The 115,343-nt window shown below is 32.5% G+C and carries 104 protein-coding genes and 3 tRNA genes (2 of these 107 cut by a window edge); 46 read left to right on the top strand and 61 right to left on the bottom strand.

From position 1 onward, the window contains the following. Window positions 1-585, bottom strand: the 5' portion of a protein-coding gene (gene trxB, locus EDB96_RS17980; RefSeq protein ID WP_057117692.1) for a thioredoxin-disulfide reductase. The gene continues 363 nt to the left of window position 1, outside the view; the window shows 585 of its 948 coding nt (coding positions 1-585); it begins with the start codon at window positions 583-585; the stop codon falls past the left edge of the window. A 176-nt stretch (window positions 586-761) separates the two neighbouring features. Between trxB and EDB96_RS17975 the strand changes: the two genes are divergently transcribed. Together EDB96_RS17975 and EDB96_RS17970 are read left to right on the top strand one after the other, a co-directional pair. Beyond that, window positions 762-836, top strand: a tRNA-Pro gene (locus tag EDB96_RS17975). A 988-nt stretch (window positions 837-1,824) separates the two neighbouring features. Beyond that, window positions 1,825-2,757 (top strand): hypothetical protein, encoded by a 933-nt coding sequence (locus EDB96_RS17970; RefSeq protein WP_134142410.1) that lies wholly within the window; start codon window positions 1,825-1,827, stop codon window positions 2,755-2,757. 59 nt (window positions 2,758-2,816) lie between these two features. On the opposite strand, the gene EDB96_RS17965 is transcribed toward EDB96_RS17970, so the two are convergent. Next, window positions 2,817-4,985 carry a hypothetical protein gene (locus tag EDB96_RS17965; RefSeq protein ID WP_134142408.1) on the bottom strand — a complete coding sequence of 723 codons (2,169 nt, stop codon included), beginning with the start codon at window positions 4,983-4,985 and terminating at the stop codon, window positions 2,817-2,819. A gap of 227 nt (window positions 4,986-5,212) precedes the next feature. Here EDB96_RS17965 and EDB96_RS17960 point away from each other — a divergent pair, with 227 nt between their 5' ends. The 7 genes from EDB96_RS17960 (at window position 5,213) to EDB96_RS17930 (ending at window position 11,286) form a co-directional block, all read left to right on the top strand. After that, on the top strand, window positions 5,213-5,620 hold the full coding sequence (locus EDB96_RS17960; protein ID WP_134142406.1) for a septal ring lytic transglycosylase RlpA family protein: 408 nt from the start codon (window positions 5,213-5,215) through the stop codon (window positions 5,618-5,620). 273 nt (window positions 5,621-5,893) lie between these two features. After that, the gene (locus EDB96_RS17955) at window positions 5,894-6,661 is read left to right on the top strand and encodes a ParA family protein (protein WP_057114774.1); all 768 of its coding nucleotides are present in this window, start codon (window positions 5,894-5,896) and stop codon (window positions 6,659-6,661) included. A gap of 5 nt (window positions 6,662-6,666) precedes the next feature. After that, on the top strand, window positions 6,667-7,569 hold the full coding sequence (locus tag EDB96_RS17950) for a ParB/RepB/Spo0J family partition protein (RefSeq protein ID WP_057114775.1): 903 nt from the start codon (window positions 6,667-6,669) through the stop codon (window positions 7,567-7,569). Then, entirely contained in the window at window positions 7,569-8,129 is a 561-nt protein-coding gene (locus EDB96_RS17945; protein WP_057114776.1) for a DUF5683 domain-containing protein, read from the top strand. Before EDB96_RS17950 ends, EDB96_RS17945 begins: the two co-directional genes overlap by 1 nt. Window positions 8,130-8,171: 42 nt before the next feature. Then, the gene (dapB, locus tag EDB96_RS17940) at window positions 8,172-8,873 is read left to right on the top strand and encodes a 4-hydroxy-tetrahydrodipicolinate reductase (protein WP_057114777.1); all 702 of its coding nucleotides are present in this window, start codon (window positions 8,172-8,174) and stop codon (window positions 8,871-8,873) included. 67 nt (window positions 8,874-8,940) lie between these two features. Continuing rightward, window positions 8,941-10,494, top strand: a complete 1,554-nt coding sequence (gene lepB, locus EDB96_RS17935; RefSeq protein ID WP_057114778.1) for a signal peptidase I — start codon at window positions 8,941-8,943, stop codon at window positions 10,492-10,494. A gap of 171 nt (window positions 10,495-10,665) precedes the next feature. After that, window positions 10,666-11,286 carry a WbqC family protein gene (locus EDB96_RS17930; protein WP_134142404.1) on the top strand — a complete coding sequence of 207 codons (621 nt, stop codon included), beginning with the start codon at window positions 10,666-10,668 and terminating at the stop codon, window positions 11,284-11,286. A gap of 57 nt (window positions 11,287-11,343) precedes the next feature. On the opposite strand, the gene EDB96_RS17925 is transcribed toward EDB96_RS17930, so the two are convergent. The 7 genes from EDB96_RS17925 to EDB96_RS17895 all read right to left on the bottom strand — a co-directional run bounded on the left by EDB96_RS17925 (window position 11,344) and on the right by EDB96_RS17895 (window position 18,421). Further along, window positions 11,344-12,390, bottom strand: a complete 1,047-nt coding sequence (locus tag EDB96_RS17925) for an endonuclease/exonuclease/phosphatase family protein (RefSeq protein WP_166669325.1) — start codon at window positions 12,388-12,390, stop codon at window positions 11,344-11,346. Window positions 12,391-12,408: 18 nt separating this feature from the next. After that, complete coding sequence (locus EDB96_RS17920) at window positions 12,409-13,272, bottom strand: rhomboid family intramembrane serine protease (protein ID WP_134142402.1); 864 nt, start codon at window positions 13,270-13,272, stop codon at window positions 12,409-12,411. A 41-nt stretch (window positions 13,273-13,313) separates the two neighbouring features. Next, a complete protein-coding gene (locus EDB96_RS17915; RefSeq protein WP_134142400.1) occupies window positions 13,314-14,063 on the bottom strand; it encodes a rhomboid family intramembrane serine protease in 750 nt (249 codons plus the stop codon). Next, entirely contained in the window at window positions 14,060-15,997 is a 1,938-nt protein-coding gene (gene mutL / locus EDB96_RS17910; protein ID WP_134142398.1) for a DNA mismatch repair endonuclease MutL, read from the bottom strand. The genes EDB96_RS17915 and mutL overlap by 4 nt, the downstream gene beginning before the upstream one ends. Before the next feature lie 158 nt (window positions 15,998-16,155). Next, window positions 16,156-16,836 carry a DUF6624 domain-containing protein gene (locus tag EDB96_RS17905; protein WP_134142396.1) on the bottom strand — a complete coding sequence of 227 codons (681 nt, stop codon included), beginning with the start codon at window positions 16,834-16,836 and terminating at the stop codon, window positions 16,156-16,158. 139 nt (window positions 16,837-16,975) lie between these two features. Beyond that, on the bottom strand, window positions 16,976-17,548 hold the full coding sequence (ribH, locus tag EDB96_RS17900) for a 6,7-dimethyl-8-ribityllumazine synthase (protein WP_134142394.1): 573 nt from the start codon (window positions 17,546-17,548) through the stop codon (window positions 16,976-16,978). 93 nt (window positions 17,549-17,641) lie between these two features. After that, window positions 17,642-18,421, bottom strand: a complete 780-nt coding sequence (locus EDB96_RS17895) for a tetratricopeptide repeat protein (protein ID WP_134142392.1) — start codon at window positions 18,419-18,421, stop codon at window positions 17,642-17,644. Window positions 18,422-18,663: 242 nt separating this feature from the next. On the opposite strand from EDB96_RS17895, the gene recF reads away from it, so the two are divergent. The 3 genes from recF (at window position 18,664) to EDB96_RS17880 (ending at window position 21,717) form a co-directional block, all read left to right on the top strand. After that, window positions 18,664-19,743, top strand: a complete 1,080-nt coding sequence (gene recF, locus EDB96_RS17890) for a DNA replication/repair protein RecF (protein ID WP_134142390.1) — start codon at window positions 18,664-18,666, stop codon at window positions 19,741-19,743. A gap of 150 nt (window positions 19,744-19,893) precedes the next feature. Beyond that, complete coding sequence (locus EDB96_RS17885) at window positions 19,894-20,568, top strand: DUF2461 domain-containing protein (RefSeq protein ID WP_134142389.1); 675 nt, start codon at window positions 19,894-19,896, stop codon at window positions 20,566-20,568. Between the two features lie 90 nt (window positions 20,569-20,658). Continuing rightward, window positions 20,659-21,717 (top strand): glycosyltransferase, encoded by a 1,059-nt coding sequence (locus tag EDB96_RS17880; protein WP_134142387.1) that lies wholly within the window; start codon window positions 20,659-20,661, stop codon window positions 21,715-21,717. Here EDB96_RS17880 and EDB96_RS17875 read toward each other — a convergent pair. Next, window positions 21,714-22,442 carry a hypothetical protein gene (locus EDB96_RS17875; protein ID WP_134142385.1) on the bottom strand — a complete coding sequence of 243 codons (729 nt, stop codon included), beginning with the start codon at window positions 22,440-22,442 and terminating at the stop codon, window positions 21,714-21,716. The genes EDB96_RS17880 and EDB96_RS17875 overlap by 4 nt on opposite strands. A gap of 136 nt (window positions 22,443-22,578) precedes the next feature. On the opposite strand from EDB96_RS17875, the gene murB reads away from it, so the two are divergent. The 8 genes from murB (at window position 22,579) to EDB96_RS17835 (ending at window position 28,817) form a co-directional block, all read left to right on the top strand. After that, window positions 22,579-23,592 carry a UDP-N-acetylmuramate dehydrogenase gene (gene murB / locus EDB96_RS17870; protein WP_134142383.1) on the top strand — a complete coding sequence of 338 codons (1,014 nt, stop codon included), beginning with the start codon at window positions 22,579-22,581 and terminating at the stop codon, window positions 23,590-23,592. A 117-nt stretch (window positions 23,593-23,709) separates the two neighbouring features. Beyond that, window positions 23,710-24,168, top strand: coding sequence for a GNAT family N-acetyltransferase (locus EDB96_RS17865; RefSeq protein ID WP_134142381.1), 459 nt, complete (start codon window positions 23,710-23,712; stop codon window positions 24,166-24,168). A gap of 11 nt (window positions 24,169-24,179) precedes the next feature. Then, the gene (locus tag EDB96_RS17860; protein ID WP_134142379.1) at window positions 24,180-24,794 is read left to right on the top strand and encodes an FMN-binding negative transcriptional regulator; all 615 of its coding nucleotides are present in this window, start codon (window positions 24,180-24,182) and stop codon (window positions 24,792-24,794) included. Between the two features lie 83 nt (window positions 24,795-24,877). Further along, a complete protein-coding gene (locus tag EDB96_RS17855) occupies window positions 24,878-25,984 on the top strand; it encodes a glycosyltransferase (protein WP_134142377.1) in 1,107 nt (368 codons plus the stop codon). Continuing rightward, a complete protein-coding gene (locus EDB96_RS17850; RefSeq protein ID WP_057114794.1) occupies window positions 25,975-26,526 on the top strand; it encodes an RNA polymerase sigma factor in 552 nt (183 codons plus the stop codon). Before EDB96_RS17855 ends, EDB96_RS17850 begins: the two co-directional genes overlap by 10 nt. A 159-nt stretch (window positions 26,527-26,685) precedes the next feature. After that, window positions 26,686-27,522: an energy transducer TonB gene (locus EDB96_RS17845; RefSeq protein ID WP_057114795.1), complete on the top strand. Its 837-nt coding sequence runs from the start codon at window positions 26,686-26,688 to the stop codon at window positions 27,520-27,522. A 115-nt stretch (window positions 27,523-27,637) separates the two neighbouring features. Continuing rightward, window positions 27,638-28,375, top strand: a complete 738-nt coding sequence (locus EDB96_RS17840; RefSeq protein WP_134142375.1) for a DUF4184 family protein — start codon at window positions 27,638-27,640, stop codon at window positions 28,373-28,375. A 61-nt stretch (window positions 28,376-28,436) separates the two neighbouring features. Then, a complete protein-coding gene (locus EDB96_RS17835; RefSeq protein ID WP_057114797.1) occupies window positions 28,437-28,817 on the top strand; it encodes a PH domain-containing protein in 381 nt (126 codons plus the stop codon). A 57-nt stretch (window positions 28,818-28,874) separates the two neighbouring features. Here the strand turns inward: EDB96_RS17835 and EDB96_RS17830 are convergent, their stop codons facing one another. After that, the gene (locus tag EDB96_RS17830) at window positions 28,875-29,741 is read right to left on the bottom strand and encodes a M48 family metalloprotease (RefSeq protein WP_057114798.1); all 867 of its coding nucleotides are present in this window, start codon (window positions 29,739-29,741) and stop codon (window positions 28,875-28,877) included. A 201-nt stretch (window positions 29,742-29,942) separates the two neighbouring features. Continuing rightward, the gene (locus EDB96_RS17825) at window positions 29,943-30,818 is read right to left on the bottom strand and encodes a M48 family metalloprotease (RefSeq protein ID WP_057114799.1); all 876 of its coding nucleotides are present in this window, start codon (window positions 30,816-30,818) and stop codon (window positions 29,943-29,945) included. A 298-nt stretch (window positions 30,819-31,116) separates the two neighbouring features. Here EDB96_RS17825 and lipA point away from each other — a divergent pair, with 298 nt between their 5' ends. The 3 genes from lipA (at window position 31,117) to EDB96_RS17810 (ending at window position 35,253) form a co-directional block, all read left to right on the top strand. Further along, the gene (gene lipA, locus EDB96_RS17820; protein ID WP_057114800.1) at window positions 31,117-31,983 is read left to right on the top strand and encodes a lipoyl synthase; all 867 of its coding nucleotides are present in this window, start codon (window positions 31,117-31,119) and stop codon (window positions 31,981-31,983) included. A 73-nt stretch (window positions 31,984-32,056) separates the two neighbouring features. Next, entirely contained in the window at window positions 32,057-33,055 is a 999-nt protein-coding gene (gap, locus tag EDB96_RS17815) for a type I glyceraldehyde-3-phosphate dehydrogenase (protein WP_057114977.1), read from the top strand. Window positions 33,056-33,081: 26 nt separating this feature from the next. Next, window positions 33,082-35,253 carry an ATP-binding protein gene (locus tag EDB96_RS17810; protein WP_134142373.1) on the top strand — a complete coding sequence of 724 codons (2,172 nt, stop codon included), beginning with the start codon at window positions 33,082-33,084 and terminating at the stop codon, window positions 35,251-35,253. A gap of 16 nt (window positions 35,254-35,269) precedes the next feature. On the opposite strand, the gene lpxK is transcribed toward EDB96_RS17810, so the two are convergent. Genes lpxK through EDB96_RS17795 form a run of 3 tightly spaced genes read right to left on the bottom strand, consistent with a single transcriptional unit; the run spans window position 35,270 to window position 36,805 of the window. After that, entirely contained in the window at window positions 35,270-36,292 is a 1,023-nt protein-coding gene (lpxK, locus tag EDB96_RS17805; RefSeq protein ID WP_134142371.1) for a tetraacyldisaccharide 4'-kinase, read from the bottom strand. Between the two features lie 4 nt (window positions 36,293-36,296). Next, entirely contained in the window at window positions 36,297-36,578 is a 282-nt protein-coding gene (locus EDB96_RS17800) for a Txe/YoeB family addiction module toxin (protein ID WP_134142369.1), read from the bottom strand. Continuing rightward, window positions 36,560-36,805 (bottom strand): DUF2683 family protein, encoded by a 246-nt coding sequence (locus EDB96_RS17795; protein ID WP_134142367.1) that lies wholly within the window; start codon window positions 36,803-36,805, stop codon window positions 36,560-36,562. The genes EDB96_RS17800 and EDB96_RS17795 overlap by 19 nt, the downstream gene beginning before the upstream one ends. Window positions 36,806-36,914: 109 nt before the next feature. On the opposite strand from EDB96_RS17795, the gene EDB96_RS17790 reads away from it, so the two are divergent. The 5 genes from EDB96_RS17790 (at window position 36,915) to rluF (ending at window position 41,254) form a co-directional block, all read left to right on the top strand. Next, window positions 36,915-38,009: a Nif3-like dinuclear metal center hexameric protein gene (locus EDB96_RS17790; RefSeq protein WP_134142365.1), complete on the top strand. Its 1,095-nt coding sequence runs from the start codon at window positions 36,915-36,917 to the stop codon at window positions 38,007-38,009. A gap of 3 nt (window positions 38,010-38,012) precedes the next feature. Continuing rightward, window positions 38,013-38,792 carry a zinc ribbon domain-containing protein gene (locus EDB96_RS17785; protein WP_057114806.1) on the top strand — a complete coding sequence of 260 codons (780 nt, stop codon included), beginning with the start codon at window positions 38,013-38,015 and terminating at the stop codon, window positions 38,790-38,792. 185 nt (window positions 38,793-38,977) lie between these two features. After that, entirely contained in the window at window positions 38,978-39,841 is an 864-nt protein-coding gene (locus EDB96_RS17780) for an alpha/beta fold hydrolase (protein WP_134142363.1), read from the top strand. Window positions 39,842-39,925: 84 nt separating this feature from the next. Further along, on the top strand, window positions 39,926-40,270 hold the full coding sequence (locus EDB96_RS17775; protein WP_134142361.1) for an antibiotic biosynthesis monooxygenase family protein: 345 nt from the start codon (window positions 39,926-39,928) through the stop codon (window positions 40,268-40,270). Window positions 40,271-40,417: 147 nt separating this feature from the next. Further along, window positions 40,418-41,254 (top strand): 23S rRNA pseudouridine(2604) synthase RluF, encoded by an 837-nt coding sequence (gene rluF, locus EDB96_RS17770; protein WP_134142359.1) that lies wholly within the window; start codon window positions 40,418-40,420, stop codon window positions 41,252-41,254. Between the two features lie 44 nt (window positions 41,255-41,298). Here rluF and EDB96_RS17765 read toward each other — a convergent pair whose 3' ends face one another. From EDB96_RS17765 to EDB96_RS17715, 11 genes are all read right to left on the bottom strand, one after another. Beyond that, a complete protein-coding gene (locus tag EDB96_RS17765; RefSeq protein ID WP_134142357.1) occupies window positions 41,299-42,699 on the bottom strand; it encodes a DUF4173 domain-containing protein in 1,401 nt (466 codons plus the stop codon). Window positions 42,700-42,758: 59 nt separating this feature from the next. Then, window positions 42,759-43,049, bottom strand: coding sequence for a winged helix-turn-helix domain-containing protein (locus EDB96_RS17760; RefSeq protein WP_057114812.1), 291 nt, complete (start codon window positions 43,047-43,049; stop codon window positions 42,759-42,761). A 4-nt stretch (window positions 43,050-43,053) separates the two neighbouring features. Next, the gene (locus EDB96_RS17755; protein ID WP_134142355.1) at window positions 43,054-43,668 is read right to left on the bottom strand and encodes a hypothetical protein; all 615 of its coding nucleotides are present in this window, start codon (window positions 43,666-43,668) and stop codon (window positions 43,054-43,056) included. Window positions 43,669-43,970: 302 nt separating this feature from the next. Next, window positions 43,971-44,939, bottom strand: coding sequence for a magnesium transporter CorA family protein (locus tag EDB96_RS17750; RefSeq protein ID WP_243839376.1), 969 nt, complete (start codon window positions 44,937-44,939; stop codon window positions 43,971-43,973). A gap of 284 nt (window positions 44,940-45,223) precedes the next feature. Then, the gene (locus tag EDB96_RS17745; RefSeq protein WP_134142353.1) at window positions 45,224-46,111 is read right to left on the bottom strand and encodes a bifunctional 5,10-methylenetetrahydrofolate dehydrogenase/5,10-methenyltetrahydrofolate cyclohydrolase; all 888 of its coding nucleotides are present in this window, start codon (window positions 46,109-46,111) and stop codon (window positions 45,224-45,226) included. A 126-nt stretch (window positions 46,112-46,237) separates the two neighbouring features. Next, window positions 46,238-47,590, bottom strand: coding sequence for a signal recognition particle protein (gene ffh / locus EDB96_RS17740; protein WP_057114816.1), 1,353 nt, complete (start codon window positions 47,588-47,590; stop codon window positions 46,238-46,240). A gap of 369 nt (window positions 47,591-47,959) precedes the next feature. Continuing rightward, entirely contained in the window at window positions 47,960-49,642 is a 1,683-nt protein-coding gene (locus EDB96_RS17735; protein ID WP_134142351.1) for an MBOAT family O-acyltransferase, read from the bottom strand. A gap of 1 nt (window position 49,643) precedes the next feature. Further along, window positions 49,644-51,065 carry a GDSL-type esterase/lipase family protein gene (locus tag EDB96_RS17730; RefSeq protein ID WP_134142349.1) on the bottom strand — a complete coding sequence of 474 codons (1,422 nt, stop codon included), beginning with the start codon at window positions 51,063-51,065 and terminating at the stop codon, window positions 49,644-49,646. After that, a complete protein-coding gene (locus tag EDB96_RS17725) occupies window positions 51,062-52,540 on the bottom strand; it encodes an SGNH/GDSL hydrolase family protein (protein ID WP_134142347.1) in 1,479 nt (492 codons plus the stop codon). Before EDB96_RS17725 ends, EDB96_RS17730 begins: the two co-directional genes overlap by 4 nt. A gap of 279 nt (window positions 52,541-52,819) precedes the next feature. Next, entirely contained in the window at window positions 52,820-54,244 is a 1,425-nt protein-coding gene (locus tag EDB96_RS17720; protein ID WP_134142345.1) for an HmuY family protein, read from the bottom strand. Between the two features lie 18 nt (window positions 54,245-54,262). Then, complete coding sequence (locus tag EDB96_RS17715; protein ID WP_134142343.1) at window positions 54,263-56,377, bottom strand: TonB-dependent receptor plug domain-containing protein; 2,115 nt, start codon at window positions 56,375-56,377, stop codon at window positions 54,263-54,265. A gap of 103 nt (window positions 56,378-56,480) precedes the next feature. Here EDB96_RS17715 and EDB96_RS17710 point away from each other — a divergent pair, with 103 nt between their 5' ends. Further along, window positions 56,481-57,383 (top strand): DUF6607 family protein, encoded by a 903-nt coding sequence (locus tag EDB96_RS17710; RefSeq protein WP_134142341.1) that lies wholly within the window; start codon window positions 56,481-56,483, stop codon window positions 57,381-57,383. Between the two features lie 71 nt (window positions 57,384-57,454). Here EDB96_RS17710 and EDB96_RS17705 read toward each other — a convergent pair whose 3' ends face one another. From EDB96_RS17705 to argS, 4 genes are all read right to left on the bottom strand, one after another. Next, the gene (locus EDB96_RS17705; RefSeq protein WP_134142339.1) at window positions 57,455-58,831 is read right to left on the bottom strand and encodes a SusD/RagB family nutrient-binding outer membrane lipoprotein; all 1,377 of its coding nucleotides are present in this window, start codon (window positions 58,829-58,831) and stop codon (window positions 57,455-57,457) included. 17 nt (window positions 58,832-58,848) lie between these two features. Beyond that, window positions 58,849-61,914 carry a SusC/RagA family TonB-linked outer membrane protein gene (locus EDB96_RS17700; RefSeq protein WP_134142337.1) on the bottom strand — a complete coding sequence of 1,022 codons (3,066 nt, stop codon included), beginning with the start codon at window positions 61,912-61,914 and terminating at the stop codon, window positions 58,849-58,851. Between the two features lie 459 nt (window positions 61,915-62,373). Next, on the bottom strand, window positions 62,374-63,084 hold the full coding sequence (locus EDB96_RS17695) for a hypothetical protein (protein WP_057114823.1): 711 nt from the start codon (window positions 63,082-63,084) through the stop codon (window positions 62,374-62,376). Window positions 63,085-63,394: 310 nt separating this feature from the next. After that, window positions 63,395-65,173, bottom strand: a complete 1,779-nt coding sequence (argS, locus tag EDB96_RS17690) for an arginine--tRNA ligase (protein WP_134142335.1) — start codon at window positions 65,171-65,173, stop codon at window positions 63,395-63,397. Window positions 65,174-65,500: 327 nt separating this feature from the next. Between argS and EDB96_RS17685 the strand changes: the two genes are divergently transcribed. Continuing rightward, the gene (locus tag EDB96_RS17685) at window positions 65,501-67,918 is read left to right on the top strand and encodes a TonB-dependent receptor domain-containing protein (protein WP_134142333.1); all 2,418 of its coding nucleotides are present in this window, start codon (window positions 65,501-65,503) and stop codon (window positions 67,916-67,918) included. Window positions 67,919-68,018: 100 nt separating this feature from the next. Here EDB96_RS17685 and EDB96_RS17680 read toward each other — a convergent pair whose 3' ends face one another. Together EDB96_RS17680 and EDB96_RS17675 are read right to left on the bottom strand one after the other, a co-directional pair. Continuing rightward, window positions 68,019-68,690: a copper homeostasis protein CutC gene (locus EDB96_RS17680; RefSeq protein ID WP_134142331.1), complete on the bottom strand. Its 672-nt coding sequence runs from the start codon at window positions 68,688-68,690 to the stop codon at window positions 68,019-68,021. A 188-nt stretch (window positions 68,691-68,878) separates the two neighbouring features. Further along, complete coding sequence (locus tag EDB96_RS17675; RefSeq protein WP_057114829.1) at window positions 68,879-69,886, bottom strand: 3-oxoacyl-ACP synthase III family protein; 1,008 nt, start codon at window positions 69,884-69,886, stop codon at window positions 68,879-68,881. 263 nt (window positions 69,887-70,149) lie between these two features. Here EDB96_RS17675 and EDB96_RS17670 point away from each other — a divergent pair, with 263 nt between their 5' ends. After that, window positions 70,150-72,561: an alpha/beta hydrolase family protein gene (locus tag EDB96_RS17670; RefSeq protein WP_134142329.1), complete on the top strand. Its 2,412-nt coding sequence runs from the start codon at window positions 70,150-70,152 to the stop codon at window positions 72,559-72,561. 274 nt (window positions 72,562-72,835) lie between these two features. Here the strand turns inward: EDB96_RS17670 and EDB96_RS17665 are convergent, their stop codons facing one another. The 3 genes from EDB96_RS17665 to EDB96_RS17655 all read right to left on the bottom strand — a co-directional run bounded on the left by EDB96_RS17665 (window position 72,836) and on the right by EDB96_RS17655 (window position 75,111). After that, window positions 72,836-73,786: an ABC transporter ATP-binding protein gene (locus tag EDB96_RS17665; protein WP_057114831.1), complete on the bottom strand. Its 951-nt coding sequence runs from the start codon at window positions 73,784-73,786 to the stop codon at window positions 72,836-72,838. A gap of 106 nt (window positions 73,787-73,892) precedes the next feature. Next, window positions 73,893-74,588, bottom strand: coding sequence for an OmpA family protein (locus tag EDB96_RS17660; protein WP_057114832.1), 696 nt, complete (start codon window positions 74,586-74,588; stop codon window positions 73,893-73,895). Between the two features lie 19 nt (window positions 74,589-74,607). Further along, complete coding sequence (locus tag EDB96_RS17655; RefSeq protein ID WP_134142327.1) at window positions 74,608-75,111, bottom strand: lipocalin family protein; 504 nt, start codon at window positions 75,109-75,111, stop codon at window positions 74,608-74,610. A 202-nt stretch (window positions 75,112-75,313) separates the two neighbouring features. Here EDB96_RS17655 and htpG point away from each other — a divergent pair, with 202 nt between their 5' ends. The 4 genes from htpG (at window position 75,314) to EDB96_RS17635 (ending at window position 80,475) form a co-directional block, all read left to right on the top strand. Further along, window positions 75,314-77,197, top strand: coding sequence for a molecular chaperone HtpG (htpG, locus tag EDB96_RS17650; protein WP_057114833.1), 1,884 nt, complete (start codon window positions 75,314-75,316; stop codon window positions 77,195-77,197). A 167-nt stretch (window positions 77,198-77,364) separates the two neighbouring features. Continuing rightward, window positions 77,365-78,624, top strand: coding sequence for a patatin-like phospholipase family protein (locus EDB96_RS17645; protein WP_057114834.1), 1,260 nt, complete (start codon window positions 77,365-77,367; stop codon window positions 78,622-78,624). Between the two features lie 153 nt (window positions 78,625-78,777). Further along, window positions 78,778-79,611, top strand: a complete 834-nt coding sequence (locus EDB96_RS17640) for a hypothetical protein (RefSeq protein ID WP_134142325.1) — start codon at window positions 78,778-78,780, stop codon at window positions 79,609-79,611. 135 nt (window positions 79,612-79,746) lie between these two features. Beyond that, window positions 79,747-80,475, top strand: coding sequence for a DUF4369 domain-containing protein (locus EDB96_RS17635; protein WP_057114981.1), 729 nt, complete (start codon window positions 79,747-79,749; stop codon window positions 80,473-80,475). Between the two features lie 55 nt (window positions 80,476-80,530). Here the strand turns inward: EDB96_RS17635 and EDB96_RS17630 are convergent, their stop codons facing one another. From EDB96_RS17630 to idi, 9 genes are all read right to left on the bottom strand, one after another. Beyond that, window positions 80,531-80,971 carry a hypothetical protein gene (locus EDB96_RS17630; protein WP_134142323.1) on the bottom strand — a complete coding sequence of 147 codons (441 nt, stop codon included), beginning with the start codon at window positions 80,969-80,971 and terminating at the stop codon, window positions 80,531-80,533. A gap of 139 nt (window positions 80,972-81,110) precedes the next feature. Then, window positions 81,111-81,569 (bottom strand): DUF5362 family protein, encoded by a 459-nt coding sequence (locus EDB96_RS17625; protein ID WP_057114836.1) that lies wholly within the window; start codon window positions 81,567-81,569, stop codon window positions 81,111-81,113. A 184-nt stretch (window positions 81,570-81,753) separates the two neighbouring features. Further along, a tRNA-Thr gene (locus EDB96_RS17620) sits at window positions 81,754-81,827 on the bottom strand. A 108-nt stretch (window positions 81,828-81,935) separates the two neighbouring features. Next, window positions 81,936-82,009, bottom strand: a tRNA-Thr gene (locus EDB96_RS17615). Between the two features lie 76 nt (window positions 82,010-82,085). Next, window positions 82,086-82,352: a hypothetical protein gene (locus EDB96_RS17610; RefSeq protein ID WP_012022371.1), complete on the bottom strand. Its 267-nt coding sequence runs from the start codon at window positions 82,350-82,352 to the stop codon at window positions 82,086-82,088. Window positions 82,353-82,409: 57 nt separating this feature from the next. Next, window positions 82,410-83,378, bottom strand: a complete 969-nt coding sequence (locus tag EDB96_RS17605) for a type I phosphomannose isomerase catalytic subunit (protein ID WP_134142321.1) — start codon at window positions 83,376-83,378, stop codon at window positions 82,410-82,412. Window positions 83,379-83,434: 56 nt separating this feature from the next. Continuing rightward, a complete protein-coding gene (locus tag EDB96_RS17600) occupies window positions 83,435-83,893 on the bottom strand; it encodes a peroxiredoxin (RefSeq protein WP_134142319.1) in 459 nt (152 codons plus the stop codon). A gap of 3 nt (window positions 83,894-83,896) precedes the next feature. Next, a complete protein-coding gene (locus tag EDB96_RS17595) occupies window positions 83,897-84,307 on the bottom strand; it encodes a 6-carboxytetrahydropterin synthase (protein ID WP_134142318.1) in 411 nt (136 codons plus the stop codon). A 23-nt stretch (window positions 84,308-84,330) separates the two neighbouring features. Then, complete coding sequence (gene idi, locus EDB96_RS17590; protein ID WP_057114840.1) at window positions 84,331-84,858, bottom strand: isopentenyl-diphosphate Delta-isomerase; 528 nt, start codon at window positions 84,856-84,858, stop codon at window positions 84,331-84,333. Between the two features lie 328 nt (window positions 84,859-85,186). Between idi and msrB the strand changes: the two genes are divergently transcribed. Then, window positions 85,187-85,738, top strand: coding sequence for a peptide-methionine (R)-S-oxide reductase MsrB (msrB, locus tag EDB96_RS17585; RefSeq protein WP_057114841.1), 552 nt, complete (start codon window positions 85,187-85,189; stop codon window positions 85,736-85,738). 6 nt (window positions 85,739-85,744) lie between these two features. Next, window positions 85,745-86,353 carry a peptide-methionine (S)-S-oxide reductase MsrA gene (gene msrA / locus EDB96_RS17580; RefSeq protein ID WP_134142315.1) on the top strand — a complete coding sequence of 203 codons (609 nt, stop codon included), beginning with the start codon at window positions 85,745-85,747 and terminating at the stop codon, window positions 86,351-86,353. Between the two features lie 63 nt (window positions 86,354-86,416). Here msrA and EDB96_RS17575 read toward each other — a convergent pair whose 3' ends face one another. After that, complete coding sequence (locus tag EDB96_RS17575; RefSeq protein WP_134142313.1) at window positions 86,417-86,851, bottom strand: META domain-containing protein; 435 nt, start codon at window positions 86,849-86,851, stop codon at window positions 86,417-86,419. Between the two features lie 261 nt (window positions 86,852-87,112). Here EDB96_RS17575 and EDB96_RS17570 point away from each other — a divergent pair, with 261 nt between their 5' ends. Together EDB96_RS17570 and EDB96_RS17565 are read left to right on the top strand one after the other, a co-directional pair. Further along, the gene (locus tag EDB96_RS17570) at window positions 87,113-88,366 is read left to right on the top strand and encodes an aminopeptidase P N-terminal domain-containing protein (protein WP_410503727.1); all 1,254 of its coding nucleotides are present in this window, start codon (window positions 87,113-87,115) and stop codon (window positions 88,364-88,366) included. 295 nt (window positions 88,367-88,661) lie between these two features. Beyond that, window positions 88,662-89,621, top strand: a complete 960-nt coding sequence (locus EDB96_RS17565) for a quinone oxidoreductase family protein (protein ID WP_134142311.1) — start codon at window positions 88,662-88,664, stop codon at window positions 89,619-89,621. Window positions 89,622-89,768: 147 nt separating this feature from the next. On the opposite strand, the gene EDB96_RS17560 is transcribed toward EDB96_RS17565, so the two are convergent. The 3 genes from EDB96_RS17560 to EDB96_RS17550 all read right to left on the bottom strand — a co-directional run bounded on the left by EDB96_RS17560 (window position 89,769) and on the right by EDB96_RS17550 (window position 93,224). Next, complete coding sequence (locus tag EDB96_RS17560; protein ID WP_134142309.1) at window positions 89,769-90,857, bottom strand: hypothetical protein; 1,089 nt, start codon at window positions 90,855-90,857, stop codon at window positions 89,769-89,771. A 30-nt stretch (window positions 90,858-90,887) separates the two neighbouring features. Next, a complete protein-coding gene (locus EDB96_RS17555) occupies window positions 90,888-91,589 on the bottom strand; it encodes an SMI1/KNR4 family protein (protein ID WP_134142307.1) in 702 nt (233 codons plus the stop codon). Window positions 91,590-91,664: 75 nt separating this feature from the next. After that, complete coding sequence (locus tag EDB96_RS17550) at window positions 91,665-93,224, bottom strand: NAD(P)/FAD-dependent oxidoreductase (protein WP_134142305.1); 1,560 nt, start codon at window positions 93,222-93,224, stop codon at window positions 91,665-91,667. Between the two features lie 400 nt (window positions 93,225-93,624). Between EDB96_RS17550 and EDB96_RS17545 the strand changes: the two genes are divergently transcribed. Then, the gene (locus tag EDB96_RS17545; RefSeq protein ID WP_134142303.1) at window positions 93,625-93,864 is read left to right on the top strand and encodes a hypothetical protein; all 240 of its coding nucleotides are present in this window, start codon (window positions 93,625-93,627) and stop codon (window positions 93,862-93,864) included. 69 nt (window positions 93,865-93,933) lie between these two features. Here EDB96_RS17545 and recQ read toward each other — a convergent pair whose 3' ends face one another. Continuing rightward, entirely contained in the window at window positions 93,934-96,129 is a 2,196-nt protein-coding gene (recQ, locus tag EDB96_RS17540; protein WP_134142301.1) for a DNA helicase RecQ, read from the bottom strand. A gap of 86 nt (window positions 96,130-96,215) precedes the next feature. Between recQ and EDB96_RS17535 the strand changes: the two genes are divergently transcribed. The 4 genes from EDB96_RS17535 to lptB all read left to right on the top strand — a co-directional run bounded on the left by EDB96_RS17535 (window position 96,216) and on the right by lptB (window position 99,309). Next, window positions 96,216-97,181 (top strand): SIS domain-containing protein, encoded by a 966-nt coding sequence (locus EDB96_RS17535; protein ID WP_057114983.1) that lies wholly within the window; start codon window positions 96,216-96,218, stop codon window positions 97,179-97,181. After that, a complete protein-coding gene (gene tatC, locus EDB96_RS17530) occupies window positions 97,181-97,999 on the top strand; it encodes a twin-arginine translocase subunit TatC (protein WP_057114851.1) in 819 nt (272 codons plus the stop codon). Before EDB96_RS17535 ends, tatC begins: the two co-directional genes overlap by 1 nt. Further along, the gene (locus tag EDB96_RS17525) at window positions 97,992-98,342 is read left to right on the top strand and encodes a carboxymuconolactone decarboxylase family protein (RefSeq protein WP_057114852.1); all 351 of its coding nucleotides are present in this window, start codon (window positions 97,992-97,994) and stop codon (window positions 98,340-98,342) included. The genes tatC and EDB96_RS17525 overlap by 8 nt, the downstream gene beginning before the upstream one ends. A 226-nt stretch (window positions 98,343-98,568) precedes the next feature. Next, the gene (gene lptB, locus EDB96_RS17520) at window positions 98,569-99,309 is read left to right on the top strand and encodes an LPS export ABC transporter ATP-binding protein (RefSeq protein WP_029272155.1); all 741 of its coding nucleotides are present in this window, start codon (window positions 98,569-98,571) and stop codon (window positions 99,307-99,309) included. 72 nt (window positions 99,310-99,381) lie between these two features. Here lptB and EDB96_RS17515 read toward each other — a convergent pair whose 3' ends face one another. Together EDB96_RS17515 and EDB96_RS17510 are read right to left on the bottom strand one after the other, a co-directional pair. Then, window positions 99,382-100,236 carry a glycoside hydrolase family 25 protein gene (locus tag EDB96_RS17515; RefSeq protein WP_134142299.1) on the bottom strand — a complete coding sequence of 285 codons (855 nt, stop codon included), beginning with the start codon at window positions 100,234-100,236 and terminating at the stop codon, window positions 99,382-99,384. 10 nt (window positions 100,237-100,246) lie between these two features. Continuing rightward, window positions 100,247-100,957 carry a CDP-alcohol phosphatidyltransferase family protein gene (locus tag EDB96_RS17510; RefSeq protein WP_134142297.1) on the bottom strand — a complete coding sequence of 237 codons (711 nt, stop codon included), beginning with the start codon at window positions 100,955-100,957 and terminating at the stop codon, window positions 100,247-100,249. Between the two features lie 274 nt (window positions 100,958-101,231). On the opposite strand from EDB96_RS17510, the gene EDB96_RS17505 reads away from it, so the two are divergent. Together EDB96_RS17505 and EDB96_RS17500 are read left to right on the top strand one after the other, a co-directional pair. Beyond that, window positions 101,232-102,215 carry a PorV/PorQ family protein gene (locus tag EDB96_RS17505; protein WP_134142559.1) on the top strand — a complete coding sequence of 328 codons (984 nt, stop codon included), beginning with the start codon at window positions 101,232-101,234 and terminating at the stop codon, window positions 102,213-102,215. Window positions 102,216-102,249: 34 nt separating this feature from the next. Further along, on the top strand, window positions 102,250-103,386 hold the full coding sequence (locus tag EDB96_RS17500; protein WP_134142294.1) for a DUF4105 domain-containing protein: 1,137 nt from the start codon (window positions 102,250-102,252) through the stop codon (window positions 103,384-103,386). Window positions 103,387-103,389: 3 nt separating this feature from the next. Here the strand turns inward: EDB96_RS17500 and EDB96_RS17495 are convergent, their stop codons facing one another. The 10 genes in view from EDB96_RS17495 to EDB96_RS17450 are tightly spaced (at most 59 nt apart) and all read right to left on the bottom strand, a layout consistent with a single transcriptional unit that may run on beyond the window. Continuing rightward, entirely contained in the window at window positions 103,390-104,784 is a 1,395-nt protein-coding gene (locus EDB96_RS17495; protein WP_134142292.1) for a sugar transferase, read from the bottom strand. A 59-nt stretch (window positions 104,785-104,843) separates the two neighbouring features. Next, window positions 104,844-106,193: an O-antigen ligase family protein gene (locus EDB96_RS17490; RefSeq protein WP_134142290.1), complete on the bottom strand. Its 1,350-nt coding sequence runs from the start codon at window positions 106,191-106,193 to the stop codon at window positions 104,844-104,846. Between the two features lie 17 nt (window positions 106,194-106,210). After that, window positions 106,211-107,299, bottom strand: a complete 1,089-nt coding sequence (locus EDB96_RS17485; RefSeq protein ID WP_134142288.1) for a glycosyltransferase family 4 protein — start codon at window positions 107,297-107,299, stop codon at window positions 106,211-106,213. Beyond that, complete coding sequence (locus EDB96_RS17480; protein WP_134142286.1) at window positions 107,296-108,417, bottom strand: glycosyltransferase family 4 protein; 1,122 nt, start codon at window positions 108,415-108,417, stop codon at window positions 107,296-107,298. Before EDB96_RS17480 ends, EDB96_RS17485 begins: the two co-directional genes overlap by 4 nt. Window positions 108,418-108,426: 9 nt before the next feature. Next, a complete protein-coding gene (locus EDB96_RS17475) occupies window positions 108,427-109,422 on the bottom strand; it encodes a glycosyltransferase family 2 protein (RefSeq protein WP_134142284.1) in 996 nt (331 codons plus the stop codon). Then, the gene (locus tag EDB96_RS17470) at window positions 109,419-110,963 is read right to left on the bottom strand and encodes a glycosyltransferase family 2 protein (protein WP_134142282.1); all 1,545 of its coding nucleotides are present in this window, start codon (window positions 110,961-110,963) and stop codon (window positions 109,419-109,421) included. The genes EDB96_RS17475 and EDB96_RS17470 overlap by 4 nt, the downstream gene beginning before the upstream one ends. Window positions 110,964-110,967: 4 nt before the next feature. Beyond that, window positions 110,968-112,134, bottom strand: a complete 1,167-nt coding sequence (locus tag EDB96_RS17465) for a glycosyltransferase family 4 protein (protein ID WP_134142280.1) — start codon at window positions 112,132-112,134, stop codon at window positions 110,968-110,970. Then, complete coding sequence (locus tag EDB96_RS17460) at window positions 112,131-113,453, bottom strand: alpha-1,2-fucosyltransferase (RefSeq protein WP_134142278.1); 1,323 nt, start codon at window positions 113,451-113,453, stop codon at window positions 112,131-112,133. The genes EDB96_RS17465 and EDB96_RS17460 overlap by 4 nt, the downstream gene beginning before the upstream one ends. A gap of 16 nt (window positions 113,454-113,469) precedes the next feature. Next, window positions 113,470-114,351, bottom strand: coding sequence for a hypothetical protein (locus tag EDB96_RS17455; RefSeq protein ID WP_134142276.1), 882 nt, complete (start codon window positions 114,349-114,351; stop codon window positions 113,470-113,472). Next, a protein-coding gene (locus EDB96_RS17450; protein ID WP_134142274.1) for an MBOAT family O-acyltransferase crosses the window boundary here: on the bottom strand, window positions 114,351-115,343 show its 3' portion. Its footprint extends 441 nt past the window's final position; 993 of the gene's 1,434 nt are visible here — the last part of the coding sequence; its start codon lies beyond the right edge, outside the window — the gene reads right to left on this strand; the stop codon is at window positions 114,351-114,353. The genes EDB96_RS17455 and EDB96_RS17450 overlap by 1 nt, the downstream gene beginning before the upstream one ends.

The following is a 115,343-nucleotide window of genomic DNA, read 5'->3' as shown; positions in this document are numbered from 1 at the left end:
TACTCTTTCTTCCATGATTTTAGAAGCTCTGAATTTTTCACTTCTAACCAGCATTGTTACTTTTTTACAAAGTTTAGATAAGTAATGAGCTTCCTCACAAGCTGAGTCACCTGCTCCAACAATTACTACTTCTTGATTTCTGTAGAAGAAACCATCACACACAGCACAAGCAGAAACTCCGCCGCCCATATTTAAATAGTGTTGTTCTGATGGTAATCCTAAATATTTAGCTGAAGCACCCGTAGAAATAATAACAGTTTCACAGTGTAATTCGATTGAATCATTAATCCAAACTTTATGAATATCGCCAGAAAAATCAACTTTTGTTGCCCAGCCGTCACGGATATCTGCGCCAAAACGTTTTGCTTGTTCTTGTAACTGAACCATCATTTCTGGTCCTGTAACTCCATCAACATACCCTGGAAAATTTTCTACTTCATTAGTTGTAGTCAACTGACCTCCAGGCTGCATTCCTTGATATAAAACCGGATTCATGTTTGCTCTGGCTGCATAAATAGCTGCAGTATAACCTGCAGGGCCAGAACCTATAATAAGGCATTTAATTTTTTCTATTGTATCTGACATAACGTGTATAGTTTTTTTGTGATGCAAATGTAAACTTTATTATAAAAAATTAAGGCTAAAATAAATCCTAAATAACTATGTTCAAATAAGTTTTATTTATTTTCATTTTTTCCTTTTGTAAACAAAAATTATTTATATCTTTGCATCCGCTTTCGGGCAGTACCACAATACATCATCGGGGTGTAGCGTAGCCCGGTTATCGCGCCTGCTTTGGGAGCAGGAGGCCGCAGGTTCGAATCCTGCCACCCCGACAAAAGTCTTTTCATTTATTTGGAAAGACTTTTTTTTTGCATCAATTTCAAATATAAATAACACGCAACGGTTATCGCGTCCCGATTGAAAATCGGGAAGACCGCAGGTTCGAATCCTGCTACCTCGATGAAAATCTTTTCATTTATTTGGAAAGACTTTTTTTTTTGCATCAATCTCAAATATAAATAACACGCAACAGTTATCGCGTCCCGATTGAAAATCGGGAAGACCGCAGGTTCGAATCCTGCCACCCCGACAAAAGTCTTTTCATTTATTTGGAAAGACTTTTTTTTTGCATCCATCTCAATATAAATACGCTAAAAGGTTATCGCGTCCCGATTGAAAATCGGGAAGACCGCAGGTTCGAATCCTGCTACCTCGATGAAAATCTTTTCATTTATTTGGAAAGACTTTTTTTTTTGCATCAATCTCAAATATAAATAACACGCAACAGTTATCGCGTCCCGATTGAAAATCGGGAAGACCGCAGGTTCGAATCCTGCCACCCCGACAAAAGTCTTTTCATTTATTTGGAAAGACTTTTTTTTTGCATCCATCTCAATATAAATACGCTAAAAGGTTATCGCGTCCCGATTGAAAATCGGAATACCGCAGGTTAGAATCCTGCCGCCTCGATGAAAATCTTTTCATTTATTTGGAAAGACTTTTTTTTTGCATCAATTTCAAATATAAATAACACGCAACGGTTATCGCGTCCCGATTGAAAATCGGGAATACCGCAGGTTAGAATCCTGCCGCCTCGATGAAAATCTTTTCATTTATTTGGAAAGACTTTTTTTTTGCAATAAACTGAAAACCAAAATTTCAAATTTTATTCCACTTTAAAGCATAGATTTTTATAGAATACGAAAAATATCAAAAGACGTGTTTGTAGGTTTTTTATTATTATATAACTTTGAGCGCTTATATAATAGGCAATTTAAAATCTTAAAATTTTATTTGTTTACTATTTAAATCTCTCTAATTATGAAATTTAAAACACTTTGGACTAGCGAATTGAAAAATGGGATTTACGGAGGCTTAATTCCTACTGAAGACCCATTTGACGAAACAAAATTTTATTTTTCAGATGGTTTTGGATCATCTTATCCTTTAATGAAATTAAGGCAATTTTCTTTTGAAAATGGAGAAGAATTAAATAGTTGTTCCATAAAAAATTCTGTACGATGTTTATATTTCAATCCTGATAAAAAAAATATATTCGCTGTTTCTGACAACAAGATATTTCAAATCAATAGAACCGATTTATCAATAATTAAAAAATTCGAGAAAGGTATTCAAAAATATAGTGATTATGTCTCATCAAATGATAAAGACTCTCTTTTACTAATGAATTTCAATAGTGATTTTTTATTCATTTATAATTATATTCAAGAAAAAGGAATTAAAAAGAAACTAAAAACTTGTCGAGGTATTTTTAAACAAAATGAAAATATTTTTTTAGTTTTTTGTTCAAAAATTGGAAGCATTCAGCAATTTGATATCGCGACAAACAAAGCAAAAGAAATTTTAAAAACAGATTTATTTTACAATATATTCAAAAGTAAATCAGAGAATTTTTATCTTCATTTAGGAAAATTAATTGAAGCAACGCCAACTACACAAGAAAGAATTATTCCGACAAATAAAATAAACGTTTATTCAAATTTACACTTGGCAACCGAAATCGAATTTGATTTTAATTTCGAGAAAATGATCATATCTGAAACAGAAGAAAAAATATATTTAACAGACAAAAATCGAATTTGGGTGTATTCAGTCTTAAAGAAACAAATAATTCAACATATAGAATTAAATGAAAAAGTTAGAATTGCTCAAGTTTTTGATAAACAACAAGTATTTATAATTTACGAATATGACAAACCAAACATAATAACTTGTTGCAAATTTACATTCTAAATTCCTAAAAACTTCATTTAAAATATAACCCGTGGTTGAAACCACGAGCTATATTCTATTTACTTCTCCATCAAAATATAAGCAGGATAAGATTCACGATTAGGCAAATTAAATTCCTCATCAAAAGGCTGTGTTCCTTCTCCATTATTATATAATGCTACGCGTTTTGCACCAGTTGCGGTGCTGCCACCAATTCCATTAATAACATTTTGAATATTACCCGGACCGGCAAAACGAGTGGTACACATTTTTTCGAGTTTCACATTTGGACTATTAGGCACTTCAAAACCATTTTTCTTATTCACATTACCATCTGTTCCCGTAAAAACAGCATAAGATCCCATTCCAATACTTTGATGTTCTTTTACCGTATTAGCTACTTTAAACGCTGCGTAACCAGCAACCCTTCCTCCTTGACTGCTCCAGGTTGCTTGATTCGGCGCATCATAAGGCGGTTCGTTTTGAAAGAAAAAAGTTCTGCCGCGTTCTCCCAGCCATAATACCTCATATTCTTGATAGTGTTCTGTAAACAAACCATAAAGTGTAACATCATCTCCAGTAACAATAAGTCCGTTCTTGCATCGATCTCTTAACCAGCGTGCATCACCACCTTTCTGCGAACCATGATCGGCACGCCACAGCCAGAAATGATCACCCACCACATTATTACTGTTAATTTGCATAGAAGCATGTATCTGAATATTCTTTGATTGAACACCACCTACTCTGCAAGTAATATCTGTAAGCAGAATTGGATCTGCAGAATGGTCGGCATTTGCTCCTTCGTTTCCAATTCTAATTTGATAAGTTGTACTATTAAAGGAATCCATAAGAAGTCCAGCAATGATAATTCCATCTTTGTCATCAGCATAAATATATCCCCAAATATTTTTCTCAGTCGGTTCAAGTGTTACAGAAGCTATACCGGCACCTAAAAGTATAGCGTCTTTTCTATTGACCTGAATAGGAGCATTCAGTGAGTAATGTCCTGGAGTGAAAAATATATTTTTACCAGCTTTTAATGCATTATTGATTTCCAGATCAGTATCACCTTCTTTGGCAACATACCAATTAGTAAGCAAATCTTGAATTTCGCCTTTACCCATATCTGCTGCCGACCAAGAAACTCCTACTCTATCTTTTTGCCATGCAGGAACAAAAACTTTGTATTCGCCATCCTTATCTAAAAAAAGAAAAGGTTTTTCTCTTATAATAGGCGTAGCAGGAATTGGAGAATTAGCATCATCTGCCTTTGGAGGATTAACACAGCCTTGCCAAACCATATTATAGGAACCGCCCATAGCTCCCGAGCCAGAAGGAAAAATGGCATTTCTTGTATACCATTGCTGTTGTCCGCCCCAATTTGGTCGTGATGATGTATAATGAGTATCGGCAATAAAGCCACCGCTGCCCCAAAAATTGGTATCTCCAATATCTGAAATATATTTTGAAGTACTTTCAATCAGCATTCTTCGCGCACTGGTTGATTGAGAAACTGTCCAAGCAAAATCTCGCATTACTTCAACATTTTCTATAGAACGCCAAAAAGTACAAGTCGCATTTGCTCCACCCGAAAGATGAGGTTTCGTAAAGATAGACCCTAGTTTAACATCTGACGGAACTTTTCCTAAACCTCCAATGTGAGAGTAGAATCCTAATTCTATCGAGTTAGCTTCAGCCGATGACGCAGAACCCGATCCGCCAGAATCGTAAGTTTGTCCTTCAATATTTGCTTTAAAATAATATGCCTGACGTTTTGTTGTCCATTCGCCATTTGATCCGCCTAGACCAATAGATCCAAAATGGGAATTAATATCTTTTCGTGCTGTTTCTGCCTTTTCATATTTTCTATCATAGAAATACATATTATCACCAAACATTTGGTTTTCTAATGAAATTATGACTGTTATCGAATTACGAGTAACCTTATAATAGTTCTCGTATTTATCAGTATTGGGTTTATTATCTGTAAATGTCAATTTAGAAGTTGAACCCACAGTTACAAAATCAGTCGCTAAACGACTTCCTCCTCTTGTAATAATATAATTTCCAGAAGAACCAAAAGCCGACCATGATAAACTAATATTATGTTTCTTTTTGTTGTAAACAATTTTACGTTCGATTTTTTTATTCCCTTCTATTTTGTAATTATCTGAATAAGATGAAAAACTGCAGAATAGCAGCATAAATGTAAATAGTGTAAATAATGAGATTACTTTTTTACTCATAAGAATGTTCATTTTTATGGTTTGATAGATTGTAATAGTGATAGTTTTTAGAAAGCCCAAAATAGCAATAATCCTTAAGCTTCCCGTTCATTTCTATTCTCAATTTTCTCATCAAAAACACTACAAAATCTAAAAAATTTGTCTTTTTCTGACATAAATAAACCTTCTAGAACATATCTGTTTTTCTTTAATAGCTTTTTTTTGCCGGCAATGAAAAAGAAAATGAAATGAAAAAGATTATATTATGTATTGCCTTAATTTTTTCTATAGTTGGAATCGCACAGCAAAAAAACATCATTCCAATTGATTCCTGCTTATTAGCAACAAAAAGCGTATTATATAAGACAAATGCTCACGCTTCTTACTATCATGATAAATTTAATGGGCGAAAAACAGCGAGCGGTAGAAAATTCGACAATAATGATTTTACCGCAGCGCACAAAACATTCCCTTTCGGAACAAAACTAAAAATCACAAACGAAAAAAATAAAAAGTTTGTTTTAGTTGAAGTTATAGACAGAGGACCTTTTGTAAAAGGAAGAGAAATTGACCTAAGTAAAAGAGCTTTTATGGATATTGCTTCCAATAAAAAGAGCGGTGTAGTTTATGTAACAATCGAGATTTTAAAAAATTAGCCGACTCATTATTTCAAAACTATATTTAAAACCAAAATCTTATTTGTAAAAAGATATAAGTTTTGTTTAGAATTAAATGATTTCAAAGCTTTAATCACAAAAAAGTGAATTAAATAAATAAGAAACATCTTTAATAACTCTTTTGAAAACTAAAATTAATTTCTGCAAACACCCACCAAACAACGGTTAAACAAACTTTCATAAATGTTAACAAAATAGATTTTCAAAAACCATAAATAATTGTATTTTTACGGTTCAAAATTCAGAAAATAAATGGGCAAAATCATTGCTATTGCTAATCAAAAAGGAGGCGTTGGAAAGACTACTACATCAGTAAATCTTGCTGCCTCATTAGGTGTTTTAGAAAAAAAAGTATTGTTGATCGATGCTGATCCTCAAGCCAATGCTACATCTGGTCTCGGAATTGACGTAGAAACAGTTGAAGCTGGAACTTATCAAATTCTGGAACACAGTATAACACCGAAAGAAGCCGTTTTAAAATGTACAGCCCCAAACGTAGACGTGATCCCTGCTCATATTGACCTTGTGGCTATCGAAATTGAATTGGTTGACAAAGAAAACCGTGAATATATGCTTAAAAAAGCATTAGAAAGCGTGAAAGATGAATATGATTATATCATTATCGACTGTGCGCCTTCTTTAGGTTTGTTAACCTTGAATGCTTTAACAGCTGCAGATTCTGTAGTTATTCCTATTCAATGTGAGTATTTTGCTCTTGAGGGATTAGGAAAATTATTGAACACTATTAAAAGTATTCAAAAAATACACAATCCTGATCTTGACATCGAAGGCTTATTGCTAACTATGTACGATTCAAGACTACGTTTATCTAATCAGGTTGTAGAAGAGGTTCAAAAACACTTTAACGATATGGTTTTTGATACCGTAATTCAGCGAAATGTAAAATTAAGTGAAGCGCCTAGTTTTGGTGAAAGCATCATTAATTATGACGCTACCAGTAAAGGTGCCGTAAACTACATTCATTTAGCTCAAGAAATTATAAAGAAAAACAGCAAATAGTTTTTATGACAAAAGCAATTAAAAAACAAGCCTTAGGAAGAGGATTATCAGCATTATTAAAAGATCCAGAAAACGACATTACATCAGTAGAAGATAAAAATGCTGACAAAGTTGTTGGAAATATTATTGAGCTTGAAATAAGTGCTATCGAAATAAATCCGTTTCAGCCTAGAAGCAATTTTAATGAAGAATCTTTACGCGAATTAGCCACTTCTATTAAAGAACTTGGTGTAATTCAACCTATTACTGTTCGTAAATTAGATTTCAATAAATATCAGTTAATCTCAGGAGAGCGTCGTCTTCGTGCTTCTACCTTAATAGGATTAACTCATGTTCCAGCATATATTCGTATTGCAAACGACAACGAATCGTTAGTTATGGCTTTGGTTGAAAATATTCAGCGTCATGACTTAGATCCAATTGAGATTGCATTATCATACCAGCGTTTGATCGATGAAATTCAATTAACTCAAGAACAAATGAGTGAAAGAGTTGGAAAAAAACGTTCGACAATTGCCAACTATTTACGTCTTTTAAAATTAGATCCGATTATCCAAACTGGTATTCGTGACGGTTTTATCAGCATGGGACACGGTAGAGCAATTATCAACATTGAAGACCTTGATGTTCAAACAGATATCTACCAAAAAATTGTAAGCCAGAATTTATCTGTTCGTGAAACAGAAGCTCTGGTAAAAAATTATCATGAAGGGCAGCAGCCTAAAGCTGAAGGAAAACCTAAAACAGATTCTGCATTTGTGGTAAGAGAAACTCAAAAAAATACTTTTAACGATTATTTTGGTTCGAAAGTTGATATTAAAGTCGCTGGCAACGGAAAAGGAAAAATCACAATTCCATTCAATTCTGAAGCCGACTTTAACAGAATTATAAAATTAATAAACGGATAGTGAATAAAATTGTCCCCATCGGTCTATTGTTCTTTCTAACAGGAACCGTTTCTCTTTTTGCCCAGGTAAAAAAAGACACGGTTTTGGTCGTAAAAGACACTACTGCATTAGAAGAAATAGATCCGCTAACACCCGCAAAAGCAGCCTTTTATTCTGCAATTTTACCCGGCTTAGGGCAGGCTTACAATAAAAAATACTGGAAAATTCCATTGGTTTACGGAGCAATCGGAACAAGTTTGTACTTTTATATAGACAACAATAAAAAATACCACGATTATCGTGACGCCTATAAACGAAGATTAGAAGGCTATAACGATGATAATTATCAATTTTTGGACGACAACCGACTGATTGCCGGGCAAAAGTTTTACCAAAGAAACAGAGACTTATCTGCCTTATTTGTTGTTGGTTTTTATGTACTAAACATAATTGATGCCAATGTCGATGCCGCTTTGATTCAGTTTAATGTAAACGAAAGACTATCAATGCGTCCAGAAATTTATCCCGACGATGTAACATTTAAACCAAACGTTGGACTAACCTTTAACTACAAGTTTTAATAGAGTAACGTCTATTTAAAAATCAATAAAAAAATAATTATAATGAAAATTGCGCTTTTAGGATACGGAAAAATGGGGAAAGTAATCGAAAGAATTGCTTTAGAAAGAGGTCATGAAATAGTTTTAAAGAAAGATGAATTTAATAGCTATGACGGACTTTCAACAGCGGATGTTGCCATAGATTTTAGTGTTCCATCAGCAGCAGTTAATAATATCTCAGCATCTTTTAATGCTAATGTTCCTGTAGTTTCTGGAACAACTGGATGGCTGGAACATTACGACGAAATGATTGCTCTTTGCAATGAGAAAAAAGGCGGTTTTATTTCGAGTTCAAACTTTAGTTTAGGTGTAAATATTTTCTTTGGATTAAATGAATATTTAGCCAAAATCATGAATCAGTTTGATTCTTATAAAGTTTCAATGGAAGAAATTCACCACATCCACAAACTTGATGCTCCGAGCGGTACTGCAATTTCTCTAGCAAAAGGCGTAATTGAAAACAGTAATTATGCTAATTGGACTTTAGAAGAAGCTCAATCAAATGAAATTCATATAGAAGCAAAAAGAATTGGAGAAGTTCCTGGCACACACACCGTAAACTACGATTCTGTTATTGATAGTATCGAAATAAAACATACTGCTCACAATCGTGAAGGTTTTGCTCTTGGCGCTGTTATTGCAGCAGAATGGCTTGCAGGCAAACAAGGAATTTTCACTATGAAAGATGTACTAAACTTACAATAAATCGAATAAAGTTTTGGATTAATTAAAAACATTCAATCCTGAATTTGAAACTTAAAAATACAATATTATGACACTTTACTCTTGGTTCGTATTTTTCTTAGCTGTTCAAATAATTCATTTTCTTGGTACATGGAAACTGTATCAGGCAGCAGGAAGAAAAAGCTGGGAAGCAGCAATTCCGGTATACAATTCTATCGTTTTAATGAAAATTATCGGACGCCCGACTTGGTGGACACTATTACTTTTTATCCCAATCATCAACTTAATTATGTTTCCTGTTGTATGGGTAGAAACTTTAAGAACATTTGGTAAAAGATCTACTTTGGATACTTTTCTAGGCCTTTTCACTCTAGGTTTTTATATTTATTATGTAAATTATACTCAAAAATTAGAGTATCGTGCAGATCGTAAATTAACTCCTGAAAACAAAACTGGAGACACAATTAGTTCTTTACTTTTTGCAATTATCGTAGCAACTTTAGTACATACCTATGTTGTACAACCTTATACAATTCCGACATCATCTTTAGAGAAATCTTTATTAATTGGTGATTTCTTATTTGTGAGTAAATTAAATTACGGGCCAAGAGTACCAATGACTACGGTAGCATTACCAATGGTTCATGACTCTATTCCTTTAACTAAAAGTAAATCGTATTTAAGCTGGCCGCAATTACCATATTTCAGACTTCCAGCTATCCAAAAAATAAAACGATGCGATATAGTTGTCTTTAACTGGCCAGTAGATACAGTTCATTATTTCTTTGAACCAAAAGGAAGACCAGGGGTTATCAAACCTATTGACAAGAAATCAAATTACGTAAAAAGATGTGTTGGTATTCCTGGAGACAGTTTATCAATAAAAGATGGTTTTGTTTTTATTAATGGAAAAAAACTGGTTTTACCAGAAAGAGCTAAACCACAATATTCTTATTCTGTAGCTTTAGATGGAAAAACTCCAATTGATTTCGAATCATTATTTAAAGAATTAGACATCACTGATCCTGCAGGTTTTACAACAGAAAAAAGAGATACGCTTTACTTAGGATCATTAACAGAAGCTGGAGCTGAGCGATTCAAAAATACTCCTGGCGTTACTGCGGTGATACGTAAAATTGACAAAACAGACGATAATAGAATTTTTCCTCATATTAATAAGTGGAGTCAAGATAACATGGGACCAATTTACATTCCTGAAGCAGGAAAAACGGTTGCGTTAAACAATGAGTCACTTCCTTTTTACAAAGAAATTATCACGAATTACGAAGGAAATAAATTAGAATTACAAGGTTCTAAATTTTTAATTAACGGAAAGCCAGCAACGACATATACCTTCAAACAAAATTATTACTGGATGATGGGAGACAATCGTCATAACTCTGAAGACAGCCGTTATTGGGGCTACGTTCCAGAAAATCACATCGTAGGAAAACCAGTATTCATCTGGATGAGCTGGGATACGAACGGAAAAGGCATCAATAAAATTAGATGGAATAGAGTTTTCACTACCGTTGATGGTGAAGGACAGCCGCAATCTTACTTCAAATATTTCTTAATAGCTCTTGCATTATACTTCGTTGGAGATTTTGTATGGAGAAAAAGAAGAGAGAATAAAGCATAATTAAAAAAAAGTTATTTTTGTTTCAGGTTTCAAGTTTCAAGTTCGACAACACTTGAAACTTGAAACCTGAAACATTTAAAAAAAAAACATTAAATCGTTAAACTGGTAAATCGTTTAATCGTTTCTCAAAAAAGTACGATTAAGCGATTTACCGATTAAACTAAAATCACAATGAATTCCTTAATACTTCCGACTTATTTTCCATCTATTAGTCATTTTGCAGTAATAGCGCAATCTGAAAAAATCACATTTGAAATGGAGGATAATTTTCAGAAACAAACTAATAGAAATAGAACTTACATCTATAGTCCAAACGGAATTCAATTATTAAATATTCCTGTTAAACATTCCAAAGAAGCACATCAAAAGACAAAAGACATTTTGATTGAAAATGAATTTGACTGGCAGAAACAGCATTTTAAATCGCTGGAAGCAGCTTATAGAAGCTCGCCCTTCTTCGAATACTTCGAGGATGACATCGTGCCTATATTCGAAAAAAAACATACTTTTTTAATGGATCTGAATTTTGAAGTTTTGGACATTGTAACAAAATGTCTTCGAATGAAATTTGAATTTGGGAAAACAACAGAATATTTTCATGAAACACCAGATTTCGCTGATTTTAGATATTTAGCGAACGGAAAAAAAGACACAAACTCTTTCGAAAAATACAGTCAGGTATTTGACGACAAACATGGTTTCATAAACAACTTAAGTGTTTTAGACTTACTTTTTAATGAAGGTAAATTTGCAATGGATTATTTGAAAACTCAGAAACTAGATATCAAATAGAAAATCCAATTTTCATCTTTGAAATTTGGGTTTTAAAAAATTGGAAATTCATCTATTTTATTCCATCGAAAGCCTCGTCATAATAGGATAATGATCTGAGTTTTCAAAATCTGAGAAGCTTTCAAATTGTTTTACTTTCATTTTACTGTCTGTAAAAATGTAGTCAATCCTAACAGGGTAATAACGGAATTTATAGGTAGCTCCAAAACCTTTTCCTGCTTCTTCGAAGGCATCTTTTTGCTTTCCTTTGATGCTTCGGTATACATATGAAAACGGGCTGTTATTCATATCGCCGCAAATAATAAACGGAGTTTTACACTGCTTGATATTTTCCTTAAAAATCTCTGCCTGTTCCTGCTGCTGCGTAAAACCTTTACTTATTCTGGCATAAATACGTTGTGATTTTTTCTGATTTACATTGTCAATGTCATCTGAAATTTCGCTTACATCTGGAGAAATTTTAATAGATTGTAAGTGCATATTATAAACACGAATCACATCTTTTCCGCGCTTAATATCAGCATAAACCACATTATTATCTGATTTAGGAAAGATAATATTCCCTTCGTTTATAATTGGAAATTTTGAAAAGATAGCCTGACCTGTTTTAATCTGTTTTCCATCTATAAAAATATAACGATGCGGATACACCTTTAAATCAATATGCGCCGAGTTTGAGTACTCTTGAATACAAAGAATATCTGGATCTTTTTCGTCTATAAAAGCTTTAATATTTGATGGAATATCATCTCGATCCAGCCATTTAAAAACATTAAAAAGACGGACATTATAGCTCATTACAGAAAAATCTTTTTCGTCTTGAACGTATTCTTTTGCAGAAAATTTATAGAATTTATTGATGAAGGTAATTCCAGTCAGCAATACCAAACCAGATAAAATAAGGCGCTTTTTAAATTGAATTGCCCAATAAACGAAGAATAATCCATTTGCAACAAAAAAGGCCGGCATAAACAGAGTAAGCACCGATAAAAGCGGAAAGCTCTTAGGTGCTAAAAAAGGTAAAATATAGACACTAAATGTAAGGACAGTCAGTACTATATTCAAAAAGAACATTATCTTATTAAACCAAGAAAGGTTTTTCATATTTTTCTTCCTACAAGTTTATTTTCCAGCTTTAAATAAAAACTCTTTTTCTTCTTTTGTCAGGCAGTCATAACCAGATTGGCTGATCTTGTCTAAAATCTCATCAATTTGTTGCTGCGTCTTATCTTTCGTGACAATTCTTGATGTTGATCTTTCTGTAGGTTTTTTGTAATTTTTATGAACTTTTGTAAATGGGGTCGAAGGAGATTTTCTAAAAAGATTTGCAAAGAAATCTAATGTTTTAGAAACAATGATACTTAAATCTGTACCATTTTGGAGTAATTTAATATAGATAAATCCAAAAAAAGCACCTGCAAGATGCGATATATGCCCGCCCATATTCCCTAAACGAAACTGCATTAAGTCTAAAACTAAAATTACAGCCGTAATATGCCATAACTTAACGTTTCCGAACAAAAACAAACGGACAATCATTAGCGGAGAATAAGTTGTTGCCGCAACTAAAATTGCCATTATGGCTGCAGATGCACCAACAATAGAACCGCTGATATTTGACAAATAAAAACTTAATGCAAAAGCAACTCCCGCAAAAAGAGCACTCAGAATATACAATCCTAAATATTGTTTTTGAGTAAAATAAGTTAAGAACAATGAACTTGCAAAGTTCAAAACCATCATATTAAACAACAAATGGAAAAACCCATCGTGAAAAAATGCATAGGTTAAAAAAGTCCAAGGTTTGAACATGAAAACCTGAGGATCTGACGATAACGCAATCCAGGTTGGAAAATCAAATTGACCAATTGAAAATTGATAGAAAAATATTAATGAGATTATAAAACATGCAATATTCCAATAAATAACGCGCATGGCTATGCCTCCCAATCTATATTGTAATTTCAAATCGTCTAGAATATTCATAAAACTTCTTTTGGTTTAGAATTTAAACTTAAAGTTAAAAATTAATTCCAACGATTACTATTAAACTGATTTTTTTTCCAGTACCACATCATTAAAAAACCAGTAATAGCACCACCAACGTGTGCAAAGTGCGCTATTCCAGTACCTCCACCGCCAAACAAGGAAGTCCCTTTAACGCCTAAAAACAAGTCAATCAACAAAAGCCCCGGAACAAAGTATTTTGCTTTAATTGGAATAGGGATAAACATTAGTGCTAGTTCAGCATTAGGAAACATAAATGCAAAAGCCGTTAGTAAACCGTAAATAGCGCCTGATGCTCCCACAACTGTTCCTATATAAGCACTCGTAAATCCTTCAAATTGAGCCACACTTACCAAACTCTGCCATCTAGTATCAATTTTTCCTTCACTTAAAAGTTGTAAAATCTGCGTTTTATTAAAACCATTTGCTGTCAAAGTACTCATTGTATCCTGAAAAAAATAATAGTTCACAAGAGTATGAAGTAAAGCTGAGCCTAAACCACAAGAAATATAAAAGAAGATGAATTTTTTTCCTCCCCAAAAATGCTCCAAAGCAGATCCAAAAGAAACCAATGCAAACATATTAAATGCAATATGCATAATACCACCATGCATAAACATATGTGTTATTGGCTGCCAAACTTTAAAATTAGGATTTTCAGGAAAAAACATCGCCAGATACTCATAAGAAACCGGCACTAACTGAGAACCAATAAAAAATATAATATTAATAATTAGCAGTTGTTTAACCACTGGAGTCATGTTCATCATAAGGCAAACTTTTTATCTATATCTTCAACACGCATGGTGATAAAGGTCGGTTTTTGAAAAGGTGAAATATTTGGATCTTTACAAGCAAACAAACCGTTTACTAAATTATCTTGTTCTTTTTCGGTTAAATAAGATCCAGTTTTAACCGCTAAACTTTTTGCCATTGATTTGGCAATTGTATCATTTTGACTGTAACTATTTGCTGGGATTCCGTCCTGTAAATCGCTCAATAACTGCTCGATTACAAGAGAAACTTCGCTTTCGGTAATATTTACTGGAATTCCAGAAATTACAATATGATCTGATTTTGTCTGATCGAAAACAAATCCTGTTGTTTCTAATGAAGGTTTTAATTCTTCAATTAATTCCATTTCAGAAGCTGAATAAAACAAATCAAGCGGAAAAAGCAATTGCTGACTTGATGCTTGATTTACTGTCATATTCAACAAAAATTGTTCATACAAAATACGTTGATGCGCTCGCTGTTGATCAACAATAACCATTCCTGATTTTATTGGCGAAACAATGTATTTTTTATGAATTTGATATGTTTTGTGTGCTGCCTGCTCTACCTCATCATCATTAAATAAAGAAGAAGTTACTTCTTCGTTCTCAAATGTAAAAGGCGAACTCTCTATCGTTTCAGGATTTTCTGTATCTAAACCCACATATAAACTTTCCCAGCTTGCCGTTGGCTCTACTCTTTTTGAATAACCCGAGTAGGAAGATCCTGAATAGGAAGAACCAGAAGACGATGACGAAGAGGAACCTGAACTATAATTAGATCCAGAACTAGCTTTACTATAATGCTGATTGGTTTTATCATCTGTAAACGGATTAAAAGTTCCGTCAACCTGAATAGTAGGCACTTCTGCCTCAACATCTTTGTAATGATATGGCGTATCTAAATTGGAATCTCTGTCAAAATCTAAAACTGGAGCCACATTAAACTGTCCTAAACTATGTTTGATCGAAGCTCTTAAAATAGCATACAAAGCCTGCTCATCATCAAATTTAATTTCAGTTTTAGTGGGATGTATATTGATATCAATTGTATTTGGCGGTACTTGCAGGTACAAAAAGTAACTAGGCTGCGCACCATCTTTCAATAATCCGTCATAAGCAGACATTACTGCGTGATGCAGATAACCACTTTTTATAAAACGATCGTTTACAAAAAAGAACTGCTCTCCCCTATTTTTCTTAGCAAATTCGGGTTTACAAACAAAACCCTGCACATTTATAATTTCGGTATCTTCATTTACTGGAACCAATTTTTCGTTGGTTTTACCAGACATTATACCTACAATTCGCTGGCGATATCCCGCAGCAGGAAGATTGTACATCTCACTTCCATTGTGGTAAAAACTAAAATGAATATTTGGATGCGCTAAAGCCACACGCTGAAATTCGTCCATTACATGGCGAAACTCAACTGTATCTGATTTTAAGAAATTACGACGAGCCGGAATATTAAAAAACAGGTTTTTAACTGCAAATGAAGTTCCTTTTGGAAGAACTGCCACTTCTTGCGAAACAAATTTACTTCCTTCGATTACAATGTGAGTTCCAAGTTCATCTTGATCTTGTTTAGTTTTCATTTCCATGTGCGCAATCGCCGCGATAGAAGCCAGAGCTTCTCCACGAAAACCTTTGGTACCTAGCGAAAATAAATCTTCCGCTTGGCGTATTTTTGAAGTTGCATGGCGTGCAAAACACAAACGCGCATCTGTAACCGTCATTCCAATACCATTATCGATAACTTGTACTAGTGATTTACCAGCATCTTTTATTATCAATTTAATATCAGTTGCTTTGGCATCAACAGCATTTTCTAACAATTCTTTTACAACTGAAGCGGGTCTTTGAACCACTTCTCCAGCAGCAATTTGGTTAGCAACGTGATCAGGAAGCAATTGAATAATACTCGACATTAAGCAAAAATAGTTTTAAAGTTTAGATTAGTTTCTATAAACCAAGAAGTACAAATTTAGTGAATTTTGATTGGGTTTTAGAATAAGAATAATCATAAAAAAAACAAAAACTACAACAGTCTATAAAACAGAATGATTGCGCGTTAGACACAAAAGAACTAGTTCATTTTCTTTATTTCATCCAAGGTATAAACCTTGTATTCCATTCCCATTTCTTTTGCATTTTCCTCAACTGTAGTTGTAAAACCCGCTTTCCTTCTTCGATCGTTAACTCTAGTAGGGTTTTCAATTGGCGAGACGTAATTAAAAAACTCTTTTTTTCCTGTTTCTTTATTCGTTATTTGTTTCATCTGACCTTGCGTTCCATAAATCTGTTCTTTTCCTTGTTGCGTTAAAAAACGATCTTGCATTTTAGCAAAGTAGGTAAAAGGTATCTCTTTCTTTTTCGCTTCTTTCTCAATCATTGACAAATATTCTCCAATTTTAGAACTGTGTTGAATAACATACCACGCAGCAATATTGGTTGGTTCGCCAACTAAGCTTTTTCCTGGATAACCATATAGTTTTATAAGTTCTTCAACCTTAATCAAATTAAGAGAATCTCGTTTTTTCATCTCTAGCCAAATGCCCTTTCTAAAATTCGGATCATTTTCACGACTAAGGTCTTTTACGATTTCTTTTTTTCGATCCTCAGAAGTATCAAAATTGATATATTCCCTAAGAATTTGATCTGATTTCATAATTGAATCAAGTTCTCTTTTCAAATTTTCATTGATTTTATTTTGAGCATAACTTAGACTGAAGCATAAAATAAAAACGTAAAGTAGATATTTTTTCATAGAAATTAAATTAAAAATCAACTCAAATGTAATATAATTCCGAATTCGATGCGACTTAACACAATCACAAAAAAAGCATAAAAAAACCTACACTTTTAGCAGTATAGGTTTTTTTATGCTTTTTTAAAACAAATGTGTTTTATTCCTTCTCTATTTTTCTTGGCGTATCTTCGATTTGAATTGCACCAGAAGACAGCAAAGGCTGGTTATAAGCATGAGCTATTGACGCCTGCTGACGAATATACGCCATTTTTATTGCGGCAATTGCCGCTTCTGTTCCTTTGTTTCCGTGAGCTCCTCCGCTTCTGTCAATTGACTGCTGCATATTATTATCTGTTAAAACACAGAAAATAACCGGAATATCAGTTTGAACATTCAAATCTTTAATTCCTTGAGTAACGCCTTCGCAAACAAAATCAAAATGCTTGGTTTCTCCTTGAATTACACATCCAATTACGATAACGGCATCAACATTTTGTGTTTGAAGCATTTTTTTTGCTCCGTAAATTAATTCAAAACTTCCTGGAACATTCCAGCGGATAATTTGCTGGGCAGGAACATCACAATCAATTAACGCATCAAAAGCACCATTATAAAGTCCTTCTGTTATAGTATCATTCCATTCAGAAACAACAATCCCAAACCGAAAGTCTTTCGCGTTTGGGATTGTGTTTTTATCGTATTCTGATAGATTTTTATTTTCAGTAGCCATCTGTTATATTTTAGATTTTTTAATTTAGTCCCGAAGCCTCGGGATAGATTTGTAACTACAAATCTACAATCTAAAATCTAAAGTCTAAAATTTTTATTGCGCTAATCCAATTAAGGCATCAACAGATGCTGCTTCTGGAGTACTGTCGTAATTATCTTTAATGTCATTAAAATATTTCAAAGCATCTTCTTTTTGACCTAAAGCCAAAGCAGTTTTTCCAGCTTTTAATAAGAAACGAGGCGTTGTAAAATCATTTTTGTTAGACTCAGCAGCTTTTACATAAAAATCAAGCGCTTCTTTTTGCTGATTTTTTTGAGAATAAGCATCTCCTGTCGCACCTTTAGCCAAAGCATTTAAGATTACATCTTCAGATTTAAATTCACCTAAATATTTAATTGCCTCATCAAATTTACCAGTATTTAAGTAAGCCATACCAGCATAGTAGTTTGCTAAATTTCCAGCATCAGTTCCAGAATATTCGTCAGCGATTTTAATAAATCCGAATTTACCTTCTGAACCGTTTAATGATAATTTGTATAATGAATCGCTAGAAACACCATTTACTGCTTTTTCAAAATTTTGCTGTGCAACAAACATTTCACTAGCCGCTTCTTCTTGTTTAGGAGTAGCAATAAATTTTTGGTAAGCCAAGTATCCAATTGTAGCAACAGCAATACCTGCAACTAAACCAATAATGATTTTTTGATTTTTAGCCACCCAATCCTCAGTTTTTGAAGCTGTCTCATCTAATTTTGAGAAAACGCCAGCTGTAGTGCTGTCTTTTTCGTCAATAACTACCTGTGCTTCTTCATTAACTTCTTTAACTTCCTTCTCTTTTGGTGTCTTATATCCTCTTTTATTGTAAGTTGCCATTTAAAAATTATTTAGTGAACGGCAAAAATAAAATTTTTATTGAAACCGACGTAAAAAATTTCAATTTTATCACTATTTTAAAAAAAATATTTTTGTTATGAACTTGCCCTTTCGCGGAAGCAATAAAATAAATCCGTTTGAAACAGCGCTAAAGTCTATTATATTGATATTTTTCGGTAATTTGCACCCTCAAATTTTTACTGCTCAAAAACAGTAATATTTATCGACTGAGTCCCTAAAAAATGCATTTAAACAAAATCTCTTTATTTAATTATAAAAACTTTTCTGAAGCCAGTTTTGATTTTGATATCAAGATCAATTGTTTCGTGGGAAAAAATGGTATTGGAAAAACCAATGTACTCGACGCTATTTATCATTTAGCATACGGAAAAAGCTACTTTAATCCGTTAGCCGTTCAAAACATCAAGCACGGAGAGGAGTTTTTTGTGATTGATGCCGAACTGGAAAAGAACGAAAGAACAGAACAGATTGTCTGCAGTTTAAAAAAGGGACAGAAAAAAGTTTTAAAGCGAAATGGAAAAGCCTATGATAAATTTTCAGATCATATTGGTTTTATTCCGTTAGTAATTATTTCGCCCGCAGACCGAGATTTGATTATTGAAGGAAGCGAAACGCGCCGTAAATTTATGGACAGCGTTATTTCGCAGTTAGATTCAACTTACCTTCATCAGCTTATTCAGTATCAAAAAGTAATTGTACAGCGAAATGCGCTTTTAAAGTATTTTGCCCTCAATCACACTTTTGATAATGATACTTTATCTATATATAATGAACAGCTTAATGAATATGGAAAATCGATCTTTGAGAAACGAAAAGATTTCTTAGAACAATTTATACCTATATTTAATATACACCATCAAGCCATAACTGGATCTGAAGAAAGTGTACAATTGGTTTATGAAAGTCATTTGTTCGAAAAAGATTTATTAACGCTTTTACAGGAAAATATCAATAAAGATCGTGCGCTTCATTATACGACTGTTGGAATTCACAAAGACGATTTATCTTTTGAAATTGATTCACATCCGATAAAAAAATTTGGTTCGCAGGGACAGCAGAAATCTTTTTTGATTGCCCTGAAACTAGCGCAGTTCGAATTTTTAAAAAAACAAAGCGGTGTAAAACCAATTCTTTTGTTTGATGATATTTTTGACAAACTAGACGAAACTCGTGTGGCTAAAATTGTAGAAATGGTAAACAGCGAAACATTTGGCCAGCTTTTTATTTCTGATACACACCCAGAACGAACAGAAGCTATTGTAAAATCGACGCATCAGACTTATAAAATATTTAATTTGTAATTTTTTGTTTTGCAGCGAATTACACGAATTTTCGCGAATTAAAACTTATAGGTTTGAATTTATCAAAGTTAAACAGAGAATAAATTTAAAATTTGTGTAAATTAGTGTAATTAGTGGCAAACAAGACAACTGCTATAAAAAAAACAGAACATGCTTACAAAAGAATCATTGCAATTTTTAGACGATTTAAAAAGAAACAATAACAGAGAATGGTTTCAGGAAAATAAAAAACGATATGAAGTTTTCAAGAAAGATTATCATCAATTGGTAAGTGATTTTCTTGATGTTATGAAACCACTTGATCCTTCATTAGAATTTTTAGAAGTTAAAAATTGTACTTTTAGAATCAACCGCGATATTCGTTTTTCTAAAGATAAATCACCTTACAAAGCCCATTTAGGCGTTTGGATGTCTGCTGGAGCAAAAGGTGCAAACCGTTCTGGATATTATGTCCACATCGAAAAAGGCGCAAGTTTTCTTGCAGGCGGATTTTATTCTCCAGACGCAGAAGATTTGAAGAAAGTCCGAAAAGAAATTGCATTTTTCTATGATGATTTACAAGAAATTTTAAACAATAAAGATTTCAAAAAAGAATTCGGAAGTTTGGATATAAATGAAAATAATTCGCTTAAAAGCATGCCTCGCGGTTACGAAAAAGATCATCCTGCAATAGAATTCTTGAAATTGAAAAGTTTTACAGCAACTCAAGTTTATGATATTTCTGAAGTAACTCAGAAAGATTTTGTTTCTAAAATGAGTAAAAAACTAATTGCTCTAAAACCTTTAAACGAATTTATCAATCGCGCCTTAGAGACTGAAGAATAAAACAGATAAATCGCCACGAATTTCACGAATTGACGCGAATTAATTTGTGAAAATTTGTGAAATTCGTGGCGAAAAAAATTCATTTACCGAATGAAAAGAAAAATACTTTTTCTTGGAGAATCTTATCGTGCCGATGCTATAACTTGGATGAAAGGCCTTAAACAATTTGGCGATTTTGAAATTATTACTTGGGAACTTCAAACACCAAATAATTCCAAAGTAAACAGATTCAAACGTATCTTAGAATATTTCTTCTCTCCTATTTCGATTCGGAAAATCATCAAAAAAGAAAAACCAGAAATGGTTATTGCCGAGAGAACCACCAGTTATGGATTTCTTGCAGCGATCTCTGGATCTAAAACTATTGCCATCGCGCAGCAAGGTCGAACCGATTTATGGCCGGAAGAATCTGTTTTATATCCATTTAAAAAATTCATTCAGAAATATGCTTTTAAGAAAGCGCATTTAATTCACGCTTGGGGACCTGTCATGGCAATTCACATGAAAGCATCTGGGGTTGACATGAATAAAGTTCTAGTTCTCCCAAAAGGAATTGATTTGTCGATTTTCACTCCTTCCATCAATAATTCAAACAAAATTGAAGCGATCGTAACACGCTCTTTAATGCCAGAATATCGACACGATTCTATTTTAAAAGCATTCGGAATTTTGAATCAAAAAGGAATTGATTTTTCGCTTACTATTGTTGGCGACGGAACTAGATTACAATATTTAAAAGATTTAGCCAAAAATTTACAAATCGAAAACAAAGTAATTTTTACAGGAAGAATTCCGAATACTGAACTCCCACAATTATTACAGCGATCTAATATTTATATCAGCATGCCCATTACTGAAGGCGTTTCGGCCTCTTTATTTGAAGCAATGGCTTGTAATTGTTATCCTATAGTTTCGGATATTCCAGGAAATCAAAGCTGGATCATGCATCGAGAAAACGGACAATTAATTGAAATTGATAATATCGAAATGCTAGCCGAAGAATTAATTTGGTCTTTTGAAAATCCTGAATCTCGAAATGAAGCAATCATTCGAAATAGAAAATTTGTAGAAGAAAATGCGAATTATGATATTAATATGAAGGTTATTGCGGAAAAATATCATGAATTGATAGATTCTCGAAATAATTAATTTCTCTTTTTCGGATAAGCTAACGAAACTTTTTTATTCAAAGCATCATATACCACATAATGAAAATCTTCATTTCCACGCAAAAGAAAAACATTACCATAGCTTTCATCCTTAGAAAACACAATTTTGTAATTAGATAGATTAATCAGATTTCTTTTGTCTTTGCAATCTTTTACAATTTCTTCTGACTGATTCCCATCTGTATTACTCCAAACATAACCGTAAGACCTCCATTCCTTAGTAAAAGAATCCAACATTTGAGTATAAAGCATTTTATCTTTATCATCTTGCAAATCACCACTACTAGGAACTAATCGAATTGCAGTTCCTTCTTTATAAATATAAAAAACACCTAAATCTTTAATAAAATTTTCTTTTTGTGTTTTTTTTATTCCACACGTAGAACCAACAAAACGAACGTTTTCCACAATAAGATGTATATGATCATTACCAATCATTGCATAAGTTCCTGAGGTAAAAACAAAACAATCACTAGCACATTGCATTGTGTCACCGCACGAAAATGTACCATCTGAATTAAAAGTTACATGACGTCCAGCATTTTCTTGCTTTTCTTTTATTAAAGAATACTCAAAAACATCTGTATAACCAATTACATCCCTTGTTTTCCATTTCCCTAGAATATCTGATTGAGCAAAACTAGGCATTGATAAAAACAAACCTAAAAAGAGTAAAATCTTATTATTAAGAAAAAATTCTTTCATAACTATAACATTATAATTCTTTCAAACTTACAAAAGAAATGAATTCGTTTTTTTTGAATTTTGATATTTATTGAAAACTCACTTCAAATAAATTATAATCCTTACTTTTGAACTCAGTTAAAAAAGCCTTTTATTTATGGAAATCCAATCCAATTTTTCTTTAAAAAACTACAATACTTTTGGCATTGAAGCCATTGCTAAAAAATTCGTTGCTGTTCATTCTATTGCTGAATTAAAAACAGTTTTACAGGAAAACAAAAACGAGAAAAAATTCATTTTAGGCGGTGGCAGTAATATGCTTTTGACTAAGGATATTGATGCTCTTGTGATTCACATCGACTTAAAAGGCAAAAAAATAATTAAAGAAGATGAAGATTTTGTCTGGGTTGAAAGTCAGGCTGGTGAAACTTGGCATGATTTCGTTCTTTATACTATCGATAATAATTTTGGAGGATTAGAAAACATGTCTCTAATTCCAGGAAATGTCGGCACGACTCCAGTTCAGAATATTGGAGCTTATGGAACAGAAATTAAAGATACTTTTGTTTCTTGCGAAGCGATGAATATTGAAACTCAGGAAATGAAGACCTTCAATAATACTGAATGTAATTTCGGCTACCGCGAAAGTATTTTCAAACATGAAGTAAAAGATCAATATATTATTACTTCGGTTGTTTTTAAATTGACTAAACGCAATCATAAAATCAATACTTCTTACGGAGATATTTTGGCAGAATTAACAAAAAACAATATTACTGAGCCAACTTTAAAAGATGTCAGTAATGCCGTAATTGCTATTAGGCAAAGTAAATTACCAGACCCAAAAGAACTTGGAAACAGCGGCAGTTTCTTTAAAAATCCGATTTTATTGAAATCTGATTTCGAGAAAATCCATCAGAAATTTCCTGAAATGAAGTTTTATGAAGTCTCCGAAAATGAAGTAAAAGTTCCTGCAGGCTGGCTTATAGAACAAGCTGGTTTTAAAGGAAAACGTTTTGGCGATGCTGGAGTTCATAAAAATCAGGCATTGGTTTTGGTGAATTATGGCAATGCAACAGGACAAGAAATTTTAGCAGTTTCTAAAGAGGTACAAAAGACAGTTTTTGACACTTTTGGAATTCATATTGAAGCTGAAGTGAATGTGATTTAAAACACAAATTTCACGAATTATTATTTCTGTCAGACTGAGCGAAGTCGAAGTCCTTTTACTGATAAAATCTCGACTCCGCTCGATGTGACAAAAAATGGATCGCACTTATAAATAAAAATGAACGAAAACATTCTGATTAAAACAGCTGATCCAAACGACGAGAAAGTTCAAAAAATTATTGATGAATTGTCTGCTAATCTATTTGCCCGTTTTGGAAGTGATGGCAAAAATACTTTTATAGACTGGCAGATTAACAATCCTAAATTTGTGTTTGTTGTAGCGGAAATAGATAATGAAATTGTGGGGTGCGGCGCCATTAGACCTATTGAAGAAAACATAGGCGAAGTTAAACGAATGTATTCTAAATTTAGCGGAAAGAAAATTGGCCAGAATATTTTAGAATTTTTAGAAGAAAAAGCTAAAACGATTGGTTTTAAAGAGTTAGTTTTAGAAACACGAGTAAAAAACAACCAAGCAACTCAATTTTATCAAAAACAAGGATATAAAGTAACTCCGAATTACGGAAAATATATTGATCGACCAGAGGCAATTTGTTTTAGAAAGTCTTTGATATAAAATCACATAAAATGTATACACCCGATTTATACAAAAATGAGAATCCAGAAGAAATCAGAACTTTTCTGAAAGAAAACAGTTTTGGCATTCTTATTAATCAGACTCACGGAAAATTATGCGCAACGCATATTCCGATAGAATTGGAACTGAATGCTCACGGAAAAGAAATCTTGCAAGGACACATTTCAAAACTGAATCCGCAAGCTGCAGGTTTTAAAGAAAATGATCAGGTTTTAGCAGTTTTTACAGGTCCGCACAGTTACATTTCATCTTCCTGGTACGATCACGAAAATGTTCCAACTTGGAATTACATAGCCGTACATGTTTACGGAAAAATCAAAATTGTAGATTACGAAACTTCTGTAGAGCAGCTTAAAAAACTAGTTGATAAATACGAAGCGAACTCAGAAAATCCTGTTCGCGTTGAAGATTTATCTGCAAAAACAATGCGCGAAGCACGAGGAATTTTTGGTTTTGAAATAGAAATTGAGGAAATTCAAGCGACAAAAAAACTTTCTCAAAACCGTGACGATCATAATTACCAAAATATTATTACTGAATTAGAAAAAACTGAAAACCCTCAGTCTATTGCTGTTGCAAAAGAAATGTCAAAATGCCGAAAGTAAATTGGCTTTAATCATTGAAAATTACTAATTCATAACTACCTTTGTTCTCGCAAATTTCAGCTATTAACAGACATTAAAACTATATGCTTATAACTTTATTTTACTTTTTTATTGCTATTGTTTTTATTCAACTTTTCTACTATTTAGGAATTTTTGGAAAATTTGCTTTTGCTAAACCCCAGCAGATTACACCAAAAAAACTTCCCGTTTCTGTAGTTGTCTGCGCTAAAAATGAAGAAGAGAATGTAAAAAAATATATTCCGCTTTTGGCACAGCAAGATTATCCTGATTTTGAAATTGTTTTAATCGACGACGCATCTAGCGATGAAACTTTAGAAGTATTTGAAGAATTTGAAAAGGAATTTCCAAATATCCGTTTAGTAAAAGTAGAAAACAATGAAGCTTTTTGGGGAAATAAAAAATATGCTTTAACACTTGGAATTAAAGCCACAAAAAAAGATTATTTACTGTTTACTGATGCTGATTGTTTCCCAACTTCTAAAGATTGGATTACATCTATGACTTCGCATTTTACCCTGAACAAAACGATTGTTTTGGGCTATGGGGGTTACGAAAAAGTAGAGCGTTCGTTTTTAAACAAAGTTATTCGTTTTGAAACTATCCTCACAGCTGTTCAATATTTTTCATGGGCAAAATTAGGACTTCCGTACATGGGTGTGGGACGAAATTTAGCTTACAAAAAAGAAGAGTTTTTTAATGTAAATGGTTTTATCGATCACATTCAGATTCGTTCTGGCGATGATGATTTATTTATTAATCAAGCCGCAAACAAAACCAACACAACTATTTCTTATACACCTGAAAGTTTTACATATTCAAAACCTAAAAAAACGTACAAAGAATGGTTTACTCAGAAAAGAAGACATATTTCTACAGCAGAGCATTATAAGTTTTTTGACAAAATGCAGCTGGGATTATTCTTCATCTCACAATTATTCTTCTTTTTATTAGTTATAATTCTGCTGGCTTTTCAATTTCAATGGATTGCCGTATTAGCAATTTTAGCAACACGCTACACCGTTGTTTGGACAGTAATTGGGTGTTCGGCAGGAAAACTCAAAGAAAATGATCTTAAAATTTGGTTTCCAGTTGTTGAGATAGCGCTTATATTAACGCAAATTAATATCTTTATAACTAATATCTTTTCAAAACCGGTATATTGGAAATAAATTCTAAAATAGAAAAAGCAAAAAAAGGCGATCAAATCGCCTTTACTTTTTTATTAGATCATTATTGGAATGAGGTGTATGCTTTTATGCTTAAGCGAACAGAAAACGAAACCACGGCAGAAGATATTACTATAGAAACTTTTTCTAAAGCTTTTGATAAAATTGCTTCTTATAATTCTGAATTTCAATTCAACACTTGGCTCATTGCCATTGCTAAAAACGTTTATATTGATTTGTTACGAAAAAAGAAAACCAATCTTTTTATCGAAATAACAGACAACGAAGATCAGCAGGCTTATAATATAGCCGACCCTACTCCCTCTGCAGAAGATGCTTTAATTAAAGAACAGAATCTTTCTCGTCTGCTCTTATGCATCAAAGAACTCAAACCTCACTACCAAGAAGTAATTCAGCTTCGTTACTTTCAAGAAATGTCTTATCAGGAAATTGCTGTTAAGATAGACGAACCTTTAAGCAGTGTAAAAGTTAAACTTTTACGTGCTAAAAAATTATTGGCAGAAATTATCGAACGTAATAGATAATTTATTATCTTTAGGTAAAGAAAAATATACTATTCGTATATTTATTCTTAAAAAAATAATTTTACCACACATTAAAACTACAACTTTTGCGTTGTTAGCTCAAACCTAAACCTTTTCTGCGTATGATTTAAAGTTACTTAACCTTAAAACCCAAAAATTATGTCTAAATTAAGTATCTATGAAAACAAGTGGACAGATCTTGTTTTCGAAAACAAAAACAAAGAGTACGGCGCATATCAATTACGTCAGGAGAATTCTAAAAATTCTGTTACAGCTCTATTTATGGGTTTACTGTTATTAACGGCTTTAGGAAGTGCATCTGTAGTCATTAACAAATTTAGGACACCAGCAGACCATAATTCGGCTCAAACAGATCCTATTTACAAAGATCCATTGGTTGTTGTAAAAATTGACCCAATAATTGCACCTCCACCACCAGCACCACCAGCACCGGTAGTAGAACAAACTGCAGCGAGCAAAACAGACGCATCGCAATTAATCAATCCAGTGGTAACTAAAACACAAGATGCGGTCGAAAAAATTGCACCAAACACTGAGAATGTTCCAGTTGTAGAAAACCTTAACGGAAGTGGTACTTCTGTTAACCCAATTCCAGTTAGTGGAGGCGGTGGCGGGAATGGTGACGCTGCTTCTGTAACACCTAAAAGCGATGGGCCAGTTTCAACTGCTATTCTGGACAAACAACCTGAATTTCCAGGTGGAATCGCCCAGTTCTACAAATATGTAGGAAACAATTTCCGCAGACCAGAATTGGATATGGAAAAAACATTAAAAGTATATGTTTCTTTCGTAGTGGAAAAAGACGGATCTCTTACTGATATTATTGTGAGAAATGATCCTGGGTACGGAGTAGGTAAAGAAGCTATTAGAGTTTTAAAATCATTAAAAACAAAATGGAAACCAGGTATTCTAGATGGAGAACCTGTGAGAACAGCATACAATCTTCCAATTACGGTACAAACGGTAGTGGAATAACAAACAGAGAAAGCAGAACTTAGGTTCTGCTTTTTTATTTATCTTTAATTTCGAATTATCAGAAGAAAATCTACATGTCTTCTTTGAATAATTTCTAAATTAAAAATTTGATTTAATGCCTTTTACCTTTTCTCATCCCGCAATTATTCTTCCTTTAAGATATTTACCAAAAACATGGTTTTCTTTAACCGCTTTAATTATTGGAAGTTTAACTCCAGATTTTGAATATTTTTTACTAATGAAAGTCAAAAGCCTGTATAGTCATACTCTAGCTGGTATTTTTTGGTTTGATTTACCCCTTGCCATATTACTTGCTTTTATCTTTCATAATCTTACGCGAAATCTCTTATTTCAAAATCTTCCATCGTTTATTAAAACCAGAATATTGATTTATACCGATTTTAATTGGAATATCTACTTTAAAAAAAATTGGTATGTCGTTTTAATTTCTTCATTGATTGGTATAATTTCTCATATATTTTGGGATGCTTTTACACACAATCACGGTTATTTTGTAAATCAAATTGATACTCTCAGAAATACAATCTCGTTTTTTGGAACAGAAATTCCTTTTTGGAAACTAGCACAACATGCTAGCACTTTTATCGGATGTATAATAATTATTGCCGCCTTGTTTAATCTTCCACAAAATGATAACCTAAAAAGCTATACTAACAAATTATATTGGATTACTGTAATTTTATTTACTGCATCAATCTTATTCATTAGATTTATCATAAATCTAAAGGCTTTAAATATTGGGAATTTTGTCGTGTCTTTTATTGCTTCATTTCTAATTGCAATTATATTAACGCCACTGATAATTAAATTTAAATCAAACATAAAAAATTAGCAAAATCAATTACTTTTACTACTTCTAAAGACAATTGATTTAACTAATAAAAGAACAAATAATGGGAATATTTTCTGCTATTCTTGGAAATGCAGGTGCTGTAAACCAAGAAGATTTAATTAAAAAATACGGACAGCTTTTAACTACTAATGAAGAAATCGAAATGGGTTTTAAACTTATTCGTGATACTTTCATCTTTACCAACAAAAGACTGATTTTAGTTGATGTGCAAGGAATTACTGGAAGCAAAACCGAATATAAATCTATTGCCTATAAAAACATCACAAGATTTAGCGTAGAAACTGCAGGAACTTTTGACCTTGATGCCGAATTAAAAATTTGGATTTCAAGCGAGCAACAGCCAAGTATCGTAAAACAATTTAATAAATCGGTTAATGTTTACGAAGTACAAAAAATCCTTGCTTTTCACGTATTGGGATAAAAACAAAACCCGGCAAATTTAAAATCTGCCGGGTTTATTATTTTTTAAGAAGAAATATTATTTCTTTTTAGTTGTTGTTTTCTTTGTTGTAGTTGCCTTTTTAGTTGCGACTGGAACTGTATTTACAATTTTCTGCTGCACATAAGGCTTGTATAAACCATCTTTTTCTGCTCTCTTCTTTGCATCTTCTGCTCTTTGTTTAGCATCAGGGTGCGAGCTCATCATTCGGTCGATAAAAGAAGCCTCAGATCCTTCACTCATTTTGGCTAAAATTCTGAATGCAGATTCTTCAGCATTTACATTGTAACCGTTTTTCTTTAAGAAGTTATATGCAAACAAATCTGCCTCAGATTCTTGTTTTCTACTGTGTTTGCTATCAATTAAAGCACTTCCTATTTTACCTAATTGACTATCTGTTATAGCTGTAATTTTTGCAGATTGAGAAGAAACACCATCAATTAATGCTTCTTTTTGATATGCTGCACGCATTGCATCTCTTGAATCATTATTGGCTACGTGGCCAATTTCGTGACCAATAACTGCCAATAATTCATTATCATCCATAATATCCATTAATCCAGAAAATACACGTACACTTCCGTCAGCAGTAGCAAAAGCATTCACGTCTTTAACTTTATATACTTTATAGTTTAATGTATACCCATCACCAGCTGCGTGTTTTCCAAAAATTCTGTTTAACCTTAAAGTATAACCGTCATTTGGACCAGCAACTTCATTTTCAGTATCCATTTTTGCAACTGCCTCTTTAGACAAAGTCGCTGCATCTGCATTTGTTAACGTAAAAGCTGTTACTCCTTTTTGAACTGCTCCTATTGCTTTATCTCCAAAATTAATTTGTGCTGTCGCTTTTGTCAAACCGCATACAGCAAATAAAAGTCCTGCTATTATAGATTTTTTTTTCATGTTTTTAAAAATTACAATTTAACAACAAATGTAAATAACAAAATGCTATTTCATTTCACACAAAAATTTGTTTTTTCAATAAATAAATATATGAATTTTTAATGAGTTTAAAATGTCATAAATCCATTTATTCTTAACGCTATAAACAAAAACCGGCAAATTCTGTAGAATCTGCCGGTTTGTAAATTAATTATATTAAAATTACTTCTTTTTTGTTGTTGTCTTCTTTGCAGTTGTTTTTGTTGTTGCTTTTGTAGCTGTTACAGGTGCAGTATTTACAATTTTCTGCTGTACATAAGGTTGATATAAACCATCTTTTACTGCTCTTTTTTTAGCATCATCTGCCCTTTTGCCAGCGTCTGGATGAGAGCTCATCATTTTGGTAATAAAAGATGACTCAGCTCCTTCACTTAAATTTTGTGTAACTCTAAAAGCTGACTCCACAGCATTAACATCATATCCATATTTTTTCATAAAATTATATGAAAACAAATCTGCATTAGCTTCCTGTTTTCTATCATGCTTGCTATCAATCATCGCACTTCCTAACTTTCCTAATTGAGTTTTTGAGAGAGCATCAACTGTTCCTGACTGTGACGAAACAACATCTAGCAGAGCTTCTTTTTTATAAGCAGCTTTTACAGCATCTCTTGAATCATGATTTACAACATGTCCAATTTCATGCCCGATAACAGCTAGTAATTCGTTATCATCCATAATATTCATTAAACCTGCAAATACACGAACACTCCCATCTGCACAAGCAAAAGCATTAATATCTTTTACCAAATAAACTTTATAGTTTAAAGTAACTCCTTCACTAGAAGTGTGTTTTCCAAATAAACGATTTAAACGAATAGCATAACCGTCTGTTGGTCCCGCAACTGGATTATTAGCATCCATTTCAGCAATATATTTTGCTGCTACAGCTGCTGCATCTGCATCGCTAAAGGTAAAGCCCACCTTAGCTTTGTCTAAAATGCTCATTCCTTTTTTATCTGAATTATCCTGTGCACTTATCTTATTTAAACCAAAGACTGTCAATAAAATTCCGAATACAATAAATCCCTTTTTCATATTTTTAAAGCTATTAAATTAATAGCAAAAATAGTACAGCATAAATCCTGAGTTATCCCAAGAAGCCAAATTTGTAATAGATTAAGGTGGAATTTTAAAATTCATAAAGTTTAGCCAAACATCAAAATCTTGAGCAGGATTAAAAATATAAACCTAAAAATCTATTTTAAAAACAGACTTTTTACATTTAAACTTCATATTATGAAATACTAGCAGAAGACACGAAAAGTAAACGAAAACAAAATTAGCATCATCAAATAAACTACATTCCGTATCTTTGTGCTTTGAAAATTGATATATGGAAACAGTCTCTGCAAATATACCTACGGCAAAACCTAAGTGGTTAAAAGTAAAACTGCCAATTGGACAAAAATATACTGAACTTAGAGGTTTGGTCGATAAATATAGCTTAAACACAATTTGTACCTCGGGAAGCTGCCCAAATATGGGCGAATGCTGGGGTGAGGGAACAGCAACTTTCATGATTTTAGGAAATGTTTGTACTCGTTCTTGTGGATTTTGCGGCGTAAAAACTGGTAGACCAGAAACGGTAGACTGGGATGAACCTGAAAAAGTAGCTCGATCTATTAAAATCATGAATATCAAACACGCTGTAATTACAAGTGTGGATAGAGATGATTTAAAAGATGGAGGTTCTATCATTTGGATGGAAACCGTTAGAGCCATTCGAAGAATGAATCCAAACACAACTCTTGAAACTTTAATCCCAGATTTTCAAGGAATTGAAAGAAACATCGATCGTATCGTTGAGGCAAATCCTGAGGTAGTTTCTCATAATATGGAAACAGTAAGACGTTTGACCCGTGAAGTTCGTATCCAGGCAAAATATGATAGAAGTTTAGAAGTGCTTCGTTATTTAAAAGAAAAAGGCATTAACAGAACTAAATCTGGAATTATGCTTGGTCTTGGAGAAACTGAAGAAGAAGTTTTTCAAACGATGACTGACTTACGAAATGCAAATGTTGATGTGGTAACTATTGGACAATATTTACAACCAAGTAAAAAACATCTTCCGGTAAAAGAATTTATTACACCTGAGCAATTTGAACGATATGAAAAATTCGGTCTTGAGTTAGGTTTCAGACATGTAGAAAGCGGACCACTTGTACGTTCTTCTTACAAAGCACAAAAACATATTTTATAAAAAGTTTAATTGTTTAATCGTTTAATTGTAAAACCGATTAAACGATTAATCAATGAAACGAATAAACAAAAAATTGAAAACAAGAATTGCCATTAATGGATTTGGAAGAATCGGCAGAAATTTATTTCGCCTGCTTTTAAATCATCCTGAAATTGAAGTCGTTGCCATAAATGATATTGCAGATAACAAAACCATGTCACATTTAATTAAATATGACAGTATTCATGGTGTTCTGCCTTTTGATGTAAGTCATGATGAAAATAGTATCATTGTAGATGGCAGACATTTTTTCTTTTTTCACGAAAAGAAAATTTCAAATTTAGATTGGAAATCGCATTCAATTGATATTGTAATTGAATCAACAGGAAAATATAAAACGCACGAAGAATTAAATGCGCATTTAGAAGCAGGTGCAAAAAAGGTAATTCTTTCTGCGCCATCTGAAGTAGACACTATAAAAACTGTAGTTCTTGGTGTAAATGAATCTATTTTGGATGGAGACGAAGACATAGTTTCTAATGCAAGCTGTACCACGAATAATGCCGCTCCAATGATTAAAATTATTGAAGAATTATGCGGAATCGAGCAGGCTTACATTACAACTATACATTCTTACACTACAGATCAAAGTCTTCATGACCAGCCCCATAAGGATTTACGACGTGCAAGAGGTGCTAGTCAGTCGATTGTTCCAACAACTACTGGTGCAGCTAAGGCATTAACAAAAATTTTTCCTAAATTGCACAACAAAATGGGAGGATGCGGTATTCGAGTACCAGTTCCCGACGGTTCATTAACAGATATAACCTTCAATGTAAAACGTGCCGTAAGCATTGAAGAAATAAATAAAGCATTTAAAGAAGCCTCAAAAACAAATTTAAAAGGAATATTAGATTACACCGAGGATCCTATTGTCTCGGTCGATGTAATTGGCAATACACATTCTTGTTTATTTGATGCACAGTTGACTTCGGTTATCGATAAAATGGTAAAAGTAGTAGGCTGGTATGATAACGAGATTGGCTATTCATCAAGATTGATAGATTTAATTTTACTAATAAGAAAAAAATAAGGTTCATTGTAAAAGCATTGCCATACATGAAATACTGTCTTTTTATTGTTGTTTGTTTTCTTAATTCGTTTTTGTATTCTCAAGCCAAAAAGAATACGGATAGCGTTACCTATTACAACAAGCTTGCTAACAGTAATCTTAACAATAAAAAGTACAATCAGGCTGTTATTTACACTCAAAAATCTATTAATTATTGTGAAGTAAATGGCAAAAAAGAAAATCTAGCCAATCAGACTTTTAAGCTTGGTAAAATCTTTTACAATAAAGGTAAATTTGAAGATGCTTTAAAGAATTTTCACAAGACTGTTTCTTTATTCGACACCCTAAAACCGAGCTGCCTAAAAGTTTTAGCATTAAATTATATTGGAGCAGCTAATAGCGCAAAAGGCGATTACAAAACCGCAGCTGTTTATTACGCAAAAGCCGAAGATTTATTAAAAAAACTTAATATTGCAGATCATGCGCATGCTTTAGACTATCAAAGAGCGCTGGCTTTAAAGACCAACAAAGATTTTGTTACGGCGGCAAATAATTTTAAAAGAATCACAAAACAGCCGGATAATCCTTCAATTATTAAAACCAAGGTAGATTCTTATTATCAGCTTGGTTTAATAGAAACACAGCTGCAAAGGAATGATTCTGCAATAATATATTTTGACAAAGCTTTAGACTACTATGCTAAAATCAATGATTTTCAAAAAAAATCTAAAATTGTTTTAGCAATAAGTCAATACTACAAGCAAAAGAAAAATTATGATTTGGCGTATTCGTATTTAGACGAGCACTATCAGCTGGAAAATTATATCTTAAAATTAAAAAATGCGAAAGTTGATTTAAATGAATTTGAAAAATTTAAAAAAAATCAATCTTTAAATAATACCATAAAAAGAGAGAGCGAAGAAAAAATTCAGATGAAAACCTATCGGTATTCTAAGTTAGTCAGCATTTTGGCAATAGCACTAATTTCGATTTTGTCACTTTTGAGTTTGGCTTTATATAAAAATAATATCATTAGAAATCAGAATAATTTACTGCTTCGAGAAAAAAACAAAGAATTGATTTTAGCTAAAAACAAAGCTGAAAAAGCTTCGAAAGCAAGATCTGAATTTTTGTCGACAGTAAGCCACGAATTAAGAACTCCACTGAACGCTATTAACGGAATTACACATCTATTGCTAGAAGATAATCCCAAGAAAAACCAGTTGAAATATTTAGAATCTTTGAAATTTTCGGGTAATTATTTAACCACTTTTATCAATGAAATTTTAGAGGTAAATAAAATTGATTCGACTAAAGTTGAAATTGAAAATATCAGTTTCAATCTAAAAGAGCTTCTTTTTAATATTCAAAGTTCATTAAAAGAGTTAGCTACTGCCAACAAAAATTATTTCAATTTAGAAATAGACAAATCGATTCCTGATAATTTAATGGGAGATCCTACCAAATTATCTCAAATCATATTGAACTTAATCAATAATGCTTTAAAATTTACCCAAAATGGGCACGTAAATGTTATTGCAAAATTATATTCTCAAGAAGAAGAAAATGCAACTGTTTACTTTGAAATTGTTGACACTGGAATTGGAATTCCTGAAGACAAACTTCAAAGTGTTTTCGAAAGTTTCTCTCAAGGATCTATCGAGGTTAACAGGAAATACGGAGGAACTGGTCTTGGTCTTACAATCGTAAAAAAACTGATTGAATTACTCGGAGGAGAAATAAAATTAAAAAGCGAAGTGGGTAAAGGTTCTACTTTTACTTTCAAATTAAATTTTAAAATTAACAACGAACCATTGGAAGTAATTGAAGAAGCGAAACCTTATAGCGATAAACAATTGAAACACAAATCTATTTTACTGATTGAAGACAACAAAATCAATCAGATGATAACCAGAAAAATGCTTGAAAACAAAAACATTAGCTGCGAAATTGTAGATAATGGCGAAGAGGCTGTTGAACTTCTAAAAATCAAACGTTTTGATATGGTTTTAATGGATGTACATCTTCCTGGAATTAATGGTACAACGGCAACCAAATTGATTCGTGAATTTGACAAAACAACTCCAATTATTGCATTGACGGCAATTTCGCTTGACGAAAATCGTGATATGCTTCTTTCTTTTGGGATGAATGACGTAATTACTAAACCTTTTGTTCCAGACGAATTTTATACCACTATTGCTAAGTTTTTTGATTAGCTAAAATATTGAGGTGTTAAGATTCTAAGTTTTCTTTCACATAGTCTAAAATGGCAGCATCAAAATTTTGCTGGTGATTTATGAAAGTACTTTTTATGGGCAGATAAGACAATTGAGAAACTATTTTAGAATCTTTTAAACGAACGTAATCTTTCTCGGTTGTAATTATTTTTCTTCCATTTGCTTTAGACTGAATCGACTCTAAATCGGCATCAGAAAAATGATGATGGTCTGGAAAAGTTAGGCATTCATCATTTTCATTCTTTAAAAAGTCAAAAAATGGTTTTGGTTTTGCAATTCCAGCCAAAAGCAATTTAGATTCAGCTTTGACTTCACTAACTGCAATTCTTTCATTTTTACTATAAATCTCTTCATCATAATCTATAAAAGTAAAAAAGACTTGCTGTGAAGAGCTTAATTTTAGTTTTAACCTAATCGCATTTTGTTCTTCTTCAGATAAATTTTTGGGACATTTTGTAACTACAATGATATTGGCTCTTTCCGCTCCGCTCCTACTTTCTCTTAAGTTTCCTGTGGGCAGCATAAAATCATCTGCATATAAATCTCCATAAGCAGTTAGCAGAATATAGAAACCTGCTTTTACTTTTCGGTGTTGGTAAGCATCGTCAAGCAGAATAATTTCTGGTTTTTCCTTTTGTGAAAGTAATTGCTGAATTCCATTTGTACGATTAGCATCGACCGCAACCAGAACATTTGGAAATTTTTGATAAAACTGAAAAGGTTCATCACCCAAAATTTCAGCATTTGAATTTTCATCAGCCAAAACAAAACCTTCCGACTTTCTTTTATAACCACGGCTTAAAGTCGCAACTTTATATTTATCTGATAACAAACGAATCAAATACTCAATTTGCGGCGTTTTACCAGTTCCACCCACGCTCAAATTTCCAACTGCAATTACAGGAAGATCAAAGGATGTTGATTTTAAAAATCCTTTATCAAAAAGAAAGTTACGGATTGAAGTAATGAATCCGTATAAAATGGCGAAGGGGAAAAGTATTTTTCGAAGTAAGTTCATAGAATTATTTATCTGAGTAATGACCCATTGCAGAAACTATAATAACGGTAACAATCTCTTCTTCTACACGATAAATCATTCTATCTTTTTGATTAATTCTTCTAGACCAATATCCATTAAGGCTATACTTCAACTCCTCTGGTTGTCCTTCTCCAAAAAAAGGGGTTTCAGTTAGTTCTAAAAGTATTTTTTCAATCTTTTTTATGGTAGACTTATTTCCTGATTTATAGTGATTTTTCAAATCTTTACGAGCAATATCGTCAAATTCTACAAAATACTTCCCCATATATCATCTGGATTTAATCTTGTCGTTTTTCCTTGTTTAATATTCTCTTCTGCTTTTTTAACTTTTTCAATAAATTCGGCACTATAAATACTTTGCTCCTCATTAACCTGTCCATAACTATCCGTTTCAACAATTTCAATACCATCAAGACCTTTAAAGAAAGCTTCGAACATTTCCATAAATGCTTTTCCTGTCTTCGTGTGTTCGTTAATTTTTATAGTTGTCATGACTTATAAATTTATATTACAAATGTACTAAATTTGTACTTTTAGTATCAACTATTATTACCATTAGTATAAATAGTTATTACCAACAAAAATTTGGAAAAAACTGAAAATGAAAATCAAAAATATTATATCGTCTCTTGAAGAAATGGCTCCTTTGGCTTACGCCGAAGATTTTGACAATGTCGGACTTTTAGTCGGAAATTCAGAAACTGAATGCACAGGGGTTTTAGTGTGTCACGACGCTTTAGAAAATGTTATTGAAGAAGCTGTTGCTAAAAATTGTAATCTTGTAGTTTGTTTTCATCCGATTTTATTTTCTGGAATTAAAAAAATTACTGGTAAAAATTATGTTGAGCGCGCAATCTTAAAAGCTATAAAAAATGATATTGCCATTTATGCAGTTCACACTGCACTAGACAATCATTCTCAAGGTGTGAATAAAATTTTCTGCGACGCATTAGGATTAGCAAACACAAAAATATTAGTCCCAAAAAACAATTTCATTCAAAAATTAGTCACTTTTACTGTTCCGGATAATGCTGACAAAGTTCGAAATGCATTATTTGAAGCTGGAGCGGGCAATATCGGAAATTATGACAATTGCAGTTTTAATACTCAAGGTTTTTTTACTTTTCAAGGAAATGAGCAAAGCAATCCTGTAATTGGAGAAAAAGGAAAACTGCATACGGGAGAAGAAATTAAAATCGAAGTCGTTTTTGAAAAACATCTTCAATCTAGAATTTTAAAAGCACTTTTTGCCAATCATATTTATGAAGAAGTCGCTTATGAAATTTATGATCTGCAAAATTCACATCAAAATATAGGTTTAGGAATGGTTGGTGAATTTGAAAATGAAATGGACGAAAAAGATTTTCTTCTTTTAGTGAAAGAAAAAATGATTGCCGACGGAATTCGCCATTCTGCTTTTTTGGGAAAAAAAATTAAAAAAGTTGCCGTGCTTGGAGGTTCTGGAAGTTTTGCTATAAAAAATGCGATTCAAGCTGGAGCAGATGCTTTTTTGACCGCCGATTTAAAATACCATCAATTTTATGAGGCCGAAAACAAGTTACTTTTAGCCGATATTGGTCATTTTGAGAGTGAACGGTATACAAAAAATTATATTGTTGATTATCTTCGAAAAAAAATTCTTAATTTTGCGATCATTTTATCGGAAGAAAATACAAATCCAGTTAAGTACTTATAGAATATGACGAATACGAAAGAATTAAGTGTTGAGGACAAGTTAAGAGCAATATATGATTTACAGCTTATTGACTCTAGAATTGACGAAATCAGAAACGTTAGAGGAGAACTTCCTTTAGAGGTTGAAGATTTGGAAGATGAAGTTGCGGGCTTAAGCACACGTTCAGAGAAACTGAAAGGTGAACTTGAAGTAATTGAAGAGCAAATCAAAGCAAAGAAAATTGCTATTGAAGAGCATAAAGAGGTTATCAAAAAATACACTAAACAACAAGAAACTGTTCGTAACAACAGAGAGTTTAATTCTTTGACAAAAGAGGTTGAATTTCAAGAATTAGAAATTCAATTGGCTGAAAAGCAAATAAAAGAAATGAAAGCTTCTATTGAGCACAAAAAAGAGGTTATTTCTAATTTAAAAGAAAAACTTGATGCTAAAAGCTCTCATTTAAAACATAAAAAATCTGAATTGGACGCAATTATGGCTGAGACTCAAAAAGAAGAAATCTTCTTAACTGAGAAATCTGCTGAATTTGCTGGACAAATCGAAGATAGATTATTAGCTGCTTACAACAGAATCAGAAGCAGTGTTCGTAATGGTTTAGCTGTAGTTTCTATCGAAAGAGGAGCTTCTGCTGGATCTTTCTTTACAATTCCACCTCAAACACAGGTAGAAATTGCTTCAAGAAAGAAAATCATCACAGATGAGCACTCTGGAAGAATTTTAGTTGACAGCGCTTTAGCTGAAGAAGAAAAAGAAAAAATGGAACAATTGTTCTCAAAATTCTAAATAAACGGTCCCGATTCAATCGGGACTTTTTTTTATATTTATTTGCCACAGATTAAAATGATTTACACAGATTTAAAATATCTCGATATTTTGAGATTAAATCTTTAAAATCATTTTAATCTGTGGCAAAACTTTTTTTAGCAGGCGTACAGTCATATTTTTTACCTTTACTAAAAATTTAAGTTTTGAAAATTAAAAAAGGAATTCGTTTTATTACATTAAAATCTGTTGGATCATACATTAACTTTTTGAGTTATGTGCGTCCGCAAAGAGCCACCGAACTTTCTTATGCACTTTTTAGCCAGCCGAGAGTTGGCAGACTACAAAAAGAAACACTTCCGAAAATTCTACGAAATACCGAAACAGAAATTTTTCATCATAACGAACATCATTTTCAAACCTATATCTGGAAAGGAAATGAAACCAAAATTTTATTAGTTCACGGCTGGGAAAGTAATGCTTCGCGCTGGAAAAAAACTTTACCGCATCTCCAAAAATCTGGAAGCACTATTATTGCAATTGATGCACCAGCACACGGACAAAGCAGTGGAAAAGAATTTAATGTGCCGCTTTATGCGGAGTTTATTAATAAAGCGGTTGAAAAATACCAGCCCACAATTATTATCGGGCATTCTATCGGCGGCGCAGCTTGCATATATCATCAGTATTTATTTCCGAATACGAGTATTAATAAAATGGTAATTCTTGGTGCCCCGTCAGATCTCAAAACTTTGATTGATAATTATATTTCAATGCTGAGTCTGAACTCTAAAATGCTGTCTCTTTTAGAAGGCAAATTCATAAATCGATTCAACTTTAAATTTGAAGATTTTTCCGGACAAAAATTTGCATCCCAATTTACTATTCCAGGTTTTATTGCTCATGATACTTCAGATAAAATTGTTGCTTTTGAAGAAGGAAAAAAAATAGCCAGTAATTGGAAAAACAGTCAGTTCATCGAAACAAGCGGTTTAGGCCACGGAATGCATGATGATGAATTGTATGAGAAAGTTATTGAGTTTTTGTTTTCTTCTGAAGGGTCAAAGTAAAAAGGCACAAAGTAGCAAAGGTTTTCTTCACATTTCACATTTCACATTTCACATATAACCAATAACTTATAACTCCAAAAAAAAATGATCGCCGTAATTTTTGAAGTCATTCCCAACGAAGGAAAAAAAGAAGAATATCTAGAGATTGCTGCGAGTCTGCGTCCTGAATTGAATACTATTGATGGCTTTATTTCTATAGAAAGATTTCAAAGTTTAAATGATCCTGACAAAATTTTGTCTTTATCTTTTTGGAGAGATGAAGAAAGTATTCAGCAGTGGCGAAATCTTGAAATGCATCGTCACGCGCAATCAAAAGGAAGAAATGGAATTTTTAAAGATTATCATTTACGAATTGCAGCTGTAGTTCGCGATTACGGAATGTTTGAAAGAAAAGAAACTCCTGACGATAGTTCCATTTTTCATGACTGAGAAAATGCACAAAGATGCAAAGGTTCATAGGAACAAAGTTTTTTTTAGATTCTCAGTTGCTAGTATTCTAAGTTTTGCTTAACAAAATCTAAAATTCTAAGAAGTCTAACAATCTAAGAAGTCCTAAATTTTAGCTACTTTTGCAGTATGGAAGAAAATCTAAAACGTCTTAATAAATTTATTGGCGAAACGGGCTATTGTTCTCGTCGTGAAGCCGATAAATTAATCGAAGAAGGACGCGTAACAATAAATGGCGCTGTGCCAGAAATGGGGACTAAAGTTTCTCCACAAGATGAAGTGCGTATTGACGGCAAACTAATTGTTGAAAAACATGAAAAATTGGTTTATCTGGCATTTAACAAACCAGTCGGAATTGAGTGCACAACCAATCTTGAAGTTAAAAATAATATCGTAGACTATATTAATTACCCTAAACGTATTTTTCCAATCGGGAGATTGGATAAAGCCAGTGAGGGATTAATTTTCATGACAAATGATGGCGATATCGTCAACAAAATTCTACGCGCCAGAAACAATCACGAAAAAGAATATACCGTTACTGTTGACAGGCCCATTACAGATCGTTTTATCCAGCGTATGGGAAATGGTGTTCCGATTCTAGATACGGTTACCAAAAAATGTAAAGTAGAACAGATTAGCAAGTATACCTTTAAAATCATTTTAACGCAGGGATTAAACCGCCAAATTAGAAGAATGGCAGAATACTTGGGTTATGAAGTTACGGCGCTTAAACGTATCCGAATTATCAATATTTCTTTAGATGTTCCTGTCGGGCGTTACCGCGATTTAACTGATGATGAGATAAAAGAATTAAATCAGTTAATTGAACCATCGAGTAAAACTGAAGAAGCAAGTTTTCCGAAAGTAGAAAATCAGAATAAAAATTCAAACCAAAGTTCGAGTCGAAGAACAACGTTTATTTCTAAACATGATCCTCGATTTAAAAAAAGAGGAGATAATTAAAATAATAAAAGTCCCATTTCTTTGAAAGAATGGGACTTTTTGGTTTATTTAAGGTTAGTCTTTTTATGATCTAAAAACTCATAATACAAAGCTTTAGATAAAAAACTTTCATTCTGATAATTCCTAATCATTTTTTCTCGCAAGCTTTCAATATAGCCTCCCTTTACATTATTTTTTAGAAAATAGTCACGTCGAGCATCATCGTTAAAATTTAATTCACTTAAAAATACTGGCTCAACACCTTTGTTTACGGAAATATTGTAATTCGTAATTAGATTTCCCCAATTTACATAGCTGCATAACAGAATTGTACCGTAGAAATACCAAATCATTTGATTGAAAAGGTAAGCATTCGTTTTTTGGCTGCGAATTTTTTGAAGTGAAACCACTAATCCTACAATTGCTAAGATTAGAAAAGCATAAACTCCCAGCCGTTTATAAGTTAGCCCATAAAAAGAAACATATTCTGAGTTTTTTATAATAGCACTTACAATTAAAATCACGTTTAAGGCAATCCATAATTTTGCTAATTTTTTTAGAGAGGCGGCTTTTTCATCAAAATTAAAACCTCCTTTAAAGTAAAACAAAATGACTCCGACAGCCATAAGAATTGAAAAAATCACTGCATTTACCCGCTCATGTATATCTGAACTTAATCTTGTCTTTTCCACTACTTCAAAAAACTGCTCATAATTATAAGTTCCTATAAAAACCAAAAGCATAATATTTAATAAAACCAATGTGATTTCACCGCTTTTTCTCTCAAAATCAAGATCTAGAAATGAAAATGTACTTTGATTTTTTACTTCAGAAATATTGGTAAAATCATTATTTAATTTTGGATTGTACTCATAACAAACATCTGGCACCCAATAATTCCAAAAACTGAACGAGATGTAAAATCCCAAAATGCACATTGCAATTAATTGTGGCAAATTGATATCCAATTCATAATCTGTAAATAATGAAGAGAAATGATCACTTCCAAAAGAATAAACAATAAAAAACAATCCCAAGAAGATCACTGGAATAAGAACAAAGGCAACTAGTTTTTTAGCAAAATCATTATGGATTTTTCTTTCTGGAAGCCATTGCTTAAAGATAAAAATTCGGCCAATAGAAGTAAATCCGTTTAAGACTATTAGAGGGAAAACCTGAATCATTTTAAGTTCTCCATCTTGGGTTTTGAATTGTAAAAAGAGGATTGATAATGCTAAAGCAAAAAAAGATGCCGCGTCGCCATACCATGCAAAAGCGAAACAAGATAAAATTGAAGTCATTACGAGAACAAGATGTGATCGGTCTACAAACTTTTCCTGAAAGAAATAACTAATCAAGAGCGTAAGAACTACACCGAAAATAGAAATATTGATTCCCACAGATTGGTTGTAAAAAAGCAGTATAAAAACTGCCGTACAAGCTAAGATAATTTGATGTTTTTTCATGATTGATAAATTTAAAAGTACTTTGTAATTCAAAGTTTTTAGATAAAAAAATAGAGTTATTATGATTTCATTAATTTTTCAAGGTAAGATAAATGCTCTTTAAAGGCAGCGCGCCCTAAATCTGTCACTTGATAGGATGTTTTGGGCTTTTTGCCAACAAATTCTTTTTTTACTTCTATATAACCCGCTTTTTCAAGAGCAGAGGAATGACTCGCTAAATTACCATCAGTGATATTTAAAAGTGTCTTCATCTCGGTAAAATCTACCCAGTCGTTAACCATCAGAACGGACATAATACCCAGTCTGACACGGCTTTCAAAATCTTTATTTAGTTTATCAATAATTCCCATTGGGTTATTTGTATTTTTTGAACATCACTAATCCGTATACAATATGCAGGATTCCGAATCCTAAAACCCAGAAAATCAAACCATATCCTATGTAAAAAAGTGAAATACATCCTAAAATAAGTTCCGAAAAACCTAGATATTTAATATCTGAAAATGTATATTTTTCTGCGTTTATAACGGCTAATCCGTAAAATATTAATGTCGATGGTGCCACTAAACCAAAATAACCATGGTACATCATTGCCAAGCAAAACACTCCACCAGCTAAAAGCGGAACAGCTAGATTGAACAACATCTTTTTTGTTGCTGAAGTCCAAATCGGCAGATTGTATTTTCTACTTTTTCTAATAGTAAAAAATATCCCGAACAAGAATGCAAATACTAAAATTGTAATTCCGATCCAGAACAACTCTGAAACAAGATTAGCTGAATATAATCTATGTTCATCATTTAGATAATCCATTCCATTTGCTTTGAACAACTGGTAAACATAGATTCCGCCAATTAAAGCCGAAAGACCAGCGAAAACTCCTGAAAGTCCGCTTAATGATATAAATCTTGAAGAGCGCTCCATCATGGAACGAATATGTGCTAAATCTTCTTGGTGCTTGTGATTCATAATTAAAGTACTTTGCAGTACAAAGTTATTATTTATTTTGAATTGACAAATGAAAAAATGATTTTTTTTATTTCAACAAAACTTAACAGGGTTTTAAAACCTGTTAGATCTATTATTCGAAAAGCTGCGTGAGGGATAGAAGCCAGCTACCATAGTAGCGCGGATAGCCCGACCGGGTTTGCAGAAAGGCGCACATACGCACAAAGATTGGTGCGCCTTTTTGCAAACGTGGTCACGCCCAAATTATAAAAACGAAAAAGCCCATTCTTAACGAACAGACTTTTACTATTTTGAATTTTAAATTAAAACCATCTTCTTCTTTTGAATAAAAACACTCCGAAAGAAGATAAAATAATGGAAACTAAAAGCAGAATCCAGATTCCGTATTTGCTTTCTTCTAATCCGTTTGGCACGTTCATTCCGTACAAACTGGCGATTAGGGTTGGAATCATTAATATGATCGAAATGGAGGTCATCTGCTTCATGATATTGTTCATGTTATTTGAAATAACCGAAGCATAAGCGTCCATCATTCCGGTTAGGATGTTGTTGTAAATATTGGCCGTATCCTGCGCCTGATTTAATTCGATTTCGACATCTTCTAGTAATTCAGGATCGTAATTGGCTTTGTGGGCTTTTAGATTTTTAATTCTTTGAAATAAAACGTCATTTGCTTTTAAAGAGGTTATAAAGAATACAAAACATTTTTCGATTTGAAGCAGAGCCTGTAATTCTTCGTTTTTAATAGATTTCTCTAAATTATCTTCTGCCAGTTTTATTTTTTGATTGATTTGTTTCAGATATTTTAAGTACCAAACGCTTGATGATAAAAGTAATCTTAGCACCAAATTGAAATTATCTTCGATTTCGATGTTTTTACGCTGCGAATAAGCAACGAAATCTTTTATTATTTCTGTTTTATAAAAGCTGATTGTGACACAAATATCTTCTTTAAAAATTATTCCGAGAGGGACTGTATGAAAAGGTATTTTGATATCACCACTTTTAATGGGGATTCGCATGATTATCAATGTCCAGCCATCTTCGACTTCTATACGAGGTCTTTCGTCGATATCTTCAATATCATTATAAAATGCTTCGGGAATTTGAAGTTCTTCTAGTAAGTAGTTTTTTTCTGTTTCTGTTGGAGATTCGATATGAATCCAGCAATTAGAAGTCCATTTTGGGATTTCGATCAATCCGTTGTTGTTTGTGTAAAAGGCTTTCATTTCAAAATACAGGATTTTATCGCAGCATTTTGAAATTTTCAAAAGCTGCTTAATTTAATACTAACGAATAATAATAATCGTCCATTTGGAGAAGTGTTTTTTAAGTGGTGCAAAAGTATCCTTTATTTTTAAGAACCGAAACTTTAAAGTATTAATAATATATTAAAATGGTGCTTTTAAGTGGTTTTTAAACACATAGAATCATAGACATGCTAGTTTTGAAAAGGCATTTCATTTGTATCAATTCACATAACTATGGTGTTAGAAAGCTTATCACAAAAAAAGCCTGTTCAATTGAACAGGCTCTTTATTATTTTGAAACAAAATTATTTATTTTTTGCGCTTCTCATTTTTCTTGCTAATAATGTATTTTTAAGTAACATAGCAATTGTCATTGGTCCTACTCCACCTGGAACTGGCGTAATAAACGACGCTTTTTTGCTTACGCCGTCAAAATCAACATCTCCTTTGATAACGTATCCTTTTGCGTTTGAAGCATCTTCTACGCGTGTAATTCCAACATCAATAACTGTTACTCCTTCTTTTACCATATCGGCTTTTAAAAATTCTGGAACACCTAAAGCTGTAATAATGATATCGGCGTTTTTAGTGAATTCTGCTAAGTCTTTTGTACGGCTGTGTGTTAATGTAACTGTAGAATCACCTGGATTTCCTTTACGGCTCATTAAAATACTCATAGGACGTCCAACGATATGGCTTCTTCCAATTACGACTGTATGTTTTCCTGCAGTTTCTACTTTGTAACGCTCTAGCAATTCCATAATACCGAATGGTGTTGCTGGAATAAAACTTTCCATTTCAAGTGCCATTCTTCCAAAATTCGTTGGGTGGAATCCGTCTACGTCTTTATCAGGATCGATTGCCAATAAGATTTTTTGCTCATCAATATGTTTTGGCAACGGTAGCTGAACGATATATCCGTCTAGATTATCATCTTCGTTTAACTCTTTTATTTTTTCCAGCAGTTCTTCTTCGGTAATGGTTTCTGGCAGACTTACTAAAGTTGAATCAAATCCGATTTCCTGACATGATTTTACTTTACTTCCTACGTAAGTTAAACTTGCGCCATTATTTCCAACTAAAACTGCTGCTAAATGAGGCACTTTTCCTCCAGCTGCTTTTATAGATTGAACTTCGGCTGCAATTTCGTTTTTAATGTCGTTAGATGTTTTTTTACCGTCTAGTAGCTGCATTGTGTTTTGTTATTTTTGTTTCAGGTTTAAAGTTTCAAGTTAAACGAAACTCATATTTACTATATCAAAAAAGTTTCAAGTTTTGGTCTCTTAACTTGAAACCTTAAACTTGAAACTTTAATTTTATTATCTCGGCATTCCTCCTGGCATTCCTTTCATGCCTCCCATCATTTTCATCAGATTTTTTCCGCCTGGGCCCTGCATCATCTTCATCATCTTGCTCATTTGGTCAAACTGCTTCATTAACTGATTTACCTGCTCGACTTTAGTTCCCGAACCTTTAGCGATTCTGGCTTTTCTTTTTACATCAATTAAAGCTGGTCTGCTTCTTTCGGCTGGCGTCATCGAGTAGATAATTGCTTCAATATGTTTGAAAGCATCATCTTCGATCTCAACATCTTTCATGGCTTTTGAAGCTCCTGGTATCATCCCTACCAAGTCTTTCATGTTACCCATTTTCTTTACTTGCTGGATCTGCGTTAAGAAGTCGTCAAAACCAAATTCGTTTTTAGCGATTTTCTTTTGAAGTTTTCTAGCTTCTTCTTCATCAAATTGTTCCTGAGCTCTTTCTACAAGAGACACAACATCTCCCATACCAAGGATACGCTCAGCCATACGATCTGGGTAGAAAATGTCAATTGCTTCCATTTTCTCGCCGGTACCTACGAATTTGATTGGTTTGTTTACAACAGATTTAATAGAAAGTGCTGCTCCACCTCGAGTATCTCCATCTAATTTCGTTAAAATAACTCCATCAAAATTCAAGATATCGTTGAATGCTTTTGCTGTGTTTACAGCGTCTTGTCCTGTCATAGAATCGACAACGAACAATGTTTCTTGCGGCTGAATTGCTTTGTGAACACGTGCAATTTCATCCATCATTTCCTGATCTACTGCCAAACGTCCCGCTGTATCGACAATAACAACATTGAATCCGTTTGCTTTGGCATGCTTAATTGCGTTTTGAGCAATTTCTACAGGATTTTTATTTTCTGGTTCTGAGTAAACCTCAACACCTATTTGGTCTCCTACAACATGTAACTGATTAATCGCCGCCGGACGATAGATATCACAGGCTACAAGAAGTGGTTTTTTATTTTTCTTAGTTTTTAGAAAATTAGCTAATTTTCCAGAGAAAGTAGTTTTACCAGAACCTTGAAGTCCTGACATTAAAATAACAGTTGGAGTTCCAGATAAGTTAATACCAGCAACATCTCCTCCCATTAATTCTGTCAACTCGTCTTTTACCAGTTTAACTAATAATTGTCCTGGCTGTAAGGTTGTAAGTACGTCCTGACCAATTGCTTTTTCTTTTACTTTAGCCGTAAAATCTTTAGCAATTTTAAAGTTAACATCGGCATCAAGTAAGGCACGACGAACTTCTTTTAAGGTATCGGCAACGTTTACTTCTGTAATTTTACCGTGTCCTTTTAATATATGGAACGCTTTATCTAACTTATCACTTAAATTATCAAACATATCATTTTCTTTATTTGAAGTGCAAAGATAATCTAATTAGATATTTCAGGCAATTTATTTTTAAGGTTCATAGCCACAAAGACACAAAGGCGCAAAGTTTTTCTTTTAAAGATTTAATTAAGATAAAAATCTTGCAGATACCTAAGGCGGAAAGTTATTTTCGCCACGAATTGCACTACTTTCCCGAATTATTTTTCTCTCTCGCAGATTTAGCAGATTGTAATGATTTCTATTTAACAAAAACTGCCAAAATCTGCTAAATCTGCGTGAAACAAAACTTCGTGCTTCAGTGTCTTCGTGGCAAACAAAAAAAGCGCAAAGATTAAAACCTCTGTGCCTTTGTAACTATGTCCCTTTGAACCTTTAAAATTAAAATTGAAAGTAAATAAACGGCTGTGATCCTGCTACCGCTGTTGCGTAAACAATCCAGTAAACAAATCCCAGAATTATTGCTTTTACTAACAATGGAGTTTTATCAAAAATAGATTTCATTCCGTTAGTAAAAGATTCTGGCAAGAAGTGCCATACGTAACCAAACAGCATTAATCCGAAAACATTTTTATAACCTAAAATAATTGTTTTCCAAAGTTCTGGTTCAAATGTTAATTGGCCAATATTATTAATCACCTGTAAAGCTGTTTCGAAATCTCTGGCGCGGAAAAAGATCCAGCAGAAAACCACAAAATGAAAGGTGATTAGAATAGAGAAAAATCTCCACAAGAAATTTGGGCTTTTGTCTTTTTTCGAAGGAAAGAATTCCATGAAAATTTTATGAACTGCCAAAGCTAATCCGTGAAGTGCTCCCCAAACTATAAACTGCGCTCCTGCTCCATGCCACAAACCTCCCAAAAGCATTGTAGTAAACAAATTAAAATTAGTTACTAAGGTTTGTTTTATTTTGCTTGAAAGTAAAAATGATAAACAGAAAATCAAAATACTGCTTCCTGCAATTATCAGCGGAATTATACTTTCATTATAATTTGAAATTCCCCAAAGCAATAATCCAAAGAAAAATAAACTTGGGAATAAATATCCTGCGAAAGAACCTTGTCTGTTTCCTCCAATAGAAATGTATAAAAAGTCTTTTAACCAAGTCGAAAGTGAGATATGCCATCTTCTCCAGAAATCGGTAATCGAAGTTGACTTATACGGCGTTCTAAAGTTGACTGGTAATTTAAATCCAAGTAATAGCGCAATACCAATTGCCATATCTGAATATCCAGAGAAATCACAATAAATCTGAATGGCGTATCCATAAGAAGCCATTAAATTTTCAAATGATGTATAAGTCATCGGCGTATCAAAAACACGATCGACAAAGTTTACCGAAATATAATTTGATATTACTGTTTTCTTAATTAAACCTCCAATAATCAAAAACAAAGCATTGTTTACATCTTGTTTTGTTAGGTTTAATTTTTGGTAAATCTGAGGTAAAAAATCTTTTGCACGCACAATAGGTCCAGCAACTAACTGCGGGAAAAACGACACGAAGAATAAATATTCGATATAATTTTTTGTAGGCTTGATTTCTTCTCTATAAATCTCGATTATATAACTCATCGATTGAAAAGTGTAGAACGAAATTCCGACAGGAAGAAAAACATTATGAAGTGCAAAATTACCATGAAACATATCATTGTAAGTCACAATCAAAAAGTTCATGTATTTGAAATAGCCTAAAAGTGCTAAATTTAAAATCACACTAATAACCAAATAAAGTTTCTTTACGCCATCTCTGCTTTCCTTGTAAATTATCTGGCTCAAACCATAATCTACAACAGATGAAAGCAATAATAGCAGAAAATAAATACCGCTTGATTTGTAATAAAAGAATAATGAGAAGAGAATAACATAAGTTAATCTCAAATAAAATGTTTTGCGTAAAAAACCATACACAAAATAGAAAACCAAAAATAGGCCTAGGAATAAACCGGTATTAAATAAAAGTTTTTCGTCTGGATTGTAAACAAACCAGCTTTTAACTTGTTCTGTTGTAATTGCACCAAAATTTTGAATGAACCAATTATTAATGCTATCTATTGTTGTCAACTTAATTCTTTAATTTAAAATTATCGTATGTTTTTAAAAACGCCTGCGTAAACAAATTTCCTTGTTTCTCGTATCCTTTTTTGGAATAATGAACCCAATCCGGCCCAATTAACCCTTGCACTTTTAGCTGTTTGATGCCACTCATTCCACCAAATTCATCGTACAAATCCCAAACTGCAAAACCATCTTTTTGGGCTATCTCAATAATTTGTCTGGTGTAATCATCAATATAGGTATTGGGCTTTCTTCTTAGCAAAGATGGCGGCGGTGTCATAATTATTATCGGTGCATCTATTTTCTGCGCTTTGATATTATTTATAAACTCTCGCAATTCTTTAATGTAATTTCCTGAATCTAAATGTTCATAACTTTCGTTTGTTCCTAATGAAAAAACAAGCAAATCTGGATGCAATGCTTTTAGTTGTTCAAAAAATAACGGATATTTATTATAATCTGAAAACTTGGCTCCATTTACTCCGATACCACTGTATAGAATCCCAGGGGAATCTTTTTCTAAAACAAGTCCGTTTAACTCATAATTTGAAGCTTCTTTATTCGGAATCAAAAAAATTCGGCTTAAAGCATTGTCGGAATTGTAATAATGTGAATACGAATCTGATTCTATCGGTAAAGGAACAAACTCAGACATAGAAATTGTTTTTGCCCTTGTTTCATTAGTCGAAATTTTTAAAGTTCTCCCCGCACGAATATTATTTGACTTTAATCGATTGTCTCTTTTTATTTCAGCGACCGAAACATTATATTTATCTGCAATGGTTCCAAGTACTTCGCCTTTTTTAATTTTATGCGTTATAACTTTTCGTTCAGTGGTTTGAATTGAATTAACCTTAGAGGAAACCGCCAAATCAAACATATTCTGATTTTTTGGAGTTATAATTTTTATGGTATTAAATTTATAAGCAGGATCTTTTATATTCATTTCCATTACAAATCCGCCAGAATCTCTCCAAAGTCCAATCCCGCTTAATCCAACTGGATTATTTTTAAAGGGATAAATATTTCTGTAGCTTTCCCAAACTCGATTCGATTTGAAACGCTCATTATAAGATCCGTTTGTTTTAGCTAATTGATATGGAAATACTAAACCACGTCCTGCATTGCCAAATTTTTGTTGCAAGTTCTTTCTGATCTCATTCGTCATCAAATCACCTTGAATGTGCGAATCTCCAATATGTACAATATTGATTTTCTGATTTTTCTGATCTTCATTTTTTTCTAATTTCTGAAAAAAACTTTTTAATACTTTCGCATTATAAAATTGCCCTTCTAAAGGTGCGTCGGCCGCTGCAGTATCAATTTTCTGAATCATGCTTTTATGTATTGGATGTACATCTGTTTTTGAAGTCTTTTCATTATTCAAGAAAAAAAGACAACAAAAGAAAACAATAAGTTTATTTATCATACACTGTCTTTTGTTACGGAAACGGAATCGGTCTTAGCTTTCCTTACGGTTCTCTGCTTATTCGTATTAGAATCTCTCTTTTCTCTGAGTACTTTATATTCTTCGTATCCTTTGTTTAATTGCCCGTACAACAAATTACCAATTGCTTTTGCGCCACGCTGGTTAAAGTGCGTGTAATCTTTATTGGCTCTTGCCGGAGTTTCATCCACCCATTTTATCATCGATCCGTCTCCGCCCATTAAAGTATATAAATTTACAAATCCAGATTCGGTTTCAAGTGCATAATGTTTTTGAGCTTTCATTAATGGAACTACTGCAGAATCGGTTTTCATTTCCAATTCATATTTAGTCGATTTATCGGCTGTGGAAACAATCAGGATGGAAACACCTGGAAAAGATTCTTTTATTTTATTTACCGTTTTAGTCATTCCTTTTTCGTACCAAGAATAATTTTTGGTTCCGTAATTCAAAACATTTGTTCCGTAATGCAGAATAATTAAATCATAATTCAGATTATTATTAAAAGCTCTCATGACATCTGCATTGAACATTGAAATTGGAAGTCCCGAATTTCCTCTTTGAGAGAAATTATCAACGTGAACTCCAATTCCGTTATCAAAATTAAATCCGTAAATCGGAATAGAATCTGCATGTACAAAATTCGCTTTAAAAACTTTTAAGCTTCCAGAAGAAACCTTTAATGTATTTACTAAATTATTCGGCGAAAGATTCTTTTTAATAGTGTCTTTACCTATAATAAAATTAACTTTTCCTGTTTTAGAGGAACGACCGTAAAATAAGGTTGCATTATCTAATGAAGTAGAATATTTTTTAAGTCCTGCTTCGTATTGAACCCAAGTTGGATTTGATAGATCGTTTGCAAAAAACACATGTCCGTTAATTCCAAAAGGGCTCGTTGGTTTTTTGACATTTAAATATGATTGTGTTTTCCAGTTTTTAGAATAAGTAGATTTTACAGAACCTCTAGAGGCCGCAGATTCTGAAGTGATAGGAACAAATCCAACTCCATTTCCTCCAAAACGTTCTTGATAATTGGCACGAACGTCTTGAACGATTAAATCTCCATCTGTCATAGAATCTCCATAGTAAGCGATTCTAACTTTGTTCTGCGGATTTTTCTCTAACTGATATAATTTTTCGTAAAAAGGAATCAGATATTGAAAACCTTTATAATTCTCAAAAGTTTCTGCAGGAAATTCGATTCCCTCAGTTTCATCATAAACAATTTTTTGGTTGTTTAGCTTTTTTTCGCTTTCAGCAATACTATCATCATCCAAAGAAAGAGAATCTTTGGCCACAGACTCTAAAAGCAGACTATCGATTAATATGTTTTTAGAATCTAGTTTACTTTCTGAAAATATTTTATCTGGAAGGATTTGTTTGAATCCAATAAAGGCAACCAGCGCTAACGCTACAATCGCAAAAGACTGAAAAAAATAAGATTTTGTATTCACTTTATAATTATAAAATATGAAGAACTGCTGTACAAAAATTAAACCAATTAAGTTATCGTTAATTTATTGCAGGAAAAATTTGTGCAAAGATAGAATAACATTTTGTTTCTAATTCATTTTAGTAAGAAACTAGATCAAAAAAAAGAGGCTAGATAAATCTAACCTCTTTATCAAAAAAAAATAAAAAAAACAAAGCTAATGATTAACTAAATTTTAATGCGATACTTTATAATTTTAGAATGAAATACTCTTTATATTTTTTAGATTTTCATTTTAAAATTATTTTAAGATAGCATATTCTAAAGTAACATTTCCTCTTTCACTTGCTTCATTTAGCATTGTAAGAAATCTTACTTTGTAGTAGTTTCCAGCAGCATCTTTAACTACATAAAAACGATCTGTTCTGATGCTTGGTAAAGTAGTTGGTCCTCCACCGTTTCTCCAGTTTGCCCCAATTATTCTTTGATCTGTCTCAGAAGCTTTAAAGTTATCTTCAACAATTTTTGCTTTTGTAAAATCAGCATAAGATCCTCCAGTAGAAACTAAAACTTGATAAACTTTTGCCCCTCCTCTTGAGTTACTAGTAATAAAATCAGCATATCCATATGTTACATCACCACTACCCATGTTTAGGTAATTTGTAAAAACTGTAAAGTTTAAATCCCATTTAGCTTTTTCAGGTTCAACAGAAACAGTATTTCCAGAAGCTAAACTAAAAAATGTAAAATTATAAGCAGTATCTTTAGAAATTGTTTTTTCAGTAAAAGTAGTAGATGCTAAATCAGCATATTGAATTTTATAACCAGTTCCATTTCTTAAAATTCTAACTTTTTTCCAACCTCTTGATTCTCCATCAACTTCAACTCCTCCAGTTCCTGCAACTTTAGTCCCAACCAAAGCGCCCATATTAACAAGATATACTTTATTATCAGCATCTGTAGCTGAAACTTCAGCAATAGCAGTTCCTATCCCTGCACCTGCACCTGTTAAAACGCCTGTTGGATTATCAACAAAGCCGTTTGAAGCAGCTGTTGTTCCTGCACCTACGCTTACGTTAGCATCAATTTCCTGAGGTAAAGTGATATCAGATGTTTCTAATTTTTTAACAGCCATCTTAACTGATCCGTTTATTATAACTCTAAATTCACTTCCTGAATTGAAACCAAAATCCCAAGTCGCTCTATTTACAGATTTAGTTATACCAGAACTAAAATCAAGATAAAGTTGATTTGGCTGATTTGGTCCTCCAACACTTGCAGCTAAAACACCGCCCGTATAAGCTGTCTCATTAAAATTAACTTGAACTGTTTTATTTTCACCTAAAATAGCATTAATAGTATTGCTTGAAATTGTGAAAACAACATTTTTAACTTCTCCTTCAATAGCTTCTTTTAATTTCTTAAAAGTAAAACTTACAGAAGAAACATTTTTTTCAAAGGGAACTACGATTGTTTTTGCAGTAGCAGCTGGTATAGTAGAAAAGTCAGTTCCTTCAACAACAGCATTTTCTACGTAAGTTAGTGTCAAAGATCCTGCAGTTGCTGTTGGTATTGCGAAATTAATCACAATAGGCGTTTCAGCAGCAGTTAAATTCAATGAGGTTGATGCAAAAGCAACTCCATTAATTTCAGCCGTATTGTTATCATCACTTGAGCAAGAGACCAATGATAACACGAAAAGTGATAAGAATAATAGTTTTTTCATTTGTATTTTAGTTTATATTTAAAGATTAAGATTATATGAAAGTTTGATAAAATAAGAGCGCCCGTAAGCGAGCATTACATTTGAATCTCCTGCATGTCCAGCAGATTGATTCGTGTTTGTCTGCCTAACATTCGTCACATTACAAATATTTCTCGCTCCAATTGTAACATCAAGCTGATTTTTGAAGAAAGTCTTTCGAATACTTGCATCAAGCCAATTACTTGGATCGATATCAGATATAATATATCCTGAAGATCCTTCTATAAATTGCTGTGACTTTCCGTTGTATTTGTAGTAGGCAGAAAATATTGTCCCCCATTTTTGTATTAAGTAAGAAACACTACTATTGACATTGAAAGAGTACAAAAATTTGTCATCTGATGTAAATACTTGATTTTCTATTTTTCTCGAAACACCAACTACAGCTGCTCCAACATTGAATGTCAAATCTCTATACCTAAATTGATTCATTGTAGAGAAATTCCACATTTTGTATTTACTGATGTTTATATATTGATATTCTGGATTTCCAGTATCTGGATTGTATCGTATCAAAGCCATATCAATTCTATCATTAACATCTAGGTAGCTTCCCGCAAATGTGTTTGAAACTTGCAAGCGTGAACCTATAAAAGATGATTTTTTTAAACTGGCTTCAAATGAAGTACTAGTTTCTGGTATCAAGTTTTCATTTCCTGTAAAGAAATGTCCGTCAAAAATTAATTTGGAATATAGTTCTTCAAAAGTCGGTGTTCTAAATGATGAACCATAAGAACCTCTAAGTTCAATTCCTTTATCAAATAAATATCTTAAATTAAGTGAGGATGCATATTGATCTTTAAATTTAGACTGCGCTGAGAATCTTAATCCTGGACGTATAGAAAATCTCTCAGTTGTCATAATTTCAGCGGAAACAAAGAAATCATAATTTTCAAGAGTCTTTCTGACAGGAGAAAAAAGATTATTTCCCTCTTGAATCAAAGAGTACCCTTGATTGTTTACAAATTCATATCCAACTTGCAGATCATATTTTTTGTTTGTAAAAAAGTTACTTAGAGTTCCTGTTGAGTAAAGAACTTCCATCGATTGGTCTTTTGTAGTAACATTTTCTTTTTCACTTTTATTCTGAAAATAATATTTAAAGTCTTCAACATTACGTTCTTGTTTCTGATGAGAAAGCGATATATTGTAGTTTAATCTCGTAAAAAGTTTTCCTGTTGCATTTAAATTATGAAAATATCTATTAGTAAAATACCTCATATCGTCAGCATATGTATAAGATCCTAATACTGGATTGTAACCTGACTGTACTGTAGCATTATAATAGTCAACATCTTCATCTAAGTATTCAAACTTATAGAAAACTTTAAATGAACCTTTATTGTAAGCAATTAAGGCATTTCCATTTAGTTGTTCTTTTGGCAGCCATCTGTATCCACGAGTTTGGTCATTAACATCGTAATCTTTTCCATTTTTATCGTCTAAAAATCCTTGAAAATCGTTTCTATTAGCACCAACACTCACAAACCAGTTATCATTAAATGTATGGGCAACTCTCAACGATTGGATATGACGACCTTCATCAAAAACTGCATATTCATCTTTAACCGTTTCTTCTTGTACAGCAGCTGTAATATTCCATTTATATATTGACGATTTTTTTGTAATAATATTTAAAACTCCACTTACAGCATTAGCCCCATAAACTACACCCATCGATCCTTCGACTATTTCAATTCGCTCAACATCGTTTAAATTAATCTGTGATAAATCTGTATTATTCCCTAAACCAGCTTCATTTACTAACGGAACATTATCTACTAGAATTTTAAAGTATTGAGCATCTAATCCAAATAATGACACTGTAGAACGACCACTTGTGCCACTTGGTCTAACCGTAATATTTAAATATTGATTTAAAACATCAGCCAAGTTATTAGCCGCTAAATTTTTAATATCCTTACTTGAAATCACTCGAACATTAAACACAGATTTTTTTATGGATTGTGGCTCAAATTGTCCTGTAACAACAACTTCTGATAATTTTTCCTGTGAGTTAATAGTGTCTTTTTGCTGAGCAAAAGAACAATTACAAAAAAGAAGTCCAGCAAAAAGGGTAAAATTTATTTTCATTATTTTTATTCAGTCTTAATAACAGATGCAAATATATAACTATTTTTAATTGTTCTAAATAAAATTTATATATTTGCCAAAATTTAAAACAAAACAATAAGTTATGATTTCAAAAAGCCTTTTTTTGTCAGCCGCTATGGCTTTAACATGTGGTCTTGGTTTTAGTCAGGACAAAAAACAACAAGACATAAAATCGATTAAATCTATGTGCGGTTGTTATGAAGTGAAATTTAATTTTACAGAAACCTTCTCATATCCAAAAGATTCTCTTACTTATAAACCATCTGAAACAAAACACGAATCTGCTTTAGAATGGGTGGAATTATTAGAAGATACTCCTAACAAAATTGTTATGCAGCATTTACTAATTGTAAGTGACGATATGATTATCAAACACTGGAGGCAAGACTGGCTATACGAAAACACAGACTTGTATTCTTTTGACAAAGGAACTTCTTGGAAATACAAAAAGCTAGACAAAAAAGCGGTTAAGGGACAATGGACTCAAAAAGTATATCAAGTAGATGACAGTCCTAGATATGAAGGATCTTCAACTTGGGTACACGTTGATGGACAAGATTACTGGGCAAACGTTGCTGATGCTCCGCTTCCTAGAAGAGAGCAGACAAAACGTAACGATTACAATGTTTTAAAAAGAAGAAATATTCACGAAATCACTGCTACAGGATGGAACCATGAGCAAGACAACGATAAATTGGTTCGTGACGATGCAGGAAAAGATGTTTTGTTAGCGCAAGAAAAAGGATTTGATGTTTACACTAAAGTTCCAGATGTTAAATGTATTGCTGCTCAAAAATGGTGGAAAGAAAACAATGCACTTTGGAAAAATGTTCGTGACAAATGGCAGACCCTTTTCGACAGACATAAAGATTTAAACTTAGAAGCTAAAGTAGACAGAAAAGCTCTTTATTCTCTATTGTTTGATTTAAAACCAGATGCTGCTAAAGCAGAAACAGATAAAATCATTGACAAATTTGTTAAGTAATTAGAATTAGTTGTTATTAAAAAAGCCGGAAGTTTTGAGACTTCCGGCTTTTTTTATGCTATATAAATTGTTTAATTTTTATCCCACCACACATTGGTTGTAACATTACTAACTACCGTAGCATTTGGATTATATTGTCTTTCATCAGATGGCGTTGGAAGCCTTAGAGGAATAAACTTTATATTTGATGATTGGTTTGGCTCTAACACAGGGAAACCAGTTCTTCTGTAATCATTATAGGGTTCCATAGTTAAGAAAAGAGCAAGATATTTTTGTTGGATAATTGTCTCTAAATTTACTGTAGCAGTTGCTGCCGATAAAAAATCTGTCGTTGCTGAACTACCAGTAACTTTTAATACAGATGCCGCTACTGCATCTTGTAATGATTGTGCTGCATCTTGTCCCAATCTAAATTTCGCTTCAGCTTCTATGAATTTGGCTTCTGCATATGTCACCAATCCAATTGAAGAAGTCGCACTCGCAAATGCAGGACCAATATAAGAAGATGAAGTAGTATCTAAATCATCTGCCGCGTTGCCTGTATAATTACCATTCTTGTCTTTAGCAATTGCAAATGACAATCTCGGATCATCAGACTCTTTTAAAGAGTTTACGAAATATGCTCCTGTTTTTAAGTAATTTGCACGACTATTTTCAAAGGCATACCATTGATTGAGACCGTTTGATGTTCCAGGGAAAAAAGTATTAGCATCATCGCCAATTGAACTTATTCCTGAAGCGGTAATATAACTTAATGCTTTTTGTGCTGCCTGCGAATCAACCTGTGTTAATCGTAAGGCATATCTTGCTTTCAAGACATAAGCAACTTGAATCCATTTTTTGGTATTTCCATTAAATATGTAATCGTCATCTCCAGGAACAGTAACATTACTTGACTCTGTTTTTTGTAAGTTCACAATCGCATCATCCAAGATACTTTGCAATCTCTCATAAATTTCCTGCTGAGTATTATATTTAGGAGCTCTATTTCCTTGATCAGCTTTAAAAGCCTCATCATAAGGAACATCTCCCCAAAGATCAGTTGCATAACCCAAATTTATCGCGGTTAAAACTTGGCCAATACCATTATAGTAGGGATAATGAGTAGCAAAATCACGATTTAAGATATAACCATTCATTAAAGTTGTACTATACAAAGTATTCCATTCGTTATTTACATCCTGCTCGCTGATAAAGTAACGCTGAATATCTCCTAACTGCCCTACGCTTGTCCCAGCAAGATGCTGATCTAAAATATTTGAAGTTCTAATCAACCCAGTTGTATGTGTTGAAAAAGTAGAAACTTCCATTGCAGAAAGCAATAAACTCGGCGTAGTTGAAATAGATGAATTTGGATTCTCGTTAAAGTGGTCTAATTCAGATTGACAGCTTGTAAAAAGGCCAAAACCTATAGTGGCCAGAATTACACATTTTATATATTTTTTCATTTTTATTAATTTAGAATTTAAAATCCGACTTTAAGAGTCATTATAAATGATTTACTTCCAGGATTATTAAAGTAATCTAATCCATTAATTTTTGAACCTGCTCCTGTTAAGCTAGTTTCTGGATCAACACCTTTGTAATTAGTATTTAGCCATAAATTTCTACCTGTAAATGACAGTTGAGCCGAATTAATAGCCGTGAATTTTTTCACATTAAAATCATAACTTAATGTAATATCACGAAGTCTTATCCAGTTCACATCTGTTACAGCTTCTTCTGCAGCACCTCCACCATCTCCTAAGTATTTTTGGTAATAATTTTTAGCCGATATTGCAATATTATTTGGAGTTCCATCTTGTTTCACACCATCAATAATATAATTATGCTCTCTATCTGCAGAAGCTTCAGAAACACCAAAATTGTGTAATCTTGCCAGTGTACCATTATACACAACTCCACCGTGTCTAAAATCTAGCAATCCTGACAAAGTAACTCTCTTATAAGTAAATGTGTTTCTTAAACCTCCTGTCCATTTAGGAGCAGAATTCCCTAAATTTCCAGTTTCATCTGCTACTATTGGTAAACCATTAGATCCAATTATTTTTTGTCCATTTTCATCACGTTTCCATTTTGTTCCATAAAAACTTCCTAATGGTTGTCCTTTTACAGCATAATATCCAATAGAACCAAAAGCAGTTTCAATAGAAATCTCATCTAAGTTTCCGTATATGTCAGTCACTTTATTTTCGTTCTTAGACCAATTCAAATTAATATTCCATTGAAATGCATTATTTTTTTTGAAAATATCATAGCCAAGTTCAACCTCAATACCTTTATTAACCAATTCAGCCGCATTTTGGTAAACCAATGCATATCCGCTTGATTGCGGCAGTGGCAATTCTATTAATAAATCTTTAGATGTTTTGTAATATAGATTTAAATCGAATGAAAGGCGATTTTCTAAAAACTTAGTATTAAAACCAAGTTCATGTCCTAATACTCTTTCTGGTTTTAATTGTTGATTCCCTAAAACCCCTGAAACAGCCATACCGTTTACACCGTTATAAGGAAAACTTAAACCATCTGTAAAACCATCTGTCATAAATGGCTGAGAAAATGTACTTATGGTGTAGTATGGTTGTGGAGCAATACCCACTTCTCCATATCCGTAAGTCATTTTCATAAAGTTTATCCATTCTGGTAAATCAAAAGAGCTTGATAAAACCCATGAAGCAGAAGCAGCTGGGAATAAAGCGCTATTTGCATCTGTTCCATACGTAGAAGACCATTCTTTTCTAAGCGATCCTGTAATAAAAAGTTGATTCTTAACATCAAATTCTAATTGTCCAAACAAAGCTCTGGACATCACATTAGATTCTGCGTTTGATGCGTACAATTGTGTCGCATTTGACAAATTATAAAGATTTCTCACTGCAAGATCTTTTCCTCGAGAAAAAACATCTGTGTTCTGAGAAGAACGTAAATTAAGTCCGGCAGTATAATTTATCTTTAGCCATTCTGATTTTAAAGGCAATAATCCTGTTGCTATAAAATCAACATAAAATTGTTTGTTATTAATATTATTGAAAGCAACTTCTCCCATACCAGCAAGATTATCTCCATTAGATGAAATAGCATAAACTTGTTTTCGATAATCAGAATAAGTATCTATACCTCCTTTTGCAGTAAAAGACAACCAAGCTGCTGGCGAATAAGTAAAGTACATATTTCCAAAAACACGATTTACATCACTTGTCGCGGGATTTTCATTAACTGTAAAATATGGATTATCATACGAGTTATAATAATTCATATTATTACCCTCTCCATCTTTATAGTTTCTTAGATCATAATTTGAAGGAGAACGAAGCAAACTTAACATTACACCAGAAGAGTTACTTCCATTTTGGGCTAATGTATTGGTTGTATGAGTATATTGCAAGCTACCACCTGTTTTCCATTTTTCATTTAATTTTAGATCTCCAACAACTCTTAAAGTATTTCTTTTTAATCCTGTTTCAGGAATCATACCTGTTTGTGTAACATTACCATATGATGCTCTATAAGTGGCTTTTTCATTACCACCATAAAAAGATATATTGTTTGTAAAGGTTAATCCTTCCTGAAAGAAATTCTTAACATTGTTATACATCGGAATATTTAATGACTCTGCTGAAGGTCCCCAGCTTTGAGGAGTGTTTGGATTTACAGCAGTCGCTGTGGCACTTGTACCTTGAACATATTTATTTTGTCTAGCAGGCAATTGACTAACATGATCAATCGCCAATGCAGTTGAGTAATCAATTCCTAAACTTTTTCCGCTTTTACCTTTTTTTGTTGTATAGATAATAACTCCGTTACCTGCTCTCTCACCGTATAATGCAGCAGCCGCTGGACCTTTAAGTACTGATACACTTTCGATATCATCAGGATTAATATCCAGTGCACGATTAGAGTTATTAATACCAGACAAGTTTGCATTAAATGGATTATCACCAGCACTAGTTTGACTTGTTGTATTGTCAATAGGAATACCATCAACAACAATCAGAGGATCTGAATTTCCTTTAATGGTATTTACTCCTCTAATGATTATTTTACTAGAAGCACCTGGCGTTCCACCAGTACCTATAACCTGAACACCCGCAGCTTTTCCAGCCAGCGCCTGCAAAACATTTTGTTCTCCAGACTTAGTTATTTCATCCGAAGTAATTTTTGAAACTGCATAACCCAATTTTTTTTCTTCTTTTTTAACTCCCAGTGCAGTTACAACAACCTCTTCTAATTGTTCTCCACCATCCTGCATTTTGACATTTACAGTAGACGAATTGCCAACTGTAATAGATTGGTCTTTCATACCCATGTACGAAAACACAATAACATCTCCTGTCTTGGCTTTAATTTTATACTTTCCATCAAAATCGGTTTGAACTCCATTGCTAGTTCCTTTTACAACAACATTCGCACCTGGAATTGGTCCGCTTCCATCCGATACAATTCCTGAAACTGCTTTTTCCTGTGCAAAAAATAATTGAACAGTAAACAAGAATACAAGAATTGCAAATCCTTTAATCTTTCTTTTCATTATAGTTAATTTGAATTAAGGGGCGCAACTTATAAAATTAATTTAATTTTAACAAGAATTTATTTCTTTTTAACAAGTAAAAATTAAAAGTTATTCTTACAATTAATCAGATAAGAAAAAAAAACCGTCTAAAATTAATTAGACGGTAATCCTTATTATTTCTCACTAAAAGGGTTACTAATTCAAAATAGTTAAAAATGAATATAAGGAGGTATTGTAATTTATTGTCTGTAAAAATTGAAAGCAGTTGAGTGAAAGCTTCAAAAATTATCTTTTTTTCGAGCGCAAAATTAACACGAAAAATCATTAATTCATATACCTAATCTTTATTGAGATAGAAAAATGTCTTATTCTGATACTTTTGATTTTTTAGGGGTTGTTTTAAAAACAAAAAGCCGATAGTTTTAACTATCGGCTTTTTTTGAATTTTAAATTTAAAGATGAATCTTTCAAACAATATTATTTTGCTTCTGCACACTCAGAATATGAGATGGCATGCTTTGTCAAGTCTGTCCATTTTGGCTCAGGATTTGCAGCAATTACTTTCTCACAACCTCCCCATAATGGCACAAATTCTTTTTTATATTCTTTTTTCTTAAGCAAAAATGCCGGTGAATCTTTTTTGGCAACATAATAAGATTTAGCATCTCCTCCAATAAACTTTACACCGCCAACTCCTAAAGAAGCAGTCTCTTTTGCGTGCGGATCACAGTAGATTTTAAATTCTTTACTAAATCCAGGGTTTAAAAGCTGCATTAATAATTTTGAATTTTTCTTTTTGATTTTTACATCAGCAGTTTCAAAATATGCATAACCTTCTTTTATATATTCTTGGTTCAATTTATCATCGCTCCACTTTTGATAATCTGAAATAAAGTCTAGTTTTTTAGTCAGGTTATCCAATCCGCTTGGCGGCAAATACATAAACTTAATATCTTCTGGTTTTAGTTTGTGTTTTTTTCCTGCTGCGTCTTGCAATTTAATGTATTCAATCAATCCCTTGTCTCTGTCGATATCACGAATAGTTCCGCTAATTTCAGTTCCGTCAGCCAAAGTGATGTAAGCTGTTTTGTTGTGTGAAAATCCATAAGATGGAGCAATTAAATCTTGTGCGTTCATTGCTGTAAAAGCAAAAAAGAGCATCATTAATAGTAAAGGTTTTTTAATCATGTTTTTGGGTTTAAAATTTTGCCTACTCTTACGATTTTCAGCTTCCTCGATTATTTTTTTTAACAGTAAAAATGAAAAAAAGCTTATATTCGTTAGCTTTATCAACTACAATTATCAATAAATTTCTTACTGTAAACATAATTATAAAAACCATATATCCAAATGATATTTTCTATTTTTTACACGAAAATTCATTCACCAAAATTCTTAACCTTTTGGTAATAATAACTTTGATTTTCTCTAAACTTTACCGCAAAAAAAAAGAGCCGATAACTGAATAGTTATCGGCTCTTTTAAATATTTATAATAATTACATTCTCTCCGGCACTTCGATTCCTAATAATTGGAATGCAGATTTTATTACCTCAGCTACCTTTTGAGAAAGCTGAACTCTGAATATTTTTTTAGTTGAATCTACTTCTCCTAAAATATGAACAGATTGATAGAACGAATTATATTCTTTTACTAAATCGTAAGTATAATTAGCAATCAAAGCTGGACTATGATTTTGAGCCGCATTTTGAATTACTTCTGGGAAAAGTTCGATTTGTTTTACCAATTCTTTTTCTTTTTCATGAAGTTCTTCTATTTCAGTTTTAGCTGTAAAATCAAAATCTGCTTTACGAATTATTGACTGAATTCTCGCGTATGTATATTGAATAAACGGCCCTGTATTTCCAGCAAAATCAACAGACTCTTCTGGATTAAACAAAATACGTTTTTTAGGATCTACTTTTAAAATGTAATATTTCAAAGCTCCTAAACCAATTGTTTTGTACAATTTCGCTTTTTCTTCGTCAGAATAGCTGTCTAGTTTTCCTAAATCTTCAGAGATTTGTTTTGCTGTATCGGTCATATCCTGCATTAAATCATCTGCATCTACAACAGTTCCTTCACGGCTTTTCATTTTTCCAGAAGGTAAATCAACCATTCCGTATGATAAATGATATAAGCTTGAAGCCCAGTCAAAACCTAGTTTTTTCAAGATTAAGAACAATACTTTAAAATGGTAATCTTGTTCGTTACCAACGGTATAAACCATTCCGCCAACATCTGGCATATCTTTTACACGCTGAATTGCAGTTCCAATATCCTGTGTCATATAAACAGCAGTTCCGTCAGAACGTAATACAATTTTACGGTCAAGACCTTCATCTGTTAAATCAATCCAAACTGAACCGTCTGGATCTTTTTCGAAAACACCTTTATCTAAACCAACTTGAACAACATCTTTTCCTAATAAATAAGTGTTGCTTTCGTAGTAATATTTATCAAAATTAACTCCAAGATTGGTATAAGTAGTTGCAAAACCTTCATACACCCATTCGTTCATTTTTTTCCAAAGCGCAATAACTTCTTCATCTCCAGCTTCCCATTTCTTAAGCATATCTTGCGCTTCTATAATAATCGGCGCTTGTTTTTTAGCTTCTTCTTCTGTTTTACCAGTTTCAATTAAACCGTTAATTTCAGATTTATATGCTTTGTCAAATTCTACGTAATATTTACCAACCAATTTATCTCCTTTTAAACCAGAAGATTCTGGAGTTTCTCCGTTTCCGAATTTTTCCCAAGCCAGCATTGACTTACAAATATGAATTCCCCTATCGTTGATAATTTGAGTTTTGTATACTTTTTTGCCAGATGCTTTTAAAATTTCGGCAACAGAATATCCTAACAAGTTGTTACGAACATGACCTAAGTGCAGTGGTTTATTGGTATTTGGTGAAGAATATTCTACCATCACGGCTTTCTCTGCAGGGTTTGGAGTTACATACCCAAATTTCTTGTTATCTTTTATTCCGTTAAAGAAATTTAGATAATAACTATCTGAAATTACAATATTCAAAAAACCTGAAACTACGTTAAAGCGCGCCACTTCAGAAACATTTTCAACTAAATAATTTCCAATTTTATTTCCTAATTCGGCTGGATTACTTTTAATCACTTTTAGCAGCGGAAAAATCACCATTGTAATATCGCCTTCAAACTCTTTTCTAGTAGTTTGAAACTCAATTTTATCAATCGTAACATCAAATAATGCTTGTATTGCTTTTTGTATAGAAGGTGTAAGAATTTGTGGTAATGACATGTAAACTTATTTTAAAGTGAGCAAAGATACTGCTTATTCATCAATTAGAGAAAATCAAAAACATATAAAATTCAAGAAAAGAGTTTGAATTTGATAAAAAACCTGCATTTTCAATTGTTAAAATTATCAAAAAATCAAAAGCTTAATCTCTTACAAAACAGGGCATGAGATTTTTTTTGTGTTTTTTTTCACAATTTCTTGTAACATATCAAGCACATGAGAGTCTTAATAGAGACTTCAAATTCATTTTGAAGCATCAAAAAGAAAAAAGAAAACTAACAAAACAAAATCATCATCAATCAAATCAAAATAATCAACAAGGAAATCATGAAATTAAAATTCTTTCTGTTTGCGTTATTGGGGGTAATCGCAACAGCACAAGCTCAGAATACGGGAAGTATTTCTGGAAAAATTACTGAAAAGTCAAACAATGCACCAATTTCTTATGCAACTGTTTCAATTAAAGAAAATGGAAAAGTAGTTTCTGGAGTTAATACAGATGACAATGGGGACTTTGCATTTAAAAATGTTGCTTTGAAAAGCTATACAATCGAAATTCAATATATTGGATTTAGAAAATATATTGGATCTGTTATTTTAAGCGAAAACAAAAAAGCTGCGACTGTAAATGTTTCTCTTGAAGAAGAGGCAACACAGCTTAAAGGCGTAAATATTGTTGCTGAACGTTCTACAATCGAACAAAAAATCGATAGAAAAGTGGTTAATGTTGGTAAAGATTTAACAACAGCAGGAGCTTCTGCTTCTGACATTATGAATAATATTCCTTCTGTGAATGTGGATCAGGATGGAAAACTTTCGCTTCGCGGAAATGATAATGTTCGTGTATTAATTGACGGACGTCCTTCTAATATTGACCCTGCTCAGTTATTAAAGCAAATTCCGTCAACTTCTATCAAAAAAATTGAGTTAATTACCAATCCAAGTGCAAAATACAATCCAGAGGGAATGTCTGGAATTATCAATATTATTTTGCACAAAAATGCTAATACTGGTTTTAACGGAAGTTACAGCGGCGGAATCACTTTTGGACAAACTGCAAAATACAATCAGTCTTTAGATTTGAACTACAAAACAGGAAAGGTAAATTTCTTTGGTAATGTGGGACAAAATTTTGGAACGTATTACAATGATGGATTAATTAGAAGATTTGATCAAGATATTGTTCAAAAAATTGACGTGATCAATGATAATGATTCTTATTTATACAAAATAGGAATGGATTATTTAATTGATGATCATAACACATTGTCTATTTACACTAACCAAAATAAAAATACAGGAAAAGGTTTTGTAGATACTGACATTGATTATAACAATGTAACGAATTCAGACATTTCGAATATTTTTCAAAAATCAAGATATTGGGGACCAGACCAAGTTGGGACTTACAATTTAGCATACAAACATATCTTTAAAAAAGAAGGACATACTTTAGATTTTGAAGCAAATTACAGCGATAATAAAGAAACTCAAAATGCTTCTTTTGATACTCAAACAACTAATACTGACAATACAAGTTCAAATGTTGTGTACAATGATTTCTTGAAAGGAACTCGTAAACTAAGCACGGTAAATATTGATTATGTTAATCCGTTAAATGAAAAAACAACTCTTGAAGCTGGAGCAGAAGCAAGAATTACAAGAACTGGAAATGATTACATTACAGGCAACCCTCTGCTTCCTGTAGAGGCTCAGACTTCGAATTATACTTATGATACTGATATTTATTCTGCTTATGTAACGTTTGGTCAGAAATTTAAAAAATTAAGCTATCAGGTAGGTGCTCGTTTTGAGAGTTATAAAGTTGAAACTAACTTAAATCATGGCAAGGATAAATTTGATGACGATTACATTACATTGTATCCTTCTGCATATTTAACTTATAATTTAAACGAAAAGAATACTTTACAATTCAGCTACAGCCGTCGTGTTGACCGTCCAAGTTTAGAACAGACAAAACCAATTCGAGAGTTTGCTACTCCATTAGTTACTTCATTAGGAAACCCTGAATTAAGACCTCAGTTTACAAATTCTGTAGAAGTAAATTATACTAAAACATTCGAGAAAGGAAGTTTTACTGCTGGTGTTTTTGTGAGAAGCATTAATGACCAGATCAGCAGAATTTTATATCCAGATCCTGCAGACGCAAGTAAAGAAAAGCAAATTATGTCTTATACAAACTTTGATCATAATACGTCTTATGGATTTGAAGCTTCTTTCAATTATAAAATTACAAAATGGTGGGACATTCAACCATCGATTGATTTTTCTAGCATTAATCAAGAGGGAATTGTTTATAAATACGTAGCAGGCGGCCAAAGTGAGCCAGAGCAGAAAACGGTTACTGTTGCCGCTTTTAATGGGCGTATGAATTCAAATTTTAAAGTAAACAAACGTTTAAGCTTTTTACTATTTGGTTTTTACAGAGGTGCCGTTGATGGATTGCAAAACAACAGCCACGAAATGTATAAAATGGATATTGGATCACGTTACACTTTGTTAGACAACAAAATGAATATTAGTGTACGTTTTAATGACGTTTTCAACACCATGAAATATGCTTTTGATACTATGTCTCCTTATCCGCAGGCAGGTCAGTTTAAATGGGAAAGCCAAACTGTTTATGTAGGTTTGACATACAACTTTGGAGGTGCTAAAATCAAAAACCTTCAACGTAAACAAAGAGAAGACAATACTAATAAAGATGGAGGCGGAATGTTCTAACAGCCCTTCAAAAAAAGATTTTTTGAATAATTTTTGAATAATTTTTTGTAGAGAAAAAGTCTGGAGATGCCACTCCAGACTTTTTTTGTTTATTAAAATACTATAAAAAGTTACGAAGTTCCTTTATCTCTTCAGGGTTTGCGATCTCAGAATTATCTGTTATTGCTGATGAATGATAAAAAGTGATGTCTAGTTTTTCTTGTAATAATTTTATATTTGAAGATCTTAAGCCGCCGCCAGGCATGATTTCTATTCTATCTCCAGCAAGTTTTTGAAGTTTCTCTAAAGTCCAGATTCCTTCTGTAACATTTATGCCCTGACCAGAAGTTAAGATTGTTTTGAAACCGCAGTCGATCACATCTTCAAGTGATTTCTCTACATCTTTTACAACATCAAAAGCACGATGAAATGTACAAGAAAGCGGATGTGCCAAATGCACTAATTCTTTATTTTGTTTTTTATTTACTTTTCCGTTTTCTTTCAAAATTCCGAAAACAAAACCATCAACTCCCAATTTTTTAAATTGTTTTATATCTTGTTTCATTTCTATAAGTTCATCATCAGAATAAACAAAATTGCCGCCTCGAGGTCTAATAATTACATGCATTTTAATATTTAAGCTCTCACGGACTTTTACCACCAATATAGAATTTGGCGTTGTTCCTCCAAGTTTCATGTTTTCACACAGTTCAATTCTGTCCGCGCCATTTTCTTGTGCAATTAGTGCAGATTCGTAATTAAAACAAGCTATTTCGAGTTGATTTTTTTTCATTAAATATTACATTTATTAAAATAGTTTGTCATTGCGAGGAACGAAGCAACCACAAGAAAATTGGCACGTTTACAAGCGCAAAAAACTAAATGCGGTTGCTTCGTTCCTCGCAATGACTCCAAACAAAATTATAAAAAAAACCTGCTCCAAAAAGAGCAGGTTTTAAATATAATGTAAGATGAATTAAATTACCACTTAATAATAGCACTTGCCCAAGTAAATCCACTTCCGAAAGCCGCTAAAACTACAGTATCTCCAGATTTGATTTTACCTTCTTCCCAAGCTTCTGTCAAAGCAATAGGAATAGAAGCTGCTGTTGTATTTCCGTATTTTTGAATATTATTATGAACTTGATCATCTGTCAATTTGAATTTGTTTTGAATGAATTGTGAAATTCTCAAATTCGCCTGATGTGGAATCAACATATCAATATCTGAAACCTGAAGACCATTTGCTTCTAATCCTTCATTGATTACTTCTGCGAAACGAACTACAGCATTTTTAAACACAAATTGTCCATTCATGTACGGATAATAACTTTCGTCGTTTGGATCATTATCAGCCAAAATATCCGTTACCCAGCGTGCGCCCATTCCGGGAGCCTGCAAAGCCAATTCTTCGGCATGCTGTCCTTCAGAATGCAAATGAGTAGAAAGAATTCCTTTTGTTAAATCTTCTTCACGGCTTAAAACTGCTGCTCCTGCCCCATCTCCAAAAATCACCGAAACACCACGTCCGCGAGTTGTCATATCTAATCCTGTTGAATGAACCTCTGAACCAATAACTAAAATGTTTTTATACATTCCAGTTTTAATATATTGATCTGCAACAGAAATTGCATAAACAAAACCAGAACATTGATTTCTAACATCTAAAGCACCAACAGTTCTTAAACCTAAATCTCTTTGCACCAAAACTCCTGGTCCTGGAAAATAATAATCTGGACTTAGTGTAGCAAAAACTACAAAATCAATATCTTCTTTGGCAACGCCAGAACGCTCGATTGCAATTTTAGCTGCTTTAACTCCCATCGAAGTTGTGGTGTCTTCTCCACGAATAATGTGCCTTCTTTCCTGAATTCCTGTTCTTTCCTGAATCCATTCATCATTGGTATCCATTATCTTAGACAAATCATCGTTAGTCACCACATTTGAAGGAACATAGTATCCTAAGCCTGCTATTTTTGAATGATACATATTGTATTGTTATTTGTTTGAAAATTTAGAATGCAAATTTACGTATACTTTAAAATATAAGAGTACAAATTACTCTTTTTTTCGTTATTAGCAATTTTATATACTTTAATTATAAGACTGCTTAAATACAATTACTTCTCAAAAAGATAAGCTTTAGACTGAATTTTTGAATAAAATGAAAAATACTATCCAAAATGTAACAGGATATAAATATCTTAGACAAACATTTTGAATACTATTTTTAAACCCATAAAATTCAAATTATGAAATTAAAGGTTACTTTGTTCTTACTTTTCAGCTTTGGTTTTTCCTCTTTTGCCCAAGAGAATTTAACCTACCAAAAGCCTTCTAAATCTATTTTAGATCTAGCCGATTATCAAAGAGCTCCAACAGTATCTATGGATACCAAAAAAGAAAACATGCTCTTGATGTATCGAAACACTTATAAAACACTTGATGATTTAAATCAGGAAGAGGTTCGTTTAGCCGGTTTAAGAATTAATCCTATTACTAATATTTCCAGTACTGTAACTTATCTCAACAATCTTAAGCTGCGAAAAGTAAGCGGTAAAGAGGAAGTTCAGATTGCAGGTCTTCCAGAAAATCCGAAAATTACAAATATACTTTGGTCGCCAAATGACAAAAAGATTTTATTCTCTCACACTGCAAATTCTGGTGTAGAACTTTGGGTTTTAGACGTTGCTTCGGCGCAAGCCAAAAAACTTACAGCAGCAACTGTAAATGCAAATCTTGGAAATCCTTTCAGCTGGTTTTCAGACAATGAAACGATTTTGGTAAAAATGCTTCCTAAAAACAGACCTGCTCTTTTAGATTCTAAAAAAGATTTACCAACGGGCCCAATAGTTTCCACTACTTCTGGAGAAAAATCTCAAAACAGAACGTATCCTGATATGTTGAAAAACAAAAATGATGAAGCTAATTTTGAAAACAGTATTACATCTGAATTGTATAAGGTGAAATTAAACGGAGAAGCTGTCTTGTTTAAAGAGGCTGCCATGTTTGCGGGAGAGAGAATTTCGCCAGATGGTAACTACATTATGCTGACTACAATTCAGAAACCATTTTCTTATGTTGTGCCTTTAAACAGATTTCCCTCGACAACTACTGTTTATGATATAAATGGAAAAGAGATTAAAGTCGTTAACGAAGTTCCTTTAAACGAAATTATGCCAAAAGGTTTTATGGCCGTTAGAAAAGGTAAAAGAGAAATGGCTTGGAGAAATGATAAACCATCGACTTTAATGTATGTAACGGCTTTAGACCAAGGAGATCCTGCCAATAAAGTTGACTTTAGAGATGAAGTTTTTCTGTGGGATGCACCTTTCGAAAAGCAACCTACTTCATTAGTAAAAACACCACAGCGTTTTAATGATATTACTTGGGGGAATGATAATCTTGCTGTTGTTTCTGATGAATGGTATGATACTAGAAACACGAAAACTTATTTAATAAATCCATCAAATCCAAGTCAGCAGCCAAAAGTAATTACAGATCGAAATTCACAAGATGTATATTCAGATCCAGGTGTTTTTGAAACTAGAAAAAATGAATACAATAAATATGTTCTGGCACTTGAAAAAGATAATCTTTACAGAATTGGAGAAGGATATACAAAAGAAGGACAATTCCCTTTTATAGACGAATTTAATACAAAGACTTTACAAAAAAAGCGTATCTATACGTCGACTTACAAAGATAAAAAAGAGGAGATTTTAGAAATTGAAGATTATAAAACTGGAAAAGTTTTAGTTCAAATTCAATCAAAAACTGAATATCCAAATTATTATTTTAGAAATATTAAAAAACAGAATAGTTTAACCCCAATTACTGCTTTTAAAAATCCGTTTGAAAGCATTAAAAATGTTAGTAAGGAAGTAATAAAATACAAACGTAAAGATGGATTGGAACTTTCTGGAACTTTATATCTTCCTGCTGGTTATGATAAAACCAAAAAGGAAAAACTTCCATTATTAATTTGGGCTTATCCGGCTGAATATAAAGACCGAAACAGTGCTTCGCAGTCTACTCAAAATTCAAATGAATTTACATTCCCGTATTATGGATCGTTTGTTTATTGGGTAACTAAAGGATATGTTGTTTTAGATGATGCGGCTTTTCCTATCATTGGAGAAGGAAATACAGAACCAAATGATAATTTTATTTCGCAATTAGTAGATAATGCCGCGGCCGCAATTGATGCAGTTGATGCTTTAGGTTATATAAATCGTAAAAAAGTTGCTGTGGGCGGACATTCGTATGGTGCCTTTATGACTGCAAATTTATTAACTCATTCTAATTTATTTGCATGCGGAATTGCAAGAAGCGGTGCTTACAACAGAACATTGACTCCATTTGGTTTTCAAAGTGAACAGCGTAATTATTGGGAAGTACCTGAAGTTTACAATACAATGTCTCCTTTTATGAATGCAGAAAAAATGAAAACTCCAATTTTATTGGTTCATGGTGAAGCCGACAATAATCCAGGAACATTTACATTGCAGACGGAACGTTATTTTCAAGCTTTAAAAGGCTTGGGAGCGCCAGCAAGAATGGTTATTCTGCCAAAAGAATCACATAGTTATGTTGCAAAAGAAAATATTTTACACCTGCTTTGGGAACAAGATCAGTTTTTAGAAAAATATTTAAAAAATTAATACCTCATTAATTCCAAAAAATAAACCCGACAGGTTTTAAAAACCTGTCGGGTTTAATCTAAATTATTTTCTATTAAAAACATTCCATAGGAATGTCTGATTGGTAGAACCGATTATGAATCGAAAAATATTACGTTCCGCAGGAACGTTTGATTAATTATACAAACATTTATTCCGACAAAAACAGGTGTCCCTACAGGACACAATATATAATAACCTTTTTTTTGCTACCGATGAGATATTCCTACGGAATATTAAATATTCTTGTTTTATTTTATAGATAATTTAAAGCTAAAAACACTTCCTGTTCAAGGGGTAAATCTATTTCACTTTCAAAGAAAATTAATTGTCTCTTATAAACAGTTTCAATTAAATAATGACTTCCTCTAAAATAAGTTCTTCTGATTTTTACCATCAACTTAGATTCTGAAACCATTTTAAATTGATGTGGGTACACAAGAGTTTTATGCGTCTCGTCTTCGTATGATAGTAATAAGTGAGTAGGAATCTCGTTCACTTCTCCAAAAAGAGAAGCTACATATTTTATTTTTGGGTCTTCGTAAATTTTTGCTGGATCATCTTTTACAATTACTTCTCCGTTTCGCATTACAATTGCTTGATCTGCAAATGACAAAGCATCTGTACTATCGTGTGTTGCAATGATACACGTAATTCCTTTTTGTTTCAAATATCGAAACAAATTACGGCGAAGTGCATTTTTCCTAAAAGCATCAATCTGACTGAACGGCTCGTCTAATAAAATTACTTCTGGCTCTAAAGCCAAAACTCTAACCAATGCTACACGCTGCTGTTGTCCTCCACTCAGAAATTTTGTTTTTACATTAGAAAATTGTTCCATTTCTACCATCTCCAATAATTCCTGAACACGAAGTTTTTTCATATTGGCAAATCCATTAGAAAGAAATTTTCCAACATTTTCGGCCACTGTTTCATATGGAGACAAATCGAAATCCTGCGCCAAATATTTCATATAAGGCATTCCAGGAATCAAATTAAATTTTGGCCCTAAAACAGGTTTATCACCATAAAAAATCTTTCCCTCATCTAAATCATATAAACCATAAATCAGTTTAAGAAGCGTACTTTTTCCGCAGCCACTTTCGCCGATAATAGAAATATTCTGCCCTTTCTCAATAGTAAATGAAATGTCTTTTATAACGGGTTTATCTGTATACGAAAAAGATATATTTTGAATGTCAAGCATGAGTTGTAATATGAGATGTCAAATTTACAATGTTTAATTTCTAAAGTCAAAAAAAAGCTGCTTCAATTATGAAACAGCTTTTTTTATATTTTATTTTGTTTTGAAATTATTTTCCAGCTTCTGCTTTAGCGTCATTTACCATTTTGTCATTTGCTGTAATAGAGAATTCAACACGACGGTTTTGAGCTCTACCTTCTGGAGTATCATTTGTTGCGATTGGATCTGCAATTCCTAAACCTGAAGTTTTGAAACGGCTAGATTTTAATCCTTTAGCAACTAAATAAGCCTGCACAGAAGCCGCTCTTTGTCCTGAAAGTGTTAAGTTATATTCTGGTTTACCTGTATTATCAGTATATCCAAAAATCTGAATATCTGTATCTCCATATTCATTGAATACTGGAACTAATTTATCTAAGTTAGCTTTTGCCTGAGATGTTAGAGTTGATTTATTTGTATCAAAACGAACAGAATTTTCATTCAAAGTTAAGTGAATTCCTTCTCCAACTCTTTCTACAGAAGCTCCTGGTAAAGCTTGATCGATTTCACGAGCTTGTTTATCCATTTTGTTTCCAATAAGTGCACCAGTTCCTCCACCAACAGCAGCTCCAATTGCAGCACCTAAAGCAGCGTTTCCGCCTTTTCCTAAATTGTTACCTAAAACAGCACCGATTACACCTCCGGCAACAGCACCAATTCCAGCACCTTTTTGTGTATTATTTGCATTTTTTACTGAATCGCAACTAGTAAAAAAACTAGTTAGAACAAGTAAACTACATAAACTTAAAACAGTTATCTTTCTCATATTTTTATATCTTTAAATATTAATTGGCTCTTTGAAATTGGTAAGTCACATCTTTAACCTGACCTCCAACATTGATGTTATCGATTAATTGAAATGAAGTTTCGGTAACACCTCCTACTTTAAGTAAATAACCATCTCTTACTTTTTTAGCTTTTTCGCCAGCATCAAGAATTTTAAGTACAAACATACCTTGATTGTTGATACTCCATACAATTGGAGAAGAAAATCCAGTACAACTTGGCGATGTTAAAGCCATTGTTCCTTTATTATTATTAGAAATAAAACTCCAAGTACTACCAATAAAACATTTTGAATCTGCAAGATCAAATGAATTTACTTTGATATAATCTGAACCTGGATAAGACACATTGGTAAGAACCCAATTCCCTTTTAAAGCTACTTGCGTTTTCTTGTCAAGTTTAGTTGAAAGCGTTGTTGCTTCAGACGAAGCTGTTGTTGACGAAGCTGATTTACACGCAAAAAACATCGTGGCAATCAAGCAAATGAATATTACTTTCTTCATTTTATACATTTTGTTTAAGTTAATACTTACAAGTTTAACAATTATTATACCACAAATATACGATTCGTAGAGATATTTAATGTTCTAAAATCTAATTATTTTCTTTCAAAATTAACATTTCCGACATTTTGTCACCCAAAAAACAATTGGTATTCTATTTGAATAAGTGAAAATCATCACATTAAAATAAAAATTAAAAAATATGGCAACAGGTAAAATTAATGTTTCAGTAGAAAACATTTTTCCATTAATTAAAAAGTTCTTATACAGCGACCATGAAATCTTCTTACGTGAGCTTGTTTCTAACGGTACCGATGCTACGTTAAAATTAAAACATCTTATCAGCATTGGCGAAGCTAAAGTAGAATACGGCAATCCGATCATTGAAGTTAAAGTGGACAAAGAAGGTAAAAAAATCCACATTATCGATCAAGGTCTGGGTATGACAGCTGATGAAGTTGAAAAATACATCAATCAAGTTGCTTTTTCAGGAGCTGAAGAGTTCTTAGACAAATACAAAGATTCTGCTAAAGATTCTGGAATTATCGGACATTTTGGTCTTGGTTTCTACTCTGCATTTATGGTGGCTGAAAAAGTTGAGATTTTTACAAAATCATACAAAGACGAACCAGCAGCACATTGGACATGTGACGGAAGCCCTGAATTTACTTTGGAACCAGCTGACAAAACTTCACGCGGAACTGAAATCATTCTTCACATCGCAGAAGATTCTCTTGAATTTTTAGACGATTCAAAAATCAGTGGTTTATTGAATAAGTATAACAAGTTTATGCCTATTCCAATTAAATTCGGAACTAGAACAGAAACGCTTCCAAAACCAGAAGATGCTCCTGAAGATTATGTTAATGAAACTATCGAAGTTGATAATATCATTAATAACCCTAATCCAGCTTGGACAAAACAGCCTTCTGAATTATCTGATGAAGATTACAAAAACTTCTACAGAGAATTATACCCAATGCAGTTCGAAGAACCGTTGTTCAACATTCACTTAAATGTAGATTATCCGTTTAACTTAACTGGTATTTTGTATTTCCCGAAATTAGGAAATGATATGCAAATCCAGAAAGATAAAATTCAATTGTACCAAAACCAAGTTTACGTTACCGATAACGTAGAAGGAATTGTACCTGAATTCTTGACAATGTTAAAAGGTGTAATCGATTCTCCAGATATCCCACTAAACGTTTCTCGTTCTGGCTTACAAGCAGATGGAGCTGTTAAGAAAATTTCAAACTACATTACTCGTAAGGTAGCTGATAAATTGAAAGCTTTATTTAATGAAAACCGTGCTGATTTTGAAGCTAAATGGAACGATATTAAAATCGTTTTAGAATACGGAATGCTTTCTGAAGATAAATTCTACGAAAAAGCGGGTGCATTTGTTTTATACCCAACTGTAGATGATACTTACTTTACTTTAGATGAATTAAAAGAAAAACTAAAAGAAAACCAAACTGATAAAGATGGTAAACTAGTAATTCTTTATGCAGGAAATAAAGATGCTCAGCACTCTTACATTCAAGCAGCAAAAGATAAAGGTTACGAAGTATTGCTTTTAGATTCTCCAATTATTTCGCATTTAATTCAAAAAATTGAAGGCGATAACAGCGGATTAACTTTTGTTCGTGTTGACTCTGACCATATTGATAATTTAATCAAGAAAGACGAAAACACAATTTCAAAATTATCTGATGAAGAAAAAGAAACTTTAAAAACTTCATTAGAAGCTTATATTCCAAAAGCTTACAGCGTACAATTGGAAGCTATGGACAGCCAGGCGGCTCCATTTATCATCACGCAGCCAGAATTTATGCGTAGAATGAAAGAAATGAGCCAGACAGGCGGAGGCGGAATGTTCGGAATGGGAAATATGCCAGAAATGTACAATTTGGTTGTAAACACTAATTCTGATTTGGCTTCAAGCATTTTAAATACTGAAGATAAAACACATCAAGAGCACTTGGTAAAACAAGCTTTAGATTTGGCTAAATTATCGCAAAACCTATTGAAAGGAGAAGCTCTTACAGCTTTCGTAAAAAGAAGTTTTGAGATGATTAAATAATCATTCGAAAAGAATATTTTTGAAAATCCTGCAAATTAATTTTTGCGGGATTTTTTTTGCTCCAAAATCACTTTTAAAAAAGGGTGATTCTCCCCTTTTCGAACAGAGTCCGTTTATATAAATTTGAAAATCAATGGATTAATTATAATTTATAAATTCTAGAAATCATGGATAAAAGAAAATTTACGGAGAATGGAGCAATTCTAGCAATTATTAAAGATTTAAAAGAACAAATTAAAGGCAAAAAATTCTCGGATATTACAGACAATAATAATTACCAATATGTTGATCTTGTACAGGAAGGCGGAGGCGTACTTGGAATTGCTTTAATTGGCTATGTTTATGTTCTGGAAAAAATGGGAATACGTTTCCTTAGTTTAGCGGGAACTTCTGCAGGAAGCATTAACACTATGCTGATGGCGGCCGCAGGAACTTGTGACTTAGAAAAATCGGAATGGATTTTAGAATGTTTGTGCAATAAAAATTTATATGATTTTGTAGATGGAGATCATGATGCCCGCGAGTTTATCGACGCTTTATTGAGCGACGCAGGAAACTTAAAACTTATCTTAAAAGGTTATCAAGTGGTTGACAATTTTAAAGATGATTTAGGATTGAATCCAGGAAACAATTTTCACCAATGGATGACCAATTTACTGTCGCAAAAAGGCATAAAAAATTATGGTGATTTAAAAACTCTAAGAGAAAAAGGAGTTTCAGACGAAAACAAGTTATTTCGATTAGGTCATAATGGAACCAAAGAAGAATACAAACGTGTAGATCATTGGAGTGAAATGGCAATAATAGCTGCTGATATTACCACAGAAAGCAAAATCATCTTCCCAAAAATGATCGATTTATTTTATTCGAATCCAGAAGTTCAAAATCCCGCAGACTTTGTTCGGGCATCAATGTCGATTCCGTTATTTTTCACTCCTTTTAAAATTAAAAATATTCCAACCGGAGTTGATGCTTGGAACAAATGGAACGAAGCGACCTGCCTTCGCACTTCTGTTCCTTCTGAAGTGATGTTTATGGATGGAGGAATTATATCCAATTTTCCCATTGATATTTTCCACGAAAATTTAAATGTCCCCGCGTCGCCTACTTTTGGAATTAAACTGGGTTATGACAAAAATGAAATTAATAAAAATGAAAAATTCCCAAATCTTATAAGTTCAATGTTTGACACAGCACGATACGGTTACGATGCTGAGTTTCTAAGAAAAAATCCTGATTTCAAAAACCTGATTGGCTACATTGACACTGGAACCCATAACTGGTTAAATTTTAACCTGACAGATGATGCCAAAATTGATCTTTTTATTCGCGGGGCGCAGCATGCCGCTGATTTTTTAAACCGCTTTAATTGGGAGGAATATAAGAAAATCAGAAAAGCAAAAAGTGATTATTATAAATCAGTTTGAAACAATTCGTTCACTCTTAATTTGTTAACTATAATTTTTCTTTTACAAAATCGTTATAATATCCTGTAATTCTCTTTACAGGATTTTTTATTGCAATTCATTTTTTATTACATTTGACTGCCTTTTATCTAACACAAAAACAAAAAAACTATTATGAAAAAAACAGCTATCCTACTAACAACAATTTGTGCGTCAGCACTTTTATATGTTTCTTGCTCAAGCAATGATACAGATAATACACCGCCCTCGACAGATTTATCCAATGTCGGAGCATCAATTGCAGTTGACACTTCTAACGAAATGGACCTTAATACAGGACTTTTGGTTACTTCATCATCTACTACAGGAAAAACAACTGAAACTCCTGCAGGCATTTGCGCCGCGATTTCTGTAACTACACCAAACGGAGGAGAATATCCTAAAGTTTTTACAGTAGATTTCGGAACTACTGGATGTAAAGACGAGAATAACTTAACAAGAAAAGGAAAGCTTAAAATAACACTTTCTGGATCTGTAATTACAACTGGAAGCAAAATGACAATTGAAAGAATAGATTATTCTATCAATAACATCAAATTAGAAGGAACAATCGAATACACCAATACAACAACTGTTGCTACTATACCACAATGGACTAGAAAAGTAACTAATGGTAAACTTACAGATCTAAAAGGAGGAGTTTATACAAATTCAGGAACTTACACTACTAGACAAATTGCTGGTGTTGACACTCCTTTTGTTTTATCTGACAATGTTTATGAAATAACAGACGGAAGTCACACAGTAACTGCTTCAAATGGAACAACACTTACTTTGACAGTAAAAGAAACATTAGTAAAAAAATATTCTTGCCTTTTTATTTCTAAAGGGCAATTAAAAATTCAAGGCGGCATCTTAAACGGCGTAATAGATTATGGAAATAATGACTGTGATGCCCTTTACACTTATACACACGAAAACGGCACTTCATATAGTTTATCGATGTAAAACCTTTTCACACTATACTGTAAATCCCAATTTAGAAATAGATTGGGATTTATTTTTTTTCTAAAAAATAAAACAGCACTCTCTTTACATTTAAACTATTTTCTTTATTTTGCACCCAAATCTAATAAACCACCAATGAAAAAAACATTAATTGCTTTTGTTACTCTTGCCCTACTTGCAGCTTGCAGCAAAAAAGAATCTACTGGTAACGTACATATTACCGGAAACATAAAAGGATTAAAAAACGGAACTTTATATATCCAAAGAATCGTTGACACTTCTCTTGTTGCTATTGACAGTATTAAAATTGACGGGAATTCTGCTTTTGAAAGCAATATTACATTAGATTCACCAGAAATGTTATACCTGTTTTTAGATCGTGGTGTAACTAATTCTTTAGATAACAATATTTTATTTTTTGCTGAGCCTGGAAATATCAATATCGAAACTAACTTAGACAACTATATCTCTGGTGCTAAAATCACAGGATCTAAAAATCAAGAGTTATACGAGCAGTATTCTAAAATAAACAGTCGTTTTATCGATGAGAATCTTTCTTTGGTAGAACCACGTTTTAAAGCAATTAAAAGACAAGATTTAAAAGCAGTAGACAGTATAACTAAATTACAAGAAAACAATATTAAAAGAAAATACTTGTATGCTACAAACTTTGCTTTAAACAATAAAGATCATGAAGTTTCTCCATATATTGCTTTAGCAGAGATTTATGATATTAATTTAAGATTTTTAGATACAATTCAAAAATCAATGACTCCAAAAGTAGCAAAATCACTTTACGGAAAGAAGTTAACAAAGTATGTTGGAGACTTAAAAAAACAACAGCAAGCTGAAACACCAAAATAATTTCTGATTACAATTCATAGAAAAGCCCCTGAAAATATTCAGGGCTTTTTTTGTTTTATATAGTTCCTATTAATAAGAGAATTACTGCTGAAGACATATATAATACAACACTTCCAATTATAACAATACCAATATACTTAAAAAGAAATTTTAAATTCTTAAAAGAATTAGTCAATGCAAGAGTATTATTTTCTTTAAGGGCTTTTTTCGTATTTACCGCAAACCTATTTAGAAAATAGGCAGTAAAAAAGTAAATTATCGATATAATCAAAAATGCTAATGCCATTCCAACATTTACCATATCGCCACCATACTGAATTAGTGTTGTTGACAATTGAGAAAATAAAATTCCAATTGCGAACACTCCCATATATCCAATACTGATAAAACCTATTATAGACAAAACATGAGCCCATTTGGCTGCATCCTTTAAAAAGACCAATGATGATTCATCAAACTGCAATTTAATTTTTTCAGATGCTGAAACATTTTCCATTTATATACATTTATAACCAACTGCAAATGTAAGAAAATATTTCTTTTTTTTTAAATGACTAAATGATATTCGAAACGATAGTAAAAAAGCCCTGAAAATTCAGGGCTTTTTATTACTTCAAAATAAGCTTTATTTGACACTATCTCCCCATTATACCTCCAAGGATAGCAAAAACAAAGAAAAGTGCATATATCGCCAAAAGGATGATCATTAAAATACCAAAAAACTTGTAATGTGATTTTAGATAACCAAATGATTCTGTCAATGCCACTGAATCATTATCTCTAAAAGCCTTTTTAGCATTTGAGCTAAATTTAAAAAGATAATATACCGGAAAGAAATACAGAGCTGCCATTACGAAATAAACAGCGCCTATTGCTGCTCCAAAAGAACTGCCGTAAGCTCCCATTCCTGGCATCGAACTTCCCATAGTAGAAAATATAGTCCCAGCAAAAATGGCAAATAAAAGTAAAAATCCGATTCCGATAAAACCGATAATCGATAAGAAATAAGCCCATTTGGCTGTTTCCTTTAAAAAGTCTTTTGCAGTAGAGTCTAACTGCAATTCAAATTTTTCAAATGCTGAAATTTCTTCCATTAGTAAATGTTTTTAGGTTATCTAACAAACATAGGAAAAATATTCTTAAATAGAAATTCCAAAAATAGAAATTCCAAATTCCAACCTGAAACTTGAAACCTGAAACTTGGAATTTGGAATTTGGAATTTGGAATTTGGAATTTCCGTAAATAAAAAAACCATTCACAAAGTGAATGGTTTTTTGAGCCGATAGAGGGACTCGAACCCACGACCTGCTGATTACAAATCAGCTGCTCTAGCCAGCTGAGCTACATCGGCCTATTTTCCGGGTGCAAAGATAAAATTGTTTTTTAATAATCCAAAAAAAATTTCACACCTCTCTCTATAATTAAAAAAACCATCACATTTCTGTGATGGTTTCCGTTGAGCCGATAGAGGGACTCGAACCCACGACCTGCTGATTACAAATCAGCTGCTCTAGCCAGCTGAGCTACATCGGCCTCATTACGGGTGCAAATATAAAGCGGTTTTTCGTTTTCCCAAAATAAATTTGCACTTTTTTACACTTTTTTTTGCTTATAAAGCGTTGATTTTTTCAATCAATTGATTAGCAGTTTGTTCTAATTCAACATTGATTTGTTTGAAGTGTGCTTTTTTATTTTCAACGTTCTTTGCGTTCACTTTTGTAATCAAAGTATCGAATGCAGCAATAGCCTCATCGATCAAAGCATTCGTTTCTGGAGTTGGATTTCCTGTTGTTGACATCTCAAACAAGTAAACTGCCTCAATAATATCTCCTAATACGAAGTTGATGTCTTTCTTTAAATTCTTAACGTTTGCCATTTTTAATATAATTTTAATTTGCGTCTGCAAAAGTACACATAATCCTGAAATTACGTGCTATGAAATGTAAATTTCTAAAATTGAAGCTTTTCCGCTTAAATTAAATGCATTTATCGCAGCTGGAACTAACACAGTATCTCCCTTAATGTAAGTATGTTTAAATCCGTCATATTCGATTTCGAAGCTTCCTTCAATACACATATATACTGTAAATGTTTCTCCATTTTTAGACACATTTACTTTATCTTCTAACGGAATAAAATTGGTTGTAAAGTACGGGCAGTCAACAACTGTATTAGATGTATTTGCTTTAGAATCGTATTTCTTTTGAGTATCTACTTTATTATAGTTGATTGCATCTAGTGCTAAATCTACGTGAAGTTCTCTTTTATTTCCGTTGGCATCTACCCTGTCAAAATCGTATAAACGATAAGTGATATCAGAAGTCTGCTGAATTTCGGCAACAACCAAACCTGCTCCAATTGCGTGAACAGTTCCTGTTTCTAAAAAGAAAACATCACCAGATTTTGCTTTCACATCGTCTAAGATCGAAACCAAAGTATTGTCATGCAAATGTTTTAAGTATTCTTCTTTACTTGAATTTTCTTTAAAACCAACAATAATTCTTGCATCTGCATCTGCCTGCATTACGTACCACATTTCTGTTTTTCCAAATGAATTGTGACGTTCCTTCGCTAATTTATCGTTTGGATGCACTTGAATAGAAAGGTCTTCTCTTGCATCAAGATATTTAAAAAGCAACGGAAATTGTTTTCCAAAACGCTCGTAAACTTTAGTTCCTAAAATTGCATCTGGAGTTTCGTCAATAAGGTCCATCAAAGATTTTCCTTTTAGATCTCCGTTTACAACCACACTTACATCTCCTTCTACAGTAGATAATTCCCAGCTTTCGCCAGTAATTTTAGAAACGATTGGTTTATTCAGAATTGTTTTTAGTTTTTCTCCTCCCCAGATTCTTTCTTTCAAAATCGGTTCAAATTGTAATGGGTATAAATTTTGGCTCATTTTTTTTTAAGGTTTTAGGCTAATATCTAAGTTTAATTAATTCTATTTTTTCTAATTTATGATACTAATTCTTTAACGGTTTCTAAGGCTTTCGGTATATGTTTCGCAGCATTAACGCTGTCAAATATCGAAATTACCAAACCATTTCTATCAATAATATATGTGACACGTCCCGGCAGCAGTCCGAACAAATTGTTTCGAACACCAAAAAGCTTTCTTAATCTTTTATCTTGATCTGACAGTAAAATAAAAGGCAATTGATGCTTAGCAGCAAATTTGTGATGTGATTTTACACTATCACTGCTAATCCCGATTACCTCAGCACCCAAATCTTTGAAGTCTTCATATTGATCCCGAAAACTACAGGCTTCTGTTGTACAGCCAGGCGTATTATCTTTTGGATAAAAATAAATCACCAGTGGTTTTCTTCCTAAAACACTCTGGCTTTCGAAAATTTCTCCATGATTGTCTTTCGCAGTAAAATTCGGAACTATATCTCCTATTTTTAATGACATTTCTTATTCTCCTTTATAAGTTACAAAATTGCGGTCGGTTTCATTCAGCACGATTTCTAAATCAAATTCTGGCTGAATTCTTTTTCTAATTTTATTCCATATCACAACCGCTATATTTTCTGCAGTTGGATTTAAATCTAAAAATTCTGGGACGTCCAGATTTAGATTTTTGTGATCAAACGGAATTTCTACTTCTTCGCGTATAATATCCGCTAATACTTTCACATCTAAAACAAAACCAGTTTCCGGGTCAATTTTTCCTGTAACACTTACTGTTAAACCATAATTATGACCATGAAAATTAGCATTGTTGCATTTTCCAAAAACAGCGTCGTTTTTTTCAAATGACCAATCTTTTCGATGTAGTCGATGTGCAGCATTAAAATGTGCTTTTCTTGATATGGTTACTCTCATTCTAGGTTTTTGGTTAGTTTGGATTAAAGTTTATGATCTTCTAAATAATGATAAAATTCATCAAAAATTATTTTAAACCAAACGGTATATATTTCGGGCTGTTTCTGAATATCGGTTTTTACATCCTCAATTTTCATCCATTTCCAATCCTCTACTTCTTCTGTATTGATATTCGGATCTTCATTATAATATCCAATCATTACGTGATCCAGCTCATGTTCTGTTAATCCATTGTCAAAAGGCGCTTTGTAAATAAAATGGAACAGCTCTTTCAAATCTGTTTTAAATCCCATTTCTTCAAACAGCCTTCTGCTTCCTGCCTCAATATTAGTTTCGCCTTCACGTTGGTGGCTGCAGCAAGTGTTTGTCCACAGCAAAGGAGAATGATATTTTTGATGCGCGCGCTGCTGCAGCATTATTTCATTCTGCTCATTTAAAACAAAAACTGAAAATGCACGGTGCAAAAGCGCCTTTTCGTGTGCCTCTAATTTTGGCATTAAACCAATCTGCTCATCATTTTGATTGACTAGTATTACGTTTTCTTCTGTCATAGTGCTTCTTAATCAAACAAAAATACGAAAAAAGAAATGGCTTAAAAATCCTAATTAAGATTGTAAAAAATCTAAATTCAGAATACATTTCTATTTTTCTGATTTACAACCTAATAAATTGCATTCAAAAATTAAAAGCTGTTAAAATTAAGACATAAAAACTAGATAGTATTATTTTACGTAACTAATAAAAAGTTAAAACACACTTAAAAAAATCTGAATTATTTCAAAGTCAGCTTTTTGAGGCAAATCACATCGTATCTTTGAATAGAAATTTTAAGCCTCACAAAAAATCTGATTGAATACCTTAAACTTTATTAATTTGTTTATGAAATCAAAAACTCAATTTATCAGCCTTTGCTTTTTATTACCGCTTTTTATTTTGCAGGCGTGCGGACAAAATACTAAAAAGCAGACAAAATCTACTTCTATGGAAAATGTAATTAATAAATCTGGAAATCCTTATTACTCTAATACCGACACTACTAAATTGAATGTTAGTGATGCGGAATGGAAAAAAGTTTTGCCAGCAGATGTTTATGCGGTAATGCGTGAAGCAGATACCGAAAGACCTTTTACAGGAAAATATTGGAACACAGACGAAAAGGGAACGTACTACTGCGCTTCTTGCGGTAATAAACTTTTTAGATCTACGGCGAAATTCTCCAGCAGCTGCGGATGGCCGAGCTTCTTTGAACAAGACGATAAAAAGAGTATTGTTTTTAAAGAAGATAACTCTATTGGAATGGAAAGAATTGAAGCGCTTTGCGGACGCTGCGGCGGACATTTAGGTCATTTGTTTGATGATGGCCCCGCTCCTACAGGAAAACGCTACTGTATGAATTCGATCGCTCTTGATTTTGTTCCAGACCCTAAATAATTGATCATGAAAAATATACTTTTAATATGTTTTTTAGCGCTTTCGCTGAATGGTTTTTCGCAAAATAAAAAAGCTTCTAATCTCGAAACGATTACACTTGGCGGAGGCTGCTATTGGTGTGTCGAAGCAGTTTATGAAGATTTAAACGGAGTAAAATCTGTTGTCTCTGGATTTTCTGGCGGAAATGTTGCCAATCCTACTTATGAAGATGTCTCCACTGGACAAACAGGTCATGCAGAAGTAGTTCAGATTACTTATGATAAAAACGTGACTGATATTAATGAAATCTTCAAAGTCTTTTTTACTGTTCACGATCCAACGACTTTAAATCGTCAAGGTGCAGATGTTGGAACTCAATATCGTTCTGTAATTTTTTATAAAAATGCCGAACAGAAAAAAGCCGCCGAAAGCATTATTGCAGAATTGAATAAAGCAAAAGTGTACAAAAACCCGATTGTGACTAAAGTAGAACCTTTTAAAGCTTTCTACAAAGCCGAAGATTATCACCAAAATTACTATGCAAACAACAAAAACCAGCCGTATTGCAAAATGGTGATTCAGCCGAAATTAGAAAAGTTTGAAAAGGTCTTTAAAGACAAACTCAAAAAGAAATAAAAACCCATAAAAAAAGGGAAATGAATTAACTCATTTCCCTTTTCTTTTAGATTTATTTTAAAACTATTTTTTAGCTACTTTTTTAAATCGCATCATCGGCACGTCGCCCTGAATTAAATTTAGTTTTCCATCTTCAATAGAATAACTAGTAATTTTTTTCATTTGCTGTAAAAACTGCTGTTCTCCGCCACCTTCACAAAACATCATAGTAGTTGGTCCAGGCTCTCCAAAAGTTAATGATTTTCCGTTTAATGTATAAGGTGCGCTGTATCCGTTGCATCCATTATTACCATACACTTTTGTTTCTTTTTGGTCAAAAGTAATCTGCGGTTTTTTATTTGGATACAATCCTTCAAAAGCAATTCTTGGTCCCGAAATATATTCTAATTCCCAAGTTGTATCATATAAATTTGCTGTGCCTTTAGTGTCTTTTGATGCCATACAAGAAGTCAATAATAAGGTTAAAACAGAAACGACTGCGAGTGTGTATTTTTTCATAAATGTGTTTTTAAAGATTATTGTAATTTGTTTTTTGAAGATTAAAAATTATTCTCTACATATTCTTTTCTCAATATTCGTGCCCAGTTGTCAGATTTATTAGGTTTAAATTGGACTATAAAATGTAATTTTCTGACTCTAAGTTACATTATTTTATTTAAAATTCTCTTAGCCAAATATTTAAATTCCAATTTAGGATTGCTTTTTTTTTGTAATTTGCAGAAATCAAAAAACCAAAAACATCAATCAAAAACCAAAAACATGAAACAATTTCTCGTATTGTTTGCCTTATTATTTAGTTTGTCTCGAGTACAATCACAGGAAAATCTCCCAACAGATTATCTCTCAAAAGAATTTCACAAAGAACGCCGCGATGCTTTTAGGGCTTTAATGCCGGCCAATTCTGCTGCAGTAATTTTTTCGTATCCCGAAAGAGTTTTTTCCAGAGATATCAATTACAATTTTCATCAAAATCCTGATATGTATTATTTAACAGGATATAAAGAACCAGATGCTGTTTTATTACTTTTTAAAGAACCACAAGGAACTGAAAAATATAGCGAAGTTCTTTTTGTGAGAGAAAGAAATGCGCAAAAGGAAACATGGACTGGAAGACGCTTAGGAGTTGAAGGCGCAAAATCTAAATTAGGATTTGAAAAAGTTTACAACGGAAAAGATTTCAAAGACTTTGAACTTGATTTCAAAAAATTCGATAAAATTATTTATGACGAATCTTCTCCTGGAATTCATGATAACACGTACGATCCAGCAGATTTATTTAACTTAATTCAAGTTTTTAAAACAAAAGCAGGCATTGTAAATGATGATAAAACTTCAACAGAAACTTATGCTAACATCACTAATTCTTTAAGAGAAATAAAAACTCGAGAAGAAATAGAATTAATGCGAAAATCGGTTAAACTTTCCTGCATTGCCCACAATGAAGTTATGAAAGCAGTTGGTCCAGATATGAGTGAAAATGAAGCTGACGGAATTCATGCTTATATTCACAGACACTATGGCGCCGAAGGCGAAGGTTATCCGCCAATTGTAGGCGCTGGAGCAAACGGATGTATTTTGCATTATGGAGAAAACAACGCTCTAAAAATTGACAATCAATTGTTATTAATGGATGTTGGCTCTGAATATCACGGTTATTCTGCCGATGTTACGAGAACAGTTCCGGCAAACGGAAAATTCACTCCAGAACAAAAAGCAATTTATGATTTGGTTTATGAAGCGCAGGAAGCCGTTTTTAAAATTTGCAAGCCAGGAACTCCTTTTCAGGATTTAAACAAAATATCCAGAGAAGTTATTGCAAACGGTCTTATCAAATTGGGCATTATTACAGATCCAAAAGATGCGAGAATTTATTATCCGCACAGCTGTTCGCACTTTCTTGGCTTAGATGTTCATGACAAAGGAAATTATACGAGCGCTCTGAAAGAAAATATGATTTTTACTGTTGAACCTGGAATTTATATTCCTGCAAATAGTAAATGTGATAAGAAATGATGGAACATCGGCGTTCGTATCGAAGATGATATTTTGATCACAAAAGATTCATACGAAAATCTTTCTGCCGAATCTCCAAGAAAATGGCAGGATGTTGAAGCTTTAGCTAAACAGAAAAGCAATTTTAATGAAATGAAGTTTCCTAAAATATAATTTAATATTTTGCCACAGATTAAAATGATGACAATGATTTTTCTAAAGATTAATCTGTGAGAATCTTTTTAATCTGTGGCTAAAAAACATTTCAAACTAAAAACTAATTTTCCCGTACTTTGCATTCTTAAATTAGTTTAAAATGAAAGCACTTACCTTCTCTTCTTTCGGAGATTCGGATGTTTTAGAATACATCGAAATCCCAAATCCGCAGTTAAAAAACGATGAGATTTTAGTCGAAATGAAAGCCATCGGCTTAAATTTTGCCGATGTTTATAGACGAAAAGGAAATTATCACTTAAAAGGGAACCCGCCTTTTATTGCCGGCTATGAAGGTGCCGGAATTGTTGTAGACGCCAATAACCATCCGGAATATAAAATTGGTGATCGTGTGGCTTTCGCCGATGTTCCTTTTGCCAATGCAGAGTTGGTTGCAGTCAATATCAATCATGTACTTCCTCTTCCAGAAGCTATTTCTTTTGAAACCGCAGCTTCTGTTTTATTACAAGGCTTAACGGCACATTATTTAGCAACGGACAGTCATAAAACCACAGAGGGAGAAACAGTATTAATTCACGCAGTTGCTGGCGGTGTTGGCCAGATTCTAACACAAATCAGCAAATTTCTAGGAGCCAATGTTATTGGGTTAACCTCATCTTCAGACAAAGCAAAAATTGCTCTTGAACAAGGCGCAGATCACGTTTTTCTTTACGGTGAAGATTGGAAATCGGAAATTTTTAAAGTAATCCCAAAAGGCGTCGATGCGGTTTATGACAGCATCGGAAGTACATTAACTGACAGTTTTGAAGTCACTAAAGAATGCGGTCAAGTTGTTTTCTTCGGAATGGCGGGCGGCGATCCAGAACCTGTAAACCCGAGAATGTTAATGGATACTTCGAAAACTTTAACTGGCGGCGATTTATGGAGTTATTTAAATTCTAAAGAAGAAAGAATCAAAAGATCCAATCAATTATTCAATTGGATTATTGATGGAAAAATCAAACTTTCTGAACCCACTTCTTTTAAATTATCAGAGGGAAAATTGGCGCACGATTATTTAGAAAGCAGAAAAAGTACAGGAAAGATTATTTTGATTCCTTGATATTTAGTTTTCGGTTTTCGGTCTCAGTTTTCAGTACAATCTTGTTATCCTGACGAAGGAAGGATCACACTAGGAGCTCCTGCAATGAATGTCTTCAATCTTTCTCGAATTTCTTGTGTGATCCTTCGTCAGAATGACAAATATTAACTACAATTGATTAACTTCAATCTTCGTCAATTCAGATAACTCTAAAATTCTTTCGACTTCATCTTTATTGGCAACAAAAAACAAATAATTATCACCAAAAGTTTCATACGTCAATAATTCGAGATTTGATTTTTCTAATTCGGATTGAATGTAGGGAAACAAATCATGACTATAGGTTTCTTCTGGATATTCGAAAGTAAAATCTTCACCAATTAAATTAGAAATAAAATATTCTGCATCTTCGGGATCAAATTTCCAGTCGCTGTTCCAGGCATCAATACTTTCAAAAAAGGCAAAATGATCTTCTACCATACTGTGATATTCTTTTGCTTCTTTTTTATAATTTTTGAAAAGCTTTTTAGATTGCTTTTTTAGTTCTTTTTCTTCGATATTTCCTCTTGAAACCAATTGTATAAACTCTTCAAAATCTGATTCTGTTGCGGGTTCATTTGCTAACAGATTTTCAGAGGAAGGAAGTTCTACAGTTTCTGGAATTTCAAGATTTAAATATTGGCAGATTCCCTGCAGCACTTTTTTAAAATCCCTAATTCCTATTTCCTGTGTTTCATTTTTAGGATTATCAATATCCAGTTTTTCTGTATCTAACAATCCTTTCGTATAATCTAAAAAGTGCGTACTGGAATATAAAATTTTGAAATCGTTTGTTTCCAAACTATTGGTACAACAGAAGAAAATGATAAAATTATTAATAACACGTTTCAAATATTTTTTCACTTCTGGACCTGGTTCAGAATAAAATTGAATATGAATAAAATCATATTCTAATCCCTGCTGCATTGTTTCTTCTGAAAGCGCTCCAATGTCAATCTTTTTGTAAAGTTCATTTAAAACTTCATAAGCATTATTGAAACCAGCTTTTTGAATTTCTGCCTTGGCTTCTTCATGATCTAATGAATACGGAAATGAATAAAGATTTACATAAACAGGATCGTAAATTCCTTTCATTTTGAATTCTACACTATTTGATTCGTGATACAAATAACCGTAAATAGAATTAATAACATCAAAAGAAATTATAGATTTCGGATCGTTATTTCTATTAAATAAATTGGAAAAGATATTTATCATGGAAGGCGCTTATAAATTTATAGGTAAATCTTAGTCGTTTGAGTATTTAAAACTTTGATTCATTTTATCAAAAGGAATAACATCATTCACAATTGATTCCAATTCTACATCCGTTAACAATCCTCTTGCAGATTCTTTTATTTTTGGAGAGACATTTATTTCGTAATCTATAATTTCACGCTTTAAAATATCTTCTAAAATAAATCTTTGACGAGTACTTAAATATCTTTTATGCGATTTAAAAACAGATTCCAGATCACTTCTAAATTCTTCATCGCTGAGTTCGTTGTAAACATCCTGCTGCGACATGTCTATCAATAAAACTTTAAAGATAAAATCCTGTAGATTTTTTGCCAGATAATTAACTTCGTTCATGTCATGCCAGACAAAAACAATTGGCACTTCTCCGTTGTCTTCTTCATTTAGAAAAAAACAATAATGATCTCCACCTCCGCTTTTTGCAAAAGGAATAAATTTAAATTCAGATTTTATATTTCGATAATTATCCGGATCTCTAAGTTCTTCGATTTCTTCGGCAACAGATTTCAAATTCAGAGATTCGAAATCGTAAGAATGCAAAAGTAATGGCGGATTATCTTTTAAAGTAGGATAAACTTCCGCATACCAATTTGGCCCATATTCTCCAATATTGAGCATGCCGTCGGCTTCTAATTGTTTGTATAAAAGCGGGAATTCAAATCCGTGTTTTGTTTCAATTTCTTGTATGGTCATCTTTGGGGGCTATTCGATTAAAATCAAATCACTAAGATAACAATCTTTTTACTACACAAGAAATCTGAAGGTCAATTATTTCAAGGATTCCGCAATCATTAACGCACATTTTTCACCGTCAATTGCTGCAGAAATGATTCCACCGGCGTAACCCGCTCCTTCACCACATGGATATAATCCTTTGATTTGCAAATGTTCTAAGGTTAAAGGATCCCTCGGAATTCTTACCGGCGATGAAGTTCTGCTTTCTGGCGCGTGTAAAATTGCTTCGTTGGTTAAATAACCGCGCATTGATTTTCCAAAATCCTGAAAACCCTGACGCATAATTTGCGTTAAAAATCCCGGAAAAACCTGCCCCATTTCTACCGAAGTAGTTCCTGGAACATAAGATGTTTTCGGAATATCTGATGAAACTTTACTTTGCGTAAAATCAATCATTCGTTGTGCTGGAACTTTTTGAGTTTGCCCCGCTAACTGCCATGCTTTTTGTTCGATACTTTTTTGAAATTCCATTCCGGCCAAAGCGCCGAATTTTGCAAAAGGTTTAAAATCTTCCAATTTTAATTCAACTACAATTCCAGAATTTGCCGTTGATTGGTCACGCTTAGATGGTGACCAGCCGTTTGTAACCACTTCACCCGGACTTGTTGCACAAGGAGCGATTACACCTCCTGGACACATACAGAAAGAATACATGCCGCGACCGTTTACTTGTTTTACGATAGAATATGGCGCTGGTGGCAAATGTTCGCCGCGATAATCACAGCTGTATTGAATACTGTCGATTAATTCTTGCGAATGTTCTGCACGCACTCCTAAAGCAAATGGTTTGGCTTCTATTAAAATTTTCTTTTTATCTAATAATTCAAAAATATCACGCGCCGAATGCCCTGTTGCCAAGATCAATTTATTGGCGTGAATTTTATCTCCATTTTGAGTTACAATTCCTTCAACTTCGTTGTTTTTTACCAGAATATCACTTACTCGGGTTTCAAACAAGACCTTACCGCCAAACTCGATAATTTTTTCACGAATGTCTTCAATAATTTTAGGCAATTTATTGGTTCCAATATGTGGATGCGCTTCTACCAAAATATCTTCTGAAGCTCCAAAAGCTACTAAAAGCTCCAGAATTCTAGTTACATCGCCGCGCTTTTTAGATCGAGTATATAATTTTCCATCAGAATATGTTCCTGCTCCTCCTTCACCAAAACAATAATTAGAATCTTCGTTTACAATATGTTCTCGGTTTATTGCTTTTAAATCGCGTCGACGTCCGCGAACGTCTTTTCCGCGTTCCAGCACAATTGGCTTTAAACCTAACTCAACTAATTGCAATGCAGCAAAAAGTCCGGCCGGACCAGCACCGACAACAATAACTTCTTGAGCATTTGAAACATCTTTATATTTAGGAAGTTCAATTTTAGTTTCCTGAAAAGGTTCGCCTTTTAAATAAATAAGAACTTTTAAGTTAATTTTAATAGCCTTTTGACGTGCATCAATCGAGCGTTTCAAAATAGAGACATGCTGAATTTCTGTTGTAGAAACCTTAATTTGTCTAGACAAATGGTCTTTCAGCAATGATTCGTTCGCAGCAATTTCTGGCGATACTTGAAGTAAAAGTTCTTTAGGCATTTTTTCTTTTTTATTCTATTAGCTTTTCTTTCTATGAAAAGAACATGCAAAAGTAGTATTTTGAAATGACTTTATGTAATGAACCGAAAAGTGCGCTAAGTTTTTTTAGGTATGGTTTTACAAAAACAAAGTTCGCAAAGCTTTGTGTTGATGCAGCTTTGCGAACTTTGTGTTTTCTATAAGTAATGAAAATTAAATCTCAGCGTACTTTGCGGTTAATTATTAAGTCTCAGATTATTTAGATTAAAGATTTAGATTACTTTAAAGAACAGTTAGACGCACTGCAGTGCATCTCTACAGAAATAACTCAGAACCTGAGCATCTTAGAACCTTAGAACTTTTTTTTCCAAACAGACTTTGTACCTTTGCAGCTTAGAACCTTAGTACCTTAAGAAAAAAAATGTCTAGAAAAATAAAATTGATTTGGGATTTTCGCGGACCGGCTTCTGCAAAAACGGCAGAACATCACGAAATTCATTTAAAAGAATATATTATTATCGAAAAACTACCTTTAAATATCACTGGTTTTAACATCATAAACGACATGCATGCAACAGCATTTATGGTTGTTGAAGAACCAAATATGATTAAGGTGAGAGATGCTTTGAAACCGCATCGAGGGGAAGTTTATTCTGAATAAGAGGTGAAATGAAAAATGTGAGATGCTTGTATCGAAAAATACATTTTACATCTCACATTTAACTTATAACTAGTTAGCAACTTCACTAATAAATTTAATACGCATTAAACGCAATTCATCAATGTCGTAATCGCCGTCAAATTCTTTTAGTGCGTCTTCGATTTTATCCGATTCTGATTCCATGAAATAATCGTGAATTTCTTCCTGCTGATCATCATCAAGCATATCATCAATCCAATATTTGATATTCAGTTTTGTTCCCGAATAAACAATCTGCTCCATTTCTTTAATTAAAGCATCCATCGACAAACCTTTTGCAGAAGCGATATCGCTTAGCGGTAATTTTCGATCGATATTTTGAATGATATATAATTTATTGGCAGAATTTACTCCTGTAGATTTTACAACTAAATCGTCTGGACGAATAATATCGTTGTCATCAACATAGCGGCTGATTAAGGCAACGAATTCGCTTCCGTATTTTTTTGCTTTTCCTTCTCCAACTCCATGAATATTGTACAATTCAGTTAATGAAATTGGATATTTTAAAGCCATGTCTTCAAGTGAAGGATCTTGAAAAACAACAAAAGGAGGAACACCTAATTTTTTAGCTACTTTTTTACGGAGTTCGCGCAGCATGCCCATTAAAACTTCATCGGCTGTACCAGTTGATTTTGATGACGCAACAATTGCTTCGTCATCGGCTTCGCTGTATTCGTGGTCTTCCGACATCATAAACGAAACTGGACTTTGGATAAAATTCAAACCTTCCTGCGTAATTTTAATCACACCATAAGTTTCAATATCTTTAGACAAATAACCTGAAACCAGAACTTGTCTTAATAATGCCATCCAATATTTTTCGTCGTGGTCTGAACCAGAACCAAAATACGGCTGTGTATCTGTTTTGTGCGCTTTAATAACGGCGTTGATGCGTCCTATTAAAGTAAACACAATTTCTTTAGATTTGTAAATATGTTTGGTGTCGCGAACAATCTCCAGCAATTTAACCACTTGTTCTTTGGCTTCGATTTTGTTTTTAGGATTACGAACGTTATCATCCATATCTGCGCCTTCTCCTGTTTCGCTGTCGAATTCTTCACCAAAATAATGGAGCAGGAATTTTCTACGTGACATTGAGGTTTCGGCGTAAGCAACAACTTCCTGTAAAAGTGCAAAACCAATTTCTTGTTCGGCAACTGGTTTTCCAGACATAAATTTCTCCAACTTTTCTACATCTTTATAGGAATAGTAAGCCAAACAATGTCCTTCTCCGCCATCACGTCCTGCACGACCTGTTTCTTGATAATAGCTTTCTAATGATTTTGGAATATCGTGGTGAATTACAAAACGAACGTCTGGTTTATCGATTCCCATTCCGAAAGCAATCGTTGCAACTACCACGTCTACGTCTTCCATCAAAAACATATCTTGATGTTTGGCGCGGGTTTTTGCATCTAAACCTGCATGATAAGGAACAGCACTAATTCCGTTCACTTGTAAAACTTCGGCAATAGATTCTACTTTTTTACGGCTTAAGCAGTAAATAATTCCAGATTTGCCTTTATGTTGTTTGATAAATCGAATAATATCCGACTCAATGTTTTTAGTTTTTGTTCGAACTTCATAATATAAGTTCGGCCTATTGAATGATGCTTTAAAAGTATTAGCATCAGACATGTCCAAATTCTTTAGAATATCTTCTTGAACTTTTGGAGTTGCAGTAGCAGTAAGTCCAATAATTGGCACTTTACCTAATTGCTTAATAATATGTCGCAGATTTCTATATTCTGGCCTAAAATCATGCCCCCATTCTGATATACAATGCGCTTCATCAATGGCAACAAAAGAAATTGGCACGCTTTGTAAAAAAGACACATATTCTTCTTTTGTTAAAGATTCTGGGGCTACATATAAAAGTTTGGTTAATCCCGAAGTAATATCTTTTTTAACCTGAGCTATTTCTGTTTTGGTAAGAGAGGAATTTAATACGTGCGCTATTCCATTTTCTGACGAAAGACTTCGAATAGCATCGACCTGATTTTTCATCAAAGCAATCAGTGGAGAAACAACGATAGCTGTTCCTTCCTGAATTAAAGCGGGTAATTGATAACAAAGAGACTTTCCACCGCCTGTCGGCATAATTACGAAAGTATTATTCTTACCTAAAATACTCGTAATGACTTGCTCCTGCAAGCCTTTAAATTGGCTAAAGCCGAAATACTTCTTTAATTCTTTATGTATTTCAATTTCGTTTGAATTCATTCTCTATATTAACTGTATTTTGTATAAATTTGCAACACATAAAGATACAACTTTCTTTTATACATACAAATTTTAAATATTCTGATTTGATCACAAAAGAAAATATATTGGCGATAGCCAAAAAAACAATACTCTCTGAAAGTGAAGCAATTACAAAACTAATTGATTTTCTAGACGAAAATTTCTACGAAGCAGTACAGCGCATCTACGAAACTAAAGGTCGTCTAATCGTTACAGGAATCGGAAAAAGCGCGATCATTGCTCAAAAAATGGTTGCCACTTTTAACTCTACAGGAACCCCTTCTATGTTTTTGCACGCTGCCGAAGCGATTCACGGTGATCTAGGAATGATACAAAATGAAGATGTTATTATTTGCATTTCTAAAAGCGGTAACAGTCCAGAAATCAAAGTCTTGGTTCCATTATTAAAAAGATTTGGAAATACCTTGATTGCGATTACAGGAAATATAACTTCATTCTTAGCAAAAGGTTCCGATTATATTTTAAACACTACAGTTAACACAGAAGCCTGCCCTATTAATTTAGCTCCAACAAACAGTACTACAGCACAACTTGTAATGGGCGATGCATTAGCGGTTTGTTTAATGGAAATGCGAGATTTTAAACCTGAAGATTTTGCAGTTTACCATCCAGGCGGTGCTTTAGGGAAAAAACTTTTGCTTCGTGTAAAAGACATGATAGAACATTCGTTAAAACCAGCAGTTACACCAGATACTTCGATCAAAAAAGCTATTTTCGAAATTTCAGAAAAGAGATTAGGTGTAACGGCAGTAATTGAAGACAATAAAATTATTGGAATTATTACTGATGGAGACATCCGACGAATGCTAAATGACGTAGATACTATTGCGGACTTAACTGCAAGGGATATTATGTCTAAAAACCCTAAAGTAGTTTCTTCAGAGACTATGGCAGTTGATGCATTAAATATTTTAGAAGATTTCTCTATAACACAACTGATTGTTGCTGATAATGGAGAATACAAAGGAGTTTTACATTTACATGACATTTTAAAAGAAGGAATCGTATAATGGCAAAGAAAAATCTTGGCGAGATGTCATTTTTGGATCATCTTGAAGAACTTAGATGGTTATTAGTTAGAAGTACAATTGCAATATGCATTATGGCATTTGTTACTTATTTTATAAGTGATTATTTATTTGATCAAATTATTTTAGGTCCAATTCGACCTACATTTTTTACTTACGTATGGTTCTGCGATTTATCGCATCAATTGAATTTCGCAGAAAGTATTTGTATTACAGAGCTGAATTTTATTATTCAGAATACCGAAATGGAAGGTCAGGTCAATATTTTTGTATGGATGTGCCTTTTGGCAGGTTTTATCTTGAGTTTCCCTTACATATTGTGGGAAATTTGGAAATTTATCAGCCCTGCCCTTTATGAGAAAGAAAGAAAAAATGCAAAAGTATTCATCTTTGTTTCTTCTTTACTTTTCTTTTTAGGAGTATTGTTTGGATACTTTGTCGTAATTCCGATGTCGGTAAATTTCGTTGCCACTTTCTCTGTAAGTGATGTTGTAAAAAACCAATTTACACTTGAATCTTATATGGGAATGGTAAAAACAAGTATTCTTGGAAGTGCCATATTTTTTGAATTACCAATCGCCATTTATTTCTTAACTAAATTAGGCTTGGTAACTCCTGAATTTTTAAGAAAGTACTGGAAATACGCCGTAATACTTATTTTAATTATTGCTGCTATTGTTACACCGCCAGACGTTGTAAGCCAAACAATTGTGGCAATTCCAATGTTAATTATTTACGAGGTTAGTATCCTAATTTCGAAGGTTGTATATAGAAATAAATTAAAAGAAAACAATGTCTGATATCATTCAAGAATTTAACGACTATCGTTCTAAAATGAACGAAAAACTGCTTGCTGACAATAACAAAATTGTAAAGCGAATTTTTAATCTTGATACCAATGCTTATGCGCCAGGAGCTCTAGATGTAAAAACGAAAGAACTTTTAGGTTTAGTTGCATCTGCTGTTTTAAGATGTGATGACTGTGTAAAATATCACTTAGAAACAAGTTATAAAGAAGGTGTTTCTAAAGAAGAAATGATGGAAGCGATGGGAATTGCAACTCTTGTGGGAGGAACTATCGTTATTCCTCACTTAAGAAGAGCTTACGAATTTTGGGAAGCTTTAGAAGAAGCAGGGAAATAATTAGAAAATGTGCCAATTTGATAATTAGATAATTTCTCCTGAAATACGTTAATTATTTAATTTTGAAGCACAAATTCTAAATTTGAAAAACGCAATAATTTGTTAATTGATTTATCAAATCGATTATTTTAAATTTATTTTGTCTTTCAAATCAAATTATAAAATTGAATTTGAGATCGTTTTTTCATTATCTCATTATCTAATTCAAATTATCTAATTAAAAAAAATGAAGCTAAGAGCCGATAATTTAATCAAAACCTATAAAGGAAGAAGTGTTGTAAAAGGAATTTCTGTTGAAGTAAATCAAGGGGAAATTGTGGGGCTTTTGGGTCCAAATGGTGCGGGAAAAACAACGTCTTTTTACATGATTGTTGGATTAGTAAAACCAAATCAGGGAAACATTTACCTTGATGATTTGAATATTACCGATTATCCGATGTACAAACGTGCGCAGCAAGGAATTGGTTATTTGGCACAAGAAGCTTCTGTTTTTAGAAAATTAAGTATTGAAGATAACATCTTGAGTGTTTTACAATTGACAAAACTTTCTAAAGAAGAGCAGATTGCTAAAATGGAAAGTTTAATTGAAGAATTTAGTTTAGAACACATTCGTACCAACCGAGGCGATTTACTTTCTGGAGGTGAACGTCGTCGTACTGAAATCGCACGCGCATTGGCGACCGATCCAAAATTTATTTTATTGGATGAACCTTTTGCAGGTGTTGACCCAGTTGCGGTTGAAGATATTCAGAGAATTGTAGCACAGTTAAAAAACAAAAATATCGGAATCTTAATTACCGATCACAACGTTCAGGAAACTTTAGCTATTACGGATAAAACATATTTAATGTTCGAAGGAGGAATTCTAAAAGCAGGAGTTCCAGAAGAATTGGTAGAAGACGAAATGGTTCGCCGGGTTTATCTAGGACAAAACTTTGAGCTTCGTAAGAAAAAATTAGAGTTTTAAGAACATTATATGTGAAAGGTGAAAGGTAAAAAGTGAAATGTAAATTACTTTTTACCTTTCACTTTTCACCTTTTACTCGACAGTAATAAACTGCAATTGCTCTAAATCGCCGTTGTAAATATTAACATCCACTCTGTGTTTTATTCCCGGTAAAGACGCTTTTTCTGTAAACTGCCAAAAAAGCCAGTCATCTTCAATCTTTTCTCTGTAGAAATTATAATTGGCAATCCAGAAAAGATATTCACTGAATTCTTCTTTTAGAAAATCAGAATAATAGCGTTCTCCAGAATAAATTATTGGGCGAACCTGATAGTGTTTTTCAACCTTAGTCAGCCAGCGTTTTAATCCCACTTTTAAACTGTCCAAAGACTGATTTTTAGGTAATTTTTCAATATCCAAAACTGGCGGAAGATCTCCTTTTTGAAGCTTAACAGTTTTTATAAAAAGATCGGCCTGCTCGATAGAATTTTCGTTTGGGCGGTAATAATGATAGGCACCGCGCATAATTTTGTTTTCTTTTGCGCCTTCCCAATTCTTTTTGAATTGTCTGTCTACACGATCATTTCCTGCTGTTGCACGAATAAAAACAAATTGAACTGGATATTTTTCGTCTAAAATTTCAACTTCTTCCCAATCTACTTTTCCTTGAAATTCAGAAACATCAATTCCAATAACTTTTCCTTTATGATTTTCAAGAACCCGAATATTTCGCACATCAGAAAGATGTTTGTCAACCGCGTCTTCATCTAAAACTTTTTCAGATTTAAACCCTAAATAATAGGCCAATCCGTTATGATAATGATAAATGATTCCAATGAATAAAAGCGCGGAGAAAATTAATAAAAGTCCTCTAAAAAGCCTGCTTAAAAATGATCTTCCAGCTGGTTTCCTTGAATATGTTTTACGATAAGTCGTTTTTCTGGCCATGAAAATTGAACTACTTCTTCAAAAACAGATTGTTAATAATTGACAATAAAACGTAGAAAACAATAATCAACGGAATTGCAATGTAATGCAGCAAAACAACTAATAACACTGAAATTGTCAAAAACACAATTTGAAGTGCGTTTTCTTTTAAGCTGAATTTTTTAATTTTTAAAGAGAACAACGGAATCTCAGCATTTAAAATATAAGCACTGCATAATGTTATAAGCAATAAAACCCATTGATTAGTTAAAATTTCTAATATCATCAGAGAATCTGAAAATGATATTACCAAAGGAAGACTTAAAATAAACAATGCATTTGCCGGCGTTGGCAGTCCAATAAAAGAATCTGTCTGGCGTGTATCGATATTAAAATTTGCCAGACGATAGCAAGATCCCAAAGTTACGATAAATCCTAAAAAAGGAATCGCTGGGCTTGTTCCTAATTCATGACCACTATTGGCAAACATGCTGTACATTACATATCCTGGAGTTACACCGCTTGTAACCATATCTGCCAAAGAATCCAACTGTAATCCAAGCGGACTAGAAACTTTGAATAATCTAGCAAAAAAACCATCAAAGAAATCAAAAAAGATTCCTAAACAAACCATGTAAAAAGCCATTAAATAATCTCCTTGAGAGACAAAAACAATTGCGACACAACCGCAGAAAAGATTAATTAATGTGATTAGATTTGGAATGTGTTTTTTGATATTCATAGTTTGAAATTTTGATAATGGCAGAGAACAAATTTAGCATAATAACTGGATGCAAAACGAGTTTTTCTCATAGTTTTTTATTTCTCAGCTCGACTTTTAGAATATTTAAGAGAACGAACTTAATAGATGAGTAAAATATTATATTTTTGATAAAAATTAAAACAGACCTAAGTCTGCAAAAAAAGAACTTTTGAAAAAACTTTTAGCATTTATATTCTTTTGGAGTTTTACTTCACCATATGCTCAAACTATTCGAAAATATTCGAATGAGTTTATGAATATTGGAGTAGACGCAGCAGCTCTTGGAATGTCAAGCACGGTAACGGCTTCTACAAATGATGTTAATGCAGTTTATTGGAATCCAGCAGGTTTAACTCATCTTGAAGATCATCAAGTCGCATTGATGCATGCGAGTTATTTTGCCAATATTGCGCAATATGATTATATCGGTTATGCAAATCCCATTGATGAACGAAGTGCTTGGGGAATTTCGATGATTCGTTTTGGAGTTGATGATATTATGGATACCACACAATTAATCGACAATCAAGGAAATATCGATTATAACAGAATCAGCTTATTTTCTACTGCAGATTACGGCTTTACTTTTTCTTATGCGAGAAAACTTCCTGTCGAGGGATTTCAATATGGGGTTAACGCAAAAGTTATTCGAAGAATAATTGGGAAATTTGCCAATTCGTGGGGATTTGGATTTGATATTGGACTTCAGTTTGAAAGAAATGATTGGAAATTCGGTTTAATGCTTCGCGACATTACCACAACTTATAATGTTTGGAATATTGACGAAGAAGAATATGCAAAAATCGCAAATGCTATTCCAGGAGAAAACAACACATTACCAGAAAGCACAGAGATTACGTTGCCAAAAGCACAATTAGGAGTTTCAAAAAGATTTGATTTTCATAATGAATGCAGTTTGGTTACTTCTGCAAATTTAAACATGAGATTTGAACAAACGAATGATATCATTTCATCAAAAGTAGTAAGTATAGATCCCGCAATTGGATTTGAATTTAGCTACACCGATTTGGTTTTCGTAAGAGCCGGCGCTGGAAATTTTCAAAATGTAACGCAGTTGGACAATACTGAAAAAGTAAATTTTCAACCTAATATTGGTCTTGGTTTTAGATACAAAGGCATTCAGATAGATTATGCCTTAACAGATTTAGGAAACCAGAGTACCGCATTATATTCTAATATTTTTTCGTTGAAAGTAGATTTAGGAATCTTTAGATAGTTATAAAACCATAAAACCTTTTAAAAAATTAATCATGAAAACTGTCATTTTCAAAAAAACACTTTTTATTTTATTCTTCTTATCAAGTTTTATTGGTTTTAGCCAGAGTTTATCTTTATCTCCAAATGCTAAAATAAGTGTTCTTACTTGCGGTCTTGGAAACGAAACTTACTCTTATTTTGGTCATACAGCTATTCGTGTTGCTGATCCTGCGAATAATATTGATATTGTTTACAACTATGGTGCTTTTGATTTTAGAACACCAAATTTTGTCGCCAAGTTCGCTAAAGGTGATTTACAATATTTTATTATCACACACCCCTTCGCTGATTTTATAAACGAATACAGTTCTGATAAAAGAAGTGTTTACGAACAAGATCTTCAAATTTCATTGCCTTTAAAACAAAAATTATTTGACAATTTAAATAAAGCTTTATTCTCTGAAGAAAGATATTACACTTATAAATTTATTGATAAAAATTGCACTTCCATGGTTGTTGATGTAATCAATAAATCATTAAACCAAAATGTTATCACCAAAAAAGAAGATACCGATAAAACATATCGTTCTATTCTTTTTCCTTATTTTGATGGACATTTTTACGATCAATTAGGAACAAGCATAATTTTTGGAACGAAGGTGGACAAAATGGGAACGAGAATTTTTCTTCCTTTTGAATTAAAAAACAGCTTAGAAAAAACTACATTTCAAAATCAGCCATTAGTTAGCAAAAGCAAAACATTATTGGAATTTACAAAAGAAACTCCAAAATCATGGTGGAATAACATTTATACTTATCTATTTATTTTGCTTTTTGTGATTTTGGCAAGAAATAAAACAGTAGACAAAATCTATTTTTTGATTTTATCTTTAATGGGAATTTTCTTTGTTGTGATGGGATTTTATTCTTTTCACCAAGAACTGGCGATGAATTATAACGTTTTACTTTTTAGTCCGCTTTTATTGGTTTTAGTTCTGTTTTCTATTTTCAAAAACAAAAAATGGACATATAGATTTTCACTTATAAATTTCGTTCTTTTAGTAGTCTACTTTTTGTTTTTGATTAATAAGGCTCATTTCTTTATTACTCTGCCATTGATTATTACCAGCGCTGTAGTTTTAGTAAGAACTGCAATCAGAAACAAAAAGCCAATTCCGATTATAATTTAAAAATTATTGGCCTCGGTAAAACAAAACTGTTGTAATGGTTTTGAAAGTGATGCTTAAATCGAGAAAAACGCTCCTGTGTTTGATATAATATAAATCGTATTGAAGTTTAATTAAACTTTCGTCGATAGATTCTCCATAAGAATAATTTACCTGCGCCCAGCCTGTAAGTCCTGGTTTAATAACATGTCGTGTCTCATAAAAAGGCATAACGCTGGCAATCTCTTCGACAAAGAACGGACGTTCTGGTCTTGGCCCAATAACTGCCATATCACCTTTTAAAACGTTTATAAACTGCGGAAGTTCGTCTATCCTTGACTTTCGCATAAATTTACCAAAAGGAGTAACTCTTTTATCATTATGGGCTGCAAAAACTGCTCCACCTACTTCAGAATTCTCGGTCATTGTCCTAAATTTGTAAATCTTAAAAACAACACCGTTTTTACCAACTCTTTCCTGCGTATAAAAAAGACTTCCTTTGTTTCCTAAAAGATTGCAAAACCAAATAATCGGAATAAAAACCACACAAAACAAAAGTCCGATAAAAGAGAAAAAGAATTCCATAATACGAATCAACAACAGATATAGTCTATTATTATTACTTCGGCTGAAGGGGAAAAAACGGTAGAAATCACGCCCAATATAATGCACTGGGATTCTCTGCGTTTTGCTTTCATATACTTGAGTATATTCACGAATAACATTGCCGTTTTCTAACAAATGAAGCAGCTGCTGGTATAAATCGGCTGTGATACCATCGGTTTTTTGTGATGCAATTATAATTTCAGAAACATCATGCTGCGTTACAAATGCTTCTAAATCTTCTTTTTTTATTTCTTTTACATAATGAAAATCTGATACTTCATTTAAACTAGAATCTGAATTTACAAAACCAATAATTTTATAATGTGGATCGACATTTTCAAGTCCAAGAACTAATTCGTCGACTTCATTTTGATCGCAAATTAAAACTACATTTTGTCCAAACCGATGTGATGCCAAGAAATACACATAGAAAAATCGCCATAAAAGTAATGAGCTTAGAACAGCAAAATAAAAGATTACGATCACTACTCGCTGCTTTGGAAGTTCTGGCGATAAAACCGGTGTAAGTAAATATACAGTAACAGCGGTAAGAGAAGTTAAAATTACACTTCGCAAAATCTGAAATTGATTACTTGCTGTCTGGAGATTATACATTTCAAAAATAGCTCCAAAAACATACACGTAACCAATAAGTAAAAAAGATTTATAAAATCTTTTTTCATTTAAAGTGTAATACTGATAATCGAAAAGCACACTAAGTAAAAAGAGTGCTGTAAATATAAACGCTGCATCAAAAAGACAAAGCAGAACCTTTCTTTCTGAAATTTCAAAATGCATTTTTCTTTTTGAAAACATTTTTTTAAAGTTTGTTAGGGGCTTAAACTTGAGGCAAATGTATTGTAAAAAATTTTAAACTAATCTACTAAATTTTCTGCTTTTTCGGGAATTTTAATCTTTACCGATAGAAGACTCAGCGCATATATAAATGCTGGCGCAGCAATTCTCATTGCAGCATGATTGATAGTTAACAGCCAAAAAACAACACAGGATAAAAAATAAAGGTGCTGTCGATTATTTATGTAAAGTACAAAAGGAGTTATAAATAGTATTAGTAAACCAAAAATTCCAAATATACCATGTTCAGAAAGCATTCTTGTAATTTCATTATGAGACGCAGCTTCTTCTTTTAAATACTCTAACCTTCGGGACTTACTTAATCCAGCCCCAACACCTAGAATTGGATCATCTAGAAACAGCTTTATTTCTGCATCCATAATTTCTTCTCGCCCGCCTAACCTGTCCTTTTTTTCTCTTCCTCGAGCATCTTTGTTAGCATATCGTTTTTCAATCAATCCAGAAGTTTGAATAGAAGAATAAGTCCAAATACCTAATCCCATTAAAGCGGTTACGACGAAAATCAAAATAAATTTACCTCTGCCTCTTGCATTTGAGTTTCTGTATAATAAAAATAACAAGCAAACAATCATACCTACAGCAGTAATAATACCGCCTCTTGAAAATGTAACTATTCCTCTATAAGTTATGAAAACCAATAAAAATCCATTTAATAGTATTGCTCTTTTTGATTTCGAAAACAATATGAATTGGGTAAAAAAGACAAACATTCCTAATCCTAAAATGGTTGAAACTTGGTTCGGACCAAATCCTCCTGAAGTTTCAAAATTTGACTGTGTTCCTGTTATCACATCTTTAACACTTGGATTGTATAAAAACAAATAGACGGTTGTGGTTACAACTGGCAATCCCAGTGCAACCATGATATTTTGCAAATCAGAAAAAAGCATCCCTCTTTTCATTGTATATATTGCAGATATTGCCAGACATACAGGACCTGATAAATTAAAAAACAAAGCTTTTTTAATATCTATCGAAGGATCTGAGGCTGCAACAGTAAGTAAAATACCTGGTATTAATAGAATTAGGAAAAAACAATAGATAAATCCATTCCGAGAAAAATTACTGTAAAACATCCCCATCAACATGAAGAAAATCACACTAAACTTTACATACTCATTGTTAAAGTTTCCACCTGTCATTCTTAAAAAAACCTCAGCACCAACTAAATAAGCTGTAACTAATAAAACTTCATTATTCTTGTTTTTTGTTTTATAAACTATATAAAATCCAACAATAGGAATTATTAAACTGTATATTTTGGATAAAAAAGGCACAGCAAAAACAGCTATCGCAATTGCGGCATGAATTATTAGAAGAAATTCATAAGACCATTTTTTGTTTTTCATTTATTCCCTGGATTATTTTAAACAGCTAAAATAGTTAAAGATTTCAACCATAAAAGATACTCTGCAATGATATTTTTTTCACTAAAATTCAATTGGACTTTATGATTTAAGGTTTCTCCTAGTTGTTTTCTTAAATTTTCATTAAGAATAAGTTTTTCAACTGCTTCTACAAATTGAATCACGTCATTTGATTCTACTATTAAACCTTCTTTCTGTGACATTATTACTTTTGAGATCTCTCCAACATTCGTTGCTATTACAGGAAGAGCATGACGTCCATATTCTAAAATAGCCAAAGGAAGGCCTTCAGATAGAGAAGGCAAAACTCCAATTTGACATTGCTGAATTGCTGAATCAACATTATCTGTTGAACTATATAAAAAAACAACTTCATCAAGTTTTAACAAGTTGATCTTTTTTTTGAGTTCTTCTGAATATGTATCGTGAAAATCCTTTCCAAATAAATGAAAGGTCCAATCGGGAAATTTATTTCTAATTATATTGGCAGCGTTAACAAGTAAGTGGTGATTTTTTTGCGGTCGTAGATTCGCCACACAAATAATTCTTTTTTCATCCTTACCTTTTAACAAAACTCGCTCTTTAGTCGCAAAAGAATCAATAATAAAATTAGGTAAATACATAAAATTTGAACACCATAAATAAGATTGCGCCCAATCTCTCAAATCTGAATTTACTGAAATAACACCTCTAAAAAATATAGAACCAATTTTTAAACTTAAATTTTTCCTTGAAGACAAATCCTGCGAAATTCCGTAATGATCATGCCATATAATTTTGATTCTTGGCAAAGTTAATTTTACTAAAACTGCAATAAAAAAAGAAGAACTATGCGCATGAATGAATGTAACTTTATTCCTTTTTAAATAATTACGAAGTCTAAAAACTGCCTTGTAATCAATCTTTTTCCTTTTCTTTAAAAAGAGATATGAAACTTTTTCATTTATTTCACTTTTAAGTAAACCTTCTTTTCTAGATACGATTAGTCCGGAGAATTCTATTTCTTTAGCTAATCCGTTTGCATAATTGACCGCCATTCTTTCAGCTCCTCCTGCTTCCAAAGAATCAATAATTTGAACAATTCTCATTTAAACAAAAGTTTTTTAATTTCGGATTCGAAAAGTTCTAAAGTATAATACTGTGACCAATCCTGCGACAATGTACTTTTTGACTTATAATTATTTTCGACAGCGATTAAATTCTCAATCTGCTTTACATCTTGATTTAAATCCATTTCTAGCAAAATACCTCTATTTCCAAAATCAAGCATAGAAGGAACGCATGAAACTTTACTTGCCACTGGAATACATCCCCAAAACATGGCTTCTGCAATAGCTTTTGGCCAGCCTTCACTTTTTGATGGCAATATTACAAAATGACTTTTCTGGTATGCATCTTTGATAGTTTCTTTACTTTCATTTCCATGAAAAACAATAAAATCTTGAAGATGATTTTGTTGAACATAGTTTTGCAAATTTTCTTTTTCTGAACCTTCACCGTAAATATTCAAAATAACCTTTCTTTCTTTTTCAAGTAGTTTTTCAATTAGTTTTATTGCATACAATGGATTTTTTCCTGAAACTAAACTTCCAACAAACATAAAATCTATTGATGATTTCAAACCTGTTTTGGTAATAATTTCTTTTTCTGAATCTGAGTAAGTTGCTGTAAAAAATGATTTTATATTTTTAGACTGCTTTTCCCAATCGCCATAAACCAATACCTGCATGTTTCGGGTTAAAAATGTATTATTAAGAATCCATTTCTGAAGACGATATGAAAATGGCTGTTTACTTCTAGGATCCCAATTACCAGCATATTTGGCTGTTTTTATTTTTTTTGGAAAAAATATTTGAGCCAGACAACCTATAAGCCCGACATTTCCCGGACAACGTAAATGAATATGATCTGATTCTTTCATTGCCCAAAAAATTTTCCAAAAAATAATCGGCAGTTTAAGTAAAGAAATCAAAGCATCAGATAACTTCTTAAAATTAAAGCTGGGAATCTCCCTAAAATCAATATTTTGAAAATTATAAAAAGTATCAACTTCCGTTAAGTTTCTCTTTGAGCTTAAAGGAGCGACAATAATTAATTCATCAATATATTTAAGCCAAATATTCATTTCACGAACATAAGGAGCATAGCCATATAGATTATTGGCTTTCTCAATATGATCAACGTGAGTTATTATTAAAAACTTCATTTATAAATCTTAAACGTTGGGTTTATTAAACAATAAACCTATTAGTCCAATAGTTCTTCCAAAAGATTCAGTAAATGCACTTTTTTTATTCTTTTCTGTTAGAGTGTTACTGAGACGAATTATTGTGAGTAAAATGGTAATGGCATTCCATTTATATCGTGCCAGTAAATTTGGTTTCGGATTCTTAATTCTCCAAACATACCATCCGTTTCTAACTACCATTTTCCCATATTTAAATAGATTTGGCCTGCCTTCTGGAGCATGAAAATGACTTAATTTTACATTGGTATTAATTACATTTTTACCAAACTGTAAAGCTCTTAAACTAAAATCTGCATCTTCGTATAAACCATATCCTTCAAAGAATTTTGAAAATTTAATTTTTTCAAAGACACTTTTTTTAAAAGCCATAGACATTCCAATTAGCAAGTCAACCTCATATGTTTTTCCTGTTAAAGGGAATCCGCAAGTTCTTCCATGAGAGTATAAAGGCATTTTACCTGGTCCAAGGTTAGAAGCAAGACCAAGATAATTTCTAACAACATTTCTTAAGCCTTCCTTATAAAAATATCCTTCAAACAAATAAAACTTTTTACGGCTATAAGAATGATTTCTCTCTTGAATCTTCCATTTATTTTCATTAACTGCAACTCCTCCTACTCCAACAATTTCGTCATCATTTTGAAATGTTTTAATAATTTCTTCAAAATACTTAGGCTCTAAAATCGTATCATCATCTAAAAAACAAACAATTTCAGATTGTGGATCAACTTTTGAAATTCCAAAATTACGTTGTTTAGTTAACCCTCTATCTTCATCTTTTACTCTAAAATATTTCAGGTTTTTAAAGTCATGTCCCTTCAGAATAAATTCTGTTTTATCATTTAATGATCCGTCAATTACTAAAATTTCATCTGGATATTTATCTTGAATACTTACCGATTCGAGTAATTTAAATAAGGATTCAGCTCGCATGTAAGTACAGACAATTAACGAAACTTTCATTTTTGACTATTTAGTTTGTTGGCCCAATATAAACTTTTATTCCATTGCCTTTGATAATTAGCATAATATCTAAATGGGTTTTTAATTTTTTGAACACTGTAAAATTTAAAAAACAAAGTCGTTTTATAGCTGTTTAACTGCTCCTTTGTTAAATTTAAAAGATTATATAACATTACAGTCGGAGAAGGTTTTGGCTGTATTTTATCTTCTTGCCAAGGAAGAGTAAGTTTTCCTCTAAAACCGCCAATCGGTGCTTTAAGATGAATTATTTCTGGCTTAGGCAAATAGGTAATGTCAAATCCTAAATTTCTGAGCTGCATTCCATAATCACTATCTTCACCATAACCAAATTCAAAATTAGTGTTATAAGAGATGTTTTCAATATTTTTCGTTTTTAAAATACTACATCCTGAGCCAAAACTAGTGAACTGAGATTTTTGTTTGTTTTTTTTACTTTGCGGGTAGTCAGACGCATAACATCCAAAAGTTACCTGTTCAAGACCTTCTTTTTTGATTAGTTCAAAAGCTTGCTTTAAAAAACCATAATCAATTCTAATGTCATCATCAGCCATAAAAACCCATTCGCTAGTTACGTTTTTGAGAGCTAGATTTCGTGCATTACATGCACCTGTTTTGTGAGTAAAAATATGCTTGATAAAAAAAGGCCAACTTTCTTTTTCTATATAAGATAGATCCGAAACAGATTCATTAACAGGATTTTGTTCTACGATGATTACATTTTGCGGCAAAAAACTTTGTAATGATAAATCTTTTAAAAAATCATACAAATATTTTTTACGTCCGATTGTTGGAATTATAATATCTAAAGTTCCTTTTTCTACTACTTTTTTGCTTGATTGTATTTCAATTTGTTCTAATATACTGCTATCTAGATTTCTTTTTTTATAGAACAAACTAAATAAGAGAGGGAAAACTGTAAATTTTCGCTCATAAAGAAATAAATTCAAAAACAATAAAAAAACCCAGCTTGTTTTATAATGCTGTTTGACAAATCGAAATAAAAGAAATTTACTTTCACTTTGTTTTGATAATGACTCTGAAAACTCTTTTATTAACATTGGCTCTGAATAACAAAACAGCCCCAGAGGCATTGCTAATTTTGCAATTGAGTTTAAAAAATAATCAAAGTTTTTATCTTTTTGCACTTCATTTTTTAGCATCAATAAAATAGAAGCATGAACTCCCCCAACATGACTGCTCATTTGCCAAGTTGGATAATTTACCTTTTTATTGATGTTTAAAAAAGGTGATGTTTCAACATATCCAATCTCCTTTGATATAAAATAATTTGAAGACAAATTATACGATGCCATTATTTTTTCATGATGAAAAATATTCTGAAATTCAAGAATATTAAGATTTGATCTGAATGAAATATGGCACCAAATAATCAAAGTTTGCGGAAATTTTTCTGCAAGCTCAATTAGATTTTCAGTAATACTATTCTTCTCAAAAGGTACTTTGGCGTCATTTGTTTCAACCTCAACAACCTTATTTTTTTGATGATAAACAATTATCACTTTTTTATTTTTTTAAGTTTAATCTTTTTTGATAAAAGTTGATATTTTCAATCACAATATTATTTATATCAAATTTTTCTTCAACGTGTAATCTTGCTGACTTACCAAGTTGTTGAGCAAAGAGATTATCACTCAAAACTTTCTTTATTTTTTCTGCGTATAAATCATGGTTAGAAGGATGAACTAAAAAACCGCTTTCTTCGTTTACAATAAGTTCTTGCGACCATCCAATATCACTATTGACAACTGCTTTTTGCATTGCCATAGATTCGATAGTTACCATTCCTAAAGTTTCAGCAAAGGTTGGAAACACACATACATTTGCTTTCTTAATATAATTTTGAATTTCACTGTATGGAATTTTACCTAAATAGGTTACATTTTTCAGATCCTCTTCAGTAAATAAGCTTTTCATCAAATCCCAAGTTGATTTTGAATTTGTTTTTAAGTCGAAAGAATCTCCGCCAATTAAAACTAATTTGGCATTTGGAAAATCTTCACGCACTTTATTAAAAATATGTGGAAGTTCTAGAACTCCTTTTTTCCTAATTAGAGTACCAGCATATAAAATCAAATCTTTTTCAAACTCTTCTGGTGTTTCATTTTCAAAATTTTGAAGATCCAAACCATAGTGAATCATCTTAATTTCTTTTCCTTTTATATTAAAAAGATCTTTCGAAACTTCTCCTGCAAATTTAGTTGGAGCAATAAATGCTTCTGCCCTATTTATCGCCAGTTTTTCAAACCAGAAATTCTTGCGTTTTTGTTTTCTGTTTTCTAAATGACAGAAATAGGCATCACTTCCATGAAACCGAATTATCAAAGGAATTTTAAAATTCATAAAAGCTGTAATTCCTGTCCAATCAGGAGCTTCAATTATATTTATATTCTTTTCTTCAATAATTTTATTAATAAAATTTTCTATCTTTTTTCTATTGAAATAAAAATTAAAAAACCTGCCTTTTTTATTATCTAAACTATAAATGGTAACATTTTCTTCTTCTATAATAAATTTTTCTTTTTGCCCATATACAAAAACAGAAACTTGCACATTGGATTTTCTCAGTTTTTCAACTAAAGTATAAACGCTTGTACCTATTCCGCCATCATGTCCGAAAGCTTTATGAGGATAGTGAGATACAATATAGGCAACATGTAAATTTGATTTCATTTTTTTATATTCAATATTTTCTTTACGCTTCGTTTCAACTGATTTTCTTTTCTTTTTAGAAACCTTTTAAAACTAAATTCGTAGCCTCCTATTTTAAGAAATCTAACCGCGGAGCAATATAGTAAAAGTTCATTTTTAACTAAACTTTCATTTGAATCTATAAGTTTAGTTTGTTTTAAATAAATCCCGCTATTATAATTTTCCTTTTCTTTATTATATTGAGGAAATGAAAAAATTCTTGAGAAAAAACCAAAATCTTTCTGTACTGAATATTCACTATAATTTAAAGCTTTCGAAACTTTAAAAGTTTTGATTATGTTAATAGTCCCCAAAGTGATATTTGATTTTTTAATTTTTAGCCACGAAAAGTAAATTAAAACAGGAGATATAAAATAATCCTTATTTATTGCAAAAGTAATTTTTGGAGATTGAATATTATCATCCGAGACAAACTCTGCGTCAAAATAATTGGATAAATATATTTTCAGCTCTTCCTTATTCCTAGCAGCATTAATAATGACTGCTAAATCTTTCAATTGAATTTTTTGATCCAAATGATTGTATTTTATCCATCTTTCAGGATAATAGTCTTTGTCGTTTAGTTTTAGGCGTTTCTGTCCGTCAAAATTTTTTAAAGGTCGAATAATTTTTGAATCACTTTTCTCTCCCAGCCAGGCAGTCCACCACGAAAAAGTAGAATTACTAATTATAAAATCATTACACATAGTACCTAAACAAAGTTGTTCTACTTCATTTAATCCATCTCCAAAAAAAGCATTCTCCAAAAATGAAAAATGATATTTGCAATAATTTATGTCATCACTCAAAATAATAAGATTGTAAGAATCCCATTCTGAAAAAAATTCAACTAAGCTATTTAGGTAATATTTTATTGGAGTTTGAAAATAATCTTTATGATCGACAAAGTCTCCTCTGCGTATAGATATCAAGATTGTACGTTTTTCAAAAGCTTTGTGATACAGTGAACTTATTTTTTCTACCAAAGAATCTGAAAACTCAAAATAATGTTTGGTTAGTTCTCTATCAAAATATTTTTCGGTTTGAAGCCATCCACTTAAATCATAGTTCTTAGCTTCAAAATTCCACTCATAATGATTGTATTCTTCTTCTTCAAAATTTACAAAATCTGTCAGATCAGATGCTAAAACAGGTAATTTATTTTTAAATGAGCTTTGATATTTCCAAAGTAAAAAAGAGAATTCGCGATTGTTTTTATTCGCTAATCCAATTGTGGATGCAATTTGAAAAAGCTGATTCCCTAAATTTCCTTTTTTCCCTATTTTACTAAATGTTATCATTTCTAAAAAAGGAATTTTACTTCTTGAAAAAATCGTTAATTATTCTACCAGTAAATAATCTAGCGCCTTCACTTGTCATATGTCCACATGAAGAAAAGTATTTATTTTCGACCACTACATTTTCATAATTGTGAATTTCAGGATAAGCTTTTTTTACTTTATCAAAATAATTCATTCCAACCACATTTTCGCACATTGGTGTCATAACTGCGATAAAATTGATGTTGTTTTTTTTACAAATATGCTTAATCTCCTCATAGTATTTATTATGAGGCAACGGATTTAGATTGACGATATTGTTCTTCATATTTCCGTTTTTGTGCTTCTCTAACGGATAAAATCCTAAATTATCTAAAGCATTTGTTTTTTCATTTTCAGCGATTTTATAAACTTCACGGAAACCAATTTTAGAATCGAATTTTATATATCTGTAAAAAGGGATATAGTATAACTCATTAAAATTTTCTTCTGTCAAAAAATGTTCTTTTATCGCATTTGAACAATGAATATACGGTAAAAATTTTGCGGCAACTCCTTCAGATTCTTGATCGTTTGAAAGATTAAGATCTGCCTCTAGAATTACATTTTTGATTTCGTATTTTCTTTCAATCATTAATTTTAACATCAATGAAGCTTCAAATAAATGTCCGCCGCTCATTCCATAATTGAAGGTTTTTAATCCTTTGTCTTCAAACATTTGTGCTACAAAATGATTGTTTGCACGAGAAGAACCTAAAATAACGACATCGTATTTTTTTGCTTTAGAATTTACAACAGTTTCGATTTTTCCACGATTTCTTGACTGCATAAACACAAAAGTATATACGGCGTCTAAAAGAATTGCAATCAAAATCGTTACAATGAAAATTTTAAATATATAGAGTAAAAACTTCTTCATTAGAATTGAAAATAAATAAATTCTTTATAATCAGAATAGGTTCCAAAAGCGATAATGGCTAAAATTGCTAATGCCATTTTTAACAAGCTTCTTTTTCCTGAAATGGGTTCCACTTTCATTCTGTTATTCCATTCAACCAAAACAAATACACCAATCATTAATAATAATTCATAATTATAGCGCTCATTATCTAAATACTGAAAAGCAAAATCTCGACTGGTGAATATTCGTTTTAAATATAAAATAGCATCCGTAATTGTTTTTGCTCTAAAAAAGACCCAAGCAACGCAAGTCAATAAAAAAGTAGTAAGTATGCTGAATAATACTCTTATAGAATCTAGATTCCATTTTAAAACAACTGAATCTATATTGTTTCTATTGCTATTAGATAATAATAATGGAAGGAAATAGACAGCATTAATAAATCCCCACACGATATAAGTCCAATTGGCTCCATGCCAAAAACCGCTGACAATAAAAATAATGAAAGTATTTCTTATTTTCATCCAAAGTCCGCCTTTACTTCCGCCCAGAGGAATGTATAAATAATCTCTAAACCAAGATGAAAGTGAAATATGCCAGCGACGCCAAAACTCTGCAATATCTCTTGAAAAATAAGGATAATTGAAGTTTCGCAATAAATCTAAGCCAAATAATTTAGAAACTCCGAGTGCTATATCTGAATATCCTGAAAAGTCTCCGTAAATCTGAAAAGCAAAATAAATAGCTCCTAGAATTAGAGAAAATGAATTCATTGAAGGATAGTTGTCAAAAATAGCATTTGCATAAACTGCGCAAGTATCTGCTATAACCACTTTTTTAACTAAACCCCAAATAATTTGATAAATTCCTTCTTTGGCTGTTTCATAGTTAAACTCTCTTTTAACTTTTACCTGAGGCAGTAAGTGAGTAGCTCTTTCTATAGGTCCTGCTACCAAAAGTGGAAAATAACTCACAAATAAGGAATAATCAACAAAGTTATATTCTGCTTT

The sequence above is a fragment of the Flavobacterium sp. S87F.05.LMB.W.Kidney.N genome (assembly GCF_004366435.1).
GTDB lineage: Bacteria > Bacteroidota > Bacteroidia > Flavobacteriales > Flavobacteriaceae > Flavobacterium.
This window is presented reverse-complemented; position numbering and strand designations above follow the sequence as displayed.

Coding starts and splice junctions, on each gene's coding strand:
- EDB96_RS17875 (WP_134142385.1), bottom strand. CDS start 22,442: ATGAAAGAATTTTTTCTTAATAATAAGATTTTACTCTTTTTAGGTTTG.
- lpxK (WP_134142371.1), bottom strand. CDS start 36,292: ATGAACTTACTTCGAAAAATACTTTTCCCCTTCGCCATTTTATACGGA.
- EDB96_RS17515 (WP_134142299.1), bottom strand. CDS start 100,236: ATGGCCAGAAAAACGACTTATCGTAAAACATATTCAAGGAAACCAGCT.
- EDB96_RS17745 (WP_134142353.1), bottom strand. CDS start 46,111: ATGCAGCTACTAGACGGTAAAAAAACATCTAACGACATTAAAAACGAA.
- EDB96_RS17460 (WP_134142278.1), bottom strand. CDS start 113,453: ATGATAACATTTAGTAAAATAGGGAAAAAAGGAAATTTAGGGAATCAG.
- EDB96_RS17810 (WP_134142373.1), top strand. CDS start 33,082: ATGAAATACTGTCTTTTTATTGTTGTTTGTTTTCTTAATTCGTTTTTG.
- EDB96_RS17680 (WP_134142331.1), bottom strand. CDS start 68,690: ATGAAAAAAAATCAACTCGAAATAGCTTGTTTTAATTACGAATCTGCA.
- EDB96_RS17705 (WP_134142339.1), bottom strand. CDS start 58,831: ATGAAAAAATATATAAAATGTGTAATTCTGGCCACTATAGGTTTTGGC.
- EDB96_RS17500 (WP_134142294.1), top strand. CDS start 102,250: ATGAAAACTGTCATTTTCAAAAAAACACTTTTTATTTTATTCTTCTTA.
- EDB96_RS17630 (WP_134142323.1), bottom strand. CDS start 80,971: ATGGAAAATGTTTCAGCATCTGAAAAAATTAAATTGCAGTTTGATGAA.
- EDB96_RS17775 (WP_134142361.1), top strand. CDS start 39,926: ATGATCGCCGTAATTTTTGAAGTCATTCCCAACGAAGGAAAAAAAGAA.
- EDB96_RS17655 (WP_134142327.1), bottom strand. CDS start 75,111: ATGAAGAAAGTAATATTCATTTGCTTGATTGCCACGATGTTTTTTGCG.
- EDB96_RS17635 (WP_057114981.1), top strand. CDS start 79,747: ATGAAAAAAACATTAATTGCTTTTGTTACTCTTGCCCTACTTGCAGCT.
- msrB (WP_057114841.1), top strand. CDS start 85,187: ATGAAATCAAAAACTCAATTTATCAGCCTTTGCTTTTTATTACCGCTT.
- EDB96_RS17570 (WP_410503727.1), top strand. CDS start 87,113: ATGAAACAATTTCTCGTATTGTTTGCCTTATTATTTAGTTTGTCTCGA.
- EDB96_RS17915 (WP_134142400.1), bottom strand. CDS start 14,063: ATGATGAACATGACTCCAGTGGTTAAACAACTGCTAATTATTAATATT.
- htpG (WP_057114833.1), top strand. CDS start 75,314: ATGGCAACAGGTAAAATTAATGTTTCAGTAGAAAACATTTTTCCATTA.
- EDB96_RS17950 (WP_057114775.1), top strand. CDS start 6,667: ATGACAAAAGCAATTAAAAAACAAGCCTTAGGAAGAGGATTATCAGCA.
- recQ (WP_134142301.1), bottom strand. CDS start 96,129: ATGAATTCAAACGAAATTGAAATACATAAAGAATTAAAGAAGTATTTC.
- EDB96_RS17495 (WP_134142292.1), bottom strand. CDS start 104,784: ATGTTTTCAAAAAGAAAAATGCATTTTGAAATTTCAGAAAGAAAGGTT.
- EDB96_RS17455 (WP_134142276.1), bottom strand. CDS start 114,351: ATGAAGAAGTTTTTACTCTATATATTTAAAATTTTCATTGTAACGATT.
- EDB96_RS17720 (WP_134142345.1), bottom strand. CDS start 54,244: ATGAAAAAACTATTATTCTTATCACTTTTCGTGTTATCATTGGTCTCT.
- EDB96_RS17960 (WP_134142406.1), top strand. CDS start 5,213: ATGAAAAAGATTATATTATGTATTGCCTTAATTTTTTCTATAGTTGGA.
- EDB96_RS17790 (WP_134142365.1), top strand. CDS start 36,915: ATGAAAATCAAAAATATTATATCGTCTCTTGAAGAAATGGCTCCTTTG.
- EDB96_RS17925 (WP_166669325.1), bottom strand. CDS start 12,390: ATGAAAAACCTTTCTTGGTTTAATAAGATAATGTTCTTTTTGAATATA.
- EDB96_RS17685 (WP_134142333.1), top strand. CDS start 65,501: ATGAAATTAAAATTCTTTCTGTTTGCGTTATTGGGGGTAATCGCAACA.
- rluF (WP_134142359.1), top strand. CDS start 40,418: ATGGAAGAAAATCTAAAACGTCTTAATAAATTTATTGGCGAAACGGGC.
- EDB96_RS17930 (WP_134142404.1), top strand. CDS start 10,666: ATGAATTCCTTAATACTTCCGACTTATTTTCCATCTATTAGTCATTTT.
- murB (WP_134142383.1), top strand. CDS start 22,579: ATGGAAATCCAATCCAATTTTTCTTTAAAAAACTACAATACTTTTGGC.
- EDB96_RS17880 (WP_134142387.1), top strand. CDS start 20,659: ATGAAAAGAAAAATACTTTTTCTTGGAGAATCTTATCGTGCCGATGCT.
- recF (WP_134142390.1), top strand. CDS start 18,664: ATGCATTTAAACAAAATCTCTTTATTTAATTATAAAAACTTTTCTGAA.
- lipA (WP_057114800.1), top strand. CDS start 31,117: ATGGAAACAGTCTCTGCAAATATACCTACGGCAAAACCTAAGTGGTTA.
- EDB96_RS17475 (WP_134142284.1), bottom strand. CDS start 109,422: ATGAAAGTTTCGTTAATTGTCTGTACTTACATGCGAGCTGAATCCTTA.
- EDB96_RS17625 (WP_057114836.1), bottom strand. CDS start 81,569: ATGGAAGAAATTTCAGCATTTGAAAAATTTGAATTGCAGTTAGACTCT.
- EDB96_RS17545 (WP_134142303.1), top strand. CDS start 93,625: ATGTCTAGAAAAATAAAATTGATTTGGGATTTTCGCGGACCGGCTTCT.
- EDB96_RS17760 (WP_057114812.1), bottom strand. CDS start 43,049: ATGGGAATTATTGATAAACTAAATAAAGATTTTGAAAGCCGTGTCAGA.
- EDB96_RS17800 (WP_134142369.1), bottom strand. CDS start 36,578: ATGGGGAAGTATTTTGTAGAATTTGACGATATTGCTCGTAAAGATTTG.
- EDB96_RS17640 (WP_134142325.1), top strand. CDS start 78,778: ATGAAAAAAACAGCTATCCTACTAACAACAATTTGTGCGTCAGCACTT.
- EDB96_RS17840 (WP_134142375.1), top strand. CDS start 27,638: ATGCCTTTTACCTTTTCTCATCCCGCAATTATTCTTCCTTTAAGATAT.
- EDB96_RS17560 (WP_134142309.1), bottom strand. CDS start 90,857: ATGATAAATATCTTTTCCAATTTATTTAATAGAAATAACGATCCGAAA.
- EDB96_RS17830 (WP_057114798.1), bottom strand. CDS start 29,741: ATGAAAAAAAAATCTATAATAGCAGGACTTTTATTTGCTGTATGCGGT.
- EDB96_RS17525 (WP_057114852.1), top strand. CDS start 97,992: ATGTCTGATATCATTCAAGAATTTAACGACTATCGTTCTAAAATGAAC.
- EDB96_RS17595 (WP_134142318.1), bottom strand. CDS start 84,307: ATGAGAGTAACCATATCAAGAAAAGCACATTTTAATGCTGCACATCGA.
- ribH (WP_134142394.1), bottom strand. CDS start 17,548: ATGGCTACTGAAAATAAAAATCTATCAGAATACGATAAAAACACAATC.
- EDB96_RS17645 (WP_057114834.1), top strand. CDS start 77,365: ATGGATAAAAGAAAATTTACGGAGAATGGAGCAATTCTAGCAATTATT.
- EDB96_RS17865 (WP_134142381.1), top strand. CDS start 23,710: ATGAACGAAAACATTCTGATTAAAACAGCTGATCCAAACGACGAGAAA.
- EDB96_RS17490 (WP_134142290.1), bottom strand. CDS start 106,193: ATGAAAAACAAAAAATGGTCTTATGAATTTCTTCTAATAATTCATGCC.
- EDB96_RS17700 (WP_134142337.1), bottom strand. CDS start 61,914: ATGAAAAGAAAGATTAAAGGATTTGCAATTCTTGTATTCTTGTTTACT.
- lptB (WP_029272155.1), top strand. CDS start 98,569: ATGAAGCTAAGAGCCGATAATTTAATCAAAACCTATAAAGGAAGAAGT.
- ffh (WP_057114816.1), bottom strand. CDS start 47,590: ATGTTTGATAATTTAAGTGATAAGTTAGATAAAGCGTTCCATATATTA.
- EDB96_RS17505 (WP_134142559.1), top strand. CDS start 101,232: ATGAATATTGGAGTAGACGCAGCAGCTCTTGGAATGTCAAGCACGGTA.
- EDB96_RS17665 (WP_057114831.1), bottom strand. CDS start 73,786: ATGCTTGACATTCAAAATATATCTTTTTCGTATACAGATAAACCCGTT.
- EDB96_RS17955 (WP_057114774.1), top strand. CDS start 5,894: ATGGGCAAAATCATTGCTATTGCTAATCAAAAAGGAGGCGTTGGAAAG.
- EDB96_RS17485 (WP_134142288.1), bottom strand. CDS start 107,299: ATGAGAATTGTTCAAATTATTGATTCTTTGGAAGCAGGAGGAGCTGAA.
- EDB96_RS17965 (WP_134142408.1), bottom strand. CDS start 4,985: ATGAGTAAAAAAGTAATCTCATTATTTACACTATTTACATTTATGCTG.
- EDB96_RS17510 (WP_134142297.1), bottom strand. CDS start 100,957: ATGAATATCAAAAAACACATTCCAAATCTAATCACATTAATTAATCTT.
- EDB96_RS17465 (WP_134142280.1), bottom strand. CDS start 112,134: ATGAAATCAAATTTACATGTTGCCTATATTGTATCTCACTATCCTCAT.
- EDB96_RS17605 (WP_134142321.1), bottom strand. CDS start 83,378: ATGAGCCAAAATTTATACCCATTACAATTTGAACCGATTTTGAAAGAA.
- dapB (WP_057114777.1), top strand. CDS start 8,172: ATGAAAATTGCGCTTTTAGGATACGGAAAAATGGGGAAAGTAATCGAA.
- EDB96_RS17660 (WP_057114832.1), bottom strand. CDS start 74,588: ATGAGAAAGATAACTGTTTTAAGTTTATGTAGTTTACTTGTTCTAACT.
- mutL (WP_134142398.1), bottom strand. CDS start 15,997: ATGTCGAGTATTATTCAATTGCTTCCTGATCACGTTGCTAACCAAATT.
- EDB96_RS17555 (WP_134142307.1), bottom strand. CDS start 91,589: ATGACCATACAAGAAATTGAAACAAAACACGGATTTGAATTCCCGCTT.
- EDB96_RS17885 (WP_134142389.1), top strand. CDS start 19,894: ATGCTTACAAAAGAATCATTGCAATTTTTAGACGATTTAAAAAGAAAC.
- EDB96_RS17835 (WP_057114797.1), top strand. CDS start 28,437: ATGGGAATATTTTCTGCTATTCTTGGAAATGCAGGTGCTGTAAACCAA.
- argS (WP_134142335.1), bottom strand. CDS start 65,173: ATGTCATTACCACAAATTCTTACACCTTCTATACAAAAAGCAATACAA.
- EDB96_RS17755 (WP_134142355.1), bottom strand. CDS start 43,668: ATGAATCACAAGCACCAAGAAGATTTAGCACATATTCGTTCCATGATG.
- EDB96_RS17920 (WP_134142402.1), bottom strand. CDS start 13,272: ATGAATATTCTAGACGATTTGAAATTACAATATAGATTGGGAGGCATA.
- EDB96_RS17610 (WP_012022371.1), bottom strand. CDS start 82,352: ATGGCAAACGTTAAGAATTTAAAGAAAGACATCAACTTCGTATTAGGA.
- EDB96_RS17785 (WP_057114806.1), top strand. CDS start 38,013: ATGACGAATACGAAAGAATTAAGTGTTGAGGACAAGTTAAGAGCAATA.
- EDB96_RS17550 (WP_134142305.1), bottom strand. CDS start 93,224: ATGCCTAAAGAACTTTTACTTCAAGTATCGCCAGAAATTGCTGCGAAC.
- EDB96_RS17715 (WP_134142343.1), bottom strand. CDS start 56,377: ATGAAAATAAATTTTACCCTTTTTGCTGGACTTCTTTTTTGTAATTGT.
- EDB96_RS17695 (WP_057114823.1), bottom strand. CDS start 63,084: ATGATTAAAAAACCTTTACTATTAATGATGCTCTTTTTTGCTTTTACA.
- EDB96_RS17795 (WP_134142367.1), bottom strand. CDS start 36,805: ATGACAACTATAAAAATTAACGAACACACGAAGACAGGAAAAGCATTT.
- idi (WP_057114840.1), bottom strand. CDS start 84,858: ATGACAGAAGAAAACGTAATACTAGTCAATCAAAATGATGAGCAGATT.
- EDB96_RS17730 (WP_134142349.1), bottom strand. CDS start 51,065: ATGATAAATAAACTTATTGTTTTCTTTTGTTGTCTTTTTTTCTTGAAT.
- EDB96_RS17860 (WP_134142379.1), top strand. CDS start 24,180: ATGTATACACCCGATTTATACAAAAATGAGAATCCAGAAGAAATCAGA.
- EDB96_RS17480 (WP_134142286.1), bottom strand. CDS start 108,417: ATGAAGTTTTTAATAATAACTCACGTTGATCATATTGAGAAAGCCAAT.
- lepB (WP_057114778.1), top strand. CDS start 8,941: ATGACACTTTACTCTTGGTTCGTATTTTTCTTAGCTGTTCAAATAATT.
- EDB96_RS17905 (WP_134142396.1), bottom strand. CDS start 16,836: ATGAAAAAATATCTACTTTACGTTTTTATTTTATGCTTCAGTCTAAGT.
- EDB96_RS17710 (WP_134142341.1), top strand. CDS start 56,481: ATGATTTCAAAAAGCCTTTTTTTGTCAGCCGCTATGGCTTTAACATGT.
- tatC (WP_057114851.1), top strand. CDS start 97,181: ATGGCAAAGAAAAATCTTGGCGAGATGTCATTTTTGGATCATCTTGAA.
- EDB96_RS17565 (WP_134142311.1), top strand. CDS start 88,662: ATGAAAGCACTTACCTTCTCTTCTTTCGGAGATTCGGATGTTTTAGAA.
- EDB96_RS17670 (WP_134142329.1), top strand. CDS start 70,150: ATGAAATTAAAGGTTACTTTGTTCTTACTTTTCAGCTTTGGTTTTTCC.
- EDB96_RS17675 (WP_057114829.1), bottom strand. CDS start 69,886: ATGTATCATTCAAAAATAGCAGGCTTAGGATACTATGTTCCTTCAAAT.
- EDB96_RS17825 (WP_057114799.1), bottom strand. CDS start 30,818: ATGAAAAAGGGATTTATTGTATTCGGAATTTTATTGACAGTCTTTGGT.
- EDB96_RS17600 (WP_134142319.1), bottom strand. CDS start 83,893: ATGTCATTAAAAATAGGAGATATAGTTCCGAATTTTACTGCGAAAGAC.
- EDB96_RS17855 (WP_134142377.1), top strand. CDS start 24,878: ATGCTTATAACTTTATTTTACTTTTTTATTGCTATTGTTTTTATTCAA.
- EDB96_RS17970 (WP_134142410.1), top strand. CDS start 1,825: ATGAAATTTAAAACACTTTGGACTAGCGAATTGAAAAATGGGATTTAC.
- EDB96_RS17575 (WP_134142313.1), bottom strand. CDS start 86,851: ATGAAAAAATACACACTCGCAGTCGTTTCTGTTTTAACCTTATTATTG.
- msrA (WP_134142315.1), top strand. CDS start 85,745: ATGAAAAATATACTTTTAATATGTTTTTTAGCGCTTTCGCTGAATGGT.
- EDB96_RS17845 (WP_057114795.1), top strand. CDS start 26,686: ATGTCTAAATTAAGTATCTATGAAAACAAGTGGACAGATCTTGTTTTC.
- EDB96_RS17895 (WP_134142392.1), bottom strand. CDS start 18,421: ATGGCAACTTACAATAAAAGAGGATATAAGACACCAAAAGAGAAGGAA.
- EDB96_RS17765 (WP_134142357.1), bottom strand. CDS start 42,699: ATGAAAAAACATCAAATTATCTTAGCTTGTACGGCAGTTTTTATACTG.